This is a genomic window from Vibrio sp. C8, assembly GCF_054051265.1.
On sequence record NZ_JBPAOE010000033.1, the window covers coordinates 1 to 114928 of the forward strand.

At 43.5% G+C, this 114928-nt stretch carries 122 protein-coding genes (1 of these 122 cut by a window edge); 49 read left to right on the plus strand and 73 right to left on the minus strand.

Annotated features, from left to right (window positions below; translation table 11 throughout):
• Nucleotides 1-595: 595 nt before the first annotated feature.
• The 3 genes from ACRQQK_RS14205 to ACRQQK_RS14215 all read right to left on the minus strand — a co-directional run bounded on the left by ACRQQK_RS14205 (nt 596) and on the right by ACRQQK_RS14215 (nt 5647).
• Entirely contained in the window at nt 596-1861 is a 1266-nt protein-coding gene (locus tag ACRQQK_RS14205) for an HD-GYP domain-containing protein (protein ID WP_457512476.1), read from the minus strand.
• A gap of 257 nt (nt 1862-2118) precedes the next feature.
• Nucleotides 2119-4524 carry an EAL domain-containing protein gene (locus ACRQQK_RS14210; RefSeq protein ID WP_457512478.1) on the minus strand — a complete coding sequence of 802 codons (2406 nt, stop codon included), beginning with the start codon at nt 4522-4524 and terminating at the stop codon, nt 2119-2121.
• A 154-nt stretch (nt 4525-4678) separates the two neighbouring features.
• A complete protein-coding gene (locus tag ACRQQK_RS14215) occupies nt 4679-5647 on the minus strand; it encodes an isopenicillin N synthase family dioxygenase (protein ID WP_457512480.1) in 969 nt (322 codons plus the stop codon).
• Between the two features lie 431 nt (nt 5648-6078).
• On the opposite strand from ACRQQK_RS14215, the gene ACRQQK_RS14220 reads away from it, so the two are divergent.
• From ACRQQK_RS14220 to ACRQQK_RS14230, 3 genes are all read left to right on the plus strand, one after another.
• Nucleotides 6079-7407, plus strand: coding sequence for a tyrosine-type recombinase/integrase (locus tag ACRQQK_RS14220; protein WP_457512482.1), 1329 nt, complete (start codon nt 6079-6081; stop codon nt 7405-7407).
• A gap of 510 nt (nt 7408-7917) precedes the next feature.
• Entirely contained in the window at nt 7918-8433 is a 516-nt protein-coding gene (locus tag ACRQQK_RS14225; protein ID WP_457512484.1) for a hypothetical protein, read from the plus strand.
• Between the two features lie 15 nt (nt 8434-8448).
• On the plus strand, nt 8449-8598 hold the full coding sequence (locus ACRQQK_RS14230; RefSeq protein WP_457512486.1) for a hypothetical protein: 150 nt from the start codon (nt 8449-8451) through the stop codon (nt 8596-8598).
• Between the two features lie 52 nt (nt 8599-8650).
• Here the strand turns inward: ACRQQK_RS14230 and ACRQQK_RS14235 are convergent, their stop codons facing one another.
• A complete protein-coding gene (locus ACRQQK_RS14235) occupies nt 8651-10156 on the minus strand; it encodes a coiled-coil domain-containing protein (RefSeq protein WP_457512488.1) in 1506 nt (501 codons plus the stop codon).
• Between the two features lie 262 nt (nt 10157-10418).
• Between ACRQQK_RS14235 and ACRQQK_RS14240 the strand changes: the two genes are divergently transcribed.
• The gene (locus ACRQQK_RS14240) at nt 10419-10796 is read left to right on the plus strand and encodes a hypothetical protein (protein ID WP_457512490.1); all 378 of its coding nucleotides are present in this window, start codon (nt 10419-10421) and stop codon (nt 10794-10796) included.
• Between the two features lie 3 nt (nt 10797-10799).
• On the opposite strand, the gene ACRQQK_RS14245 is transcribed toward ACRQQK_RS14240, so the two are convergent.
• Both ACRQQK_RS14245 and ACRQQK_RS14250 read right to left on the minus strand, forming a co-directional pair.
• Nucleotides 10800-11549 carry an ion transporter gene (locus ACRQQK_RS14245; protein WP_457512492.1) on the minus strand — a complete coding sequence of 250 codons (750 nt, stop codon included), beginning with the start codon at nt 11547-11549 and terminating at the stop codon, nt 10800-10802.
• Between the two features lie 40 nt (nt 11550-11589).
• Nucleotides 11590-12681, minus strand: coding sequence for a type I restriction endonuclease (locus ACRQQK_RS14250; RefSeq protein ID WP_457512494.1), 1092 nt, complete (start codon nt 12679-12681; stop codon nt 11590-11592).
• An 863-nt stretch (nt 12682-13544) separates the two neighbouring features.
• On the opposite strand from ACRQQK_RS14250, the gene ACRQQK_RS14255 reads away from it, so the two are divergent.
• Nucleotides 13545-14018, plus strand: coding sequence for an RDD family protein (locus tag ACRQQK_RS14255; RefSeq protein ID WP_457512496.1), 474 nt, complete (start codon nt 13545-13547; stop codon nt 14016-14018).
• A 54-nt stretch (nt 14019-14072) separates the two neighbouring features.
• Here the strand turns inward: ACRQQK_RS14255 and lptG are convergent, their stop codons facing one another.
• Both lptG and lptF read right to left on the minus strand, forming a co-directional pair.
• Nucleotides 14073-15143 (minus strand): LPS export ABC transporter permease LptG, encoded by a 1071-nt coding sequence (lptG, locus tag ACRQQK_RS14260; protein WP_457512498.1) that lies wholly within the window; start codon nt 15141-15143, stop codon nt 14073-14075.
• Between the two features lie 3 nt (nt 15144-15146).
• The gene (lptF, locus tag ACRQQK_RS14265; protein ID WP_457512500.1) at nt 15147-16250 is read right to left on the minus strand and encodes an LPS export ABC transporter permease LptF; all 1104 of its coding nucleotides are present in this window, start codon (nt 16248-16250) and stop codon (nt 15147-15149) included.
• A gap of 191 nt (nt 16251-16441) precedes the next feature.
• On the opposite strand from lptF, the gene pepA reads away from it, so the two are divergent.
• The 3 genes from pepA (at nt 16442) to ACRQQK_RS14280 (ending at nt 21441) form a co-directional block, all read left to right on the plus strand.
• Complete coding sequence (gene pepA, locus ACRQQK_RS14270) at nt 16442-17950, plus strand: leucyl aminopeptidase (RefSeq protein WP_042485404.1); 1509 nt, start codon at nt 16442-16444, stop codon at nt 17948-17950.
• A 65-nt stretch (nt 17951-18015) separates the two neighbouring features.
• On the plus strand, nt 18016-18465 hold the full coding sequence (locus ACRQQK_RS14275; RefSeq protein WP_457512502.1) for a DNA polymerase III subunit chi: 450 nt from the start codon (nt 18016-18018) through the stop codon (nt 18463-18465).
• Nucleotides 18466-18579: 114 nt separating this feature from the next.
• A complete protein-coding gene (locus ACRQQK_RS14280) occupies nt 18580-21441 on the plus strand; it encodes a valine--tRNA ligase (RefSeq protein WP_457512504.1) in 2862 nt (953 codons plus the stop codon).
• A gap of 65 nt (nt 21442-21506) precedes the next feature.
• Here ACRQQK_RS14280 and ACRQQK_RS14285 read toward each other — a convergent pair whose 3' ends face one another.
• Both ACRQQK_RS14285 and ACRQQK_RS14290 read right to left on the minus strand, forming a co-directional pair.
• Complete coding sequence (locus tag ACRQQK_RS14285) at nt 21507-22469, minus strand: D-2-hydroxyacid dehydrogenase (protein ID WP_457512506.1); 963 nt, start codon at nt 22467-22469, stop codon at nt 21507-21509.
• Nucleotides 22470-22551: 82 nt separating this feature from the next.
• Complete coding sequence (locus tag ACRQQK_RS14290) at nt 22552-23289, minus strand: pseudouridine synthase (protein WP_457512508.1); 738 nt, start codon at nt 23287-23289, stop codon at nt 22552-22554.
• 267 nt (nt 23290-23556) lie between these two features.
• On the opposite strand from ACRQQK_RS14290, the gene ACRQQK_RS14295 reads away from it, so the two are divergent.
• Nucleotides 23557-24831, plus strand: a complete 1275-nt coding sequence (locus ACRQQK_RS14295; protein WP_457512510.1) for an Nramp family divalent metal transporter — start codon at nt 23557-23559, stop codon at nt 24829-24831.
• Between the two features lie 98 nt (nt 24832-24929).
• Here ACRQQK_RS14295 and rapA read toward each other — a convergent pair whose 3' ends face one another.
• Nucleotides 24930-27839: an RNA polymerase-associated protein RapA gene (gene rapA / locus ACRQQK_RS14300; protein WP_457512512.1), complete on the minus strand. Its 2910-nt coding sequence runs from the start codon at nt 27837-27839 to the stop codon at nt 24930-24932.
• A 422-nt stretch (nt 27840-28261) separates the two neighbouring features.
• Between rapA and ACRQQK_RS14305 the strand changes: the two genes are divergently transcribed.
• The 5 genes from ACRQQK_RS14305 (at nt 28262) to ACRQQK_RS14325 (ending at nt 32909) form a co-directional block, all read left to right on the plus strand.
• On the plus strand, nt 28262-29638 hold the full coding sequence (locus ACRQQK_RS14305; protein ID WP_457512514.1) for a PhoH family protein: 1377 nt from the start codon (nt 28262-28264) through the stop codon (nt 29636-29638).
• Between the two features lie 116 nt (nt 29639-29754).
• Complete coding sequence (gene argF / locus ACRQQK_RS14310; RefSeq protein WP_457512516.1) at nt 29755-30774, plus strand: ornithine carbamoyltransferase; 1020 nt, start codon at nt 29755-29757, stop codon at nt 30772-30774.
• Between the two features lie 218 nt (nt 30775-30992).
• The gene (gene pyrB / locus ACRQQK_RS14315) at nt 30993-31922 is read left to right on the plus strand and encodes an aspartate carbamoyltransferase (protein ID WP_102969680.1); all 930 of its coding nucleotides are present in this window, start codon (nt 30993-30995) and stop codon (nt 31920-31922) included.
• Between the two features lie 12 nt (nt 31923-31934).
• A complete protein-coding gene (gene pyrI / locus ACRQQK_RS14320; protein WP_457512519.1) occupies nt 31935-32402 on the plus strand; it encodes an aspartate carbamoyltransferase regulatory subunit in 468 nt (155 codons plus the stop codon).
• A gap of 117 nt (nt 32403-32519) precedes the next feature.
• Nucleotides 32520-32909: a RidA family protein gene (locus tag ACRQQK_RS14325; RefSeq protein WP_042485372.1), complete on the plus strand. Its 390-nt coding sequence runs from the start codon at nt 32520-32522 to the stop codon at nt 32907-32909.
• Between the two features lie 93 nt (nt 32910-33002).
• Here the strand turns inward: ACRQQK_RS14325 and ACRQQK_RS14330 are convergent, their stop codons facing one another.
• The 8 genes from ACRQQK_RS14330 to mlaF all read right to left on the minus strand — a co-directional run bounded on the left by ACRQQK_RS14330 (nt 33003) and on the right by mlaF (nt 38409).
• On the minus strand, nt 33003-33731 hold the full coding sequence (locus ACRQQK_RS14330) for a 1-acylglycerol-3-phosphate O-acyltransferase (RefSeq protein WP_457512521.1): 729 nt from the start codon (nt 33729-33731) through the stop codon (nt 33003-33005).
• Between the two features lie 109 nt (nt 33732-33840).
• On the minus strand, nt 33841-35106 hold the full coding sequence (murA, locus tag ACRQQK_RS14335; RefSeq protein ID WP_457512523.1) for a UDP-N-acetylglucosamine 1-carboxyvinyltransferase: 1266 nt from the start codon (nt 35104-35106) through the stop codon (nt 33841-33843).
• Nucleotides 35107-35115: 9 nt separating this feature from the next.
• Nucleotides 35116-35370 carry a BolA family iron metabolism protein IbaG gene (ibaG, locus tag ACRQQK_RS14340; RefSeq protein ID WP_042485365.1) on the minus strand — a complete coding sequence of 85 codons (255 nt, stop codon included), beginning with the start codon at nt 35368-35370 and terminating at the stop codon, nt 35116-35118.
• Nucleotides 35363-35692: an STAS domain-containing protein gene (locus tag ACRQQK_RS14345; RefSeq protein ID WP_457512525.1), complete on the minus strand. Its 330-nt coding sequence runs from the start codon at nt 35690-35692 to the stop codon at nt 35363-35365. The genes ibaG and ACRQQK_RS14345 overlap by 8 nt, the downstream gene beginning before the upstream one ends.
• Nucleotides 35689-36327: an ABC transporter substrate-binding protein gene (locus ACRQQK_RS14350; RefSeq protein ID WP_457512527.1), complete on the minus strand. Its 639-nt coding sequence runs from the start codon at nt 36325-36327 to the stop codon at nt 35689-35691. Before ACRQQK_RS14350 ends, ACRQQK_RS14345 begins: the two co-directional genes overlap by 4 nt.
• Before the next feature lie 3 nt (nt 36328-36330).
• Nucleotides 36331-36822, minus strand: a complete 492-nt coding sequence (gene mlaD / locus ACRQQK_RS14355; protein WP_457512529.1) for an outer membrane lipid asymmetry maintenance protein MlaD — start codon at nt 36820-36822, stop codon at nt 36331-36333.
• Nucleotides 36823-36824: 2 nt separating this feature from the next.
• Entirely contained in the window at nt 36825-37616 is a 792-nt protein-coding gene (gene mlaE / locus ACRQQK_RS14360) for a lipid asymmetry maintenance ABC transporter permease subunit MlaE (protein ID WP_102941118.1), read from the minus strand.
• The gene (mlaF, locus tag ACRQQK_RS14365; RefSeq protein ID WP_457512531.1) at nt 37606-38409 is read right to left on the minus strand and encodes a phospholipid ABC transporter ATP-binding protein MlaF; all 804 of its coding nucleotides are present in this window, start codon (nt 38407-38409) and stop codon (nt 37606-37608) included. The genes mlaE and mlaF overlap by 11 nt, the downstream gene beginning before the upstream one ends.
• A 327-nt stretch (nt 38410-38736) precedes the next feature.
• On the opposite strand from mlaF, the gene ACRQQK_RS14370 reads away from it, so the two are divergent.
• The 12 genes from ACRQQK_RS14370 to mgtE all read left to right on the plus strand — a co-directional run bounded on the left by ACRQQK_RS14370 (nt 38737) and on the right by mgtE (nt 48041).
• Nucleotides 38737-39702, plus strand: a complete 966-nt coding sequence (locus ACRQQK_RS14370) for a calcium/sodium antiporter (protein ID WP_457512533.1) — start codon at nt 38737-38739, stop codon at nt 39700-39702.
• Nucleotides 39703-39714: 12 nt separating this feature from the next.
• On the plus strand, nt 39715-40689 hold the full coding sequence (locus tag ACRQQK_RS14375) for a KpsF/GutQ family sugar-phosphate isomerase (protein WP_102962902.1): 975 nt from the start codon (nt 39715-39717) through the stop codon (nt 40687-40689).
• The gene (gene kdsC, locus ACRQQK_RS14380; protein ID WP_457512536.1) at nt 40689-41246 is read left to right on the plus strand and encodes a 3-deoxy-manno-octulosonate-8-phosphatase KdsC; all 558 of its coding nucleotides are present in this window, start codon (nt 40689-40691) and stop codon (nt 41244-41246) included. The genes ACRQQK_RS14375 and kdsC overlap by 1 nt, the downstream gene beginning before the upstream one ends.
• Entirely contained in the window at nt 41243-41806 is a 564-nt protein-coding gene (gene lptC / locus ACRQQK_RS14385) for an LPS export ABC transporter periplasmic protein LptC (protein ID WP_457512538.1), read from the plus strand. Before kdsC ends, lptC begins: the two co-directional genes overlap by 4 nt.
• On the plus strand, nt 41787-42284 hold the full coding sequence (gene lptA, locus ACRQQK_RS14390; protein ID WP_042485338.1) for a lipopolysaccharide transport periplasmic protein LptA: 498 nt from the start codon (nt 41787-41789) through the stop codon (nt 42282-42284). Before lptC ends, lptA begins: the two co-directional genes overlap by 20 nt.
• 2 nt (nt 42285-42286) lie before the next feature.
• On the plus strand, nt 42287-43012 hold the full coding sequence (gene lptB, locus ACRQQK_RS14395) for an LPS export ABC transporter ATP-binding protein (RefSeq protein WP_042485337.1): 726 nt from the start codon (nt 42287-42289) through the stop codon (nt 43010-43012).
• Between the two features lie 43 nt (nt 43013-43055).
• Nucleotides 43056-44519: an RNA polymerase factor sigma-54 gene (locus ACRQQK_RS14400; protein ID WP_457512541.1), complete on the plus strand. Its 1464-nt coding sequence runs from the start codon at nt 43056-43058 to the stop codon at nt 44517-44519.
• 23 nt (nt 44520-44542) lie between these two features.
• Nucleotides 44543-44830: a ribosome hibernation promoting factor gene (gene hpf, locus ACRQQK_RS14405; protein ID WP_457512543.1), complete on the plus strand. Its 288-nt coding sequence runs from the start codon at nt 44543-44545 to the stop codon at nt 44828-44830.
• A 2-nt stretch (nt 44831-44832) separates the two neighbouring features.
• Complete coding sequence (ptsN, locus tag ACRQQK_RS14410; RefSeq protein ID WP_042485329.1) at nt 44833-45291, plus strand: PTS IIA-like nitrogen regulatory protein PtsN; 459 nt, start codon at nt 44833-44835, stop codon at nt 45289-45291.
• Between the two features lie 19 nt (nt 45292-45310).
• Nucleotides 45311-46171, plus strand: coding sequence for an RNase adapter RapZ (gene rapZ / locus ACRQQK_RS14415; protein WP_102962900.1), 861 nt, complete (start codon nt 45311-45313; stop codon nt 46169-46171).
• Between the two features lie 10 nt (nt 46172-46181).
• Nucleotides 46182-46460 carry an HPr family phosphocarrier protein gene (locus ACRQQK_RS14420; protein ID WP_042485320.1) on the plus strand — a complete coding sequence of 93 codons (279 nt, stop codon included), beginning with the start codon at nt 46182-46184 and terminating at the stop codon, nt 46458-46460.
• Between the two features lie 225 nt (nt 46461-46685).
• Nucleotides 46686-48041 (plus strand): magnesium transporter, encoded by a 1356-nt coding sequence (mgtE, locus tag ACRQQK_RS14425; RefSeq protein WP_457512546.1) that lies wholly within the window; start codon nt 46686-46688, stop codon nt 48039-48041.
• Nucleotides 48042-48131: 90 nt separating this feature from the next.
• Here mgtE and pmbA read toward each other — a convergent pair whose 3' ends face one another.
• The gene (gene pmbA, locus ACRQQK_RS14430) at nt 48132-49475 is read right to left on the minus strand and encodes a metalloprotease PmbA (RefSeq protein ID WP_457512548.1); all 1344 of its coding nucleotides are present in this window, start codon (nt 49473-49475) and stop codon (nt 48132-48134) included.
• Nucleotides 49476-49595: 120 nt separating this feature from the next.
• On the opposite strand from pmbA, the gene yjgA reads away from it, so the two are divergent.
• On the plus strand, nt 49596-50126 hold the full coding sequence (gene yjgA, locus ACRQQK_RS14435) for a ribosome biogenesis factor YjgA (protein WP_042485309.1): 531 nt from the start codon (nt 49596-49598) through the stop codon (nt 50124-50126).
• A gap of 55 nt (nt 50127-50181) precedes the next feature.
• Here the strand turns inward: yjgA and thiQ are convergent, their stop codons facing one another.
• From thiQ to mpl, 5 genes are all read right to left on the minus strand, one after another.
• Nucleotides 50182-50886: a thiamine ABC transporter ATP-binding protein gene (gene thiQ, locus ACRQQK_RS14440; protein ID WP_457512551.1), complete on the minus strand. Its 705-nt coding sequence runs from the start codon at nt 50884-50886 to the stop codon at nt 50182-50184.
• Nucleotides 50880-52478: a thiamine/thiamine pyrophosphate ABC transporter permease ThiP gene (gene thiP / locus ACRQQK_RS14445; RefSeq protein ID WP_457512553.1), complete on the minus strand. Its 1599-nt coding sequence runs from the start codon at nt 52476-52478 to the stop codon at nt 50880-50882. Before thiP ends, thiQ begins: the two co-directional genes overlap by 7 nt.
• A gap of 20 nt (nt 52479-52498) precedes the next feature.
• The gene (thiB, locus tag ACRQQK_RS14450; protein WP_457512555.1) at nt 52499-53506 is read right to left on the minus strand and encodes a thiamine ABC transporter substrate binding subunit; all 1008 of its coding nucleotides are present in this window, start codon (nt 53504-53506) and stop codon (nt 52499-52501) included.
• Nucleotides 53507-53878: 372 nt separating this feature from the next.
• A complete protein-coding gene (locus tag ACRQQK_RS14455; RefSeq protein WP_042485303.1) occupies nt 53879-54499 on the minus strand; it encodes a flavin prenyltransferase UbiX in 621 nt (206 codons plus the stop codon).
• A 14-nt stretch (nt 54500-54513) separates the two neighbouring features.
• The gene (mpl, locus tag ACRQQK_RS14460) at nt 54514-55872 is read right to left on the minus strand and encodes a UDP-N-acetylmuramate:L-alanyl-gamma-D-glutamyl-meso-diaminopimelate ligase (RefSeq protein WP_457512557.1); all 1359 of its coding nucleotides are present in this window, start codon (nt 55870-55872) and stop codon (nt 54514-54516) included.
• A 262-nt stretch (nt 55873-56134) separates the two neighbouring features.
• Between mpl and fbp the strand changes: the two genes are divergently transcribed.
• Together fbp and ppa are read left to right on the plus strand one after the other, a co-directional pair.
• The gene (fbp, locus tag ACRQQK_RS14465; RefSeq protein ID WP_042485297.1) at nt 56135-57145 is read left to right on the plus strand and encodes a class 1 fructose-bisphosphatase; all 1011 of its coding nucleotides are present in this window, start codon (nt 56135-56137) and stop codon (nt 57143-57145) included.
• A 259-nt stretch (nt 57146-57404) separates the two neighbouring features.
• Nucleotides 57405-57935 (plus strand): inorganic diphosphatase, encoded by a 531-nt coding sequence (gene ppa / locus ACRQQK_RS14470; RefSeq protein WP_457512560.1) that lies wholly within the window; start codon nt 57405-57407, stop codon nt 57933-57935.
• A gap of 91 nt (nt 57936-58026) precedes the next feature.
• Here ppa and ACRQQK_RS14475 read toward each other — a convergent pair whose 3' ends face one another.
• From ACRQQK_RS14475 to tamA, 3 genes are all read right to left on the minus strand, one after another.
• Complete coding sequence (locus ACRQQK_RS14475) at nt 58027-58374, minus strand: gamma-glutamylcyclotransferase family protein (RefSeq protein WP_042485292.1); 348 nt, start codon at nt 58372-58374, stop codon at nt 58027-58029.
• 72 nt (nt 58375-58446) lie between these two features.
• A complete protein-coding gene (tamB, locus tag ACRQQK_RS14480) occupies nt 58447-62229 on the minus strand; it encodes an autotransporter assembly complex protein TamB (protein WP_457512562.1) in 3783 nt (1260 codons plus the stop codon).
• Nucleotides 62226-63941, minus strand: coding sequence for an autotransporter assembly complex protein TamA (gene tamA / locus ACRQQK_RS14485; protein WP_457512564.1), 1716 nt, complete (start codon nt 63939-63941; stop codon nt 62226-62228). Before tamA ends, tamB begins: the two co-directional genes overlap by 4 nt.
• Before the next feature lie 178 nt (nt 63942-64119).
• On the opposite strand from tamA, the gene msrA reads away from it, so the two are divergent.
• The 8 genes from msrA to ACRQQK_RS14525 all read left to right on the plus strand — a co-directional run bounded on the left by msrA (nt 64120) and on the right by ACRQQK_RS14525 (nt 70327).
• Complete coding sequence (gene msrA, locus ACRQQK_RS14490) at nt 64120-64758, plus strand: peptide-methionine (S)-S-oxide reductase MsrA (RefSeq protein WP_457512566.1); 639 nt, start codon at nt 64120-64122, stop codon at nt 64756-64758.
• Nucleotides 64759-64875: 117 nt separating this feature from the next.
• Nucleotides 64876-65427 carry a YtfJ family protein gene (locus tag ACRQQK_RS14495; protein WP_457512568.1) on the plus strand — a complete coding sequence of 184 codons (552 nt, stop codon included), beginning with the start codon at nt 64876-64878 and terminating at the stop codon, nt 65425-65427.
• A 126-nt stretch (nt 65428-65553) separates the two neighbouring features.
• Complete coding sequence (locus tag ACRQQK_RS14500) at nt 65554-65850, plus strand: DUF2607 family protein (protein WP_457512570.1); 297 nt, start codon at nt 65554-65556, stop codon at nt 65848-65850.
• Between the two features lie 57 nt (nt 65851-65907).
• Nucleotides 65908-66579, plus strand: a complete 672-nt coding sequence (zrgA, locus tag ACRQQK_RS14505; protein ID WP_457512572.1) for a zinc uptake protein ZrgA — start codon at nt 65908-65910, stop codon at nt 66577-66579.
• A gap of 65 nt (nt 66580-66644) precedes the next feature.
• Nucleotides 66645-67361, plus strand: coding sequence for an ABC transporter ATP-binding protein (locus tag ACRQQK_RS14510; protein WP_457512574.1), 717 nt, complete (start codon nt 66645-66647; stop codon nt 67359-67361).
• Nucleotides 67358-68617: an ABC transporter permease gene (locus ACRQQK_RS14515; protein ID WP_457512576.1), complete on the plus strand. Its 1260-nt coding sequence runs from the start codon at nt 67358-67360 to the stop codon at nt 68615-68617. The genes ACRQQK_RS14510 and ACRQQK_RS14515 overlap by 4 nt, the downstream gene beginning before the upstream one ends.
• 13 nt (nt 68618-68630) lie before the next feature.
• On the plus strand, nt 68631-69131 hold the full coding sequence (locus ACRQQK_RS14520) for a DUF3299 domain-containing protein (RefSeq protein ID WP_457512578.1): 501 nt from the start codon (nt 68631-68633) through the stop codon (nt 69129-69131).
• A 299-nt stretch (nt 69132-69430) separates the two neighbouring features.
• The gene (locus tag ACRQQK_RS14525) at nt 69431-70327 is read left to right on the plus strand and encodes a TIGR03899 family protein (RefSeq protein WP_457512580.1); all 897 of its coding nucleotides are present in this window, start codon (nt 69431-69433) and stop codon (nt 70325-70327) included.
• Nucleotides 70328-70373: 46 nt separating this feature from the next.
• On the opposite strand, the gene cysC is transcribed toward ACRQQK_RS14525, so the two are convergent.
• The 4 genes from cysC to cobA form a co-directional block, all read right to left on the minus strand.
• Nucleotides 70374-70994 (minus strand): adenylyl-sulfate kinase, encoded by a 621-nt coding sequence (gene cysC, locus ACRQQK_RS14530; RefSeq protein WP_457512582.1) that lies wholly within the window; start codon nt 70992-70994, stop codon nt 70374-70376.
• Nucleotides 70995-71010: 16 nt separating this feature from the next.
• Nucleotides 71011-72441 (minus strand): sulfate adenylyltransferase subunit CysN, encoded by a 1431-nt coding sequence (gene cysN, locus ACRQQK_RS14535; RefSeq protein ID WP_457512584.1) that lies wholly within the window; start codon nt 72439-72441, stop codon nt 71011-71013.
• 17 nt (nt 72442-72458) lie between these two features.
• On the minus strand, nt 72459-73367 hold the full coding sequence (cysD, locus tag ACRQQK_RS14540; RefSeq protein ID WP_457512586.1) for a sulfate adenylyltransferase subunit CysD: 909 nt from the start codon (nt 73365-73367) through the stop codon (nt 72459-72461).
• A gap of 80 nt (nt 73368-73447) precedes the next feature.
• Nucleotides 73448-74329: a uroporphyrinogen-III C-methyltransferase gene (gene cobA / locus ACRQQK_RS14545; protein ID WP_457512588.1), complete on the minus strand. Its 882-nt coding sequence runs from the start codon at nt 74327-74329 to the stop codon at nt 73448-73450.
• A gap of 363 nt (nt 74330-74692) precedes the next feature.
• Here cobA and cpdB point away from each other — a divergent pair, with 363 nt between their 5' ends.
• Together cpdB and ACRQQK_RS14555 are read left to right on the plus strand one after the other, a co-directional pair.
• Complete coding sequence (gene cpdB, locus ACRQQK_RS14550) at nt 74693-76600, plus strand: 2',3'-cyclic-nucleotide 2'-phosphodiesterase (protein ID WP_457512832.1); 1908 nt, start codon at nt 74693-74695, stop codon at nt 76598-76600.
• A gap of 109 nt (nt 76601-76709) precedes the next feature.
• Nucleotides 76710-77261 carry a Crp/Fnr family transcriptional regulator gene (locus ACRQQK_RS14555; RefSeq protein WP_457512834.1) on the plus strand — a complete coding sequence of 184 codons (552 nt, stop codon included), beginning with the start codon at nt 76710-76712 and terminating at the stop codon, nt 77259-77261.
• A 16-nt stretch (nt 77262-77277) separates the two neighbouring features.
• Here the strand turns inward: ACRQQK_RS14555 and dbpA are convergent, their stop codons facing one another.
• Nucleotides 77278-78660: an ATP-dependent RNA helicase DbpA gene (dbpA, locus tag ACRQQK_RS14560; protein WP_457512590.1), complete on the minus strand. Its 1383-nt coding sequence runs from the start codon at nt 78658-78660 to the stop codon at nt 77278-77280.
• Nucleotides 78661-78834: 174 nt separating this feature from the next.
• Between dbpA and ACRQQK_RS14565 the strand changes: the two genes are divergently transcribed.
• Nucleotides 78835-79296, plus strand: coding sequence for a GNAT family N-acetyltransferase (locus ACRQQK_RS14565; protein ID WP_457512592.1), 462 nt, complete (start codon nt 78835-78837; stop codon nt 79294-79296).
• Nucleotides 79297-79318: 22 nt separating this feature from the next.
• Here ACRQQK_RS14565 and ACRQQK_RS14570 read toward each other — a convergent pair whose 3' ends face one another.
• Nucleotides 79319-79882 (minus strand): LysM-like peptidoglycan-binding domain-containing protein, encoded by a 564-nt coding sequence (locus ACRQQK_RS14570; RefSeq protein WP_457512594.1) that lies wholly within the window; start codon nt 79880-79882, stop codon nt 79319-79321.
• A gap of 265 nt (nt 79883-80147) precedes the next feature.
• On the opposite strand from ACRQQK_RS14570, the gene ACRQQK_RS14575 reads away from it, so the two are divergent.
• The 3 genes from ACRQQK_RS14575 (at nt 80148) to ACRQQK_RS14585 (ending at nt 82752) form a co-directional block, all read left to right on the plus strand.
• Nucleotides 80148-80768: an FKBP-type peptidyl-prolyl cis-trans isomerase gene (locus ACRQQK_RS14575; protein ID WP_457512596.1), complete on the plus strand. Its 621-nt coding sequence runs from the start codon at nt 80148-80150 to the stop codon at nt 80766-80768.
• 99 nt (nt 80769-80867) lie between these two features.
• On the plus strand, nt 80868-81347 hold the full coding sequence (locus ACRQQK_RS14580; protein ID WP_457512598.1) for a DUF2780 domain-containing protein: 480 nt from the start codon (nt 80868-80870) through the stop codon (nt 81345-81347).
• A 136-nt stretch (nt 81348-81483) separates the two neighbouring features.
• A complete protein-coding gene (locus ACRQQK_RS14585) occupies nt 81484-82752 on the plus strand; it encodes an O-acetylhomoserine aminocarboxypropyltransferase/cysteine synthase family protein (RefSeq protein ID WP_457512600.1) in 1269 nt (422 codons plus the stop codon).
• 209 nt (nt 82753-82961) lie between these two features.
• On the opposite strand, the gene rplQ is transcribed toward ACRQQK_RS14585, so the two are convergent.
• The 37 genes from rplQ to kefG form a co-directional block, all read right to left on the minus strand.
• Entirely contained in the window at nt 82962-83342 is a 381-nt protein-coding gene (gene rplQ / locus ACRQQK_RS14590) for a 50S ribosomal protein L17 (RefSeq protein ID WP_042485229.1), read from the minus strand.
• A gap of 26 nt (nt 83343-83368) precedes the next feature.
• Nucleotides 83369-84361, minus strand: coding sequence for a DNA-directed RNA polymerase subunit alpha (locus ACRQQK_RS14595; protein ID WP_102941158.1), 993 nt, complete (start codon nt 84359-84361; stop codon nt 83369-83371).
• A 24-nt stretch (nt 84362-84385) separates the two neighbouring features.
• Nucleotides 84386-85006 (minus strand): 30S ribosomal protein S4, encoded by a 621-nt coding sequence (gene rpsD / locus ACRQQK_RS14600; protein ID WP_042485224.1) that lies wholly within the window; start codon nt 85004-85006, stop codon nt 84386-84388.
• Nucleotides 85007-85033: 27 nt separating this feature from the next.
• The gene (gene rpsK, locus ACRQQK_RS14605; protein ID WP_001118870.1) at nt 85034-85423 is read right to left on the minus strand and encodes a 30S ribosomal protein S11; all 390 of its coding nucleotides are present in this window, start codon (nt 85421-85423) and stop codon (nt 85034-85036) included.
• Between the two features lie 18 nt (nt 85424-85441).
• On the minus strand, nt 85442-85798 hold the full coding sequence (rpsM, locus tag ACRQQK_RS14610; protein ID WP_005450559.1) for a 30S ribosomal protein S13: 357 nt from the start codon (nt 85796-85798) through the stop codon (nt 85442-85444).
• Between the two features lie 149 nt (nt 85799-85947).
• Nucleotides 85948-86061 carry a 50S ribosomal protein L36 gene (rpmJ, locus tag ACRQQK_RS14615; protein WP_000868186.1) on the minus strand — a complete coding sequence of 38 codons (114 nt, stop codon included), beginning with the start codon at nt 86059-86061 and terminating at the stop codon, nt 85948-85950.
• 42 nt (nt 86062-86103) lie between these two features.
• A complete protein-coding gene (secY, locus tag ACRQQK_RS14620; protein ID WP_042485221.1) occupies nt 86104-87438 on the minus strand; it encodes a preprotein translocase subunit SecY in 1335 nt (444 codons plus the stop codon).
• A 20-nt stretch (nt 87439-87458) separates the two neighbouring features.
• The gene (gene rplO / locus ACRQQK_RS14625) at nt 87459-87893 is read right to left on the minus strand and encodes a 50S ribosomal protein L15 (protein WP_102941159.1); all 435 of its coding nucleotides are present in this window, start codon (nt 87891-87893) and stop codon (nt 87459-87461) included.
• Nucleotides 87894-87898: 5 nt separating this feature from the next.
• Nucleotides 87899-88075 (minus strand): 50S ribosomal protein L30, encoded by a 177-nt coding sequence (rpmD, locus tag ACRQQK_RS14630; RefSeq protein ID WP_000201159.1) that lies wholly within the window; start codon nt 88073-88075, stop codon nt 87899-87901.
• A gap of 7 nt (nt 88076-88082) precedes the next feature.
• Complete coding sequence (gene rpsE / locus ACRQQK_RS14635) at nt 88083-88586, minus strand: 30S ribosomal protein S5 (protein ID WP_004728614.1); 504 nt, start codon at nt 88584-88586, stop codon at nt 88083-88085.
• 14 nt (nt 88587-88600) lie between these two features.
• Nucleotides 88601-88954 carry a 50S ribosomal protein L18 gene (rplR, locus tag ACRQQK_RS14640; protein ID WP_005435088.1) on the minus strand — a complete coding sequence of 118 codons (354 nt, stop codon included), beginning with the start codon at nt 88952-88954 and terminating at the stop codon, nt 88601-88603.
• A 9-nt stretch (nt 88955-88963) separates the two neighbouring features.
• Nucleotides 88964-89497 carry a 50S ribosomal protein L6 gene (gene rplF / locus ACRQQK_RS14645; protein ID WP_457512611.1) on the minus strand — a complete coding sequence of 178 codons (534 nt, stop codon included), beginning with the start codon at nt 89495-89497 and terminating at the stop codon, nt 88964-88966.
• 14 nt (nt 89498-89511) lie between these two features.
• Nucleotides 89512-89904 (minus strand): 30S ribosomal protein S8, encoded by a 393-nt coding sequence (gene rpsH, locus ACRQQK_RS14650; protein WP_457512613.1) that lies wholly within the window; start codon nt 89902-89904, stop codon nt 89512-89514.
• Between the two features lie 29 nt (nt 89905-89933).
• Nucleotides 89934-90239 (minus strand): 30S ribosomal protein S14, encoded by a 306-nt coding sequence (gene rpsN / locus ACRQQK_RS14655; RefSeq protein ID WP_457512615.1) that lies wholly within the window; start codon nt 90237-90239, stop codon nt 89934-89936.
• Nucleotides 90240-90256: 17 nt separating this feature from the next.
• A complete protein-coding gene (rplE, locus tag ACRQQK_RS14660) occupies nt 90257-90796 on the minus strand; it encodes a 50S ribosomal protein L5 (RefSeq protein WP_457512617.1) in 540 nt (179 codons plus the stop codon).
• Between the two features lie 23 nt (nt 90797-90819).
• Nucleotides 90820-91137, minus strand: a complete 318-nt coding sequence (gene rplX / locus ACRQQK_RS14665) for a 50S ribosomal protein L24 (protein ID WP_457512619.1) — start codon at nt 91135-91137, stop codon at nt 90820-90822.
• 14 nt (nt 91138-91151) lie between these two features.
• On the minus strand, nt 91152-91523 hold the full coding sequence (gene rplN, locus ACRQQK_RS14670; RefSeq protein ID WP_167411908.1) for a 50S ribosomal protein L14: 372 nt from the start codon (nt 91521-91523) through the stop codon (nt 91152-91154).
• A 160-nt stretch (nt 91524-91683) separates the two neighbouring features.
• Nucleotides 91684-91938, minus strand: coding sequence for a 30S ribosomal protein S17 (gene rpsQ / locus ACRQQK_RS14675; protein WP_102941163.1), 255 nt, complete (start codon nt 91936-91938; stop codon nt 91684-91686).
• Entirely contained in the window at nt 91938-92129 is a 192-nt protein-coding gene (gene rpmC / locus ACRQQK_RS14680) for a 50S ribosomal protein L29 (protein WP_457512621.1), read from the minus strand. The genes rpsQ and rpmC overlap by 1 nt, the downstream gene beginning before the upstream one ends.
• Nucleotides 92129-92539 (minus strand): 50S ribosomal protein L16, encoded by a 411-nt coding sequence (gene rplP, locus ACRQQK_RS14685; protein WP_004728605.1) that lies wholly within the window; start codon nt 92537-92539, stop codon nt 92129-92131. Before rplP ends, rpmC begins: the two co-directional genes overlap by 1 nt.
• 11 nt (nt 92540-92550) lie before the next feature.
• Complete coding sequence (gene rpsC, locus ACRQQK_RS14690; protein ID WP_042485192.1) at nt 92551-93252, minus strand: 30S ribosomal protein S3; 702 nt, start codon at nt 93250-93252, stop codon at nt 92551-92553.
• Nucleotides 93253-93271: 19 nt separating this feature from the next.
• Complete coding sequence (gene rplV, locus ACRQQK_RS14695; RefSeq protein WP_042485189.1) at nt 93272-93604, minus strand: 50S ribosomal protein L22; 333 nt, start codon at nt 93602-93604, stop codon at nt 93272-93274.
• Between the two features lie 10 nt (nt 93605-93614).
• Nucleotides 93615-93893 (minus strand): 30S ribosomal protein S19, encoded by a 279-nt coding sequence (gene rpsS / locus ACRQQK_RS14700; protein WP_042485188.1) that lies wholly within the window; start codon nt 93891-93893, stop codon nt 93615-93617.
• A gap of 20 nt (nt 93894-93913) precedes the next feature.
• Nucleotides 93914-94738 (minus strand): 50S ribosomal protein L2, encoded by an 825-nt coding sequence (gene rplB / locus ACRQQK_RS14705; RefSeq protein WP_457512624.1) that lies wholly within the window; start codon nt 94736-94738, stop codon nt 93914-93916.
• Nucleotides 94739-94754: 16 nt separating this feature from the next.
• Entirely contained in the window at nt 94755-95057 is a 303-nt protein-coding gene (rplW, locus tag ACRQQK_RS14710; RefSeq protein WP_167411910.1) for a 50S ribosomal protein L23, read from the minus strand.
• Nucleotides 95054-95656: a 50S ribosomal protein L4 gene (gene rplD / locus ACRQQK_RS14715; protein ID WP_042485179.1), complete on the minus strand. Its 603-nt coding sequence runs from the start codon at nt 95654-95656 to the stop codon at nt 95054-95056. Before rplD ends, rplW begins: the two co-directional genes overlap by 4 nt.
• Before the next feature lie 16 nt (nt 95657-95672).
• A complete protein-coding gene (gene rplC, locus ACRQQK_RS14720) occupies nt 95673-96302 on the minus strand; it encodes a 50S ribosomal protein L3 (protein ID WP_042485177.1) in 630 nt (209 codons plus the stop codon).
• A 14-nt stretch (nt 96303-96316) separates the two neighbouring features.
• Nucleotides 96317-96628, minus strand: a complete 312-nt coding sequence (rpsJ, locus tag ACRQQK_RS14725; RefSeq protein WP_001181007.1) for a 30S ribosomal protein S10 — start codon at nt 96626-96628, stop codon at nt 96317-96319.
• A 488-nt stretch (nt 96629-97116) separates the two neighbouring features.
• Nucleotides 97117-97863 carry a 23S rRNA (guanosine(2251)-2'-O)-methyltransferase RlmB gene (gene rlmB, locus ACRQQK_RS14730; protein ID WP_457512627.1) on the minus strand — a complete coding sequence of 249 codons (747 nt, stop codon included), beginning with the start codon at nt 97861-97863 and terminating at the stop codon, nt 97117-97119.
• Nucleotides 97864-97870: 7 nt separating this feature from the next.
• On the minus strand, nt 97871-100318 hold the full coding sequence (gene rnr / locus ACRQQK_RS14735; RefSeq protein ID WP_457512629.1) for a ribonuclease R: 2448 nt from the start codon (nt 100316-100318) through the stop codon (nt 97871-97873).
• Between the two features lie 216 nt (nt 100319-100534).
• Nucleotides 100535-101170, minus strand: a complete 636-nt coding sequence (gene motX / locus ACRQQK_RS14740; protein WP_042485162.1) for a flagellar protein MotX — start codon at nt 101168-101170, stop codon at nt 100535-100537.
• 224 nt (nt 101171-101394) lie between these two features.
• Entirely contained in the window at nt 101395-102711 is a 1317-nt protein-coding gene (locus ACRQQK_RS14745; protein ID WP_102953988.1) for an adenylosuccinate synthase, read from the minus strand.
• Nucleotides 102712-102838: 127 nt separating this feature from the next.
• Nucleotides 102839-103798 (minus strand): isoaspartyl peptidase/L-asparaginase family protein, encoded by a 960-nt coding sequence (locus ACRQQK_RS14750; RefSeq protein ID WP_457512631.1) that lies wholly within the window; start codon nt 103796-103798, stop codon nt 102839-102841.
• A 112-nt stretch (nt 103799-103910) separates the two neighbouring features.
• On the minus strand, nt 103911-104486 hold the full coding sequence (slyD, locus tag ACRQQK_RS14755) for a peptidylprolyl isomerase (protein WP_457512633.1): 576 nt from the start codon (nt 104484-104486) through the stop codon (nt 103911-103913).
• 98 nt (nt 104487-104584) lie between these two features.
• Nucleotides 104585-104785, minus strand: coding sequence for a YheV family putative zinc ribbon protein (locus tag ACRQQK_RS14760; RefSeq protein WP_102962870.1), 201 nt, complete (start codon nt 104783-104785; stop codon nt 104585-104587).
• A gap of 29 nt (nt 104786-104814) precedes the next feature.
• Complete coding sequence (gene kefB / locus ACRQQK_RS14765; RefSeq protein ID WP_457512635.1) at nt 104815-106620, minus strand: glutathione-regulated potassium-efflux system protein KefB; 1806 nt, start codon at nt 106618-106620, stop codon at nt 104815-104817.
• Nucleotides 106613-107191, minus strand: coding sequence for a glutathione-regulated potassium-efflux system ancillary protein KefG (gene kefG / locus ACRQQK_RS14770; RefSeq protein WP_457512636.1), 579 nt, complete (start codon nt 107189-107191; stop codon nt 106613-106615). The genes kefB and kefG overlap by 8 nt, the downstream gene beginning before the upstream one ends.
• 150 nt (nt 107192-107341) lie before the next feature.
• Here kefG and ACRQQK_RS14775 point away from each other — a divergent pair, with 150 nt between their 5' ends.
• The 6 genes from ACRQQK_RS14775 (at nt 107342) to crp (ending at nt 112976) form a co-directional block, all read left to right on the plus strand.
• Complete coding sequence (locus ACRQQK_RS14775; RefSeq protein WP_457512638.1) at nt 107342-109264, plus strand: ABC transporter ATP-binding protein; 1923 nt, start codon at nt 107342-107344, stop codon at nt 109262-109264.
• Nucleotides 109261-109731, plus strand: coding sequence for a TIGR02444 family protein (locus ACRQQK_RS14780; RefSeq protein ID WP_457512640.1), 471 nt, complete (start codon nt 109261-109263; stop codon nt 109729-109731). The genes ACRQQK_RS14775 and ACRQQK_RS14780 overlap by 4 nt, the downstream gene beginning before the upstream one ends.
• Nucleotides 109732-109850: 119 nt before the next feature.
• Entirely contained in the window at nt 109851-110831 is a 981-nt protein-coding gene (locus ACRQQK_RS14785; RefSeq protein ID WP_457512642.1) for a hydrolase, read from the plus strand.
• A 94-nt stretch (nt 110832-110925) separates the two neighbouring features.
• On the plus strand, nt 110926-111135 hold the full coding sequence (locus ACRQQK_RS14790; RefSeq protein WP_457512644.1) for a YheU family protein: 210 nt from the start codon (nt 110926-110928) through the stop codon (nt 111133-111135).
• A gap of 95 nt (nt 111136-111230) precedes the next feature.
• Nucleotides 111231-112100, plus strand: coding sequence for a phosphoribulokinase (locus ACRQQK_RS14795; RefSeq protein WP_457512645.1), 870 nt, complete (start codon nt 111231-111233; stop codon nt 112098-112100).
• A 243-nt stretch (nt 112101-112343) separates the two neighbouring features.
• Nucleotides 112344-112976 (plus strand): cAMP-activated global transcriptional regulator CRP, encoded by a 633-nt coding sequence (crp, locus tag ACRQQK_RS14800; RefSeq protein WP_004728582.1) that lies wholly within the window; start codon nt 112344-112346, stop codon nt 112974-112976.
• Nucleotides 112977-113079: 103 nt separating this feature from the next.
• On the opposite strand, the gene ACRQQK_RS14805 is transcribed toward crp, so the two are convergent.
• Together ACRQQK_RS14805 and astD are read right to left on the minus strand one after the other, a co-directional pair.
• A complete protein-coding gene (locus ACRQQK_RS14805) occupies nt 113080-113883 on the minus strand; it encodes a 2-oxoadipate dioxygenase/decarboxylase family protein (protein WP_457512648.1) in 804 nt (267 codons plus the stop codon).
• Nucleotides 113884-114034: 151 nt separating this feature from the next.
• Nucleotides 114035-114928, minus strand: partial view of a succinylglutamate-semialdehyde dehydrogenase gene (gene astD, locus ACRQQK_RS14810; RefSeq protein WP_457512650.1) — the 3' portion only. Its footprint extends 564 nt past the window's final position; only the last 894 of its 1458 coding nucleotides appear in the window; the start codon falls outside the window, past its right edge — the gene reads right to left on this strand; it ends in the stop codon at nt 114035-114037.

A 114928-nucleotide genomic window follows, 5' to 3' on the forward strand; every position in this document is an offset into this window, starting at 1 on the left:
CGTTCAATCTGAGCCATGATCAAACTCTTCAATTTAAGATTTTGTCGGCTCAACGAATACTGACTTCAAAACTGCTCTTACTTAAAAGTAAGAAGTAATTTTAAAGCTATTACCATTCCAACAGAATGGTAATGAATTGACTGTGCCAAGACCCCTAATGTTTCCAAAAGAAGACTTGATTGGTCACTCAGTTCATTGAAACCTAAGTTGCTTTGTTACAAGAACAAAGACTTAACTTTGATTTTCATCAACGAGTGCCCACACAGATTGATAGGTTTAAATTGTTAAAGAGCTTTGCTCCTAAGAAGGTTTCTTCTCGAAGCGGAGGTGCATTCTAGCGAGTTAACTGTCAGTGTCAAACACTTTTTCAATTTTCTTTTTTAGAAGTCTTATCCTCTACCAACACCTGCTGAAGCCTTGCGGCATCTGCCGTGTCAGTGAGGCGGCATTATAGGGAGATGAATAAACTTAGCAAGCGAAAAAAGTGAATTTATTTAAAAAAAACGTTCGTTTGTTTAAATAAACAACGAACGTCATTTTATGTACTCTTCACCATCAAGAAAAGAACAGGTTACTCACAAAATCCTGTGGATAACTATTCTTCGCTATCAAAGAAGTAAGAGATCCTTGAGCGTGGATTTAAGTACTCTCTCACTTTATCGGGAAGTTTATGAGGCAGAATAGCATTAACGATTTTTATATCCTTATCTGCTAAGTCAATAATAGGTGCTTGAGTTCTAGGTACCGACGGATCGTAAATAAGGACATTAGGATATAAAAGGCTGTTCGCATTCACCGAAATTACCAAACCAACCATTTCATTAGACAACTGCACAACTGTCCCTGGCGGGAACACGCCCATAAACTTAACTAAAATGTTCAAGTTCTCATTGTTATAAATGTGCTTACAGTTCTTATATAAATAAGAAAGAGCGACGTAAGGGATTTTTTGCTCACTTGGTACATTAGGGTGACACAAGTTATCAAAGGCATTAGCAACAGCAATAACTTGAGCGAGTTCGTCAATATCATCCCCTTTCAAACCTAGAGGGTACCCAGAACCATCACGCAGCTCGTGATGCTGTTCAATTACTCTTCTTGCACTATCAGGAAACTCTTTAATGTTCTGAGAGATTTCCAATCCGTATTTGGTGTGCATTTTTAGGTAGTTTTTTTCAGGTTCGGTTAAAGGCGTTTGTTTACGAACGATAGCTGTAGGAATTCGGATTTTACCGATATCGTGAAAGAGAGAAGCGAAAGCGATCTCTTTTATTGTCTCAGCCGGATATCCTTTTGCTCGACCTATCATCATCGCGATGACTGATACGTTTAACGAATGAAAGTAAATATCTTCGAACTCACTTTTACCATTCATTAGATGCAGAGTAACGCTATCATCACTAAGCAGCTTATCAACAATATCATCGACCAATTGAGCGGCCTCATCGACTGCGTCCATCGGTCGACTGCGAATCTTGTTCATTACCGCACGCATGCGAGCAAGTGAGCGTTCGAATTCTTTTTCGCAACTGATCACCCGACGACGATAGGCGCTGAGTTTTTCAATTCTATTTTGTTTTTCTTGCCACAATTTATCAGCTTCACTGTTGATATCGCTTTCTACTTTATTTTCTTGCTCATCAACAGGAGTAGTATTAGTTGCTGGCGGAAGTGGTTGGGCATCACTTTGGCTAGGATTTAGAAACACATGTTGTATTCCCAAGTGTTTAATCAAGCGAATTTGTTCTTGGTCTTTAATCTTAAAACTATTGAATAAGAATGGATGCTCGTTCCACTTTACTGGCAAGCGTATATGTAACCCTGGTTGTAATCTATCAACAGTAATTTTTATACTCGCCACAATTTACTAAAACCTCTGATAACTTCAGGTACTCTTACTTAGAAGTTGGTATTTGAACAACGTCTATAAAGGTACAACTTTTAACACTATTTATTAGCGACAATTATAGACACTATCCTCAGCGAGAGAAAATAGTTACAAGATAGTGCTATCAGCCTTTGTGACTACTTTTGCCTAAATTTGCGAGCTCTTTATGCAATATTGAGCGATCGAAAACTCAATTAAATGCACTATTGCATTGCAAAAATGAACATTCATTAGGTACTACGCTTTAAATTTGAAGAAGCAAAATGCTGAATAACACAACTTGGAGTAACAATACCTTTGAAGATTTTACCTTCAGTAAGAACCCATGGAAATGCCCGCTCCTCTTCAATCAAAGAACTCACATTACTGATATCCATTTTTGCGTCCAATTTAGTGAATGAGAGCTGCATGATTTGACTGACTGGTCGATGCCACATTAAGTTTTCCTGAGTGGTTTCAATATCAGTCCCCATACGAGGTGTAAGGTGTAGGTTCAAACAAGCCCGGTCGATAACACCAACACACTCACGATGGTTAATAACCGGAAGGACTTCAATTTCTGATGACAAAAAATACTGCTGTGCTGCAGCTACGCTATCACTTGGGTCGAGGTGTGGTATCTGTGCATGACACATGTTTTGTAAGGTGCTGATATTTTTCCCAACAACACCTCCATCCTTAAGTAATGACGGCTTTAACGATTCAATCGTCTTAATGACCGTCGGAATAGAATCTACGCTTTCTGGACAAGAAAAACATCCACCACTCATATAATCAATGCCCAAATAAGCCAGTAATTTTGCATCATTAATGGCTGCAACTGTGTCTATTGCTACAGACACATTCAGCGAATGACATTCATCCACCAAGGTTTTAATGACTTTATGAATCATTTGTGAGTGAGCCAGTGACTCTAGATAGTTAGGATTGATTTTGAACAATTTATAACGTTCGGTTGGTAGGCTAATAGAGATAGCGTTACCTATCTCTACATTATCCATCACAAATTTGATCCCTAACTGCTGCCACATATTTATATCTTGAGTAGCTATAGAACGAAGTGAATCAGGATCAACCTGCAAGTAAAACTGATGAGGGTCAACTTTATAATCCCGCATCTGGCGAACCAAACAGTACAATACATCGACAAAATTTTTAGCTTCGTGCTGGCACAGAATGTTTAAAGTTACCGTTATTGGTGACGAATGATAAGACTGAAGCAACGCCTGTTCTTTAAATACCTTTTCCTGAACGATGACATCTAACTCTGCCGACAAATTTAGGTCCTGAATAATACTTTCTAATTCCACACGAGTTGAAGATAGAGCCGGAGGTAAAGGAAGTTCAAATATAGCTTCGTATCCGGAGATGTTCCATGATTGAGTATCTAGTATAGGTTGATATTTTAGTTCTACTTGCTTTGTTTCAATAAGATCAGAGATCAATTCTTCCAGTAGCTTCCTTTTCTTTATTTGACGATGTAAATCACTATCAAAAAAACGGATATGCTGTCCGCGATCCTCTGAATGCTGTTCTAGTATCGCCTGAACAGAATGAGTAACAGCCATTTTTGCATTGCTGGCGTCTACACCAAGAACAGAAATACCAACCCTACCTTTTGCAACAGATTGATAAATTTCTGAATGTGAAGATTTCAATTCCTGAAAGAAATATTTTATCTGTCTATGAAGGTAGCGATATGGCTTTTCGTTCACAGGCGCAGAGCACTCAATACAAGCCAAATAGAAATTGTCTTTTATTTTACCAAACATCCGACACTCTTTGAGTCGAGCCATAACATCATTAAGCGTATTTTCGAAGTTGGAGATGCGGCTTTCAATACTCAGCGTCATTACTACATAGATAGTATTAGCAATTTGTCGCTGATAAATAACATCCAATTGATCACCAAAAGCTTTTTTCGTCAGTATACTGCTTTCAATTGAATGCTTAATGCTAGGCAACAAAGAGAATATCGTAAAAGAAATATCAGGATGCTGTAAAAAGGCGAGCGGAATAGATGCAGCTCTGCACTGCCTAAGCTCCCCTGACGAATGCTTAATTAAGAAATTTCTGCTAGCTGAAGGTTTAGGTGTTTTTAGTGAGCTAGGATCTTCTTCAAACAGCAGAATACTATTCAAACTCACAAGATCGGCCAAACCAAACCCAGATAATTGCTCGAACTTTTTATTACAGGCTAAGATCTTGTTTTCACTATTGGTAATCAATACCCCGCAATTATCCTGCCTCAACATAAAATCAAACCAATGCATGGTCTGCCGATCTTGCTTCACTTCAAAAATTAGTTGCGTTTCTCCCTGAACAACATACTGAGAGAGTTTTTCAGCAGAAAACGAGACATAAAAACCATGATGCCTATCTTCCCAAAGAGCAACAACACACGTACGTTTGTGTTGGTCTTGACACACAGATTCAAGCAGTTGTTCAATATCGTGTCGATAAGAAGGACTCATCAAAGCAAGCCAATCAACAAAGCTGTTTATAGAATGATTGGGGAATAAAAAAGGATGAGTTGCCTCTCTGTCGTAACTAAACTCCTGAGTAGCAATATTTAAAGTCCAATTGAAAGACACCACTTTTCTTTGCTCTGCCGCTGAACCAAGACTTTCTTGCATACATTCACCATAAGTTGCAAAAACTTCAGCCAAAATAGCCACTCACAAATTGAGTGGCTTTATTTAATATAGTTGACCAGCGCTTTAGATTGATTGAGCAAATTCAATTTCGTGACATTAAACTCTGCTTCAAAAGAATAAAGAGGCTTACAAATCAAATCTCGACAACACCGTCTTCGACTTGTCGACGATACGAATAGGTATCTTCAAAGCGGGATAATATCCAGTCCCCTGCATTAATAAGTGGATATCCACCTTGTCCTTGTTTTTCAGCCAAACATGAATCTAAAGTTGCAATAGGGGTGTCATAGTTAGGCTCAACAAAAAAAGGCATAGAAAATCGTGTCTTACCTGAAGTAGGACTAGCCACCCTATGTTTTGTCGAACGGTATATATCATTCGTCCAACGCTGCATTAAATCACCGATATTAACAACGAAAGATCCCTCAACTGGAAGTGCATCAACCCACTTTTCTTGCTTATTCAATACTTGTAAACCACCACTCTGATCTTGATACAGCAACGTAATACATCCGTAATCAGTATGAGCTCCCGCTCCATTCGTCTCCTCAGCTTGACTTGGGTAATGAAGCATTCTTAACACAGATATTGGCAAACTGAAGCTTTGAGAAAAGAAGTTTTCCTTTTCACCTAATGCTAATGCCATCGCTTTCAAGATTTTTAACCCTACATCAAGAGTGAGGGAATAATGCTGTCCCACAGCCTGAGCAAAACCCTCAATATTAGGATATTGGTTTGGACCATATAATTTGGCACAACGGCCTACTTGAGAATGATACGGAGAAAGATCCAAAGCCATATCAAATGATTCTTTGCAATCCAGCTCTCCTAACGGATCAAGTTTTTCTGCACTCAGCCTTCCCCAACCTCGATGGTTACAACTCTTTTCGATAGAAATTTTTTGTTTCTCTTCCTCGGGCAAACTAAACAATAAATTGGCCATCGATTGAATATGGTCGAACTGCTGTTGAGGGATGCCGTGACCAATAACATAGAAAAAGCCAAGTTCACGACAGGCACTGTCTATTTGTTGAATAACAGGCTGCCAATCTTTTCTATTTTCAGAGTTCAGCGGGGAAATATCGATAATCGGTAGTGTCATACTTTCTCCTTGTAGACAACTTTCTTATTTGAGCGACTTTTTATTTTGTAGGCTAAATAAGCAAAAAGCTGACCAAGTAGGCAAGTAATATCAATCGAGAACCAATAATGCTTGGAGTAAGTCTTGAAAATTAAGAAGAGGGAATACTGCACCAAATTAATGCATGCGAATAAAGGGATGCACCAACCTAGCCTGTCGAGAGCAAATAAGTTGGGATGTAACTTTCTCTGAGCCAGATACAACAAAGCCCCGACTTTCGTCGAGGCTTTATCGTTTAAATATGGTACCGGTAGGCGGACTTGAACCGCCACGCCCGAAGGCAACGGATTTTGAAGCCAAAGAGCCTATAAAAACTATTTACTAATTCAATTAGTTATATAATATCACCATAATATTTATACAAGTTTTTATACAACTTTGGAGTTTTTGCTATGTATCAAAGTCTAACAAAAGGGTTAGCGATTTACCGCCAAGAGCATACTAAATCAATCTATGTCCGTTTAAGAATCGATGGTAAAGAACTAAAACGTAGCCTTAAGACAAATGATATAGAAGAAGCAAAAAGCAAAGCTTGGGCTTTGAAATTTGAGCTTGAAGGAATGCAAAAAGCAGGTCTAACGATTGAAGTAAACAAAGTGATGACCGTAAGATCTGCTTGTTTTTCTGTAATATCTGAACTTGAACATAAAAAGCTATTCAAGCCTATCTATAAAGATTATATCTATATATACAAAACCTACATAATTCCATTCTTTAATAAAAAATCATTTGAAGAATTAACAACTAAAAACATCCGACTATATTTTGACAACCTCGGTGAATTATCAGCAACTCGAAAAAATTTAAATAAAACTTGCTTCAAAAAATTATTTTTATTTTTAGAAGAAGAAGAGCTTTTAAAGAAAAAGAATTTCCCATCATTACCAGATAATATTGAAACAAAACAAACTGCTATTGGCATAGATATTCCAAAGCATGATCTAGAAACGATAAGAAAATTTATCAACTCTGATAAATTCATTAATCAAGAAAAAATTAATTTTAAAACAAAAGAATATCGTCAGATTTTTCCTTATGTATTTGAATTTTTACTTGAAACTGGGATAAGAACAGGTCAAGAACTAAACAACATTAGGGTAAAGGATTTATTTAGTTTTGAAGACCATATATTTGTTAAAATTAGCAAAGGTAAAACAGCTTATAAAAACCGTGATGTATTATTAAGTAATAATGCTGTTAGTTCAATAATTGAAGCATTGAAGATCACAACAAAAAAAGAAATAACACAAGATAATTTATTTACTCTAAAAGATAGATTTATATTTGAAACATCATTTAATAAAATATGTGATTTTTGCAAATTATTCGATCAAATAATAAAAAGACTTATCGAAGAAAATAAGATTAATTCGAAATATACGTTATATTCTTTGAGGCATACATACATAACCCTACAATTACTGAGCGGGACAGATATGTATTTAATTTCAAAACAAGTTGGTAATTCATTAGAAATGATTCAAAAACATTATGATCATTCGATGATAAAAGACAGTAAAAACATTATGAAACTACTTGGATACACAGAGTCAGATCTATTAAGTAAAGAATATGCAGATATTGAAGATACTAGAAGAGCTGCATTAACAGATGAAGAACGTGCATTAGAAGACTTAAATAACATGTTAATGTTTGAAGATGAATATTCAAAGGAAGAACTTGCAGAGGCTTTCAAAAAAGCAGGTAGAGAATATAAATAATAACAAATCTCAAATTCCCATTTCAGCTAAGCCCATAGGGCTATTGGGGGGGGGGCCAGGGGGGAGACTTGCCCCCCCATAATACCTACCCAAATTTTCAAATCGATCCGCATCCTCGATTTTTCGACAAATCGAACAAGAAAATGTCTACTCGCTACGCTCAAACACTCGTAAAATATTTTACTCGTAATTACTTATAATAAGACTATATATAAAGGAATAATAAAAAATGGCTTAAAATAAGGTTTTATTTTATACCTATGTAAAGCCTAGACTTACCCTTAATGTAAAGAGGGTATAACAAAAAAGTCTATTTTTTTGCTTAGCTACGACAAAAATCACTGTAAACCCCTGCCAATATTATTTATAAAAATTTGTTATTCATAGACAATTTTTATATTGATGTTAATTAGACATTAAAGTAAATATTAGTTTACGTGTTGACAAATAATTTATTTATGTTTTATTAATTAATATACAACGGAACAATTTAATAAAAAGGAATAAATTATGATTGATGAATTAAATATAAAATCAAAAACAAAATACACAACAACAAGGGAGGATGGTCAAGAATGCTTAGTCGATTTAGAAGTTAATGAAGAAACAAGTGAATATACAGCATCTCAAAGATCTGCCTTATTTTATGCATTTAACAGAGAAAATTACAAAAATAAAGTTTTATTAGCAAGAGAAGAGCCTTTAGCAAATTCAATATTAGAATTTTTAATATCAGAGATGGATAGCACCAATGCTATTTGTATATCAATGTCAACTCTTGAAAAACTATTCAAATTATCACGACAAACAATTTCAAAACACATAAAAACTCTTGAAAAAAGAAATTTTATTGAAATATTCAAAAATGGAAATATGAATGTTTACGCTATAAATGCTTTTTTTGTGTGGACACAAGGCGATAAAAACCTTTGGAAAGCGAAATTTAAAGCAACAATGTATTTAGACTTTGATGAACAATCATCACAGATAAAAAGAAAATATTCAAAAGAAATAACAGCAAAATAATAATAGGAGAAGAAAATGAACGAAGATAATTATGACTATGAAGATGTTGGAAACTGCAAAATCTGCAATGAAGATACTAATCACGGTGAAGATATATGCAGAAACTGCCAAGAGCAAGAAGCCATCGATAATTGCGATGATCCTAATGACTGGGGATGTTATTAATTATTTGTTATACTATCAGACTATAATACATTATTATAAAAATGAACTATAATTAGTTCATTTTATTTCTGTTGTTTTTAATGATATTTTTCTTTTCTTCACTTGGTTGTAAATCAACAGCATCATTTTTTAACCGCTCCCCTAAATCACGATCAATTTCGTTAATTTGTTTTTGCCTTTGAAAATAATTAAATAGGCTTGGTTTTAAATCATTAACTGCATATTCATAAGCACTTGTTAAGGCATCTTTTACAGCTTCTTTTAATTCTTCAAACTTATTATTCAGATCATTAATTTTATCATTCAATTTCTGCAAAATATTTTTCTTATCTATTATTTCATTATCTATTTTTTCTACCTCCTCCTTTTTAGATTTTATGACCATATTTTGAGTTGCTATTTTCGTTTTATTTTTATCTACATTTTTATTTGTTTCCACTAATTTTTCATCAGCTACCTCATTTAGCTCTCTCAATTTATTAGCTCTAGTCCATTCTCTTTTTTGTGATGGTCTAAATCTATCTTTGAATTTTTCAAAATCATTTAACTTCTCTGACGCTGTTCTTTTTTCAAGATTTACTTCATATTTTCTTTCATTTAAAAAAACATTCATCTTTTCGAAAATATAATCTTGATAAACTTCACCGAACTTTTTAACTTCTGAAAATGTTAAATCATTATAATGGTTCTTATTTTTAAACGGAAAAGCTTTACTTTCTTTTTTATATACTCTTTTCAAGTTTAAAAAAACTTGTTGTTGAATGTCCATTTCGCCAGTTTTATTATTTTTTCCAGAATATTCAATATGTGCGTGGGGGTTATCGGGGTTCTCATCTAAATGAATAACTAAATAATTAACTGAAAAATCAGGATATAATATTTTACTAATGCCATTAACAAAATTAGCCAGATCTCTAGGTTTAACACTCAGTCCTGTGTCATCAGGAAATTTATAAACTAACTCCTTGCTAAATACTGTATATTCTGTATTTCTACTTTTAACACCTAATAATTGATTGTAATCTGATAGTTCTTTTATTCGTTTTAATTTTTGATTAAAACGCTTTATTTTTGAAGAACAATTTTTTAAATTAGAAATTTCTGTTTCCGGATCGATTTCATCAGTGCCTAGCCTATCCATTAAATCTTGCCAGAACTCACTTTCTGAACCATCAGAGCCATCCTTATAACGTTTTAATGCAGATTTTGCTTTTGCCCTTTTATCAGATAATTCTGCTTTGTTTGAGTCGCTAAAAGCACTTTCCAGATTAGCCAAGTATTCCTTTTTCTCTTTATCCAGTTTAGATGTAATTTGATTATAAAAGTTTTCTCCTATCTCTGGATCAGATGTTTTTAATTTCCCATTTTCATCAGGAATATATAAAACATTATTTTTTGTCAAATCGAAATCACAGATATCACTCATTTCTAATTTATCTGTATATAAGTTTTCAAGAACCGCTTTAGCTCTTAAGTTATGAGCACGAGATCTATTTGCTTTACCTCTACGATGCCCGTGATGATTGAAATTTGAGTGGTATAACCTTTGTTTTGTCATTTGCCTTTTCTCCTATGTTTTTATGCCCTCTTTTTATTTGATTAAACTTTTTAAAGTTTACCAACCTAAAATTAAAGTTTATCCGAGCGAAGCAATGGAAAACTTAGATTTTAGAATAGTTGGTAGTCTATTCCTTATATATCCTAAGTGTAAAATCTAACTTATACATAATAATATTAATTACATAAATTTAAACAAAGTCAACATTATTCATTGATAAATAATTACTTAATGATATTTTGTATTTAATAAGGTGTATAATATGGACAATAACAAAAATGCTATAAAAAAATTTCTAGAGTCAAAAAACAAAACTAATTTATCCAACAATCTAAATGATCAAATAATTTTGAAAGTTAATATATGTGATAATGAAAAAGAAAAATTAAAAGGACTGTTAATAATAAAGAAAAATCTAGAAAATAGAAAAGAAGAACCAAATCAAAGGTTAAAAGACAAAATAGAAAACCACCAATTAAAAATTGGTGATTTAGAAACTGAAATAAATAATATTAAATCACTATTTCTTCAATCAATAGAGAACACTAATATTGAATTATCTAAACTTAGAAAAGTAGATCCCAAAAAAGCTAATGAGATCGAATTTTCTATAGCATTAAAAAAGCCTAATAAGAAATAGGATTTAATTTTTATTTTTTAAAATTGATTTAATTTCTATCAACTCTTTTTTTAAGTATTCAATTTCACCGATTAAACTATCATTGTTATCACTTGCCATTTCATCGACAAAAATAGCATTAGCTAATGATAGAGAAATAAACCCACCTAAAACTAAAACTGTTATAACAAAAGCATTAACTAAATAGTATAAATAAGGAATATTTAGTTCTTTTGCAGCTTCTGGAACAGCCCCCCAGTTTTCAACCGTGAATATTCCAAAAATAGTATTCATAGAACGCAAGGGATCAGCAAAGTATTCAGGTAATACATTGGAAAATAAAGTAAATCCAAGTAATGAAAAGAAAACCAATTGGATAGCTAATAAAATTAAAACTGCCTTGGATGCACTAATAGCACGAATAAGACCTTGAACAATATGATCCGTATTTGGTAATAGTCTTATAATCTTTACAAGTGAAATTATTCTAAATATTCTTAAATAAATAATACTGCCAAAGGCAGCCGACGGAGACAAAAGAGAAACAATACTAAGAACAACAATTAAAAAATCAAATTTATTTCCAAAATGTGATATATATTTACTCCAAGAATGAATTTTAACTTTAAAAATACACTCAAATACAAAATAAACAATCAAACACCAATTAAGTAAGTGCACTGTAATAGAATTGGTATAACTGCCAAAAAAAGCCAACATTACCGCTGCAACAATAGCTATGGCATTATATCTAGGTAATAAAAAATATTTCATAATAAAAAAGGAGAGTTAACACTCTCCTTAACAATCCTAATTATTCAAATCTAGCTGCATTCTCTAATAAAATATCAGAGAGCTTGTAAATATCATCTAGCGTTTCAATTGGATGACGAGTTTCTTTTCTATCCTCACCAACTATACCTACATATTTTTGCTTGGCATTGAAATGTAAACGACAAAGAGGTTTTCGATTATTATCATCAAGCAAAATACCAAAATAACTTTGAGTATCTCTCGCAATTATTCTTGACACATCGAACTTAGCTCTCAAAATAGCTTTAACAATATTATAACCATCACTCTCTTCTTGTGTTGTTATAACTTTTGGTTTGTCGTCATCAATATTATCTAATGCTTCATCAGCTTGTAGATCTTCGGCTTGTTGCTGAGATTTAATAGCAATATCTTCATTCGTTCCAATAGCCGATTTTAAACGATTATTAATACTATCATTTAAAAACTGTTTCAATGCCTTACTTGTAATATCTAGGAATTGAGCTTTAACTTTTACAGTCTGAACGCCTTCATAAACTTTTGAAGTGAAAAATTTCACAAAATCCTCTTCTGGATTTTGGAATTGTTCGTGCAGAACTTTTTTAATCTGATTGAGATATTTCAATTCACCAGCGGCATCAACTACGGAATCTACATCAAATGATGTTTTAGTTAGTTTTTTAACCTCTGGAACTATATGCTCATCAATATCTAACATATTCAGAATCAAAAATGGCTTTTCATCCATTTTGTTTGGAGCATCTAGATCGGTATAGAATTCGTAAATATTACCATTAGTCAAAATAGCAATACGTGCGTTGGTTACAGAAAAATAACGGAATAATTGGCTTGCGTGCTTTGTTGATAGTTTTTCACCAAACTTCTTACACTCAATTAGGATCTGAACTTCACCATCTTTAAGAAGTGCATAATCAACTTTTTCACCCTTTTTAGTTCCCGTGTCAGCATTAAATTCAGGAACAACTTCGGTAGGGTCAAACACATCATAACCTAAAACTGAGTGTAAAAATGGCATTATTAATGCGTTTTTAGTTGCCTCTTCCGTTTCTAGAGTCGAACCTACCTGAGCGATTTTTTTTGATAAGCCCTGCAATCTTTCAATGAAATCCATAGCCTTTCCTAATTTTTACTAATGATAGTTGTTAATACATAATATCAAAAGAATATTAGCAGTCTATCAACTAGCTATAAAACCAAGACTATTCTTACGAAAATAGTGAGGTATTTCATTAAAAAATAAAGATCTGAGAAATAAAAAAAGCCGCTCCATAAGGAGCAGCTTCTCTAAAGAGTGGTAGCGGTAGCCAGACTTGAACTGGCACAGCCGAAGCCAACGGATTTTGACATTTACATGGACTATATCATCATCCTTATTACTAAGGAGCTGGACGCTGTTTCACAAAGCCATTAACACTTTGCTAATTCCTGTTATTAAGCCTATTCGCATAAGCTCAGGTAGTCTCTGAACCTTCTCACTCTGTGAGCTTGGCTGCTGATTGTCTCGTCTAAGATTTTCCAGCAATTCATCCAGTTTGATCGACTTTCTTACGAAAGAAGCGGACCCATTTATTTTTTCTTTCTACCTATAGGTAGTTTTCAGACACAATGTTAATCCGTCGTGTCTACCAATTTCACCATACCGCCACATTTTATACAACTCTATACAAGTTTTTGTACAAAGTCAAAATCAATATAACCTATTTATTTACAACCAGTTTAGCTAATCATATTGATAAACGCAACGCTTTTTGAATCCGTCGTGTATACCAATTTCACCATACCGGCATCTAGGCTATTGCCTTTGATGGTTGGCATTATACGGAAGAAACTAACGGGTGCAATAGCAATATATTGAAAACAAAATCGTTTGCTGAATATTTCGCCATATAAACTGAACCTGTGCACTGGCTCTCTTTTCAGCTATGGTTGCAACCTATATCCTTGCGGCCATCTAATAAGGAATGCTCGTTCGTTATGAATACTACTACTTTGCCACCCGCTGGCTTTTTCCGCCGTTTAGGCGCTTTGATTTATGACTCATTAATCGTGTTGGCCATTCTGATGATTGCCGGTGGCGTCGTCGTGGCCTTGATGGAAGCTTTGGTTGCTGCTGGCTTAGGGAGCTACGCACCCTATCAAGATGCCAGTGACTTATTAACAAGCCATCCAATATGGAGCCCTGTTTATACACTTTACCTTGCGCTAGCTTGGGTATCTTTCTTTGTTTATTTTTGGACACGAGCAGGACAGACACTAGGAATGAGAGCTTGGAAAATTGTTGTTCGAAATACCGACGGCAATAGAATCACGGTTACGCAAGCGCTAATTCGACTAGCGACGGCATGTCTTGGTTTAGGCAATCTGACGGTTTTAATTGACCCACAGAAACGCAGTTTCCAAGATATGTGGGCAAAGACTGAAGTGGTGGTGTTACCAAAGGTTCGCTAATACCAATTCACGATTTACAGACAATAAAAAGGAAGGCTTAGCCTTCCTTTTTATTTAGAGTTTTCTTCTTAACAGCAACAGAGCAATAGTTAAGAAAACTAAACTTGGAGCTATAGCGCCAAACACAGGGGGTATGTTGTATACCAAGCTAAGAGGTCCAAAGAATTCGCTAGAAATGTAGAAGGTGAAACCAGCAATTACACCAGACAAAATTCGAGCTCCCATTGTCACACTTCGTAGTGGACCAAAAATGAATGAGAGTGCCATCAGCATCATTACAGCAATAGAAAACGGCTGAGAAATCTTACGCCAGAACGCCAGCTCATAACGGGATGAGTCTTGTTCGGATGCTTTGAGATAGTGGACATAATCATAAAGCCCACTTAACGCTAACTCTTCAGGTTTTACCGTCACCACGGCCAACTTATCCGGTGCTAAAGCGGTTTTCCAACGGTATTCTGGCAATGAGTGTTTTGAAATCACGATATCGTCATTCATATCAGTCACAACAACATCTTTCATTAACCAGTTATTTTCACCAATATAGTCCACTTGCTTTGCGTTATACACCTGACGCAGATGCTTATCCTCATCAAAACGCCACATGTTCATACCGTAAAGTCGGTTGTCATTGATCTTACCGATAAAGATAAAATCGTTGGCATCTCTAGCCCAGACACCTGTTCTAACAGATAAAATCTGTCCACCCGACGTTGCAAAAGAACGCAAATCACGAGCCATTTTCTGCGCTTGTGGAGCACCCCACTCCCCTAAAAGAGTAATGATGATCATCAGAGGGACTGCTGTCTTAAGCACTGACAAGCCAATATCCAGCTTAGAGAAACCCGCCGCTTGCATAACCACAAGCTCCGAACTTGCCGCTAAAGCACCCAAACCAATCAAAGCACCGAGTAATGCTGCCATAGGGAAGAACATTTCAATATCACGAGGCACACTAAGCAAGACGAAGATAAGCGCCTGAAGCAAATCATACGTTCCTTCGCCCACTTTACGCAGCTGTTCAACGTATTTGATAATTCCAGACAAACCGACAAAAGTAATCAATACCAAGGTGCTCGTGGCTATGATTGTTCGTCCGATATACCAATCTAAAATCTTAAACACGACTTAAGCTACCCTTTTCTTTTGTTTGAATTTGTCTTTCAGTCTTCTCACAGCAACGCTGTCCATAAGGTTGGCCATAATTGCCGCCAATAAAAGAGCCGCATTAATCGGCCACATACCAACAATGGTAGGAATGCTGCCATCTTCAATTGCCGATTTGGTCGCACTGATTGCCAAGAAATAAGTGAGATAAATTAATATTGCTGGTCCCATCTTGGCAAAACGACCTTGCCGCGGGTTAACCGCAGATAAAGGCACAACCAACATAGTTAGCAATGGAATACAGACAACCAGAGAAATACGCCACTGAAGCTCGGCTTGTGCTTGTCTGCTTGAATTCTTCACGAGTTCAAGAGTCGGTATCGCTTCCCAGTCTCGACCACGATCTTTGACTTCACGTTGTCCGATCAAACCTTCGTATTCATCAAACTTGGTCACCATATAATCGACGCGAGTTGGCACACCTTCGTAGCGGGTACCTTCGTACATGGTGATCACTTGTCGACCATCACTTAACTCTTTGACATTCCCATAATTTGAAAACATCACACTTGGAAGAATCGACTCACGCGGCGCCAGCTGTGCTACAAACACATTAGAGAGTTTACGGTTTTCAATATTATCGATGAATACAACCGAAGAACCGTCTGGTGAACGTTGAAACTGTCCTTTTTGCAATAAATCGACGCTATTTTCAGATGCAAGTTGCTCCATCAAATGAGCTTCTTTGTCTTGACTCCAAGGAGACAGCCACATCGAGTTAAAAGCAGCCACACTTGCGGTAATAACTGCAAGATATAAGGCAGCGCGTACCAAGAACTTATTCCCGATACCCGTTGCATTCATGACTGTTATTTCACTTTCAGCGTATAAACGGCCAAAAGTAAGCAAAATCCCGATATAGAGACTTAAAGGCAGCATTAATAAACCCATTGCCGGCATGTTTAGACCAACAATGGATAAAATCATTCGAGCTGGAATTTCACCGTCGGAAGCATCAGCCAAAACGCGAATAAACTTTTGGCTTAAAAACACTAAAAAAAGTACGAAAAATATCGCAAATTGGCTCTTTAGTGTCTCGCGGATCAAATATCTAACAATAATCACGCTGAAATTACCTATACAAAACTTGTTTTTTTGATGGAATCACTATAATTTCTCGTTGAATCTTTTATTTTTTTAATTTTTGACTAACTGTTAGTACACTTAACAAAGATGTAATCCTGATAAGGATTCAACAAGTGTAGATGCATTATCTAACATTTAGTTCTATTTGTCTTCAAGATGTAGGAGTACGCATGGAGTTCAGTGTTAAAAGTGGTAGCCCTGAAAAACAACGCAGTGCATGTATTGTTGTTGGGGTATTCGAACCACGTCGCCTTTCTCCAGTCGCAGAACAGCTCGATAAAATCAGCGACGGCTATATTAGTTCACTACTTCGTCGTGGTGACCTAGAAGGTAAACCAGGTCAGATGCTACTTCTGCATCAAGTACCGGGTGTTCTTTCTGAGCGCGTATTACTAGTTGGTTGCGGTAAAGAGCGCGAACTAGGTGAGCGACAATACAAAGAAATCATCCAAAAAACCATCAGTACTTTGAACGAAACAGGTTCAATGGAAGCTGTGTGCTTTTTGACTGAGTTACACGTAAAAGGTCGTGATACATACTGGAAAGTTCGTCAAGCTGTTGAAGCAACCAAAGATGGCCTTTACACCTTTGATCAGTTCAAAACTATCAAGCCTGAAACTCGTCGTCCACTACGTAAATTGGTATTTAACGTACCAACTCGTCGTGAATTAAGCCTAGGTGAGCGCGCAATTTCTCACGGTTTGGCAGTTTCATCTGGTGTTAAAGCTTGTAAAGATTTGGGTAACATGCCGCCAAACGTAGCAAACCCAGCTTACTTAGCTTCTCAAGCGCGTCGCCTTGCGGATGATTACCAAACCGTAACCACCAAGATTATCGGTGAAGAAGAGATGGAAAAACTGGGTATGAGTTCATACCTAGCGGTTGGTCGTGGTTCGAAAAACGAATCCATGATGTCCATCATTGAGTACAAGGGTAACCCTGACTCAGAAGCAAAACCGATCGTTCTTGTGGGTAAAGGTCTGACTTTCGATTCAGGCGGTATTTCTCTTAAACCAGGCGAAGGCATGGATGAGATGAAATACGACATGTGTGGTGCGGCTTCAGTATTCGGCACAATGAAAGCATTGGCGAAGCTGAACCTACCGCTAAACGTTATCGGTGTTCTGGCTGGCTGTGAAAACATGCCAGGTAGCAACGCTTACCGCCCTGGCGACATCTTAACGACCATGTCAGGTCAAACAGTTGAAGTACTCAACACAGATGCTGAAGGTCGCTTGGTTCTTTGTGATGCGCTAACTTATGTAGAACGTTTCGAACCAGATTGTGTTGTTGATGTAGCAACGCTAACAGGTGCATGTGTTATTGCATTGGGTCACCACATCAGTGGCGTGGTATCTAACCACAACCCTCTAGCTCATGAACTTGTTAATGCTTCTGAGCAAGCAAGTGACCGCGCATGGCGTTTACCAATGGCTGACGAATACCACGAACAGCTAAAGAGCCCATTTGCTGACATGGCAAACATCGGTGGTCGCCCTGGTGGCGCAATTACCGCAGGTTGTTTCCTGTCTAAATTCGCTAAGAAATACAACTGGGCGCACCTAGATATCGCTGGTACCGCTTGGAAATCTGGCGCAGCGAAAGGTTCAACGGGCCGTCCGGTCTCAATGCTTGTCCAATTCTTGCTAAACCGCAGTGGCCAAGAGACCGAGGAATAATCCTCATAGATAAAAAGGGCCGAAAGGCCCTTTTTTAGTAATACGGTTCGGTATACAGAAACACTATGTCTACAGCAACGTTCTACATCGTCAAAGAAGATAGCCCGCAAAGCTCTGCACAAGGGTTCAATGATTACGTGGTTTATCTCTGCCAGCACTTTTCCCGTCAAGGCGCAAAAGTGTATCTACAATGTGGCGATAAAGCGCATGCCGAAAAAATTGCGGAATGTTTTTGGCAAGTAGAAGCGAATAATTTTGTTGCGCATAATCTAGTGGGAGAAGGTCCGAAATACGGCACTCAGATTGAAATTGGCCATGTAGGCGTAAAACCTTCTTGGAACCGCCAATTGGTAATAAATTTGGCCGATAATCATACAACCTTTGCGAACGCCTTCACAGAGGTGGTAGACTTCGTCCCCTGCGAAGAAAAAGCAAAACAATTGGCGCGTGAACGTTACAAAATGTACCGACAAGCCGGTTATCAATTGCAGACAATTGAAATCCAGTATCCGTAAGAGCAACTGGATAAGAATACATGTTCATCCTTATAGTTAAGCTCTCTTGAAAAAGAGAACTCACTTATAGCGATAGACTTAAATTAACCATCAAAGTATCCATTTAAGAGCACTATGGAAAAGACATACAACCCAACATCAATCGAACAAGATCTGTATAAGACTTGGGAAGAAAAAGGCTACTTTAAGCCTCACGGTGACACATCAAAAGACGCATACAGCATCATGATCCCGCCACCGAACGTCACTGGTAGCCTTCACATGGGTCACGCATTCCAAGATACCATTATGGATACCTTGATTCGTTGCCAACGCATGAAGGGAAAAAACACCCTTTGGCAAGTGGGTACTGACCACGCCGGTATCGCAACTCAAATGGTTGTTGAGCGTAAGATCGCTGCAGAAGAAAGCAAAACAAAGCACGATTACGGCCGTGATGCATTCATCGATAAAATCTGGGAATGGAAAAACGAGTCTGGTGGCACCATCACTAAACAGCTTCGTCGCTTAGGTGCATCGGTTGACTGGGATCGTGAACGTTTCACTATGGATGACGGCTTCTACAAAGCGGTTCAGGAAGTGTTCGTTCGTCTATACAAAGATGATCTTATCTATCGTGGTAAGCGTCTGGTTAACTGGGATCCAAAACTTCACACAGCAATTTCTGATCTTGAAGTTGAAAACAAAGACGTTAAAGGCAACATGTGGCACTTCCGCTACCCTCTAGCTGATGGTGTTAAGACTGCTGACGGTAAAGACTACATTGTTGTTGCAACCACTCGTCCAGAAACCATGCTTGGTGATACGGGTGTTGCGGTAAACCCAGAAGATCCTCGCTACAAAGATCTTATCGGTAAAGAAATTATCCTTCCTATTGTTGGTCGTCGCATCCCTATAGTGGGTGACGAGCACGCAGATATGGAAAAAGGTACGGGTTGTGTGAAAATCACACCTGCGCATGACTTCAACGACTATGAAGTCGGTAAGCGCCACCAGCTACCAATGATCAACATCTTCACGTTTGATGCGAACGTTCGCGATGCAGCAGAAGTATTCAACTCAAACGGTGAAGCGAGCGAAGCATACAGCACAGAACTTCCAGCTAAATACCAAGGTATGGAGCGTTTTGCTGCACGTAAATCGATCGTGGCTGAATTTGAAGATCTTGGCTTACTAGACGAAATCAAAGATCACGATCTAACTGTTCCTTACGGTGACCGTGGTGGTGTGGTTATCGAACCAATGCTGACAGACCAATGGTACGTGCGCGCAGGTATTCTTGCGAAACCAGCGGTTGAAGCGGTTGAAAACGGCGACATTCAGTTCGTACCTAAGCAATACGAAAACATGTACTTCTCTTGGATGCGTGATATTCAAGACTGGTGTATCTCTCGCCAACTATGGTGGGGTCACCGTATCCCAGCTTGGTATGACGCTGAAGGCAACGTATACGTAGGTCGTACTGAAGAAGAAGTTCGTGCAGACAACAACATTCCTGCGGATGTTGCACTTAACCAAGACGAAGACGTTCTGGATACTTGGTTCTCTTCAGCGCTTTGGACGTTCGGCACTCTTGGCTGGCCAGAGAAAACAGACGCACTGAAAGTATTCCACCCATCAGAAGTATTGGTGACAGGTTTTGACATCATCTTCTTCTGGGTTGCTCGTATGATCATGATGACCATGCACTTCATTAAAGATGAAGACGGCAAACCTCAAGTACCATTTAAGACAGTTTACGTTACGGGACTAATCCGTGACGAAAACGGCGACAAGATGTCGAAATCAAAAGGTAACGTGCTGGATCCTATCGATATGATCGATGGTATTGATCTTGAGTCACTGGTAACTAAGCGTACTGGTAACATGATGCAGCCTCAACTCGCTGCGAAGATCGAGAAAAACACACGTAAAACTTTCGAAAACGGTATCGAACCATACGGTACTGACGCTCTACGCTTTACCTTAGCAGCAATGGCTTCTACGGGTCGCGATATCAACTGGGATATGAAGCGTCTTGAAGGTTACCGCAACTTCTGTAACAAACTATGGAACGCAAGCCGTTACGTAATGATGAATACAGAAGAGCAAGATTGTGGTTTCGCAGCAGGTGCAGAGCTTGAATACTCTCTAGCGGATAAATGGATCGAGTCTCAGTTTGAACTTGCAGCGAAAGCGTTCAACGAGCATATCGACAACTACCGTCTGGATATGGCAGCAAATACGCTGTACGAATTCATCTGGAACCAATTCTGTGACTGGTACCTAGAGCTGACTAAACCAGTATTGTGGAAAGGCACTGAAGCGCAACAACGCGCAACACGTCGTACTCTAATCACAGTACTAGAGAAAACTTTGCGTCTAGCTCACCCAATATTGCCATACATCACTGAAACTATCTGGCAAAGCATCAAGCCACTAGTAGACGGTGTTGAAGGCGACACAATCATGCTACAAGCTCTACCTCAGTACGATGCAGCGAACTTCAACCAAGAAGCGTTAGATGACATCGAATGGGTGAAAACGTTTATTACTGCGATTCGTAACCTACGTGCAGAGTACGACATCAACCCTGGTAAACCGCTTGAAGTGATGTTGAAAGTTGCCAACGAACAAGATGCTGCGCGTCTTGAAGCAAACAAACAAGTACTGGTTTCTTTAGCGAAACTGGAGAGCGTTCGTGTACTTGCAACGGGTGAAACCACACCTGCATGTGCAACGGCACTGGTAGCGAAATCTGAGCTGATGATCCCAATGGCTGGTCTAATCGATAAAGATGCAGAATTGGCTCGTCTAGCGAAAGAAGTGGCGAAAACCGAAGGCGAAATCAAACGCATCGAAGGTAAGCTAGGTAACGAAGGCTTCGTTGCAAAAGCGCCTGAAGCGGTTATCGCGAAAGAACGCGAAAAGCTTGACGGTTACAAAGAGACTCTAGCGAAACTAGAAGAGCAGAAAGCAACCATTGCTGCACTGTAAACTTGTCTAGCACCCAAAATATTAAGGCAGCCAATTGGCTGCCTTTTGTTTATCTGCTTAAGCTATCAAACAACTCTATTTTGATCAGTACCAGCTAAGAAAGCTTCAATATTGTTCATCAGAATCTTTGCTAGCTGACTGATTGCGGAATCACTTCCCCACGCTATATGAGGTGTTAGTAGTAAGTTTGGCAGATCCATATTCGCTAACAGCGGATTATCAATATCGGCAGGCTCTTGGGTAAAGACATCCACACCAGCCCCTGCAATTTGACGCTTCTTCAACGCATCCACCAGCGCAATTTCATCCACCAATCCACCACGACCAGTATTAATAAGAATCGCGTTAGGCTTCATCTGAGCAAATTCTTGCTCAGCAACCATATTGAGCGTCTCTTCACTTAACGGGCAATGCAGTGATATCACATCCGCCTGCTTTAAAACCGTTTCAAATGGCAGGTAACCATCTCGGCACTCTACAGCACCTTTACGCTCTGCAAATACAACATTCATACCTAAAGCTTTAGCCAACTCAGCCGTTGCTCGACCTAAGGCTCCACCACCAATAATGCCCATTGTTGAGCCCGCGATATCACCAATAGGATGGGTGAAGAAACAGAACTGCTTATTACGCTGCCATTCGCCAGCAGCGATATCATGGTGATAGCCCATCAGATTACGACGAAGGGCAAACATCATTCCAATGACATGCTCTGGCACAGAACGAGTGGCATACCCTTGAACATTACTGACCGCAATGTTATTGGCGCGGCAATACTCAATATCTACGTTATTCACACCAGTGGCTGAAACCGCAATCAGCTTAATATTTGGTAGCTGCGCCAAAACATCACCAGTGAGGACTACTTTGTTGGTTATAACGATATCTGCGTTGTAAATGTGCTCAAATACCTGTTCTGGGCTGGTAAAGTCGTATTCTTGCCACTGATGTTCTACGGTAAGGCGAGGTAACTCGATATGCTTGGGAATGGTTGCACGATCTAGGAAGACAATTTTCGGGGCTGGCATAGTTTCTCCTTTATTACCCTTTATCGTTGAACTTGCAGCGTTCTAGCCTGCAGCGCCAACGATAAAGGGTAACTACCTAGATTCAAGTTCTAGGTAGCGTTTTATAATCCGGTAATTTTCTCTCAGGATCGAAATGCTGCAAAATTTCTTCCTGTGCTTCGGGATAAAAGTCACAAGGTACAAAAATACTTCGTAGCCAGTGGCTGCGAGGGTGATAGAAACTCAACTCAGCAGCGTGTAGCTCCAAGCGGTCGGTATAATCAATGGCTTCTTGAGGCGCGTAAAACTCGTCGCCAACAATAGGGTGACCTAATGCCATCATATGAACGCGCAATTGATGAGAACGACCAGTGATAGGAAGCAAACGCACAACCGTGGTTTTTTCTTCACGCTTAACCACATGGAACATGGTTTGTGACGGTTTACCGTTTTCAAAGCAAACCATCTGTTTAGGACGATTTGGCCAGTCGCAAATCAATGGAAGGTCAATCATGCCTTCGTCCTGCTCAACAATACCCCACACGCGGGCGTAATAGATTTTATGCGTCAGGCGATATTGGAACTGCTTTTTCAGTGCCGATTCCATATAGGTATTTTTGCCAAACAGCATCAAACCGGATGTCGACATATCTAAACGATGCACGACTTTCACGTCTGGGTATTGTTCAACTAGGCGACTCCACATACTGTCATAATGCTCTTCCAGTCTACCGGGAACAGACAGCAATCCAGACGGTTTATTAACCGCAATAATGTAGTCATCCTCATATACCACATCAATCCACGGATCCGTTGGTGGGTGGTATTCAGTCATCGCCATGAAAGTCATCTCAAATAAAAAAATCGCCGCATTATAGCAGCTAAACAGCCCACTGTTAGTTGCAAAATGGAATAACAGTTTTCACGCAAAATATCTCAACCATACGGAATACAAAAAAAGATCAGAATGATTTGTAAATATAAATTGACACAGTAATCAGCTGTGATATTGATGTGTAGTATTGACATTAAAGTCATCCTGACCAGCTCAGCTGGCGGGCTATAAAAAATATTGAACACAACATCATAATTCAAAGGAATAACAAGAATGGAAAACGCCGTATCATATCCATCAGAACAACGGCTATCTTTATCTCAACTACTACGCTCTTTAGGGCCTGGGATAATGATGGCTGCAGCGGCTGTTGGTGGCTCACATCTCGTTGCATCAACCAAAGCTGGCGCTATTTATGGCTGGCAATTAGCGATACTGATTCTGCTGGTAAACTTATTTAAATACCCATTTTTTAAAGCAGGTGTTCAGTACACCATGGGCACAGGTGAAAGCCTTGTCGAGGGTTATGCGAAGCTCGGAAAACCTTACCTATGGGTATTCACAATCCTTGCTGTATTCTCCGCTGTTGTAAACACAGCAGCACTTCTGATGTTCAGCGCGAGTTTACTTGGCTACTTCGTACCGTTTGATCTTTCGCTTCCTGTGTTATGCGGCATTGTATTAGTCACCTGCTTAGTAATTCTATTTGCTGGTCATTACAAGGCTTTGGACACGTTATCTAAAGTGATCATGGCAGTGCTGACCATTGCAACATTGCTGGCTGTCGTTATTGCGGCGGCAAACGCTGCACCAGTAAGCTCTGTAGCCGCAGAAACACCTTCTCCATGGACGATCGCTGCGATTGGTTTCCTAGTGGTAACAATGGGCTGGATGCCAGCACCAATCGAGATTTCAAGCCTGACTTCTGTATGGCTGAAATCTCAATGCCGCCATCAAAAAGTAACGGCTCAATCTGCATTGTTTGACTTCAATGTTGGTTATATCGGTACAGCAATTCTAGCGATCGTTTTCCTATCACTCGGTGCATTGGTATTGAACGGTACAGGTGTGGAACTATCACAATCAGGTATTGGCTTCTCGCATCAACTTGTTGGACTTTACGCATCCACCATCGGTGAATGGTCTCGCTACCTAATCGCGGTTATTGCTTTCTTCTGCATCTTCGGCAGTACCATTACAGTGATCGATGGTTACTCACGTGTTATTGCAGAATCACAACGCTTGATCAAAGAAGACAAAGAACAAAGCCCGAAAGTTCTACAAACATGGATGATTGTGGTTTCTGCAGCTTCGTTAGCAATTATTGTGTTCTACGCTTCAGCTCTGCTACCAATGCTGGACTTCGCGATGGTCATGGCGTTTATGACGACACCAATATTTGCCCTACTGAACTACATCCTAGTAACCAAAACTGTACTGCCAAAAGAGCTAGCGGTTGGTCCGAAACTGAAAGCACTGTCTATTCTAGGTCTGGTGTACCTGTTTGGTTTCCTAGCACTGTTTATTTGGTGGAAGTGGATTATGTAATTTAGCCTGCGCCTTGAGTTTCAAGTCGTTTGGATAGAGTACCAATAGATAAACAAAAGGCCTTCAGATGAAGGCCTTTTTACTACTGAAAATGCTGCTTAGTTGTGTGCAACCACAATCAGTCGCAGTGAGTCCAACTGATATTGAGCTTGAGTGATGTAACTAGAAAGTTCGTCAATTTGCTGCTCAATTACTTCAATCTCTTCATCACGAATGTTCGGGTTTACCGCTTTCAACGCCTGTAAACGCTCCAGCTCAGAGTTTAAGCTGTGTTCCATCTCTTTCTGAGCTTGCTCTCGCACCGAGTTTACTTCTTCAACGACAAAAGCTTCACTTGCTGTAATGAGGTTATGTATATCATTTTGTACACTGCTAACCAGCTTGCTCGCCAAATGGCGATTCACAGGGCTTAGCTGACGGTTAAAGCCTTCAAACTCAACTTGGCTTGAAAGATTATTGCCACGAGCATCCAACAGAATACGAATTGGTGTTTTCGGTAAGAAGCGAGAAATACCGCAGCGTTTCGGTGCTTGAGCATCGACTACGTACACCAGCTCCAACAAAATCGTACCCACTGGCAGAGATTTGTTCTTCAGCAGAGATACCGCGGAAGTACCGACTCCTTCACTCATCAGAAGATCAATACCACCTTGGATCATTGGGTGCTCCCAACTGATAAAATGCATATCTTCACGTGACAGAGCAGTATTGCGATCAAAGGTGATCGTCGCACCTTCATAAGGTAGACCCGGGTAACTTGGAACCATCATATGTTCGGATGGCGTAACAACCAGCGCATTTTCACCATGGTCATCTTGATTCAAACCAATGGTATCAAAAAGGCTTAAAGCAAAAGTCACTAGATTAGTATCACCATCTGTCGAAGCAATCTTCTCTGCGATTTCCAATGCTTTTTCGCCGCCATTCGAGTGCATTTCTAAAAGACGATCGCGACCATGCTCTAATTGAGACTTCAACGTTTTGTTCATCTTCGCTGACTCTTCAATGATCTCTTCCAGATCATCACCGCCACCAGTAGCCAAGACAGGAACTAAGCGTGATACAAATGCATCATAAACCGCACGGCCAGTAGGACAAGTTTCTGCGAAAGCATTCAGACCTTCATCGTACCAACGAGCCAAAATGCCTTGAGATGTGCCTTCAAGATAAGGAACAAAAATATCAATGTCGCGCTGTTGACCAATACGGTCCAAACGACCGATACGTTGCTCAAGCAAGTCAGGGTTAAATGGCAGATCAAACATCACCAACTGGTTAGCAAACTGGAAGTTGCGACCTTCTGAGCCGATTTCGCTACAGATAAGAACCTGAGCCCCACCCTCTTCCTGTGCAAAATACGCAGCCGCTTTATCTCGCTCAATGATCGACATTCCTTCATGGAATACCGTTGCGCGGATACCTTCGCGTTCACGAAGCGCTTGCTCTAGTTGCAATGCGGTACTCGCGCGCGATGCAATCACTAGGATCTTCTCGCTGCGCTTTTCTTTTACTTTTTCGATCAGCCAGTTCACTCGTGAATCAAACTGCCACCAGCTTGAATTCTCACCTTCAAACTCTTGGAAGATCTCTTCTGGGTAAAGCATTTTCATCGCACGAGCTTCAGGGCTGATCTTGCCGCCAATCAATCCAGACACACGCATAGACGTTTCATACTGCGATGGGATTTGCATCGGCATCAAATGCACATTACGCGTTGGGAAACCTTTTACAGCAGCACGAGTGTTTCTAAATAACACACGGCCTGTACCGTGGCGGTCCATTAAGTTATCTACTAACTCTTGGCTTGCAGAAGCTTTCTCTTCATCGCTTGCCTGACTTTCCAAAACGCGGAATAGCGGTTCTACGTCTTGCTCAGAGAGCAATTCGGTGATTTGGTTTTTCGCTTCATCACTGAGCTTCTGCCCAGAAAGCAAAGCGCTTACAGCATCTGCGACAGGCGCATACTGCTCTTCTTCCTGAACAAAAGCTTCGTAATCGTAGAAACGGTCTGAATCCAGCAGACGTAGACGCGCAAAGTGACTTTCACGACCAAGCTGCTCAGGTGTTGCGGTTAGAAGAAGCACACCCGGTGTGCGTTCAGCTAAACCTTCAATAACCTGATATTCACGGCTTGGGTTATCCTGAGACCACTCAAGATGGTGCGCTTCATCGACAACCAGTAAGTCCCACTCAGCTTCTAATGCTTGCTCAAAACGCTGACGGCTTTTACGTAAAAAGCCCAGCGAACATAATACGTATTGTTGCGTTTCGAATGGGTTGTCGGCTTCAGCAAACGCTTCAACACAGCGCTCTTCATCAAAGATAGAGAAATGCAGGTTAAAGCGGCGCATCATCTCTACCAGCCATTGGTGCTGCAGTGTTTCAGGAACCACAATCAGAATGCGTTCTGCACGACCAGAAAGCACCTGTTGGTGGATGATCATGCCAGCTTCAATGGTTTTACCCAAACCCACTTCATCAGCCAGCAAAACACGCGGTGCATAGCGACGCCCCACTTCATGAGCAATATAGAGCTGGTGAGGAATCAGACCTGCGCGCATACCACACAAGCCACGCATTGGGCTCTTGTGTTGCTGAAACTGGTTAGTCAAAGAGCGGTAGCGCAACACAAAGTTGTCCATACGATCAATCTGACCTGCGAACAGCTTATCTTGTGGCTTGTTAAATCGAATTTGATTGCTCAGGAAGATTTCGCGCAGAGCCACACCTGACTCTTGCGTATCTTCACGAGTTCCGAGGTAGGTAAGCAAGCCCTGGTCTTCAACCACTTGCTCAACTTTGAGTGACCAGCCTTCTTGGCTATCAATAACGTCGCCGACATTAAATGTCACTCGTGTTACCGGAGCGTCATTGCGAGCATATACTCGGTTTTCTTCTGACGCTGCAAACATAACAGTAACAGTTCGCGCATCCATTGCTACGACGGTACCTAAACCTAAATCGCTTTCCGTATCGCTAATCCAGCGTTGCCCCAAAGCAAAAGTCATTAATCGACTACCTCATCAATTTGGATTGGATAATTATAAATAGAAATCTGCCACATAGAGAATTCAGCTCCTAATTATGATCGTTTTAGGAGAGTGCAGCAGAAAAAGGTCGCTAATCTTACTTGATGGCGTGATACAGGTCACGTTGATTCCCAGCATTTTTTCTTCAAATGTCAGATGACATCAAACTGTAAGAAACCAGTGGCATTTCTTAGATAAGACGTTGCTATACTCAATAGAGATAAACAGATAAAACCAAGTGAAAATTTGGCACAAAGTCTGCTTATCAAAACAGTGAGTATCAACTCGGGTTTGCAGTAAGTCGCAATAGATCGAAAGCCTACCCAAAGCGTACGATTCGTTGCGACCTCTGGCTGCAGACATCCTCTGATAGCAAGCTATGCGATAGCAAGGAGACGCTTATGGGCGATACCGATCGGAAACTGTTTGTACTGGATACCAATATCCTACTTCATGAACCTCTAGCCATTTACTCCTTCCAAGAACATGATGTGGTCATCCCCATGACCGTCCTCGAAGAACTCGACCGAATCAAAGACAGCAAACGCGACGTTGCGCGTGATGCTCGAGTGGCGATTCGAGCGTTGGAGAATTTGTTTCACGATGCAACACCAGATGAGATATCAGAAGGGATCCCTTTTACCAAACAAAGCAGTGCGACCGGCACCATTTCAATCTTAGCCGACTATGATGTCCACGAGAGCGTAAAAGCTTTCACCGACAAAAAAGGCGACAACCGTATACTTAACGCTGTACTCCATTTGCAGAACAAACGCGCTCCTCGCTCGGTTGTTCTAATCACCAAAGACATCAACATGCGTCTACGTGCCAAAGGCGCAGGCGTACGTTATGTTGAAGACTATCGTACGGACCAACTGATTGATGACGTCCAGTACCTCACCAAAGGTTTCCAAACCCGAACGGGAAATTTTTGGGATGACATTGAGAATGTAGATAGTTATGCACTCGAAGGCAAAACTTACCACAAACTCGATCGCGAACCATTTGAACCCACTTATATCAACCAATACGTTATCGACGAAGAAAGTGATTTTGCGGCTCGAGTAGAGACCATCACCGAAGACAAAATCACCTTGCGCGACCTAAGCCGAGAACGCATGATGCACCGCAAAGCTTGGGATATCATGCCGAAAAACATCTATCAGGCCATGGCGTTAAATGCACTGCTTGACCCTGAAATAGACTTAGTCATTCTAACAGGTGCCGCTGGTAGTGGTAAAACACTGCTTGCAATGGCTGCCGCGCTGGAACAAACCGTTGAGAAAAAGATGTTCGATAAGATCATCGTCACCCGAAACACACCTGATATCGGTGAATCTATTGGTTTCCTTCCTGGTACCGAGGAAGAAAAAATGATGCCTTGGTTGGCAGCGGTGACTGACACCCTAGAGGCTCTACACAAAAATGACCATTGCACTGAGGGCTCTTTGAAATACATCGTTGATAAAGCCAATATTCAGTTCAAATCCATCAACTTCATGCGTGGGCGTTCAATACAAGATGCCTTTGTTCTGCTTGATGAATGCCAAAACCTTACAGCTTCACAAATCAAAACCATCATCACTCGCTGTGGTGAAGGCACCAAGATTGTGTGTTCAGGTAACCTTGCACAGATCGATTCACCATACCTAACCCCTGTTACATCTGGTTTAACCTATATGGTTGAGCGCTTCAAAAACTTTGAAGGCAGCGCCAACATCCACCTCAACGGTGTGGTTCGCAGCCGATTGGCTGAATTCGCCGAAGAGAATTTATAAGCACATGTGGCGAGATGTTAGGCACATCTCGCCTTTCATTTAAAATAATTATTCACTTTTATAGCATTTCTATGTTTAACTAGCCCTACTCGTTATTTGTATTTAAGGACTGAGTCATGGCTTTCAATTTACGTCACCGCAATTATCTTAAACTGCTTGATTTTACGCAGAAAGAAATCCAATTATTACTGGATCTCTCTGCTGATTTAAAACGAGCAAAAAAAGCGGGCACTGAGCAAAAAAAACTAATCGGTAAAAACATCGCGCTCATTTTTGAAAAAGCCTCTACTCGTACCCGCTGTGCCTTTGAAGTGGCTGCTTTTGATCAAGGCGCACAGGTCAGCTACCTTGGTCCTTCAGGCTCGCAAATTGGCGACAAAGAATCGATGAAAGATACCGCTCGCGTGTTGGGCCGTATGTACGATGGTATTCAATATCGTGGCTTTGGTCAGGACATTGTTGAAGAACTCGGTAAATATGCTGGTGTACCAGTCTGGAACGGCTTAACCGATGAATTTCACCCAACTCAAATTCTGGCTGACTTCTTAACCATGCAAGAATACTCTCGCGGCAAACCACTCAGCGAAGTTAAGTTCGCTTACCTCGGCGACGCCCGTAACAACATGGGTAATTCACTGATGGTTGGCGCGGCAAAAATGGGGATGGATATCCGCTTGGTTGCACCAAAAGCGTACTGGCCGGATGCCGAGTTGGTGCAAACCTGCCAAGAATTAGCCAAAGAGAGCGGCGCAAAAATCACCCTTACAGAAAATGTTGCAGAGGGCGTCACAGGTTGTGATTTTCTTTACACCGACGTTTGGGTCTCTATGGGTGAAGCGCCTGAAGCATGGGATGAACGCGTTGCTTTAATGAAGCCTTATCAGGTCAATATGGATGTGATCAAAACCACTGGCAACCCGCATGTGAAATTCATGCACTGCTTACCAGCATTTCATAACGATGAAACCACTATTGGTAAGCAAGTGGCTGAAAAGTTTGGTATGAAAGGTCTGGAAGTGACGGAAGATGTGTTTGAATCCGACTATTCAATTGTGTTTGATGAAGCAGAAAACCGCATGCACACCATTAAAGCCGTGATGGTTGCAACACTGGGCGATCAGCGAAGCGATAAATGACGTAATCGCTTGCGTCACTAAAAACAAAGCGTATAATTCCCAGCAATTTGTCTAGGGGGGCCCAATGAAATTGATGCATATAGACTATCGTGCAGCTAAAAATTTCGGTAAGCAAGTACGCTTACAGGGCAAACTGTTTTCCCCCGTTGTTGAATTCTAAAGCCTCCCTTATTGGGGGGCTTTTTTATGACTTTAAGAAAATGATAGGGAAGAAGATCATGGCTAACTCGCTTTATAAAAAGCACATCATCTCCATTTCTGAGCTTTCAAGACAAGAATTGGAATTGATTGTTCAAACTGCCGGCCAGCTTAAAGCTGAACCAAAACCTGAGCTGATAAAAAACAAAGTTGTTGCAAGCTGTTTCTTTGAGCCGTCCACTCGTACGCGCTTATCATTTGAAACGGCGATTCAACGTATCGGTGGTAGCGTCATCGGTTTTGATAATGGCGGTAACACCTCGTTAGCAAACAAAGGAGAAACACTGGCGGATTCCGTTCAGATTATTACTTCTTATGTGGATGCTTTTGTTATGCGTCACCCACAAGAAGGTGCCGCGCGTCTTGCTTCTGAGTTTTCTAATGGCGTTCCTGTCATCAATGCGGGCGACGGTTCAAACCAACACCCAACTCAAACGCTTCTCGATTTGTTTACTCTGTATGAAACTCAAGGTCGACTAGACAATTTGAACGTAGCTTTTGTCGGTGATTTAAAATATGGACGCACGGTGCATTCACTTGCTCAAGCTTTGGCTAAGTTTGATAACAACCGTTTCTTCTTTGTTGCACCAGACGCCTTAGCGATGCCTGATTATATCTGTGAAGAACTGGATGAAGCGGGTGTGGAATACAGCTTACACAGCGATATGGAAAGCGTGATCCCAGAACTCGATATCCTGTACATGACTCGCGTACAGAAAGAACGTTTTGACCCATCTGAATACTTACACATTAAGTCAGCTTTCGTTCTAACCGCTGCAATGCTTGAAAATGCCCGTGAAAATATGAAGGTTCTTCACCCGCTTCCTCGTGTTGACGAAATCACCACCGACGTCGATAAAACACCTCACGCTTATTTCTTCCAACAAGCGAACAATGGTGTTTATGCACGTGAAGCACTGTTAGCCCTAGTTTTGAACGAATCACTGTAATCGGAGACTGTCATGAGTAAAGAAACTAAACTACAAGTTGAGGCCATCAAAAACGGCACAGTGATTGACCATATTCCAGCACAAGTGGGCATCAAAGTTCTTAAACTGTTTGATATGCACAATACCCAACAACGAGTGACTATTGGTTTAAATTTGCCATCGTCTGCTCTTGGGCATAAAGATCTGTTAAAGATTGAAAACGTGTTCATCAACGAAGAACAAGCGAACAAACTTGCACTTTACGCTCCACACGCAACGGTAAACCAAATCGAAAACTACGAAGTGGTAAAAAAGCTTGCCCTAGAGCTGCCTGAGAAAATCAACAGCGTGTTTGCCTGTCCAAACAGCAACTGTATTTCTCACAATGAACCAGTAGAAAGCAGCTTCAGTATTGTCGAAAAAAATAACGATATTCGCCTGAAGTGTAAGTACTGTGAGAAAGTATTCTCCCGCGAAATCGTGACTGAACGCGAAGGGTAATCAAGCCTTTACCTATCAAGGTATAAAAGGCAAACTGCTAAGGTCTGTTATCTGAGTGGTGTTCACACCGCAAGTAAACAGACCTTTTAAATTCGAATAATGAATGGAATAAGAACCATGACAAAAGTTTTGCACACAGAATCTGCTCCAGCGGCAATTGGTCCATATATTCAAGGTGTTGACCTTGGCAATATGGTTTTAACTTCTGGTCAAATCCCAGTAAACCCAGTAACAGGTGAAGTTTCTGACGATATCGCTGTCCAAGCGCGTCAATCTCTAGACAACGTAAAAGCTGTGGTTGAAGCTTCTGGCTTAACAGTTGGCGATATCGTAAAAATGACTGTATTCGTAAAAGATCTCAACGATTTCGGTACAGTGAACGAAGTTTACGGTAAGTTCTTTGACGAGCATAATGTCGCTCACTACCCTGCTCGTTCATGTGTGGAAGTGGCTCGTCTACCAAAAGACGTAGGTATCGAAATCGAAGCGATTGCCGTTCGTAAATAATTTTAGTTGAGCAGCCAGTACCGCTCAGTGTGGTGCGACTGAACAAACAAAAAGGGTTGCCGAAGCAACCCTTTTTATTCGCCAATAAAAACGCTATTTTTTCGCGTTAAGCTGAGAGACTTCTTTATCAAGCTCTTCCAGCTTCACTTTCATTGCTTCATAGCACTGATTTGAAAGATCGCGCACCGATTTGTCTTTATATTCTTCGACTGTCACAGGTGGCAGCATTTCTACAATTACATGGCCGTTATTCCAGCGATTTAAACGTAACTTGCGGGTTGAACTGCAAACGATAGGAATAACTGGAACTTGAGCGCCGATTGCTGCATGGAAAGCGCCCGTTTTAAATGGTAATAAGCCACGGCCACGAGAACGAGTACCTTCAGGGAACATCCACACTGATACGTCACTGTTTTTAATGCTATCAACCACTTGGTTGATTGTACCTTTCGCTTTTGTTTTATTTGCTCGGTCAATCAGTATATTACCCGTCAACCAGTACAACTGACCAAACAGTGGCATCCACGCTAGGCTTTTCTTACCCACGGTAACCACTTTCGGTGTTACCGCTGATGAAACAGTGAAAAGGTCCCAGTTGTTTTGGTGGTTTGCGATGTAAACCGCCTGTCCACGCTTGTAAGCATCTTCTGGAATGCGAAGTTCCAACTTAATGCCAAACACTTTCGACATCGCTGCAAACATGCGACCAAAAGTGAATACATGCTTCGGGTTACGCGGGCTTAACAAGCAGTAACCACATCCGAATACAAACATCACCACCGCAAAGATAGCGACAGCAATGATACGAAATAGTGCAATCATCTGTTTTCTCCAAAGGAGCTCAACAACCCTGGCTCAGACAAAAATCAAAACTCAGGTCAAAATAAAAAGCCGAAATCAAGAGACTTCGGCCTATAAACCAAATTGAAATTTAGCTTGCTACATGTACGCGCTGAATATTTGCGCCAAGTGCTGAAAGCTTATCTTCAATACGCTCATAACCACGATCAATATGATAAATACGGTCGACAATGGTTTCGCCGTGAGCAATACAGCCAGCAATCACTAAGCTTGCAGAGGCGCGTAAGTCTGTCGCCATCACTTGTGCACCACTTAACGAATCTACGTCACCACAAATTACCGTGTTACCTTCGATTTCCGCTTTAGCACCCATACGCATAAGCTCTGGAACATGCATAAATCGGTTTTCAAAAATGGTTTCGGTAATCACACCTCCCCCCTTTGCCATCATATTGAGCAAAGTGAACTGGGCTTGCATATCGGTTGGGAAACCCGGATGTGGAGCCGTGCGAATGGATACCGCTTTCAACTCACGCTCAGTCATATCTAAGCTGATCCAATCGTCACCCGTTTCGATATCTGCACCCGCTTCTTCAAGCTTAGCGATAACCGCTTCCAGTAATTTAGCATTGGTTTTACGACAAACAATCTTGCCTTTAGAAACCGCAGCAGCGACTAGGAAAGTACCCGTCTCAATACGGTCTGCCACAACAGTGTGCTTACCGCCACCAAGAGACTCAACACCTTCGATAGTAATAGTGTCAGTACCTGCGCCCGAAACTTTCGCACCAAGTTGATTTAAGAACTTAGCGGTATCGACAATTTCTGGCTCGCGCGCTGCGTTATCTAAAATGGTTTTTCCTTCAGCTAAGGTTGCAGCACACATAATAGTGATCGTGGCACCTACACTCACTTTATCCATCACGATGTGTGCACCTTTAAGGCGACCATCAACGCTGGCTTTTACATAACCGTCTTCTAAAACGATCGTAGCACCCAGTTGCTCTAAACCGTGAATATGAAGATCCACAGGGCGAGCACCGATAGCACAACCTCCAGGTAGCGATACCTGACCTTCACCAAAACGAGCAACCAGTGGACCTAAAGCCCAGATAGAAGCGCGCATTGTTTTTACTAAATCGTATGGAGCACAGAATTGATTAATCTGGCTTGGATCAACATGAACTGAACCATTACGTTCTACTTTTGCACCTAAGCGCTTAAGCAGTTCCATTGTGGTATCAATATCACGCAGGTGAGGTACATTGCTCACCTCTACTGGCTCAGTTGCCAGAATAGACGCAAATAAAATTGGCAGTGCTGCGTTTTTAGCACCAGAAATGGTCACTTCACCTTGTAGCGGCTTATCTGACCCAATAACTCGAAACTTATCCATTCACTAACCTTAAAGTGACATCAATTTTTTATCGCGAGCCCACTCAGCAGGCGTGAACGCTTTAATAGAAACGGCATGAACATCGTTACGCTTAATATATTCCATTAGTGGACCGTATATTAGCTGTTGTTTCTTCACACGGCTCATTGATTCAAAGCATTCATCCACAGCGATAACTTCGTAGTGGCTGCCTTCACCTTTACAATGGATCTCTTGAAGGTTGAGTGCTTGATCTAAGATTTCTTTAAGTTGTGTGCTATCCACAATTCACCCCGTTGGAAATTTGTATATGTTGAGACATCAACTCTTCAATATTGCTCAACTGAATTAGTGTGCCCAGCTCTTCTGGCACAAAGCTGAGCATTATATGGCAATTTCGTTTTTTTGCATGCTCTATTAGGTGAATCAACATCACCATACCAGCAGAATCAATACGTTCAACGTTCTGTAACGAAACTTCAAACTGTTCTGTTTCTGGCTGCCATTGCTGCAATGTTTGCCATAAGAGCGGCACCTTATCACGATCCAGCGCTCCGGTCAGCTTCGCTATCTCTGAATTAACCATCTGCCATTGCGGATGCGTCATTGGGTTTTGCTCTCAAATCGAATAGGTTGTGTCGACAAATCCTGCAATTCTTTTGCTACTGCCAAAATACCTTCTTGGCGAATTTTGCCATTCCATTCAGATTGTTTACTCGTCAGGAAACTGATGCCTTCGGCTATCATGTCGAACGCTTTCCAATCACCTGACTTTTCTTTGCGTAACTTAAATTCCAACTTAATGTTTGGACGCGGCGAATCAATAATATCCACCTTAATACTCGAAATTCGACGGTCATCTTCAAGCAAAGGCTCTGGACCAAACTCGATTTCTTGGTTGGTATACTGAGTCAAAACCTGCGCATAGTTTGTGACTAAATAAGCTCTGAATGCTGTTACAAACTCACCCACATCTTCTCTTTTTGCGCCTTTCAAATTTGAGCCCAGCAGTTTTAGCGCTGCATATTGATCATTGATGTAAGGCATTAGCTCTTCTTCAACGATCACTTTTAAGTAATCTGGATTTTCTTGGATTTTTGGTTGCTCTGCTTTCAATCGTGTAAATGACTGCTCTGCAACTTGCTTCATCATTTTGTAAGGATCAGTACGGTCAATTTCTTGTGCGTTCACTGTCCACGATAAGAGCAATATCCACAATGTGGTGACATAACGTTTCAACATGGTTTACTCCTTATCCGCCTTACTTTCCGAACCACCTACGCTATATAGCACCTGACCAATCAAATCTTCTAAAATGAGTGCTGATTTCGTATCTTCAATCAGATCTCCATCTTTCAGCATCTCTTCATCTTCAAATACAAAGCCAGGGATAAGACTGATGTACTGTTCGCCGATCAATCCAGCAGTTAAAATGTGCAAGCTCGAATTGTCAGGAAACTGATTATATTGGCTATCAATAGCCATAGTCACAACCGGAAGTAAGCTATTCTTATTCAAAACGATGGATGAGACGCGGCCCACCACAACCCCACCTACTTTGACTGGTGCTCGCACTTTTAAGCTACCAATGTTGTCAAACTCTGCTCGGAGTGAGTAAGTATCGTTTGTTCCCAGACCTTTCACGTCAGCGACTTGAAAAATCATTACCAGAATTGCGCAAATCCCCGCTAGCACAAAACTGCCTACCCAAAATTCTAGTTTACGTGTCTGTTGCATGATTAGTTCCCAAACATCAATGCAGTCAATACAAAGTCTAGCCCTAATACCGCTAGAGACGAATGCACAACAGTTCTTGTCGTTGCTCGACTGATCCCTTCCGAAGTTGGAACCGCGTCATACCCATTAAACAGTGAGATCCAAGTGACAGTAATGGCAAACACCACGCACTTAATCAAACTGTTACCAATATCTTCACCCAGTTCCACTGATGCCTGCATCGTGGACCAGAAGCTACCGTGATCGATGCCTTTCCAATCAACACCAACCAACTGACCACCCCATATGCCTACTGCCATAAAAATCATGGCGAGAAGTGGCATAGAAATCAAACCAGCCCATAATCTTGGCGCAATCACACGCTTTAGAGGATCGACGGCCATCATTTCCAAGCTGGAAATTTGTTCTGTGGCTTTCATCAATCCGATTTCAGCCGTCAGTGCAGAGCCCGCTCGACCAGCAAACAAAAGAGCAGTCACCACTGGCCCAAGTTCACGTAATAATGAAAGAGCAACCATTTGACCTAAGCTGGTTTCGGCTCCGTAATCAACAAGAATCACATAGCCTTGCAGACTGAGAACCATACCGATAAACAGCCCCGATACGATAATGATCGCTAAAGATTGAACACCAATGCTGTAGAGCTGTTTAACAAGAAGTGGGAAATTTTTGATGGGATGAGGTCGCCCAAACAGCGCCCCTGAAACCATTAAGCTTGCTCGGCCAAATGATTCACAAATGGCAAAAAAGCGACGCCCTAATTGGCTAACCCGTTGTAATAAATCAGCCAACATGGAAAAGATCCTTTTCGACTGGTTGAACAGGATAACGAAACGGCACAGGGCCATCCGCTTCACCTTTTAAGAATTGTTGAACACGAGGATCTTCAGTTTTATACAAATCTTGTGGGGTACCTTGAGCGATTACTTTACCTTCTGCCAATAAGTACACCCAATCTGCAATGCTCATCACTTCCGGCACATCATGGGAAACAACAACGGAAGTCACACCGAGTGCTTGGTTCAAATTTCGAATCAATTCAACCAATACACCCATAGTGATAGGATCCTGACCAACAAAAGGTTCGTCATACATAATAAGTTCAGGATCGAGAGCAATAGCGCGAGCCAGTGCAGCACGTCTTGCCATACCACCTGAAAGTTCACTAGGCATCAAATAAGCAGCGCCCCGAAGTCCTACCGCTTCAAGCTTCAAAAGCACTAAGGTTCGAATCAAAGACTCATCGAGATCAGTGTGTTCTCGGATAGGGAAAGCGACGTTGTCAAATACGTTAAGATCAGTAAACAGAGCACCAGACTGGAAAAGCATGCTCATTTTCTTACGCGCTTTATATAATTTATTTCGACTTAAGGTTGGAATATTACTGCCATCAAACCAGATTTCCCCTGTTTCAGGATACAGTTGACCACCAATAAGTCGTAAAAGCGTTGTTTTACCAATTCCTGACGGCCCCATGATTGCGGTAATTTTACCTTTAGGAACTTGAAGACTGATGTCATCAAAAATGATTCGGTTAGATCGGGAAAAGGTTAGATTTTTTATAGTGACTAAGTCAGTGTCAGGCATACTGGCTATTCGCTGCTGTAAGATTCTCATCCATGTAATAGGCCATAATAAGCATATTCATCCTAAATTAAAAGCACTGTTCAATTGCTGGTACATTGAAACCAAAATCAGACGTTAGTTCCAGTTTTATCGGTCAATTTATTGATAAATGGCTCATCTTTTCGTTTACATCAAGCGTAGGCGCGTTTTTTCATTACCTCTACATTTGTATACAAATTTGCCCAAGATGAAGAACAATAAATTGGAACTTCGACTTCCCTTTTCCCCATCAAAGCGTCAAAATCGACGGTTAAACATTTTAGTCGCTGATTAAGTATAGGAATCACCATGATCGAAGCAGTTGCGTTTCTAATTGTAGGTCTAATCATTTTAGTTTGGAGTGCCGATAAACTCGTCTTCGGTTCTGCAGCTTTAGCACGCAACTTCGGAATCTCTCCACTAGTCATCGGTATGACAATTCTGGCCATGGGCTCTTCTGCTCCAGAAATGATGGTTTCAGCGACAGCAGCACTTGATGGTAAAACAGATACAGCCGTGGGTAACGTACTCGGCTCCAATATAGCGAACATCGCGCTGATTCTGGGTATTACAGCCTTAATTAAACCACTTGCTATCAGCTCTCCAGTACTTCGCAGAGAATTCCCTCTGATGATTGCAGTGACTTTGTTAGCTGGTGCAATTATGTGGAATAACCACCTAGGCTTTTATGAAGGCGTATTGCTGTTTGTTTTGTTCGGCGTATTCATTCTCGCAATGCTAAAAATCAGCCGCAACGAACAAAGAAATGGCGATCTTCTATTGGAAGAACAGGAATCTGAAATTCCTGACGGTGTGAGTAATCCAAAAGCAGCCATGTGGATCGCGATTGGTTTGATTCTGCTGCCGATCTCTGCAGGTTTACTTGTCGACAATGCTGTAATTATCGCCAAATACTTTGGAATGAGTGATCTTGTGATCGGCTTGACGATTATCGCAGTCGGTACCAGCCTTCCAGAACTTGCCGCTTCTGTTGCGGGAGTTCTAAAAGGTGAAGACGACATGGCGGTAGGTAATATCGTAGGTTCGAACGTATTTAATATTTTGGCTGTAATGGGCATTCCGGGAATCTTAAACCCTTCGGTACTCAGTGAACATGCGATGGGACGAGACTTTTGGGTCATGCTTGGCGTTTCTCTTCTACTCGTGGTGATGGCGTTGGGTAAATCACGCAGCATAAATCGTATTGAAGGTGCGATTCTGTGTGTCACCTTTCTGGCGTACCAAACTTATCTATTTATGAATATGGCAGCGTAATTGGAGCGTAATATGTCTAATAACTTTGACTACCGCAGTGTTGCTCAGCAAGTGCTGACAACGGAAATCGAAGCATTACAGCAGCTAGACCAATACATCAATGACGACTTTGTCCACGCTTGTGAAATGATGCTGGACAACAAAAATGGCAAAGTTGTGGTTATGGGTATTGGTAAATCCGGCCATATTGGTAAAAAAATAGCGGCGACACTAGCCAGTACTGGCACTTCAGCATTTTTTGTTCATCCCGGAGAAGCGTCTCACGGCGATTTGGGTATGATCGAACATGGTGACATCGTTTTAGCAATATCAAACTCAGGAGAGTCAGCTGAAATTCTCTCTCTGTTTCCCGTACTAAAACGATTAAACAACCGCATTATTAGTATGACTGGTAACCCTCAGTCAAACATGGCAAAACTGTCAGATATCCATTTGCAAATTACGGTTCCAAAAGAAGCTTGCCCTCTGGGTTTAGCACCAACATCCAGCACCACAGCAACCTTGGTGATGGGCGATGCATTGGCTGTCGCATTACTGCAAGCTCGCGGATTTACTGCGGAAGACTTTGCACTTTCTCATCCTGGTGGTGCCTTAGGCCGTAAACTGCTAATGAAACTCGCCGACATCATGCATTTCGGTGAAGCTTTGCCAAAAGTAAAACCAACAGCATTGGTTAGAGAAGCGCTGTTAGAAATCAGCCAGAAAGGCTTAGGAATGACAGCGGTAACCGATGAAGACGATCATCTGATCGGCATCTTTACTGATGGCGATTTGCGTCGAATTCTTGATAAACGCATTGATATCCATACCGCAACCATCAGTGAAGTAATGACGAAGAACCCGACTGTGGCTTCTCCAAACTTGCTGGCTGTTGAAGGTTTAAACCTGATGCAGGAAAAACGCATTAACGGCTTAATGCTGGTGGAAGATGGTAAAGTAGTGGGCGCGCTAAACATGCATGACTTGCTTAAAGCTGGGGTGATGTAATGGCTCAGACTATCGAAACGCTTTATGGCGAGGTTGACGCTTCTATTCTTGCTATCGCAAAAGAGATAAAACTGCTAATTTGCGATGTCGATGGTGTGTTTTCCGATGGCTTAGTCTACATGGGCAATAATGGCGAAGAACTAAAGACCTTCCACACCCGTGACGGCTATGGCGTAAAATCACTGATGAATGCGGGAATTGAAGTCGCCATCATCACTGGTCGCCAATCAAAAATCGTGGAAAACCGCATGAATGCGCTTGGTATAAAACTTATTTACCAAGGCCAAGACGATAAAGTGAAAGCGTACAACGATATTTGCCAAAAATTAGCGATAGAACCGCAACATACAGGCTATATTGGTGATGACTTAATCGATTGGCCAGTAATGGAAAAAGTAGCGCTTAAAGTCTGTGTTGCTGACGGGCATCCTCTGCTTGCTAAACGCGCTAACTATGTAACAACAATTAACGGTGGACGTGGCGCAGTACGTGAAGTATGTGATTTGATTCTACAAGCACGTAACGAGTTGGACGTTCATAAAGGCTTAAGTATATGAGTTTGTCTCGTATTCTTTATACGATACTTCTATTTGTCGCTTCATGGTCTGCTTATTACCTGTTCGACAAAGAGCAAACGGCTGACATCCAAGTAGCTCCCAATATGGAACTACCGATGTTTAGCGGAATCAATTTAGATAACGTCTCATACAACGAGAGCGGTGTAAGAAGTTATGTGATCACGTCTACACATTTGGATCACTATGCCAAGAGTGGCAATACCATTTTTGATACTCCGATATTAAAAATCTATCGCGAGGGTACCAATCAAGAGTGGGAGATCACAGCAAAGCGCGGTATTTTAGCTAAAGATAACGTCTTAACGCTGTATGATGATGTTATTGTGAAGAATTTACTCGACGATTCTGGTTTTGATAAGCTCACGACCACAAGAATGAGCATTCATCTCAAGAACCGTGATTTTTGGGCTGATAATCCAGTAGATTTAAACGGTCCGCAATTTGAAACAAATGGACAGGCGATGAAAGGTAACTTTGGTGACCATTCGGCTGTTCTTTATAACCATGTACAAGGTAGATATGAAACTCTCACACCTTAGTCTTATTGCTTGCTTACTGACTTCTGGTCAGGCTCTGGCTCTATCAACCGATAGCCAGCAACCTGTGTACATTGACTCTGACAGCCAACAGTTAGATATGAAAAGTAACCGAGTTACTTTCCTTGGTGATGTAAAGCTGAAACAGGGCAGCATTAATATCAACGCAGATAAGTTGATCGTCATTCGTGATGCAAAAACCGGACAAATTGAAGAAATAGAAGGCTATGGTGACGTAGCGACTTTTTCTCAGCTGACCGACGATGGCAAAACGTTGTACGGTGAAGCAAAAGAACTGTATTACAAAATGGCTGCCGATGAGTTGACCATGGTAGATAAAGCCCTGCTGTCCCAAGACGACAGTGAAATTCGTGGTAACAAAATTCGCTACCAAATTTCATCGCAAAAACTTATTGCTGACGGCAATGGCGGTGGTCGAGTATCCACTGTTCTTCAGCCACAAGCAGCACCAAAAGAATAACTATGGCGATCTTAAAAGCAGAACATTTAGCGAAAAGCTACAAAAAACGAAAAGTCGTCTCTGACGTAAGCCTAAAAGTAGAATCAGGCCAAATTGTTGGGTTACTTGGGCCAAACGGTGCGGGTAAAACAACCTCTTTCTACATGATTGTAGGCTTGGTAGCGCGTGACGAAGGTACCATCAGTATTGATGATAAAGACATCAGTATTTTGCCAATGCACAGTCGTTCTCGTATGGGTATTGGCTATTTGCCACAAGAAGCGTCCATCTTCCGCAAACTCTCAGTGGAAGATAACATCATGGCCGTATTGCAAACACGTGAAGAATTAAGCCGAGAAGAACGCCAAGATAAGCTTGAAGATCTACTCGATGAATTCCACATTCAGCATATCCGAAGCAGTGCAGGTATGGCATTGTCTGGTGGTGAGCGTCGTCGTGTTGAAATTGCCCGCGCTTTGGCAGCGAATCCGCAATTTATTTTGCTGGATGAACCCTTCGCTGGGGTTGACCCAATTTCTGTTATCGACATAAAAAAAATCATTGAACACTTAAGAGATCGAGGACTGGGAGTCCTGATCACTGACCACAACGTTCGAGAAACACTCGATGTATGTGAAAAGGCTTATATTGTAAGTCAAGGGCAGCTCATCGCTGAAGGAACACCGCAAGAAGTGCTGAACAACGAACAAGTTAAGCAGGTATATCTCGGTGAACAATTCCGTCTATGATTAATATCATGGGCAATTCTAACAACAAGGTAGTCGTTACTGAATGAAACCCTCATTACAGCTTAAGTTAGGCCAACAGTTAGCTATGACACCACAGTTGCAGCAAGCCATTCGCTTATTGCAACTGTCAACACTCGATCTGCAGCAAGAGATCCAAGAAGCGTTGGATTCTAATCCTCTATTGGATGTTGAAGAGCCTGGAGATGAACTGTCATCAGTTGAAAGCTTGACGAATAGTCATGAGGAAAAGGACAACAGCGCAGATATCCTAGAGATTGAACCTCAAGACAGTTCTGAACTGATTGAAAAATCTGAAATCAGCGCTGAATTAGAAATCGACACAACTTGGGACGATGTTTACAGCGCCAATACAGGTAGTACAGGTATTGCACTAGATGATGATATGCCAGTGTACCAAGGCGAAACGACACAAACGCTGCAAGACTATCTTTTGTGGCAACTTGACCTCACCCCTTTCAGCGAAAACGACCGTTCTATTGCTCTTGCGTTAATCGATGCGATTGACGATTACGGTTATCTCACCGTTTCTTTAGAAGATATCCAAGAGAATTTCCACAGCGAAGAAATTGAACTAGACGAAGTTGAAGCGGTACGAAAGCGTATTCAACAATTTGATCCGCTCGGTGTTGCTTCTCTAAACCTCCAAGATTGCCTACTCTTGCAATTGGCAACCTATCCTGAAGATACTCCTTGGTTAGACAGTGCCAAACAAATATTGGCTAATCATATCGATCAACTTGGTAATCGCGATTACAAACTCATATTGAAAGAGACTAAACTCAAAGAAGAGGACTTACGCGAAGTGCTTCAACTGATTCAACAGTTGGATCCACGGCCAGGTAGCCGCATTGCCTCAGAGCACGCAGAATACGTCATTCCGGATGTTTCTGTGTACAAAGAGCACGGCAAATGGATTGTTACTATTAATCCAGACAGCGTTCCAAAATTGAAAGTGAACCAGCAGTACGCAAACCTTGGTCGCGGCAATAGTGCAGACAGCAACTATATCCGTACCAATTTGCAAGAGGCTAAATGGTTAATCAAAAGCTTAGAAAGTCGAAACGAGACTTTGCTCAAAGTTGCCAAATGCATAGTTGAACACCAGCGTGATTTCTTTGAATATGGCGAAGAAGCCATGAAGCCGATGGTCCTAAATGACGTCGCTTTAGCCGTGGAGATGCATGAATCAACCATTTCTCGTGTTACGACACAGAAATACATGCATACCCCACGAGGTATATTTGAACTGAAGTACTTTTTCTCTAGTCACGTCAGCACTGACAATGGTGGAGAATGTTCATCTACCGCGATTCGTGCACTGATCAAAAAACTGGTTGCTGCGGAAACCCCAGCAAAACCGTTGAGTGACAGTAAGATCGCGGCTCTACTTGCTGATCAGGGGATTCAGGTCGCAAGACGAACGATTGCGAAATACCGTGAATCTTTGGGAATAGCCCCCTCTAGTCAGCGTAAACGCCTACTTTAAGGCCAAACAGAGAAGGAAAGTCTATGCAAATCAATATCCAAGGCCATCACATTGATCTTACCGATTCAATGCAAGACTATGTTCACTCCAAATTCGAAAAACTAGAACGCTTTTTTGATCATATAAACAGCATTCAAGTGATTTTACGTGTTGAAAAATTGCACCAGATCGCCGAAGCTACGCTCCACATAAATCAAGGGGAAATTCACGCCACTGCGGACAACGAAAATATGTACGCAGCGATAGATGGCCTGGTGGATAAACTCGTTAGACAACTCAACAAGCATAAAGAAAAGCTAAGTAGCCATTAATCATGCAATTAAGCGAAGTACTTTCATTGAGCTGCACAAAAAGTGCAGTTCAATGCTCTAGTAAAAAAAGAGCCCTCGAAATCATCAGCGAAATCGCTGCAGAATACACCGGACAAAATGCAACTGAACTATTCGAATGCATGCTCAGCCGTGAAAAGATGGGCAGTACCGGTATTGGTAATGGCATAGCCATCCCACACGCCCGAATGGCATCAAGTGATAACGCTGTTGCGGTATTACTTCAATGTGAAGAACCTATCGAATTTGATTCTATCGATAACCGTCCTGTTGACCTTCTATTTGCACTGCTTGTTCCTGAAGAACAATGCAAAGAGCATTTGAAAACCCTTTCTTGCATGGCAGAGCGCTTGAACGACAAACAAACGTTAAAACAGCTTCGCAATGCTCAAAGCGACGAAGAGCTGTACAACATAATGGTTCAGCCACCAATGGTTCAATAACCACCCTAAGGTATGCCTTATGCGTTTAATCGTTGTTAGTGGTCAATCTGGCGCAGGAAAAAGCGTTGCGTTAAGAGTTCTGGAAGATTTGGGTTATTACTGCGTTGATAACTTACCAGTGGTGCTATTGGATTCATTTATTCAGTCGGTACAAGGCAGCAAACAAAACGTTGCCGTCAGCATCGACATTCGAAACCTGCCAAAAGAACCGACATTGGTTGAAGATATTCTTCAACAACTCAAGCAAAACAACGATGTGAGCGTATTGTTTCTCGATGCAAGCAAAGAGACGCTACTCAAACGCTACAGCGAAACTCGCCGTATCCATCCCCTTTCACTCAGTGACAAGAAGCCAACATTAGAACAAGCCATCGAGCTTGAAAAACGCTTGTTGGAGCCTCTGAAAGAACAAGCAGATTTACTGTTAGACAGCACAGGTAAATCGCTGCACGATCTGAGTGAAACGGTCAGAATGCGTATCGAAGGCCGAGGTCGCAAAGACCTAGTGATGGTGTTTGAGTCTTTTGGCTTTAAATATGGCTTACCAAGTGATGCGGATTACGTGTTTGACGTTCGCTTTTTACCGAACCCTCATTGGCAGCCTGAGCTTCGCCCGCTAACAGGGTTAGATGCTCCGATTAAATCTTTTTTAGAGAGCCATAAAGAAGTGATTGAACTAAAACAGCAGATTCAGCACTTCTTTGAATATTGGCTCCCGCTGTTAGAAAAAAATAACCGCAGTTACCTAACCATTGCCATTGGTTGTACTGGCGGTAAACACAGATCCGTTTATTTGACGCAACAACTGGGAGAATACTTCTCACTGTTGGGTCATCAAGTACAAATTCGCCATACTTCACTGGAAAAAAATCACTCATAGAGGATGCCCTATGCCGCAATCTAGCCGTACTGTTCTTATCCAGAATCGCCTTGGTTTACACGCACGAGCGGCAGTCAAACTAGTGGAGTTAGCGCAATCCTTCGATGCCATTTTGACCATTCAAAGCCAAGAGGGAAAAGAAGCAACGGCAGACAGTGTGATGGGACTGCTAATGCTGGAATCAGCCCAAGGGCAGAACGTAACCATTTCAGCCGAAGGTTCACAAGCCGAACAAGCCCTCGATGCGGTTTGTCATCTGATTGAAGATAAGTTCGACGAAGACGAATAGCGCGCCACAATGAATATTACCTGGACATGCTCAGGAATATTTAGTCAAAAAATCGATAGGTGAAAACATCTCTATGAGCGCGATGAATAGAATTGCCCTATCCAATGTCAGCGTTCAGTTATAGAGACAAATAATTAATCTTTGCCAGCAAGTTACTATTAAATAAGGCATAGAATTAAGTTACTATGCTGCGCATTGTAACTATTCATTCACGAGGAGGAAGCCATGGCCGAGCAAATCGAGTTTGACCAAGCACATAACACCCTCCAAGAAATCACAGAAGCATTAGAAAATGGTCGCTTCGTCCATGTCCGTAGACAACTACAAGACATGGAACCAGAAGACATTGCACATCTACTTGAAGCCTCGCCTCGCAAAGCACGTAACGTACTGTGGCAACTGACCGATCCTGAAGATTACGGTGAAATTCTTGATGAACTAAACGAAGACGTCAAAGATGCCCTCGTATCGAAAATGGCGCCAGAGAAACTGGCAGAAGCAACCGAAGGCATGGACACAGATGATGTGGCCTACGTTCTTCGTAGCTTACCTGACGATCTCTCTCGTGAAGTTCTCGATCAAATGGACTCCGCTGATCGTCAGCGTGTAGAAACAGCGCTGTCCTACCCTGAAGATACCGCTGGCGGCTTGATGAACACCGACGTTATCACCATCCGTGGTGATGTTGATGTCGATGTTGTATTGCGTTACCTGAGAATGAAAGGTGAACTTCCAGAAGCCACCGATGCTCTTTATGTTATCGACTCGGAAAGCCGTCTGATTGGCCACCTATCGTTAACAGCGCTGCTCACCGCTCAATTAGATGTGTCTGTCAGCGATATTATGGAAGATGCAGACGAAGCGATTAAAGTCGATACCAAAGACTCAGATGTTGCAAGCCTGTTCGAACGTCGTAACTGGGTCTCAGCTCCTGTGGTTGATGAAAACCAACATCTTGTTGGCCGTATCACCATCGATGACGTGGTTGACGTTATCCGTGAAGATGCAGAGCACTCGATGATGAGTATGGCCGGTATGGATGACGACGAAGATACCTTCGCCCCTGTTGTTCAATCCGCTCGTAAACGCAGTATATGGCTTGGTGCGAACGTATTAGCGGCATTAGCTGCCGCTTCTGTATCAAACATGTTTGAAGCCACTTTGGAGCAAATGGCGGCGATTGCCGTGTTGATGACCATTGTGCCGTCGATGGGCGGTGTGGCCGGTAACCAGACCGTCGCACTGGTCATTCGTGGCTTAGCTTTAGGTCACATCGGTGACAGCAACAAACGCGAGTTGTTACTCAAAGAAGCCTCAATCGGATTTCTAAACGGTATCCTTTGGGCGCTGATCATCGGGGCAATAGTAGTCGCATGGAAAGGTGAATGGATGTTGGGCGGCATTATCTCAGCAGCCATGATGACCAATCTGTTCGTAGCTGGCGTCGCAGGTGTAATGATTCCAGTCATACTGAAGAAAATGAACATCGACCCCGCACTGGCTGGTGGTATGGCACTGACCACCATTACCGATGTGGTTGGCTTATCGGTATTTTTAGGTTTAGCTACCCTGTTTATCTGAAAAGTCTACTTATCTAAAAGATCTGTTTATCTGAAAAACAAACATAAAAAAGCGCTGAAATTTCATCAGCGCTTTTTGTTCTCTCAATTTTTATTCACCTGCGACTTTCATCGACTCAAGCAAAATAGAACCCGTCTGGACTTGCGAACGCGTTTCTACATCGCTACCGACAGCCACAATCTGATTGAACATATCTTTCAGATTGCCAGCGATAGTGATTTCCGATACCGGATACTGAATTACACCGTTTTCAACCCAAAAACCCGCCGCACCGCGAGAATAGTCACCAGTGACAACATTCACGCCTTGTCCCATGACTTCTGTTACAAGCAGACCTGTACCAAGCTCTTTCAGCATTTGCTCGAAATTCTGCCCTGTCGATTTCACAAAGCAGTTGTGAATGCCACCAGCATGGCCTGTTGGTGTCATACCCATTTTTCTCGCCGCGTAGCTGGTGAGAAGATAAGTTGAAAGCACACCGTCAGTGATGATTTCTGTATCAACGGTTCTCACCCCTTCACTGTCAAACGGACTCGACGCAAGGCCTCGCAGAATATGAGGGCGTTCTGAAACGTTAAACCAGCTAGGAAGAATTTGTTTACCTAAGTGATCCAGTAAGAATGATGACTTACGGTATAGATTGCCGCCGCTGATGGCCATCACTAAGTGACCAAGCAGTCCCGTAGCCACATCGGCTGCAAACATCACAGGCAACTTGCCAGTTTTCAATTTTTGCGCATCGAGTCGGCTTACGGTTTTCTCAGCCGCGTCTTTACCTACGACTTCTGGAGACCACAAATCATCGCAATGACGAGCCACGGTGTAGCTGTAGTCGCGTTCCATCTCACCATTTTTGCCTTCACCAATCACACAACAACTAATGCTGTGACGACTGGACGCATAACTACCCAGCAGACCATGACTGTTTCCGTACACTTTAACTCCGTAATGGCTGTCATAACTTGCACCATCACTTTGTTTGATTCTCTCGCTAACATTCAGTGCTGCTTGTTCAGCGGCTATAGCAATCTTCGCTGCACTGTCTGGATCTATCGCATTTGGGTGAAACAGATCTAAATCAGGGATCTCTTTTACCATAAGCTCTTTAGGCGCTGGTCCAGCGAATGGATCTTCCGACGTGTATTTCGCGATATCTAAAGCAGCCATTACCGTTTGCTGAATCGCTTTTTCACTCAAATCAGAGGTTGAGGCGCTGCCTTTACGTTGTCCACGATATACAGTGATACCTAAAGCTCCATCACTATTAAATTCAACATTCTCTACTTCGCACATGCGAGTAGAAACACTTAAGCCAGTGCTCTTGGTAATGGCAACTTCAGCGGCATCTGCACTGGCTGATGCCATCTCTAGCGCTTTCGCAACTGCGGCTTCAAGTTCGGTGCGCTGCATAGCGACTTGCTGTTTTACATCCATATCTCATCCAACTATTGAGCTTTCGAAATAATTACTTAGCTATAGAGTAACAAGAATTTCGCTTTCTCCCCACGATTCTTGCTAAAATAGCTGACATATACACCTCAATAGTTGAAGAAAATGGCACGTAAAAACCAAAAAGCTCCTTGGGAAGAAGAAGAGGAGATCATTTGGGTTAGTAAAACCGAAATGAAAAATGACATGACTGCGCTGCAAAAGCTCGGTGAAGAACTGGTTGGTTTGAAATCATCACAGTTATCAAAAATACCGATGCCTGAAGATTTGCTACTGGCAATCAAAGATGCGCAACGTTTCAACATGGAAGCTAGACGTCGTCAACTGCAATACATCGGTAAAATGATGCGTACTATCGATCCTGAGCCAATCCAAGCGGCGCTGGACAAATTACGCAACAAACACTCACAGAATACAGCGGTATTACACAAGCTTGAACAGATGCGTGACCGTATCGTTGAGCAAGGTGATGATGCTATTAACGACGCAATGGTTTTATATCCAGAAATGGATCGCCAACGCTTACGTCAACTTGCTCGCCAAGCGAAGAAAGAGAAAGAAGCGAATAAACCACCAAAAGCGTCTCGTGAAATCTTCCAAGTATTGAAAGAACATAACGACGCATCAATTTTGTAACGCGATTTCTTGCATTAAAAAAGCCTCACCAATTTTTATTGTGTGAGGCTTTTTATTATTCTCCTGCTCTGACGAAGTCACTGAGCAATGGATGTGGATGCGAAGATGACAACGCATCAACTTCATCAAACACTTGTACCTGCCCCTCAGCCAGAAATGCAAAATGTGAAGCTATCGCTTTAGCATCACTCAGATGGTGAGTCACCATCACCACGGTAATGTTGCGCTCTGTTGCTAAGCGTTTGACTAAGCTTAGCATCTCCTCTCGTAGCAGAGGATCCAACGCTGAAAACGGTTCATCAAGCAGCCATACGTGATGCGACTGAACAAAACATCGAGCAAGAGCCACTCTTTGACGCTGACCACCAGAAAGACTTTGAGGCAGACGACTCATGAACTCCTCTACCCCTACCTGTTTTGCTGCAATATCTACTTGTTCTTTTTGCTGTTCGGTTAACTTCAGGCTTGGCTTCAAACCCAACGCGATGTTTTCTCGTACCGTTAAATGGGCAAACAAGTTGTGCTCTTGGAACAACATTGAGAATGGGCGCTGATAGGGCTCTTTACCCAAAAGTGACTCGCCTGCAACACTCACGTTTCCACTGTTCGGCGCGATGAATCCAGCCACCAAACTGAGCAAAGTCGATTTGCCTGCGCCACTTGGTCCCATCAAAGAAACAATCGCGCCTTGAGGGATAGTCAAACAAAACTCAAACCACTCATTTTGATATTCATAGCGTACGTTTTCTAAAACTAACATTCACGACCTCTGGAAGAATGAGCAATAAAGAGTTTTTCGATCACAACAAAGCAGCCGACACTCATAAGTAACAAAGTGAGTGACACCACCGCAGCAGACTCCATTTGATAACTACCGAGTAGCTGGAATAAATACAGCGGCAAAGTTCGGAAATCTTGGCTGCCAAATAAAGCTATAGCGCTGAGATCACCCATAGAGAGCAAAAAGCTGATTGCAAACGCATGCGCCATCGGCTTACTCAACGCTTTTGCTTCAATTAATCTAATTCGATGCCAGCCGCGAATACCCAACGACGCGCAAAGAAACTGATACTGTTGCTCAATATGCAGCATGGGCTGAGCCAGTGTTTTTAACACGTAAGGCAAAGCCATCAGAGCATTCACCGCCACGACGACCCAAAATGCAAAACTGAACGCATCGGTAAAACTGCGCAGCAACAAAAATAACCCAGTGCTAACGACTAATCCCGGAGTAACAAGAATGATGGTTCCGGTTAGTTCAAGCGTGGTCGCTTTTGCTGTTTGATATCGAATACGCCAAAAACGGGTTGTCATCAGAATAGCAATCCCCGCCACCAAAGCGAATGAAGACGCAAGAACCGCCACCTGTATGGATGCAGAAAACGCATGCCAGAATTTGCTATCGTTCAATACAGTAAAAGCCTGCCCATTAATACCACTAATCACCACCATAAAGAGCGGCGGTACCACAAGTAGAATAACGAACAGTATCCAGAACCCGTCCCAACAGCGCGCCTTGGTTGAATCTCTGCTAACCACATTGTGAGTTGCCACATTACCCGCAGTTACGGCTACTGGCTTGGCGAGTTTCTGAATCGATAAATACAAAACGCTGCAAAGAATGATCTGCCATAGCGCTAATAGAGCACCGGCTTGCAGGTCGAAATCAAACTTGATCGCTTGGTAGATGGCGAGTTCAATAGTGGTCGATTTTGGTCCTCCCCCGAGCGCCATCACAGTGGCAAAGCTGGTGAAACACAGCATAAAAACCAAACCACAAACATGGGGTAATTGCTGACGAATTCGTGGCCACTCCACCCAACGGAATTTATGCCAGTGGCTCATCCCCAAATGTGCGCACAACTTATGCTGCTCTTCTGGAATGGATTCTAATGCTTGCAGTAACAAACGACTGGCGTAAGGAAGGTTAAAGAAAAAATGTGCCAGCAAAATGCCGTTCAATCCGTAGATAGAAAAAGGCAGGTTCAGTTCAAACCAACTCAGTACCTCCGCCAGTAATCCACTGTTGCCGTATATTGCTAACAGACCAAACACACCCACCAGCACTGGAAGCACCAGTGTTGTGGCAAACAGTTTGATCAGCAGGCTTCTCCCCCAGAATCGCCGTCTGTATAGCGCATGGGCAACCGGAACCGCGAAGCCGACACTGAGCAACATCGATAGGCTGGCTTGATAAAAGCTAAACTGAGTGACGTGGCGATAATACGGATCCTGCCAGACCTGAGCGAAGTTCAGGCTAGGTGCATGAAGAAGTAACGCGCACAATGCAGAAATGACAAAGGTCGCGACCAGTATCGCGACCCCAATGCCTATTTTAGGTACAGAGTTCAAACTCGCTTAAACCTTAGACGTTAAAAAGTTAAGGCGTTTTGCCATTCACGAACCCAAGCTTTACGCTCTTTTGCCACTTCGTCTGCGGTGAAAGTTAACGATTTTTGCGGTACTGAAAGTGAATCAAACCCTTCTGGCAGTTCCGTGTTTGTCACCGGATACATCCAGTTTCCCGTTGGAATCACAGACTGAAAATCATTGCTTAGAATAAAGTTCATAAACTCATCAGCGAGTTTTTGATGCTGGCTGGTTTTCACCTTCGCAGCCACTTCAACTTGCATATAATGGCCTTCAGAGAAGTCTGCCGTTGCAAAGCGAGCATCATTTTCAGCAATCAGGTGGTATGCAGGAGAAGTAGTGTAGGAAAGAACTAAGTCCGACTCGCCTTTCAAGAACATAGAATAAGACTCAGACCAACCTTTAGTCACTGTAACCGTTTTCTTCGCTAAGCTCTTCCATGCTTCTGTTGCGTTGTCGCCATAAACAGACTTCATCCAAAGCAACAGGCCTTGACCCGGTGTCGAAGTACGTGGGTCTTGATAAATCACTTTCAGATCATCACGGCTTTCAACCAGTTCTTTTAGGCTTTTCGGTGGATTGGCCAATTTTTCTTTGTTGTAAACAAAAGCAAAGTAGCCATAGTCGTAAGGAACGAAAGTATCATCGCTCCAGCCGTTCGGCACTTGAAGTGATGTTGTATCTACTGCATGTGGTGCTAACAAACCGGTTTGTTTTGCTTCGACCATAAGATTGTTATCTAAACCTAGTACGATATCCGCTTTGGTTTTATCACCTTCTAGACGTAGACGGTTTAAAATAGACACGCCGTCATCCAGAGCGACAAAATTCAAATCACAGCCACATTGTGCTTCAAATGCTTTTTCAATAGCAGGACCAGGCCCCCACTCAGCAGCAAATGAGTCATAGGTATAGACAGTTAGGGTGTTATCGGCAGCGAAAGCTGTACTAGATGATGTTGCAATAAAAGATAAAGTTGCCAAAGCAATGGCAGAAAATTTGGTGTTCAAGGCTCGCTCTCCTCAGAGCTGACAGGCTTGAGGGAGGACAGGAATAATCAGATGTTTGATTATCACATTCCCAACTCAATTCCTACGCCAGCATTATCTGGTTCAGGTAAATACCACTATTGAAATAATAATGGACTGCGGGTCCCAAGCTCTGCTTGATCTCAGCGCCATTCATCTGGTGAATGGTTAGCCCCCCGTGAGTAAAGTGGATTGTAAATGTAAACGAAAATAGATGCTACTTATACTCTTTCTACTTGAAGCTGCAGCGGTGTTGGCTGCGTTCGTTCACCCCAATCACATAGTTTATCTATGTTCATGGGAATTCACTTACTTGCCGCCTACCTGCAACTCCAAGTAGTTTGAGTATCTACGTTAACTACGTTGATCATACCCCCAGCGCGGTACAAGAGTTTGCTCAATGCCCAGATGATCCAATATACGAGCGACCATAAAATCAACCAGATCATCAATCGATTTAGGCTGATGATAGAAACCCGGAGCAGCAGGCATAATCGTGACGCCCATTTGCGAAAGCTTATGCATGTTCTCCAGATGCAAGGTAGAAAATGGCGTTTCTCGCACCACCAGCAGAAGCTGACCACGTTCTTTCATCACCACGTCCGCAGCACGCTCAATAAGATTGTCAGACATACCGTGAGCAATAGCGGCCACACTACCTGTAGAACAAGGACAAACGATCATCTGTTTTGGTGCCGCAGAGCCTGACGCGACAGGAGAGAACCAATCTTCCTTGCCACAAACAATCAACTTCTCAGCATCGCACTGAAGATGTTCGACTAGTGCCGCTTTCGCTGCATCAGGACCACTTGGGAGCTTAAGATCATGCTCTGTCGCTAACACCACGCGAGCCGCTGACGAGATCAATAGATACACGGTGTAATCCGCTGCGAGCAGACATTGCAGCAGACGCAGTCCATATGGCGCACCAGATGCCCCCGTCCACGCTAAGGTAATCGCTTTGCTTTGGTTCATATTGTTCTCATATTCTACTGTTTAGCTTTGAGTGCTGTGAGTAACTTATCGTGAATACCATTAAAGCCACCGTTACTCATCACCAGAATCTGATCGCTGGCTTGCGCTTCAGAACAGATCATTGCAACGAATTCATCAATATTATCGCTGACCTTAGCCGGTTGTGCACACTGCTCAGCCACATCCTGAACAGACCAAGGAATCGTGGCTGGCTGGAACAAATAAACCGAATCTGCCGCATGAAGTGACTGAGCCAAGGTTTCTTTATGCACACCCAGCTTCATTGTCGCTGAACGAGGTTCCAATACCGCGATGATCTTCTTATCACCCACTTTATTACGTAGGCCGTCCAAGGTCAGTTCTATCGCCGTTGGGTGGTGAGCAAAATCGTCGTACACAGTAACACCGGCTTCTTCGCCTTTTAGCTCTAGACGGCGTTTGGTGTTAACAAAAGACCCCAAGGCTTCACAAGCCAGATCAGGCGTCACACCCACATGACGTGCCGCAGCGACAGCCATCAGAGCATTGCTGACGTTGTGATCGCCCACTAAATCCCACTTAACTGTACCAACTCGTGTATTTTTAAACACAATATGGAATTGAGAGCCATCTTTAGTGATTTTTTCTGCTTGCCAGTCAGCATTGTCACCACTGAACTCAGTTTCACTCCAACAACCACGCTGTAAAACATCTTGTAATGCTTCATCTTGCATTGGTGCGAAGATACGACCGTTGCCCGGCACAGTTCTGACTAAATGATGGAATTGACGCTTGATCGCTTCAAGATTGTCGAAGATATCTGCATGATCGAACTCCAAATTATTCATCACCAATGTTCTAGGATGGTAATGAACAAACTTAGAACGCTTATCGAAAAAAGCACTGTCATATTCATCAGCTTCCACGACAAAAAATATGCTTTCGCCCAAACGCGCTGAAATACCGAAATTACCCAGTACTCCGCCAACCAAAAAACCCGGTTGGTAGCCACAGTGCTCAAGCACCCATGTCAGCATGCTAGACGTGGTCGTTTTTCCGTGTGTTCCTGAAACAGCCAGTACCCAACGGTCATGCAAAAGAAACTCTTGTAGCCACTGCGGTCCTGAAACATAACGCAAATTGTTGTTCAACACATATTCAACACACGGATTGCCACGACTCATCGCGTTACCAATCACCACCAAGTCAGGCTTAGGCTCAAACTGGGCAGTATCAAAACCTTCAATAATTTCGATCCCTTGCGACTCAAGCATGGTGCTCATTGGCGGATAAACATTGGCATCGCTACCGGTAACTTTATGACCTAACTGACGAGCCAACATCGCAACGCCACCCATGAATGTGCCACAAATTCCTAAGATATGAATATGCATAGAGCTTAATCTCTTCACGCTTTAGTGTATTGGCTCCCATTATCCTCATTCGCATCGTAAAAGCGAGCATCGAAGATCAGAGCAATGTAATTTGTAATAAGTCGACATAAAAAATGAGATATCAAGCAGTTAGTTCAGTACCCGTAAAAAGATAAAAGACCTAAACTCTTTGCGGGCGCGCGTGTCAAAAAAGGTTCCAACAGAGAACACCTCACAGCCCCACTAAAAAATCCCCCCGAAAATATAGTGTTAAGGAAATAACATGTCTGAGATGCGCACCCTTGGTGAGTTCATTGTTGAGAAACAACACGACTTTCCCCATGCAAGTGGTGAACTATCGTCCCTACTGGCTTCTATTCGTCTTGCCGCGAAGATTGTAAACCGTGAAATCAACAAGGCTGGCCTTGCTGATATCACAGGTGCATCTGGTCAGGATAATGTTCAAGGTGAAGAGCAGCAAAAACTGGATGTTTATGCCAACGACAAATTTAAAGCCGCGCTTGAAGCGCGTGACCAAGTTTGTGGCGTAGCCAGTGAAGAGGAAGATGAAGCTGTAGCCTTTAATAAAGACCTCAACAAAAATGCGAAATACGTTGTCTTGATGGATCCGCTTGATGGCTCGTCAAACATTGATGTGAACGTTTCCGTTGGTACAATTTTCTCCATTTATCGTCGTATTTCTCCGGTCGGTGCTCCACCGACAGCAGAAGACTTCTTACAACCGGGCCACAAACAAGTTGCCGCAGGTTATGTGATTTACGGCTCTTCGACCATGTTGGTTTACACCACAGGTAACGGTGTCAATGGCTTTACCTATGACCCTTCAATTGGTTCTTTCTGTTTATCGCATGAAAACATGCGTATTCCAGAAAGCGGTAAGATTTACTCGATTAACGAGGGTAACTACATCCGCTTCCCGACTGGCGTGAAGAAATACATAAAATTCTGCCAAGAGAATGTACCTGAAGATAATCGTCCTTATACATCACGTTATATAGGCTCTTTGGTTGCTGACTTCCACCGCAATCTGCTGAAAGGCGGCATCTATATGTACCCGAGCACAGAGAGCCATCCAAATGGCAAGTTACGTCTTCTGTACGAGTGCAACCCAATGGCATTTTTGATGGAACAGGCTGGCGGCATCGCCTCTGATGGTAAGAATCGTATTCTTGATATCAAACCAACCGAACTGCACCAACGTGTGCCTTTCTTTGTTGGTAGCCCAACCATGGTCGACAAAGTCGAAGAGTTCTTAGAGAACTACCCAGACTAAGAACTCTTCTTATGAACAGTTATAACTGACTGACGAGAAAGCGCCTTACAAAGGCGCTTTTTTTATCTCTCTTTCATCAATCAATTACGCATTTTTTGACCTACAATTGCATCAATTAGACTTAGGTTTGCTTGGGGATCGACTCATTTACGGGTAAACTCTAGCCTTTGCTATGTCGCGGCCCTTTGATGCCCACACATAACATGTATAACAATAAGTCTTGATTCTTGAAGTCCGGCTAACGAAAAGGAAACCTTTAATGAGCTTAAACAATGTGCCAGCAGGCAAATCTCTTCCAGACGATATCTACGTTATCATCGAAATTCCAGCTAACGCAGACCCAATCAAATACGAAGTAGACAAAGATTCTGGCGCTGTATTCGTAGACCGTTTCATGTCTGCTCCTATGTTCTACCCATGTAACTACGGTTACGTGAACCACACTCTATCTTTAGATGGTGACCCAGTAGACGTATTAGTACCAACGCCATTCCCTCTAATGCCTGGTTCAGTAATTCGCTGCCGCCCAGTTGGCGTACTAAAAATGAGCGATGAGTCTGGTGAAGATGCGAAAGTTATCGCTGTACCACACGAGAAACTTTCTAAAGAATACAACCACATTCAAGATGTGAACGACATTCCAGAGCTTCTAAAAGCACAAATCACGCACTTCTTCGAGCGTTACAAAGACCTTGAAGCTGGCAAATGGGTGAAAGTTGAAGGTTGGGAAGACGCAGCTGCAGCTCGTGAAGAGATCAAAACTTCATACGAACGCGCACAGCAAAAATAAGCGTACCGAACAAATGGAAAAGCCAGCATTTCGCTGGCTTTTTTTTGGGCTAAAACATGGCTGAAGTAAATATCGCCAAAGGTGAAGGAGCTTACACTCGTTGACACCAGTCTCCAGAATCAATGAGAGCTTCTTGTGACGTTACTTCTTGGTAAATGTATATCCATGCGGTGCCAAAAGGAGTTTCTATAGTATCTCGGCGATACTCCACTGGAACGTCTTCCAAAATATCCAACTTAGCCAACGTCTCTTCATCCACCAAATACACTTCTCCAGAAATAGTATGGTGCCCCTCGATTAAACCTGGATAAGGTCCTAAGTCATAAAGTGCATACTCTGGCTTGGTAACGTATTGCCCCAGCAATTGACTACTTTCCAAAAAGCTATGATTGCTTTCTCCTTGGCGTAAAGTGCCATAAACAAAAACTAAATGTTGCACTTACTTCTCCTTAAGATATACACCCGAGTCAGCGTAAGACTAATGGGTATAACAGCCTCAATTCAATTCAATTCAATTCAATTCAAATTGATACAGCAGATCAACCGCACTATCTAAGCCAGATACCGCTTCCACATACAAATCTGTCATTAAACGATAGCGGACTGTAAACTCCCCTACCGAGTTAAAAATACCTACGCCGTATTTTACTTGCAGCCCCGGACGAATGTAACCACTCACCGTCACCTGAGATTCATCACCGGATCCAGCGGTGTCCAGCTTCAAGTCTTGTACACCAAAAGCACTTCCGATTTCACTCACTACTTTACCGCTTTTCGCAAGGCTCAAGCCTATCAATGTGGTGGTCATGGCATCACCACTTGTTTCACTGTCGATATCTTGCCCGCGCAGTAAGTATGACAGAGCATTTGCTTGAGGCATGCTCGGTTCTGAGAATATCGAAACAAGAGGCTCGTTCGCAGGGCCGGTCACCTGTACGCCAGCAATAACTTCATCTTGTGTATTCTCAGGATTACGAATCGCTTTGATCGACAGATAAGGTTGATCAACAGGGCCATTCATTAAAATCTTCCCTTCTTGAATAACCAGATCCTGTCCAAAGGAGCGATATTTACCGTTCTGGATATTGATCTCACCGTTAACCAGTGGTCCTTTGTCCTTTTGAACAACGTTGACACGGCCAACCAAATCGCCTTCCAGACCAAACGCCTCTAGCTTGAAGTCGTCGCCAATAGTAATCGACACTTCCGTTTCAATATCAAACGGCAGCGTATTCTGTTCACTTACTGGCGTTAAGTCCTCATTCAGTAATACCTGATCTTTTGATACACTCACCGCACTTGGTGGTAATTCTTCGACAACTATGCGTCCCCAAGGCAACGCAATATTTCCAGTAACTTTAGCCAACTTTGGCTGCATGTTCAGTGTCAGATCTGGTACAACTTTAACTTTGACTATCGGTGGTAAATCCACCAGCAATGATTTGGCAAATACGTGGCTATTCACTCTCCAATCATCGATGTTTTGCCAGTCTGCATCCCCTGTGATCTCAAGTTCACCATCTTGTGTCAGCACATTGGCATTTAAACTTGCCTGATAACCTTTGAAAGTCAAAGTGACGAGACCTGATTCAACTTCTACCGGAGAGATATCCCCTTTCACCTGAATACCATTAACGCTGACCACACCATCCACCTGAGGATGAAGCATGTCGCCTTTAAACTTGAGGTCAGATTCAATATTCGATTTCAGAGAGCTGTATTCACCCACCAAAGGTGCAAGAAAATCTAAGTTAAACGTGGATAGCTTAAGATCCCCTTCCATGCGTTTGTTTTCTTTGGTGACGTCTGCAATGATAACTTTCCCAGACAAGTCGCCATTGTCCGTCATATCGACATTCCAATAAGCTTGCAGACGATTACGAATGAGAGAGGCTTGCAGAGAGACTTTATCCCACCCCACAGTTAACGGCTGTTCTAGATTTTGTCTTACAGAGCCCTTAGGTAAATTCAATTCTAGCTTAGCCTGAGGGGGGTGGTTAGCTTGCCATTTCGCCCAGACTTTTGCATTCGCCTCGCCATCGATATTGGTATCTGGCGGCATGAATGCTTTCACTTGAGAGAAATCAAACTGATTTACAGAAAGCTGAACTTCACCGCTTTCACCCACGGTGGAAGGCTTGTCGAGACATACCGACGAGCCAGACTGAGTCCAGCAGTGAGCAGCAAGAGTGGCGTTTTGTTTATCAACATCCACATTAATGCTCATCGGTTTATCCAATGCCCAGACACCTTGCTCAGTTTCCAGCGTCATACGGTTTAACTGACCATCCCACAACAATGATGGCTTATCTTTAAGACCGCCTTGAATGTTTAAACTGGTCGATACAATGTCAGATTGAACGTCCAGAGTGAGTTCATGCTCTTTCTGCTCACCGCTAAAACGCATCACAACGGAATTGATTAATTGATCTTGATAAGACGCCAGAGTCACCTTTAGGCGTAAGTCAGCTTGCGGCTTAGGCAATGGCGTCACACTGCCCGTTAAAGTAACGTGCTTCACCTTGGCGTCTTGCTGCCAAGCGATAGAGTCTGCATCCAAAGAGAGTTTGATTTGCGGCTCGCTCATTGCACCACGCAGTAATACATCACCAATCACTTTGCCTTTAAGATCCGGCACGCTTTTAGACAAATCCGGCAAATTAAGTGACAAAGACATTCGCCACTCTTTATCTAGCTTACCCTTAGCCGTGACCTTATTTGGACCATGGGCAAGATTGATTCCCTGCGTAGTAACCTCATATCGCCCTTTACCTGAAATATCTGAAGCATCAATCTGACCATTTAAATGCAACGGATAATCACGCACTAAACCATTGACGGAGAGTTGCGGCACTTTCACTATCCAACCGCCTTGGCTAGTCAATTCGCCCGAAGTTTCGATTTCACCACTGACAATACCTTCCGCTTCTGGCCATTGCAGACCGGGCTGAATTAGATTCATGTCCAGCTTTGCTTGCCAGTTAATCGGCTCGTTCCAATTGGCTTTTATCTCTCCGAGAATACGTCCGCCGAGTGTATCAATCTGTATATCACTTAAGGCGATTTCACTTAGATTCCCCTCACCTTTGGTGTCAATACCAACATCTGGCAGATCTTTCCCTTTCAGTTGCCCGACTAGGCCAAGCTGATAGTGCTCTAGCGAACCTTTACCATAGAAATGGGAAGCATCAATAAAGTAATCCCCTTTGCCAACCAGCGGCCATTGTCCGTGCAGATCTTTTATGTCGATATCAAACGGCAATTGAGGATCAAGCGGCTGCAATTTTGCTTTAATACTGGCTTTTGCCAGATCGGTCAGTTCAGCTTGTACACTTAAATCCGCCACACTGCCTGATGCATTCAAACTAAGCGCTTGCCCCTTGGCTTCAGCCAACTTGACTTTCGAGGTCAAATCTAACGACAGAGGATAGTTATCTTTGAGCTTTACTTTGGTTTTTAGCTGAGCATCCACTTCTGGGGTGTCGAGTTCCAGCGTATCAACCGACACATCGTATTGATAAGCCGTAGCTTTGAGACCGAGATGATTCACCACCACAGGTGTTTCTTGGTGAAGCTTGAAGTCATTGATGTCTAACCGCGCTAAATTAATTCTCAGCGGAATTAATACATCCGGTAACGCTATCGCCTGAGGTTCACTTTGAGCTGTAGGCTCTGCTTTTGGTTGGGGTTCAGCGTTTTCAGCCTGAGGCTGGTCTTGGCTTTGCGCCAACGTGACTTCAATCTTGTTCCACAAGGTTTTCCCTATGGTGAGGTTGTTGCCTTGAAACGAAGCTTGAGTAGAGAAATGCTGCCAAACCACACGATGACCTAAGATATCGAGATCAATGTCATTTAGCGTTAGACGATTGAGACGAATAGGCACTGGTGTCGTAATACTTGTCAGTGGCTCTGAACTTGGTTCATCTGTAGTGGTTGTCGTGTCTGGAAGAGACGGTAATGAGAACTTCAGCCCCGAAAGACTAATGTCATTAATACAAACTGAAGGCTCTAAAAAGCAGTTGCCATTGATCGCCAAAGTTGCACTTTGCAACTGCATATCAACATTCAAAGAAGGATCAACAAAGCTCACTTCATTTAAAGTGAATCTTGAGAACAAAGATCCTTGGGTTGATTTGACTTCGAGCTGTGGAACAAATTGATTCACACCCCACAAGGCAAAATTAAGCCCTGTATTGGTAAACAAAAGCCCGGCAACAGACAGCACTAAGACGACCAGCAGTGCTATCACCCCCAGAGAAATCCATTTGCTCCATTTCAAAGCCAGCTTAATCATAGCTCTGGCCCTAATGAGAAGTGAATTCGGAAACGCTCACCGGGATCAGACTCCAGCCCCCAAGCGAAATCGAGACGAAGCGGACCCACAGGTGATACCCAGCGGACACCAAAACCGGTACCCGTTTTCCATCTGGGCGTGTAATCAAACGCATCACCACCATCGACGAATACCGCTCCCCACCAGTTTCCGGTTAGACGGTATTGATATTCCACCGAGCTGGTTGCCATATATTTCGCACCCGCCAATGCACCACTGGAATCCCGAGGTGAAATCGACTCATATTCATAACCACGTAAGTTATTGTCACCACCAGCGAAGAAACGTAAAGAAGGCGGCAGTTTATCGAAGTCCTCGACAAAGTTAGCCCCCCCTCCCATTCGGAATACGCCTCGATGATTTTCACCAGCGGTACGAATCCAAGACGTACCAGCTAAAACCCGTACCACATTGGTTTCTGACACAAACGAGTCTGAACCATATTCTATCGTAACGGTTTGCTTATCACCCCAAGTAATCAGTGAACCGCTGTTGCGAGCTCTGGTGCGACTAAAGGTAAAACCGGGCAACACGAATTGGCCAACATCATCCAACACACCTTGTTCATAGCTTTCGATAAGATAACGAACAAACATTGTTCGGTGCCAACCACTGTCCACTAACCAATGTCTTTCTACAGATAAATTGGACTCCAGACTTTGCGTATCGCGGTTATCGACTTTCTTCAAGCCATACTGAACTCGGTAATACTCATGTAGAACATCTTCCAACGGGATTTTATAGCCGGCTGTTATGTACTGCTCAGGTTCTGAAATAGAAAAGCTGCTGTCGAAGCTGTGCCCGCGCGAGTTAATCCAAGGCTTCTTCCATTTTAACGTGCCTCGAGGACCAACGTCTGTGGAGTAACCAATACCCGTTTCAAATTTATTGCGCGCCTGTGGTGCCACAGAGACTTTCATCGGCAGATCTCGACCACCGTCCAAGTTGTTTAAGTCAGGCTCGACAAATACTGAAGAAAACCAGTCAGTACTCGATAGGTTCTGGTTATGTTCGCCGACTTTAGACACCAAATATGGGTCACCCTCTTTGTATGGCTGTAACGAAGCAACACGATTCTGATCGATTTGACTTCCTTCTACGCTCGTCGCACCAAATTGATATCGAATCCCACTGTCGTAATGAAGTCGCACAAAGGCTTGATTAAGTTCTGGTGCTACTTCAAGGCGGCTAGTTATATACGTACCGTTAAAATAACCTTTTTGCAGAGCAAGGTTGCGTAACGACGATTTTAAGCTGTCGTATTGACCGTGATTGAGCGGCTCCCCCTGCTTCAGACCACTTTGACTAATCACTCGGATAAAATCGGGGTCATTTTCAGCTTCACCTGTGATCACAATATCAACCAGCTCTAATCGTGTCACTTCTCCAGCATCGACATGAACAGCCAGCACTTCTCCGGACTCTTTCACTTCAAAATCGATTTGCGGGTGGTAATAGCCAAGTGCATTGAGTGCTTCAACGATATTTTTTTGCAAACGCGATTGAAAGCGTAACTGAGTGGAATAATCAGATTCGGGAATCGAAGAGAGATAAGCATCGACGTTATCTTTTAGCTCTTTTTCTAAGCCATCAATCTCCAAGCTAACCTTGGCGAAAGAAGCAGCAGAAAAGAGTAAAGCGGCGAATAGCACTGGTAATGATTTTCGTCTCATGCTTAATTATGGCGTCGTTATACTAGGCTTATTGTTGAGCGTTAGTGAAATCATAACGCCAATGCTCATAATAGTCTGTACGAAATCAGTCAATTATCAGGTCTATAGCTATTAATTAAAAAAATAATCATCGCAAGCCTGTATTTTCAAACCCAGCTTTTAAAACAAAGGAAGTTCCATGTTAGATAAACAAACTTTGGTTACGGCAGACTCCGCACTGCCTGGACGTGATACTCCAATGGCTATCGAAGACACTCACTTTGTCAATCAATCAAGCCTGAGCGCAGCGCCAAAAAACGGTGAAGAGCAAATCTTAATTGGTATGGGCTGCTTTTGGGGCGCTGAACGCCTGTTTTGGGGACTAGACGGTGTCGTTTCGACTTCCGTGGGCTATTCAGGAGGTTTCACTCCAAACCCAACCTATGAAGAAGTCTGCACAGGTCACACAGGCCACACTGAAGTCGTCCGCGTAATTTACAACCCTAGTGTTCTGTCACTAAAACAGTTACTTAACCATTTCTGGGAGCGTCATGACCCAACTCAAGGTATGCGCCAAGGCGGAGACTTAGGCACTCAATACCGTTCAGCACTCTATGTGTACGATGAAGAGCAAAAGTCTATCGCTGAACAGAGTAAAGTAGAATATCAGGCACTTCTTTCACAGCAAGAGAAGGCACAAATCACCACCGAAATTCTTCCAGCAGGTCCGTATTACTTTGCTGAAACTTACCACCAGCAATACCTAGCTAAAAACCCTCAAGGCTACTGTGGTTTGGGTGGCACTGGTGTTTGTTTCCCACCAAGTTTGAGTGAGTAATCACTCTATTCAGAGCAATAAAATTGCAGGCACCGCCCTGCAATTTTTACTTCTCCTTAAAATACACTCAAAATTCTGTGCTATACATTCTGTGCTTATTATAAAGGAATCAAACACATGAAAATGAAAGCACTACTGCCGTTTATCCTAGCTTGCTCTCCAGCGATCACGTTCGCGCACAACATTCAACTGAATAACTCTGTGCCAAACGTGAAGGTTGAAACATACGGCGAAATACTGGTTGAAGGTAAAGACACAACTTTCCAAGCTTGGAATAGCGAACAAATGAAAGGCAAAGTTCGTATCATCCAAGCCATCGCGGGTCGCAGCGCAGCGAAAGCGATGAACGCTGATCTTATGGCAGCAATTACGGCTGCTCATTTTCCAGAGCAGGAGTATCAAACAACGACCATCATCAATCAGGATGACGCTATCTGGGGAACAGGCTCTTTTGTTAAGTCTTCAGCACAAGACAGCAAACTTGAGTTTCCTTGGTCATCGATTGTTTTGGATGAATCTGGCAACGTAGCGCAGAGTTGGGATCTTCAACCTGAATCATCCGCCATCATCGTTCAGGACAAGCAAGGTAACGTACTGTTTGTTAAAGAGGGTGCGTTAAATGAACAAGAGATCCAACAAGTTTTAGAGCTTGTAAAAGCCTCTATCTAGTTCTCTTTCAACTTGAAAATCTCCCTACCATTAGGTGAGAAGATCCTCTTCTCACCTAAATCATCACTTGCCTGATTTTTTTACTGTTATATTATAACAATTCTTTATTTTAACTCTGTGATGTCAATGTTTTTGAACCTGCACTCTTTACGCGCTAAAGCTAAGATAGTCGCTATTCCGGCTATCTTGTTGATGGTGTGGTTAAATATTGCATTTATTGAACATCAGCTAGACGCCTCTCCAGTTCATCACAGCGAGCATCATTGCCAACTTTTTTCATGTGCCAACCAAGCGTTAGCACAGCATATTCCTGAGTTACCGATTTGGATTTCTCATAACTACCTTGAGCCTGTAACACAAGTCTCCAACATCTCAATATTGTACTTGGCTTATCTCGCCCGTTCACCGCCAATTCCAGCGTAATTACTTACGTTCAAAGCAATTGATAACCAGTACTACTATTTTATTTTGGAGTTTCCAATGTTTACTAAACCACTATTAGCCCTCAGCATTACCGCTGCTTTCGCCACTTCTGCTTTTGCTCAGGATGAATTTCGCCAACATGAAGCACATGTTCATGGTCATGTCGAACTTAACATTGCGCAGGATGGTCACGAGCTACTGATGGAAATTACCGCACCGGGTGCCGATGTTGTGGGCTTTGAGCATGCCCCAGAGAACGATGAGCAGCAGGCAGTTCTCTCTAAAGCATTAGAAGCATTAAATCAGGCCGATTCTGTTTTCACTTTATCAGCAGCAGCAAAATGTCATATCGAAAGTGCCAGCGTGAAGCACAATTTGGGTGGCAAACATGAAGAGCATGAAGGTCACGAACACGAAGACCACGACCACGACCACGACCACGACCACGACCACGATGATCATAAAACACATGCTGACCATGACCATGATGACCACGCAAACCATGAGCATGAGTCGCACGAAGGTCATGAGCATGAAGAAGGCAGCTCACACGGCTCATTTACCGTTCAATACAGCTTCCACTGCGATGACATCGCTAAGCTGAGCCAAATCGAAACTCAGTGGTTTAAGCTGTTCCCTGCAACTCAGGAAATTGATGTGAACTTACTGACAGACAAAGTACAGACCGCTTTGGAACTAAAACCGAGCAACACCATCATTTCTTTGTAAAGAATCCTTTATAAAATTCTAGCTATGGGTAAGCACTCACTTACCCATTTTTATAGGGAGCAGTGATGTCCAGTTTTCAAATTGATTCAAACCAAGCAGTAATTGAACTGAATAAAGTGATCTTTCAGTGGCCGAATAGTGATAGCGCAACACTCGACATTGAACAGTTAAGCGTAAAAGCGAATGAGCACGTATTTATCAAAGGTCCTAGTGGCTGTGGCAAGTCCACTCTGCTCAGTCTATTAACGGGAATCAATGTCGCGACTCAAGGTGAAGTGCAGCTACTTGATAACAACCTTACCCAGCTATCTTCCAGCCAAAGAGACCGCTTTCGCGCCGACAATATTGGTTATATTTTTCAGCAATTTAATTTGCTGCCTTATCTCTCTGTAGTGGAAAACATTGTTCTTCCTTGCCAGTTTTCCAGCCAACGCAAAAGCAATGTCACAGGCAGCCTCACTCAAAGAGCCCATGAATTATTAGACAAACTTCACTTACCAAAATCGGTACGAGAAAAGCCTGTCATTGACCTCAGTATTGGCCAACAGCAGCGTGTTGCAGCGGCAAGAGCATTAATTGGTGAGCCTAAAATAGTTATTGCTGACGAACCGACGTCTGCACTCGATTACGATAACCGTAGCGCTTTCATTGAACTGCTGATGGAAGAAGCTAATCGTGTTGGTTCAACTCTGGTGTTTGTCAGCCATGACCCTACATTGGAGAGCCTGTTTGAGCGAGTTATACACCTGCCAACACTCAACCGAGCAGGAGACCAACAATGAAAGTGATAGCCAGTTTAGCGTGGAAAAGTTTACTTAACCGTAAAACCACGGCTCTGTTAACCATTATGACGGTAGCCATTTCCGTTGTTCTGCTCATGGGCGTGGAAAGAATCCGCACTCAAGCCAAAAGCAGTTTTGCCAATACTGTATCGGGAACCGATCTTATCGTCGGGGGTCGTTCTGGTCAGGTGAACTTACTGCTCTACTCTGTATTCCGTATTGGCAATGCAACCAACAATATTGACTGGAAAAGCTACCAAGAATTTAGCCAACATAAATCCGTCAAGTGGGCGATTCCTATTTCATTGGGTGACTCTCATAAAGGTTTCCGAGTAATGGGAACTAATCAGAGTTATTTTGAACACTTCCGCTATGGAAGTAAGCAACTACTTACTTTTACCCAAGGTAAAGAATTTAAAGGCTTATTTGAGACGGTTTTGGGTTCTGATGTTGCCAAGAAACTGGGTTATCACATCGGCAGTGAAATTATTATTGCTCACGGTATCAGTGATGTCGGTTTCAGCCGTCACGACAACTTGCCTTTTAAAGTGGTAGGGATTCTTGCTCCAACCGGCACTCCTGTAGACAAAACTGTGCACGTTTCTTTGCAAGCTATTGAAGCGATCCATGTTGGCTGGGAATCTGGCGCACACTTAGGTCATTCACCAGACCAAGCTCAACTGGAACATCATCAATTTGAACCTAAACAGATCACTGCCATGATGATCGGGTTAAAGTCCAAAATTCAGACCTTTGCTTTGCAAAGACAGATCAACGAGTACCGTAAAGAGCCGCTTAGCGCGATCATGCCGGGTGTCGCGTTACACGAGTTATGGGGCATGATGTCAGTGGCCGAGCAAGCGTTGATGGCGGTATCGATTTTTGTTGTTGTCGCAGGCTTACTTGGTATGCTCAGCAGCCTGTTAACCAGCTTGCAAGAGCGCAGACGTGAAATGTCGATACTGAGGGCTATGGGCGCAAGGCCAAAACATGTATTCTCCCTTCTAGTCAGTGAAGCAAGTGTCTTAACTTCACTCGGAATAACTGTCGGTCTTGTCGGTTTATATGGCTTGCTGGGTATCGCAGCGCCCTTGATTGAAAGCCAATACGGTATTCAGATCGAACTCAATGGAATTACCAGCTACGAATGGCAGCTTCTTGCTTATGTGCAGAGCGCTGGCATCTTAATTGGGTTTATTCCAGCAATCAGAGCTTACAGACAGTCGCTCAGTGATGGTATGACGATCAGGCTCTAGTCTAGGAACAAATATGAAACAACTGCTTTTAAGTTTTATGCTGGTACTGCTACCAGCTTTTACAGCAACAGCTCAAAGCGCTGAGGATGTTCTAACTTTAGATTGGATTGACTTGGTTCCCGAAAGTGAGCGCAACCAGTTCAATCAACAAGGCATGCCAGCCGCAAATCATGACGGAAACGCTCAGGCAAAACAGTCTCAGCTAGGAGCGGTTCGCCCAGAGTTAAATGGCAGCACAGTAAAAATTCCGGGCTTTGTGATACCTCTAGAAGGGGATGAGAATACGGTGACAGAGTTTTTGTTAGTCCCATACTTTGGAGCTTGTATTCATGTGCCACCGCCGCCGCCAAATCAAATTATTTACGTGAAATTCCCACAAGGAGCACCAATCCAACAACTTTGGGATGTGGTGTACGTGATAGGAACGCTCAAGACAGAGTCTATGAGCGTTGAACTGGCGGACACAGGTTATGTCATTGAAGGCACAGAAATAGCCGAATACGATGACATGTAAATTTTGTTAAAAAAATTGAGCACCTGTTTAGTGACTAAACTCTAGGAAATGTAGGTAGACAAATATCCCAAGACCGATATGTATACCGCAAAGAGTAAAGCTGTCGACAGGTGCTTTTTAAATCTATTATCTTTCCAATACTTCATAAGCACCTCACAAACGCGATAACAATTTTAACAACTTATTATCATTTGTGGTAGCGCAAATTTATGCACATTATTCAATAGTTTCACTAGCCGACTCTACTTTTACAGAGTACATTTTATTTCATGTCTGAAAGTAGCATCCTCAGGAACCCCATGGCCGAACAGAAACAACCTGTTGTTATTGAACACGAAGCAGCAACGGAAAACAGCCAAGACAAAAAATCTAACTATGTAAAAGACAGCGCAAGCCGTATATACGCGATCGCCCAACAGCATGGTATTGATGCTCTGCTACACAAAGTTCCTCCGCAAAAAAAACCTTTAGAACGCGCATTAAAGCGTGAACAAGAGATCAAAGCTCAAAAGCAGAAGAATCTGGAACAAATTGTAAAGCTGGCGCACGTTTCTTGTAGAAACGAAACCGCTGGCGATCCGGATCAGGATTGGCTCTACCGTTTCTTTGAAATGGCACAAGACATCCACAACTCCTCGATGCAACGTCTCTGGGGGCAAGTGCTGAAACGCGAAACCACAAATCCGGGTTTCACCTCAATGAAGGCGTTAAAAGTTCTCAAAGATATGACGCCGAAAGAGGCGCAAATTCTTCAGCGAGCAGCGGCACTTGCATGCAGTTTTGGTACCGACTCGAGTTTGAAGCTTCTGTTTGGGATGAAAGTACCCAGTGGTATGTTCAGCCTCAGTAAAAGAGACTCGGTGACCACGATTAATATCGGTAATCACCAGCTCCCTTACTCCAGTTTACTGGTGTTAATCGAACTGGGACTTGTGCATGCAACAGAGTTGGAATCTGGTGAGATTGAACTGGACCCGCCATTATTGCTCACTTATCAAGGCACGAGTTTATCTTTGCAAGCGTCAACCAAAGGCGTGAGATTACTCTACTACCGTTTTAGTCCAACGGGTAATGAGCTGTGTCGATTGCTCGGTCACAAACCGAACTCTCAGTATTACGATCAGGTGGTCGCAATGTTGAATCAGAAGTTTACGGTACATACCGACGTGAAAAGTTCCATTCACCACACCGTATAAAAGAAAAAGTCAGGCTCTAGGCCTGACTTTTTACTTAATGCGATTTCTATTGAAAGATGATTTTACGCTTTGCCATCTCAGCAATGCATAAATCAACCAACGTATCGATATTCTCGTCACCAGCAGGTAAATCAATTTCAGGATCTAAAGGCGCTTCATAAGCGGAATCAATGCCAGTAAAGTTGGCAATTTCTCCTGCTCGGGCTTTTTTGTACAAGCCTTTTGGGTCGCGCTGTTCACACACTTCCAGTGAGGTATTCACATACACTTCCATAAACTCACTTTCAGGCAGCAAATCACGCACCATTTGACGCTCTGCCCGATGAGGTGAAATAAACGCCGTCAACACGATAAGCCCTGCATCTGCCATCAGCTTTGCCAGTTCACCGATGCGACGAATGTTCTCACGGCGGTCTTGCTCAGAAAAGCCGAGATCAGAACACAAACCATGACGAACATTGTCGCCATCCAGTAAGTAGGTGTGATACCCCAACTGAGCGAGACGAGTCTCTAGTTCGCCCGCAACCGTCGATTTACCTGCGCCAGAAAGTCCGGTAAACCAAAGTACAGCGGGCTTTTGCTGCTTTAACTCTGCACGCAGGTTTTTATCTACCGAGTGCTGATGCCAAACAACATTCTCATCTTTAGCACTTGATGAAGAATCCATAACCTTTTCCTTATTGTTATGACTTTAGCAGCTGAGTTAAATCTTTCGCATCCCAATGTGGGAAATGTTTGCGAATCAATGCATTGAGTTCAACTTCGAATGCAGAGAACTGACCTTGTTGTTGCGCTACATTCTGCAAACTGTCTCGCACCAAACCCGCACCAACAGTAACGTTAGTCAGACGATCAATCACGATGAAGCCACCGGTATCCGCACAATCCAGATATTTGTCTAAAGCAATCGGAGCGTTAAATGTCCATTCACACAGACCAATGCCATTCAGTGGTAATTCTTCAGTCTGGAAAGTAGACAGGTTATTGATATCGTACTGATGACGAATAGAGGAAATCTGACCAACGCTCTTCTTACCTGCGATCTTTATGTCGTATTCGCGGCCAACCTTGAGTGGTTGCTCAGTCATCCACACCACATCAGCAAGCAGATGGTTGGTTGATTCAACCTGTGCGTTTTCAAGCACGATCAAATCACCACGGCTGATATCAATTTCATCAGCAAGAGTCAGCGTGACCGCTAAACCTGCCTGTGCAGTCTCTAAATCACCATCGAAAGTCACAATTCGCTTAACAGTAGAGGTTTTTCCTGATGGCAACGCTTTGATTTTGTCACCAACACTGACTGAACCTGATGAAATAGTCCCTGCAAAACCACGAAAATCGAGATTCGGTCGGTTAACGTACTGCACAGGAAAACGGAATTCGCCGCTGCCTTTTTCATGGTCGATATCTACTGTTTCCAATAGCTCAAGCAGTGCAGGACCTTTATGCCAGCGGAGGTTTTCACCTTTCTCAACAACGTTATCTCCCTCTAACGCAGAGATAGGAATGATTTGAATATCTGTCTCGCCTTGTAGATGTTTAGAGAACTCCAAGTATTCCGCACGAATCTCTTCAAAGCGTTGCTGTGAGTAATCCACAAGATCCATCTTGTTTACCGCGACGATGAAATGCTTCAAGCCCAGTAAATTTGAGATAAACGAGTGGCGACGAGTCTGATCCAAAACACCTTTACGCGCATCAATCAAGATAACCGCCAAATCACAGGTTGAAGCGCCTGTAGCCATGTTGCGAGTGTATTGCTCGTGTCCCGGAGTATCTGCAATGATGAACTTGCGTTTCTGCGTTGAGAAATAACGGTAAGCCACATCAATGGTAATGCCTTGCTCACGTTCTGCTTGCAGACCATCCACCAACAATGCGAGATCAGGACGGGAACCGGTTGTACCAACGCGCTGACTGTCAGAGTGAACCGCCGCAAGTTGATCTTCATAAATCTGTTTTGAGTCGTGTAGCAAACGACCAATTAAAGTACTTTTGCCATCATCTACTGAACCACAGGTTAGGAATCTAAGTAGCGATTTGTGTTGGTGTTGACTCAGGTAACCTTCGATACCGAGCTCTAAAAGCTCTGCTTGAACTGCACTATTCATTCTATTTCCTTAGATCCTTAGAAATAACCTTGGCGTTTTTTCAATTCCATTGATCCAGACTGATCATGGTCGATCGCACGTCCCTGACGTTCACTCGACGTTGCGACTAACATCTCTTCGATGATCTCAGTCAACGTGTTGGCTTCTGATTCGATAGCCCCTGTCAGTGGGTAACAACCTAAAGTACGGAATCGAACACTCTTATGTTGAACTTCTTCATGAGGTTGGATTTCCATACGCTCGTCATCCACCATGATCAGCATGCTGTCTCTTTCCACGACAGGACGAACCGCAGCGAGATACAGCGGAACGATTTCGATATTTTCCAGATAGATGTATTGCCAGATATCTAATTCAGTCCAGTTTGAAAGCGGGAACACACGAATACTCTCGCCTTTGTTGATCTGACCGTTATAGGTTTTCCAAAGCTCTGGGCGCTGATTTTTAGGGTCCCAGGTATGGTTCTTATCGCGGAACGAATACACGCGCTCTTTTGCGCGAGACTTCTCTTCATCACGGCGGGCACCACCAAAGGCAGCATCAAAGCCGTACTTGTTTAACGCTTGTTTTAAGCCCTGAGTTTTCATGATGTCGGTATGTTTTGAAGAACCGTGCACGAACGGGCTGATGCCCATTTCAATACCTTCTGGGTTCTTATGTACCAAAAGCTCAAAGCCATACTTTTTCGCAGTCGCGTCACGGAACGCGATCATGTCGCGGAATTTCCAGTCAGTATCAACATGGAGAAGAGGGAATGGGATTTTGCCCGGATAAAACGCTTTACGAGCCAAATGAAGCATCACGGATGAGTCTTTACCGATGGAATACATCATCACTGGGTTTGCAAACTCCGCAGCAACTTCACGAATAATGTGAATGCTTTCGGCCTCAAGCTGTTTTAAATGGGTTAAGCGTTGTTGATCCATTTTGCGTGCTTCCTTTTAGCTGCCTTATGGCTTGGCGGACTTTGGGTTTATAAAATCAAACAGCCCACCAATAATTGTATTTATGCGTATTGATACTGTTCTTGACGTGTTGAGCTGTCGTTGAACCATTGAAGCTTGTCTGCCAAGGCTACAACTTCACCAATCACAATCAGTGAAGGAGACTGGGCGTGCGCGGCAAGCTGGGGCAATTCACCGAGTTGACCACGGAACACTTTCTGGGATGATTGGGTACCACGTTCAATAATCGCAATCGGTGTTGATGCATTTCGTCCATGTTCAATGAGCTGCTGAGCGATGGTGCTCGATTTCATCAACCCCATATAAATCACTAAAGTCTGATTACCACGCGCCAGCGTAGACCAGTCCATATCCGCCGCTTCGTCTTTGAGATGACCAGTGACAAACAGAGCCGATTGAGCAAAGTCACGATGCGTAAGAGGAATGCCTGCATAAGCGGTCGCCCCTGCTGCTGCGGTAATACCCGGAATGACCTGAAACTTAATACCCGCGTCAAACAGCACTTCCAGCTCTTCACCACCGCGACCAAACATAAATGGATCGCCACCTTTAATACGGACCACTCGATGACCTTGCTTAGCAAAATCCACTAATAGTTGATTGGTTTTTTCCTGAGGAACGCTGTGGTGACCTGCTCGCTTACCGACACAAACCAAAATAGTGTCCGTTGGAACTAGAGCCATGATGTCGTCAGAGACGAGGTAGTCGTACAAAACCACATCCGCCTGTTGCAGCAAGTTAAGCGCTTTAATCGTCAGCAGTTCTGGATCTCCCGGTCCTGCACCGACTAATGCCACTTCACCCGCCTGAAGCTGACTGCGAGAAAGACTCGTCCATTTGCTTTCTGGTGCTGCGCCATCAACAGCGACTAAGCGTGTTTTTTTCTGCTTTGGCAGCGTTGAAACATTTTCTGAGCCAGCCATGATTGTCATCCTTTACCAATTGATGAAAGCATTATGGTGACTTCTTCTTATTACCTGAAATTCTAAAATTTCATTTTTTATTCGAAAAACTGATAAGTAGTTGGCATGGGGAGTGAGCAAAGGAGAAAAGAGCTTCTATATTAAGAAACTAGGGTGGTGACATCTTGGTGCGAAATGGTGACAACTAGCACCATTTCGCAGCATTTGAATGCTCAACCTCACATTTTTATAGAATGTGAAATCATTGTTTCATAATAACTTGATACATTTGTCGAGTAATCACTTTTTCCTCATCAATTGGAGTACACAATGACAGTTGCAGTCAAACCTCTATCGATTGCCATTTTAGGTGGTTTGTTGACCATGGCCGGTCCCTCTATGGCGGATACCATCAAACTACGTATTATCGAGACAACTGATATTCACACTAACGTGATGGATTATGACTATTACAAAGACAAGCCATCAGAACAAATTGGTTTGACTCGTGCAGCAACGTTAGTAAAACAAGCTCGCGAAGAAGCAACCAACAGTATTCTGGTTGATAACGGTGACTTGATCCAAGGTAGCCCAATGGGCGACTACATGGCAGCGAAAGGCATTAAAGCTGGCGAAGTTCACCCTGTCTACAAAGCAATGAACCAACTCTCTTACGATGTAGGTAACATTGGTAACCATGAATTTAACTATGGTTTAGATTTCCTCCAAGAAACCATCAACGATGCAAAGTTCCCTTACGTCAACGCCAACGTTTACAACGCATCAACTGGTGAGCACCTATTCCAGCCTTACATCATTAAAACGCACACCTTCAAAGATACTGACGGCAAGGCGCACGAAGTTAAAGTCGGTTACATCGGCTTCGTTCCACCTCAAATCATGGTGTGGGATAAGAAAAACCTTGATGGCCGTGTGATTGCTCGTGACATTAAGAAAACAGCTGAAAAGCTGATCCCAGAAATGAAAGCCAAAGGCGCTGACGTCATTGTTGCGATTCCACACTCTGGTATCTCTACCGAAGAGTATCAATCAGGTGCGGAAAACTCGGTTTACTACTTAACAAAAGTAGCAGGCATTGACGCTATCGCATTCGGTCACTCACATGCCGTGTTCCCAAGCAAAGAGTTTGCAAAAGTTGCTGGCGCAGACATTGAGAAAGGCACCATCAATGGCGTGACGGCTGTTATGCCGGGACGTTGGGGCAGCCACGTTGGGGTAATGGATCTGACTCTTGAGCAAAAAGATGGCAAATGGGCAGTAACCAATGGTCAATCTGAAGCTCGTCCTATCTTTGATAAAGCGAGCAAGAAAGCTCTGGTTGAAGCAGATGCAGGTATCGTAAAAGCGCTTGAAGCAGACCATAAAGGAACTCGTGAGTTCGTTAACCAACCGATTGGTAAATCGAATGACGTGATGTACAGCTTCCTAGCGTTAGTACAAGATGACCCAACAGTTCAAATCGTAAGCTTGGCACAAAAAGATTACGTAGAACGCTTTATTCAAGGCGATCCAAACCTAGACGGTTTGCCTGTGCTTTCAGCAGCCGCGCCTTTCAAAGCGGGCGGTCGTAAGAATGACCCATCTAACTTTACTGAAGTAGAATCTGGTGAGCTTACTTTCCGTAACGCAGCGGACTTATACCTATACCCTAATACGCTAGTCACTTTGAAAGTATCAGGTAAAGAAGTCAAAGAGTGGTTGGAATGTTCTGCGGGTCAGTTTAAACAAATTGATGTGAACTCTAGCGAGCCACAATCGCTACTCGACTGGGACGGTTTCCGCACATACAACTTCGACGTGATCGATGGTGTGAACTACCAAATCGATATCACTAAACCAGCGAAATACGACGGCGACTGTAAAGTTATCAATCCTGATTCTCAGCGTATTGTTAACCTGACTTACAAAGGTAAGCCTATTGATACTGCGCAGACGTTCCTGATTGCGACTAATAACTACCGCGCTTACAGCAACAAGTTCCCAGGAACAGGTTCAGATTTCATCGCATTTGATTCACCAGATGAAAACCGTACCGTAGTTGCTGACTACATTGCTCGTGTAAGCAAAGAGCAAGGTGAAGTAACACCAAGCGCAGACAACAACTGGTCATTTGCACCAATTAAGTCTAAGACCAAGCTGGATATTCGCTTCGAAACTTCACCAAGTGAAAAAGCAGCGAAATTCATCAAAGAGAAAGGTCAGTACCCAATGGAGTTGGTAGCTACTGACGAAGCAGGTTTCGGTGTTTACCGTATCAATCTACAAAAATAAGTCTAGATTGCTGTAAAATATCAGCCGCAGCACACGCTGCGGCTTTTTTATTTGAGGCGAATAAGCGATGGCAAGACAAGGACAAGGCATGACTCCACAAGAACAAGCTATCTACCAAGAATTTCTCCATCAGATGCAGGATTACGGACTGGATGAAAACGAGACTCTAGAGTTATTCGAAGCATCATCGATACTTGAACTGCCGACGCGCCATATTTTGGTCAATCAAGGAGAGCAACCAAGTCATGTCTATTTTGTATTTGAAGGCTTGTGTCACGCCAGTTACCTGACATCTCAAGGTGACACTCTAAGTAAAGAGTTCTTCTGGGGACAAGAGTGGATTTTAGATTGTGAAGCTATCACCAAGCTTTCGCCCGCGCCTTATTTGCTCGAAACCCTAAGCCCTGTGACACTCATTTGTTTACCTATAGAGGTCATTCAGCATTGGCGAGCGACACTGCACCCAATGTACGTAAAGCTACTGGAAGCACAGCTGATTCATAAAGAGAATAAAGAAAGGTTTTCGTTACTCTATACACCCGAACAACGATATCAAATCATTGCCCAGCAATTTCCAGATTTGATAGAGCGGCTTAGTGACCATCACCTCGCCACCTATTTAGGTATTACGCCAGACGAATTAAGCGACCTAATCGCTTAATTCGCGTAAAGGAAGATTACTTAACGAAACGAGCGCGGAACTGACGGCCTTTCATTTTGCCGTTAGACAATTTGCTCAATGCCTTTTTCGCGATACCTTTCTCAACTGCCACATAAGAACGCATGGCAGATAAGTTAATTTTGCCGATGTGAGCGGCAGAGAGTTCACCGTCAGATGTCAGCGCACCTAAAATGTCTCCGGCACGCACTTTCTGCTTCTTCCCGCCATCAATCTGGATTGTCACCATAGACGCTTGATACGGAGCTACACCCGATGGCTTCTGCGGCAAAGTTGTTGGTTCGATAGCAATATCCATGTACTCGTCAATTTGAGCTACACGGTACATCTCTTTCTCACTAAAAAAGCTAAATGCCAGGCCTTTACTTCCTGCGCGACCAGTACGACCAATACGGTGTACGTGTACTTCTGGGTCGCGAGAAAGCTCGAAGTTAAACACAGCATCTAAATTATCAACGTCTAGACCTCGAGCCGCCACGTCCGTTGCAACCAGAATAGAAATACTCTTGTTAGCAAACTGTACTAGTGCTTGGTCACGTTCACGTTGTTCCATGTCACCGTGTAGTTCAATCACACTAAAACCACGATGATGAAGCTCATCAGCTACATGCTGAACTTCGCGTTTGGTATTACAGAACACCACTGAAGATTCAGGCTGGTACTTAAGTAACAATGCTTCTAATGCATCGTCACGAGCATCGCTGCCTTCGACTTTATAGAAATACTGCTTGATGCTTGAAGTATCATGAGTTGCTGCCACTTTAATCATCAGCGCATCATGGGTCACTTTCTGCGCGATCTGCTGAATTGAATCCGGATAGGTAGCACTAAATAGCAAAGTCTGACGCTTAGCAGGAGCTTGATCGATGATCGCTTCTAGCGCATCTTGGAAACCCATATCCAGCATACGATCCGCTTCATCCAATACAAGAGTATTCAGCTCACTCAAATCGATGCGATCTTTACTTAGGTGATCAAGAATACGTCCTGGCGTACCCACCAAAATATGTGCGCCGTGCTCTAGAGAGCCTATTTGCGGGCCCATTGGCATACCGCCACAAAGCGTCAACACTTTAATATTGTGAATAGCACGAGCAAGAGTACGAATATCCGTTGCCACCTGGTCAGCTAATTCACGAGTCGGACACAGTACCAATGCCTGAACTCGGAAACGTTTTACGTCTAAGTTAGACAAAACGCCAAGTCCAAATGCTGCGGTTTTACCTGACCCTGTTTTTCCTTGGCCAATGACATCCTGTCCTTTTAGAATCGCTGGCAACGATTGTGCTTGTATCGGCGTCATTTTTGTAAAGCCGATAGTTTCTAGGTTAGAAAGCAATTCTGGCTTTAGGTTTAAAGCCGAAAATGAAGTATCACTCAAGGGGACGTCCTTTGGTTATACGAAAAATTAAGGCGCCTATTATCAATGTTTTTGTGACAAGCACCAATGAATATTCGATTAATTTAAATTAGCGAACTGGCACATCTGTAATGCTTTCTCCACTTCTAACTGATAAATTGTCAAACACCAACCATAACAAGGAGTTTGTTGCAGATGCTAACTTGGCAATGCCTTCCATTTTCACAACTAACAACGCAACAGCTTTATGAGCTTTTAAAGTTAAGAGTTGATGTCTTCGTCGTAGAACAAAATTGCCCTTATCCTGAGCTGGACAGCAAAGATCATCTTGATGGTGTATTTCATCTTCTGGGCTACGACAACGATGAAATCATTGCTTGTGCGCGACTACTAGAAAAAGGCGTCAGTTACCCGAGCATCAGTATCGGACGAGTGGCAACCAAATCGGCAAAACGAGGTTCAGGGTTAGGCCATCAGCTACTAGAAGAAGCATTGTTTCAATGCCAGAAAATATGGCCGAATGAAGAAATAGAAATCGGCGCGCAAGAACATTTGGCGGAATTCTATCAACGACATGGATTTGTCAAAACATCGGATATGTATTTGGAAGATGGGATCCCACATATCGATATGAAACGCGCTGTTATCCCATCATAGAGAATAGATGCCGCAGTTGGCTTTATTTACTGCGGCCAAAACCGCCTTCAGAAAGTCGGAAAAACATCACTGATTGCCCGTTTTTCTCTAACTGCAAAATATCCAGTTTGCCTTCTTCTGCCAATTTGAAACGGATAAGCTGACCTTGCTGGATATGACTGAGCGGCTTGTCTGCCCCCTCTATTTTGACTAAGGCGTTAAGATCTACCATTGGTAAATCGTTCACACGGAAAACTTGAGAAAGCGTATCCCCTTTCTGTACCGTATATTCGCGCCAGGCATTCGATTCCAAAGGCGAAGTGTTCGATACTTTTTGTTCGCTTAGTCCACGAGTATTGATATCAAGTTCGACACGCTTATTAACTGGTTCGGCAGAATTTGAGCTAGCGTTATCTGGGAATGGAATCAAACCAATAACAAGTACTAACGGTATCAATACCATCAGTGCCTTTTGGTGAAACTTCGGTAATAGCGTCCAAAAACGCTTCACGTTGTCGAGATAAGTCTGCCAATCAATAGCGTTCCACTTATCCTGAGCCAATGCAATGTAATCTGTCTGCTGCTTTTTCTTATGTCGACGGTTCATTTTTATCCGTTCCTTTACTTCGTAGACTCAGTATAAAAACTCAAGAGCCATGAGTATAGAGCCTCACCCTGTTATCTAATAAAGCTTTACACAATCTTGAAGATTTTTCTTTGGGATCTGCGTTTAGTCACACCTTATATGCAGAAGTCACTTCAACACAACGGTTCAGTTAGAGTTTATCAAACGAATTGGGTTCTGGCGTTTCATCGCTAGCTCGAAACTGGTATCCTTTGGACTTTGTTTTATCTTAAAAAGAGTGACATTTATGTCTGAAGTTAAATTTGAAACCGTTGAACAGAAAGCTAGCTACGGTATCGGTCTACAAATGGGCCAGCAACTAGCAGGTAGTGGTCTAGAAGGTCTTAACGTTGACGCTATTGCTGCTGGTATTGCAACAGCACTAGTTGGCGACATGCCAGCTATCGAAGTAGACGAGATCAACCAAGCTCTACAAGCGATGCACACTCGTGCAGAAGAAGCTCGTCAAGAAGCGGCTAAAGTTGCTGCTGTTGAAGGCGAAACTTTCCTTCAAGATAACGCTCTACGTTCAGAAGTGACTGTACTAGATTCAGGTCTACAGTACGAAGTGATTACTGAAGGTACTGGTGAAATCCCATCTGCTGACAAATCAGTACGTGTTCACTACCACGGTGAGCTAGTAGACGGCACTGTATTTGACAGCTCTGTGTCTCGCGGTCAGCCAGCTGAATTCCCTGTAACTGGCGTAATCAAAGGTTGGGTTGAAGCTCTACAATTGATGCCTGTTGGTTCTAAGTGGAAACTGTACATCCCACACGACCTTGCATACGGCGAGCGTGGTGCAGGTGCAGCGATTCCTCCTTTCGCAGCTCTAGTATTCGAAGTAGAACTACTTGCTATTCTGTAATTCAGAATATTGCGAAATTTGATGAATAAAGCGGCGCTCAGCGTCGCTTTTTTTATCTAGACTTAAGATATCCAACTTTATACGCCCGTGAGAATCAGAATGAACAAATCCATCATAGCCACTGTGCTTGCTAGTACCATTTTTACCGCTCCTAGCTACGCATTCTTGAGCAAACTCAGTGAAAGTAACGATCTCTCAAGTATGGTTAGCAGTACTTTATCTCAAACAGAATCTAACTCGGCGTTACTGACACAAATCACCAGTCAGCTTCCTGTTTCTCAGACACAAGCAGCCGGAGGTGTTGGTAGCTTATTGGCTCTTGCTCAAAACCAGCTTTCTGACTCTAATAGCTCTGAACTGGAAACCTTATTGCCTGGGCTAAATCAACTAACCAGCCTTTCGGAATCAAGCAGTGCAATCGCTAAAATTGCTGATATGGAAGCGGTGAACAATGTGTTCAATAAACTGGGATTAGATTCGAGTATGGTTTCGCAATTTGCTCCACTGGTCTTGCAGTACCTAACCAGCCAAGGCGCATCTTCAGATTTGTTAGGCTCACTAAGCTCTCTGTGGCAATAACTCTGTCCGCTAACGCGCCACACATACACATTTGTGACGCGTTTATTGCTGCATAAAAAAACAATCACATTTCTTCTTGTCTGTTGCCTAATCTGTGTGCAATTCTTTTATTTTTCCAAGGATGAGTAAAAGAGTAATGAAAGACGAGACTTTAGCTATACATTTCGGCTACGAAACCGACCCCACAACTAAATCAGTGGCAACGCCTATTTATCAAACTGTCGCCTACGAATTTGATAATGCTCAACACGGAGCTGACTTGTTCAACCTAGCCGTCGCAGGCAACATCTATACTCGTATCATGAACCCGACTAATGATGTACTAGAAAAGCGAATGGCAGCATTAGAAGGCGGTATTGCAGGTCTGGCTGTTAGTGCAGGAAGCGCAGCGATTCATTACGCTATTCTAACCTTGGCTCAAGCTGGCGATAATATTGTTTCCACACCGCAACTGTATGGTGGTACTTACACCCTGTTTGCCCACATGTTCCCTAACATGGGCATTGAAGTACGCTTTGCCAAAGATGATAGTCCTGAAAGCTTAGCCGCATTGATCGATGAAAAAACCAAAGCTGTTTATTGTGAATCTATTGGTAACCCAGCAGGTAACATTGTTGATTTAGAACGAGTCGCTGAGTTGGCACATGCGCAAGGGGTTCCAGTTATTGTAGATAACACCGTTGCTTCGCCGGCTGTATGTAAACCGATTGAGTTTGGTGCTGATATTGTGGTGCATTCATTAACTAAGTATGTTGGTGGACATGGCACAACGCTCGGTGGAATGATCATTGACTCCGGTAAGTTTCCTTGGAGTGAACACAAAGAACGCTTTCCAACCTTAAACAGTCCTGAGCCTTCATATCATGATGTTGTGTATACCGAAGCTTTCGGTCCTGCTGCATTTATTGGTCGAGCTCGTACAGTACCGCTTCGCAACACCGGCTCAGCTATGTCACCTATGAACGCGTTTATGTTAATGCAGGGCTTGGAAACCCTATCACTACGCATGGAGCGTCATTGTGAAAACGCACTCAAAGTCGCTCAATATCTACAAAACCACGACAAAGTGAGTTGGGTGAGCTATGCAGGGTTAGAAGATTCAAAATTCTATTCACTTGCCCAGAAATACATGAAAGGCAAACCTTCCGGAATTTTATCTTTCGGCCTTAAGGATGGATACGATGCCGGTGTTCGCTTTTACGATGCACTGAAGATTTTTAAGCGTTTAGTAAACATCGGTGATGCAAAGTCACTGGCTTGTCATCCTGCATCAACAACACACCGTCAGTTATCTGAAGCAGAACAGAAACAAGCAGGGGTTTCTCCAGAAATGATTCGTTTGTCTGTCGGAATTGAGCACATTGATGACATTCTTGAAGATTTGGAACAAGCGTTGAATGCTTAACAAAAGCAAAACGAGATAACCGTTATTCCTGCGAAAGCAGGGATAACTGGTTCATTTACAATGATTCCTGATTGAGCAGCAATAACGATAACTAATAGTGTTGGTGGCACAATGATTGTTGTTTGGAAAACAAAGAACGAACATCGCAAATTTCAGGCACAAAAAAGCCGAGCATAAATGCTCGGCTTTCTGTTTAGCGAACTGACTGATTACTCAGCAGCAACTTCTGCTTCTGGACGATCTACAAGCTCAATGTAAGCCATTGGAGCTTTATCGCCAGCACGGAAGCCAGCTTTTAGGATACGAGTGTAACCGCCCTGACGAGCAGCAAAACGTGGACCTAGTTCGTTAAATAATTTTGCTACAACTTCGTTATCACGAGTGCGAGCAAATGCAAGACGACGGTTAGCAACGCTGTCAGTCTTAGCTAGTGTAATCAATGGCTCAACTACGCGACGTAGCTCTTTTGCTTTTGGCAATGTAGTCTTGATAACTTCATGACGTACAAGAGAGCTAGCCATATTGCTGAACATCGCTTTACGATGTGAGCTGTTGCGGTTGAGTTGACGACCACTCTTACGATGGCGCATGACCTAATCCTTCTAACTAATATCGATTAATCTTCAGCGATAGACGCTGGCGGCCAGTTTTCTAGGCGCATGCCCAGAGAAAGACCACGTGATGCAAGCACGTCTTTAATCTCAGTAAGAGATTTTTTACCAAGGTTAGGCGTTTTAAGTAGCTCAACCTCAGTGCGCTGTACTAGATCACCGATGTAGTGAATCGCTTCTGCTTTCAGACAGTTAGCAGAGCGAACTGTTAGTTCAAGATCGTCTACAGGACGGAGTAGGATCGGATCGAATTCCGGCTTCTCTTCTTTCTCCTCAGGTACACGTACATCTCGAAGATCTACGAACGCATCCAATTGTTCAGCAAGAATAGTTGCTGCACGACGGATTGCTTCCTCAGGTTCTAAAGTTCCGTTTGTTTCCATATCGATAACAAGCTTGTCTAAGTCAGTACGCTGTTCAACACGAGCTGCATCAACCGAGTAAGCAATTTTGTCTACTGGGCTGAAAGTCGCATCTACAAGCAAACGACCGATTGGACGCTCATCTTCTTCAGTATGGATACGGGCTGAAGCTGGAACATAACCACGACCACGTTCTACTTTAATACGCATAGCGATTTCAGCATTGCTATCTGTTAGATGGCAAATAACGTGTTCTGGGTTAGCGATCTCTACATCACCATCATGGGTGATGTCACCTGCAACCACAGGGCCCGAGCCTGATTTGTTTAGTGTAATGAACACTTCATCTTTGCCTTCGGCAACGCGAACAGCCAAACCTTTAAGGTTTAGTAGGATTTCAAGAATATCTTCTTGAACGCCTTCTTTAGTGCTGTACTCATGAAGTACGCCTTCAATTTCCACTTCTGTTACGGCACAACCCGGCATAGAAGATAGTAAAATACGGCGAAGTGCATTACCAAGAGTGTGGCCAAAACCACGCTCTAATGGCTCAAGAGTTACTTTTGCGTGTGTCGTGCTGATCTGTTCGATGTCAACAAGACGTGGCTTAAGAAATTCTGTTACAGAACCCTGCATTGTGTCCTCTCTTTAGTTTAAACCTTACTTAGAGTAAAGCTCGACGATCAATTGTTCGTTGATGTCAGCTGATAGATCAGAACGTTCAGGCAAACGCTTGAAAGTACCTTCCATCTTGCTCGCATCTACTTCAATCCAAGTTGGTTTTTCGCGTTGTTCTGCAACTTCTAGAGCAGCAGCGATACGTGATTGCTTTTTAGCTTTTTCACGGATTGTAACAACGTCGTTAGCCGCAACATTGAAAGAAGGAACGTTTACAACTTTACCGTTAACTAGGATAGCTTTATGGCTAACTAGCTGACGTGCTTCTGCGCGAGTTGCGCCAAAGCCCATGCGGTAAACTACGTTGTCTAGACGACCTTCTAGAAGCTGAAGTAGGTTTTCACCCGTGTTGCCTTTAAGGCGAGCAGCTTCTTTGTAGTAGTTACGGAATTGTTTTTCTAGTACGCCATAGATACGACGAACTTTTTGCTTCTCACGAAGCTGAACGCCATACTCAGATAGACGACCGCGACGAGCGCCGTGTACACCTGGTGCGTTCTCAATTTTACACTTGGTATCGATCGCGCGTACACCAGACTTAAGAAATAAGTCAGTGCCTTCGCGACGGCTAAGCTTAAGCTTAGGACCCAAATATCTTGCCATGATCTTTCTCCAATGTTCCCAGAAACGTTATACGCGACGTTTCTTAGGTGGACGACAACCGTTATGAGGGATTGGTGTCGCATCAACGATGTTAGTGATACGGAAACCAGCTGCGTTCAGTGCGCGAACAGTAGATTCACGACCTGGACCAGGACCCTTAACCATAACTTCCAAGTTCTTTAGGCCGTATTCTTTAGCCATTTCAGCACAACGTTCTGCAGCAACCTGTGCAGCGAACGGAGTAGACTTACGAGAACCACGGAAACCTGAACCACCTGCAGTAGCCCATGCTAGAGCGTTACCTTGACGGTCAGTAATAGTCACGATTGTGTTGTTGAAAGATGCGTGGATATGCGCTACGCCATCAGCAACTTGCTTGCGTACGCGCTTACGTGCGCGTGTTGGTTGTTTAGCCATTGTACTTACCCTTCCCGATTATTTCTTGATCGGCTTACGCGGACCCTTACGGGTGCGAGCATTGGTTTTAGTACGCTGTCCACGTAGTGGTAGACTGCGACGATGACGAAGACCACGGTAACAACCAAGGTCCATAAGACGCTTGATGTTCATGGAAACTTCACGACGTAGATCACCCTCTACAGTGTATTTAGCTACACCATCACGCAGTTGATCGATCTGCTCTTCAGTTAGTTCACTGATCTTAACATCTTCAGCAATACCCACTTCAGCAAGAATAGCTTGCGAGCGAGTTTTACCGATGCCGTAGATCGCAGTTAATGCGATAACAGCATGCTTTTGATCAGGAATGTTAATGCCTGCTATACGGGCCACTATTCACTCCTAGGTACTTTATATAAAGAATTATCCGCAGCAAAGCCCGTAGAGGATACGCTGCGGCATACTACTTCTTTTGCACGCAAAAGGTAGGCCGAGGAATATACTCGACCAACCTTTAATTTTCAAGTAAAAATTTCTGCTAATTAGCCTTGGCGTTGTTTATGCTTTGGCTCACTGCAAATCACGCGAACGACACCGTTACGCTTGATAACTTTACAGTTACGGCAGATTTTTTTAACGGAAGCACGAACTTTCATTGCTAAACTCCGTAAATCTGACCTGAAGGAATTATAGTCGAATTATCGACCGTAGCCTTTCAGGTTCGCTTTTTTCAACACAGACTCATATTGATTAGACATCATATGCGTCTGAACCTGTGCCATAAAGTCCATGATTACAACAACTACGATAAGTAGTGATGTTCCGCCGAAATAGAAACGTACGTTCCATGCGACCATCATGAACTCAGGGATCAGACAGATAAAGGTAATGTATAACGCACCCGCTAAGGTTAAACGTGTCATCACTTTATCGATATATTTCGCTGTCTGTTCTCCTGGGCGGATACCGGGTACGAATGCACCTGACTTCTTCAAGTTATCTGCTGTTTCACGTGGGTTAAATACCAACGCTGTATAGAAGAAACAGAAGAATATAATCGCTGCTGCATAAAGCATTACATACAGAGGTTGACCTGGGCTAAGAGCTAATGACACATCAGTTAACCAACCAAATGTGCTGCTCTCACCGTTCTGACCAAACCACTGAGCCAGTGTTCCTGGGAACAGGATAATACTTGATGCAAAAATCGCAGGTATCACACCAGCCATATTAATTTTCAATGGCAAGTGTGTGCTTTGCGCTGCAAAAACTTTACGACCTTGTTGGCGTTTCGCATAGTTAACGACGATTCGACGCTGACCACGCTCCATGAAAACAACGAAGTAAATAACAGCAAAAGCAACTACCGCAATCAACAACAGAAGAAGTACATGCAGTTCACCTTGACGCGCTTGCTCGATAGTATGTCCGATTGCTGAAGGCAATCCAGCAACAATACCTGCAAAGATAAGTAACGAAATACCGTTACCAATTCCGCGCTCTGTAATTTGTTCACCTAACCACATAAGGAACATGGTGCCAGTTACTAAACTCACGGTAGCAATTAGGGTAAACATGGTTTGGTCGATAACGACCAGATTGTTGACCATGTTTGGTAGACCTGTTGCGATACCAATAGCTTGGAATGTTGCAAGTACAAGCGTGCCATAACGCGTATATTGGCTTATCTTACGACGGCCTGCTTCACCCTCTTTCTTGAGTTCCGCTAACGCTGGATGAACTACTGTAAGCAATTGAACAACAATAGATGCCGAAATATACGGCATGATGCCCAATGCAAAGATAGATGCACGCGAAAGAGCACCACCGGAGAACATGTTAAACATTTCAACGATGGTACCTTTTTGCTGTTCGAACAAATCGGCAAGTACAGCTGCGTCAATACCAGGAATCGGCACAAAAGAACCCGCTCGGAATACTAAAAGTGCACCAATTACGAATAATAAGCGCGATTTTAACTCACCCAAGCCGCCCTGAGCACTACGAAAATCTTGTCCTGGTTTCTTAGCCATCTGTACCTCAATCCTCGAGATTATGCCTCGATTTTACCGCCTGCAGCTTCGATTGCAGCTTGCGCGCCTTTAGTAACACGCAGACCTTTTACAGTCACTGCCTTGCTGATCTCGCCAGAAAGAACAACTTTAACAAACTCGATGTTCTTTGTAACAACGTTTGCAGCTTTCAAGCTGTTTAGATCAACCACGTCACCTGTTACTTTCGCTAGCTCAGCTAGACGAACTTCAGCAGACACTAGACTCTTACGAGAAGTGAAACCGAATTTTGGTAGACGTTGTTTCAATGGCATCTGACCGCCTTCGAAACCTGGACGAACTTTACCGCCTGAACGCGACTTTTGACCTTTATGGCCACGGCCACCAGTTTTACCTAGGCCTGAACCGATACCACGACCTACGCGCTTCTTAGAAGGCTTAGAACCTGCAGCCGGTGCTAGAGTATTCAAAAACATTATGATTACTCCTCAACTTTAACCATGTAGTAAACCTTGTTGATCATACCGCGTACACACGGAGTATCTTCAAGTTCTACTGTATGGTTGATTTTACGAAGGCCTAATCCGCGCAAAGTAGCTTTGTGCTTAGGTAGGCGACCAATTGAGCTTTTAGTTTGAGTTACTTTAATAGTTGCCATCGTGTTCTTACTCCGAAATAGATTCAACAGTTAGACCACGCTTAGCAGCAACCATTTCCGGTGACTTAACGCTAGCTAGAGCATCGATCGTTGCACGAACGATGTTGATAGGGTTCGTTGAACCATATGCTTTAGATAGTACGTTGTGTACACCTGCAACTTCTAGTACTGCACGCATCGCACCACCTGCGATAACACCCGTACCTTCTGCAGCTGGCTGCATGTAAACTTTAGAGCCCGAGTGGCGACCTTTCACCGGGTGGTGAAGAGTGCCTTCGTTAAGCGCGATCGTAGTCATGTTACGACGTGCTTTTTCCATTGCTTTTTGAATCGCAGCAGGTACTTCACGAGCTTTGCCGTAACCGAAACCTACACGACCGTTACCGTCACCAACTACAGTTAGTGCAGTGAAGCTCATGATTCGACCACCTTTAACCGTTTTAGAAACACGGTTAACAGCGATTAATTTTTCTTGCAAATCATTCGCTTGAACTTGTTGTTCTTTAGCCATCTTCCAACCCTACCTTAGAATTTCAGACCAGCTTCGCGAGCAGATTCTGCTAGCGCCGCTACTCGACCGTGGTATTGGAAACCAGAACGATCAAATGCAACTGCTGTTACGCCTTTTTCAAGAGCGCGCTCAGCAACAGCTTTACCAACTGCCTTAGCTGCATCAACGTTACCAGTGTATTTAACTTGCTCACGGATCGCTTTTTCTACAGTAGATGCTGCTGCGATAACCTCAGAGCCATTAGCTGCAATCACTTGTGCGTACACGTGACGAGGAGTACGGTGTACTACTAGGCGAGTTGCACCCAGTTCTGCAATCTTACGACGTGCACGTGTAGCACGACGGATGCGAGATGCTTTCTTATCCATAGTGTTACCTTACTTCTTCTTAGCTTCTTTAGTACGCACATTTTCATCTGCGTAACGAATACCTTTACCTTTATAAGGCTCAGGCGCGCGGTAAGAACGAATGTCAGCCGCAACTTGACCAACTACTTGCTTATCGCAACCAGTTAGAACAATTTCAGTTTGGCTTGGACACTCGGCTTTAATACCCACTGGCAACTCGTGCTCAACTGGGTGAGAGAAGCCTAGAGTTAACGCTACAGCGTTGCCTTTCATAGCAGCACGGTAACCTACACCCTTAAGAGTTAGCTTCTTAGTAAAGCCTTCAGTAACACCAACAACCATGTTGTTTACTAGTGCACGAGCAGTACCTGCTTGTGCCCAAGCATTAGCAGCACCTTCAACAGGGCCGAATGTTAGGTTGTTGTCTTCTTGAGCGATCACAACTGCATCATTAAGAACGCGAGTTAATTCACCCTTAGCGCCCTTTACAGTGATCTCTTGACCGTTCAATTTCACCTCTACGCCAGCTGGAATAGCGACAGGTGCTTTAGCAACACGAGACATGTTCTACTCCTTAATTATGCTACGTAGCAAAGGATTTCGCCGCCTAGACCTGCTTTACGAGCAGCACGGTCAGACATAAGACCCTTTGACGTTGAAACAACAGCAATACCAAGACCACCCATTACAGAAGGTAGTTCGCCTTTCTTCTTGTAAACACGAAGACCAGGACGTGAAACACGTTTGATTTGCTCAATTACTGGTTTAGCTTGGAAATACTTAAGAGTGATTTCTAGCTCAGGTTTTGCTCCGCTTTCAACAGCGAAGTCTACGATGTAACCTTCAGCTTTAAGTAGTGCAGCAATTGCAACTTTAAGCTTTGAAGAAGGCATTTTTACAGCAACTTTGTTTGCTGCCTGACCGTTACGAACACGGGTCAGCATATCCGAAATCGGATCTTGCATGCTCATAGTCTTTACTCCAAATGATTAAGTGGCAATTACCAGCTAGCCTTACGAAGCCCAGGAATCTCGCCTTTCATGCAAGCTTCGCGAACTTTGATACGGCTTAAACCGAACTTACGTAGGTAACCGTGTGGACGACCAGTTTGGTTACAACGGTTGCGCTGACGTGATGCACTTGAATCACGTGGAAGAGATTGCAGTTTAAGAACCGCATTCCAACGATCTTCTTCAGATGCGTTTACATCGCTGATTGTAGCTTTAAGCGCTGCACGCTTTTCTGCGTACTGTGCTACTAGCTTTGCACGCTTAGCTTCGCGCGCTTTCATTGAATTTTTAGCCATAACAGTAACCCGTCACCTTACTTGCGGAATGGGAAGTTAAAGGCAGCCAGCAGAGCTCGGCCTTCCTCATCGGTAGACGCGGTAGTCGTGATAGTAATATCAAGACCGCGTACACGATCGACTTTATCATAGTCGATTTCCGGGAAGATGATTTGCTCGCGAACGCCCATGCTGTAGTTACCGCGTCCGTCAAAAGACTTAGCGCTAACACCACGGAAATCTCGTACACGTGGAAGAGCGATAGAAATCAAACGCTCCAGAAAATCCCACATGCGCTCGCCACGCAAGGTTACTTTACAACCAATTGGGTAGCCTTCACGGATTTTGAAACCAGCTACAGATTTACGCGCTTTAGTGATAAGTGGCTTTTGACCAGAGATGGTCGCCATATCAGAAGCTGCGTTTTCTAGTAGTTTCTTATCGTTGATTGCTTCACCAACGCCCATATTGAGGGTGATTTTCTCAATTCTAGGGACTTGCATGACGCTTGTGTAACTGAACTGTTTGGTCAGATCAGCGACTACAGACGACTTGTAGTAATCATGCAGTTTCGCCATAGTAGAACTCCAAATTACTTCTATTAGTTAGAAACGATTTCGTTGTTAGATTTAAAGAAACGAACTTTCTTACCATCTTCAAAACGGAAACCGACACGGTCAGCTTTACCAGTAGCTGCGTTGAAGATTGCCAAGTTAGAAACGTCGATCGCTGCTTCTTGCTCTACAACACCGCCTTGGATGCCTAGTGCAGGAACAGGTTTCTGGTGTTTCTTAACAAGGTTGATACCTTCTACGATAACTTTACCAGTTGCTAGTACCTTAGTTACTTTACCTTTCTTGCCTTTATCTTTACCAGCAAGAACGATTACTTCGTCATTACGACGGATTTTAGCTGCCATCTTTTACGTGCTCCTTACAGAACTTCTGGAGCCAGTGAGACAATTTTCATGAATTTCGCATTACGAAGTTCACGTGTCACTGGACCAAAGATACGTGTACCGATAGGTTGCTCACTGTTGTTGTTTAACAGTACGCAAGCGTTACGGTCGAAGCGAATGACAGAACCGTCTGGACGACGAACGCCTTTACGGGTGCGAACTACCACCGCCTTCAGTACATCACCTTTCTTAACTTTACCGCGAGGAATTGCTTCCTTAACAGTAACTTTAATGATGTCGCCAACGTGGGCGTAACGACGGTGAGAGCCACCCAGAACCTTAATACACATTACGCTGCGAGCGCCTGAGTTATCAGCTGCGTCCAGCATACTTTGCATTTGGATCATGTTAGTGCTCCGCTAAATATTAAAAACTAGACCCATCACGGGTCGGGCTGCCTCTTTAAAGGGACGCGAATTGTACCACCCTTTTTTTATATTGGGTAGTCAAAAAATAAACGGCCCCAAAAATATTTTTGGAGCCGTTTATTCAGTCAGAAAAAACTAATTAGATCTTAGCTTTCTCTAGAACTTTTACCAAAGTCCAAGACTTAGTCTTAGACAGTGGACGACACTCTTTGATTTCAACTAAGTCGCCGAGGCCACATTCGTTGTTCTCATCATGTGCGTGTACTTTAGTCGTGCGCTTAACGAATTTACCGTAGATTGGGTGCTTTACGAAACGCTCGATAGCAACAGTGATAGACTTGTCCATCTTGTCGCTAGTAACACGACCTTGTTGGGTACGAATTTTGTCGCTCATTATGCGCCTGCCTTCTCAGTCAAAACAGTTTTCACACGTGCGATATCACGGCGGACAGCTTTCAGAGTATGAGTTTGCTGTAGTTGACCAGTTGCAGCTTGCATGCGCAAGTTGAACTGCTCTTTAAGCAACGCCAATAACTCAGTGTTAAGCTCTTCAACGCTCTTTTCGCGTAGATCTAGTGCTTTCATCACATCACCTGCTTAGTTACAAATGTAGTCTTGAATGGCAGTTTACGTGCCGCTAGGCGGAACGCTTCACGAGCCAATTCTTCAGGTACACCATCAACTTCGTACATAACCTTACCAGGTTGGATTTGGGCTACCCAGTACTCAACGTTACCTTTACCCTTACCTTGACGAACTTCAAGTGGTTTTTCAGTGATTGGTTTGTCTGGGAACACACGGATCCAGATTTTACCTTGACGCTTAATGTGACGTGTCATCGCACGACGTGCCGCTTCGATTTGACGAGCAGTTAGGCGACCACGGCCTACAGCTTTCAAACCAAAAGAACCAAAGCTAACTTCAGTACCTTTTGCCAGACCACGGTTACGACCAGTATGAACCTTACGGAACTTAGTACGTTTAGGTTGTAGCATCTGTCGACTCCTTACTTACGGCCTTTACGCGGTTTCTTCGCAGGCTTATCAGCCTTAGGCTCAACAGCGTTTGCAGCTGGCATACCACCAAGGATTTCGCCCTTGAAGATCCAAACTTTAACGCCGATTACACCGTATGTGGTGTGAGCTGAAGAAGTTGCGTAATCAATGTCAGCACGTAGAGTGTGTAGAGGCACACGGCCTTCACGGTACCACTCAGAACGTGCAATTTCAGCACCGCCTAGACGGCCACTTACTTCCACTTTGATACCTTTAGCGCCTAGACGCATAGCATTTTGTACCGCACGCTTCATAGCACGACGGAACATAACGCGACGCTCTAGTTGAGACGCGATGCTATCAGCCACTAATTGACCGTCTAGCTCAGGCTTGCGTACTTCAGCGATGTTGATTTGCGCTGGTACACCTGCAATTTTAGCTACAGCTGTGCGTAGCTTCTCAACGTCTTCGCCTTTCTTACCGATAACAACGCCTGGACGAGCAGTGTGAATAGTCACACGGATGCTCTTCGCTGGACGCTCGATAACGATACGTGAAAGAGACGCTTTTGACAGTTCTTTAGTTAGGAACTGACGTACCTTGAAGTCGCCGTCTAGGTTGTCAGCGAAATCTTTGGTATTAGCAAACCATGTAGCATTCCAAGGCTTAACGATGCCTAGACGAATACCATTAGGATGTACTTTTTGACCCATTGCTTACTCTCCTAGTCTCTTAGCGATCTGCGACAACCACAGTAATGTGGCTTGAACGCTTCAAGATACGATCCGCACGGCCTTTAGCACGAGGCATAATACGCTTCATGACAGGGCCCTCATCTACGAAGATTTTAGCGACACGTAGATCGTCAATGTCAGCACCTTCGTTATGTTCCGCGTTAGCGATTGCTGACTCAAGAACTTTCTTAACTAGCTCAGCAGCTTTCTTGTTGCTGAATGTTAGAAGTTCTAGAGCTTGGTCAACTTTCTTACCGCGAATTTGATCTGCAACTAAGCGAGCTTTCTGAGGCGAAATGCGAGCAAAGTTATGTTTAGCTAATGCTTCCATCATTTACTCCTTAACGCTTCTTAGCTTTCTTATCCACGACATGGCCGCGGTAAGTGCGAGTTGGTGCAAATTCACCAAGTTTGTGACCGATCATCTCGTCAGTTACGAAAACTGGAACGTGTTGACGACCATTATGGACAGCGATGGTCAAACCGATCATTGTAGGAATGATCATTGAACGACGGGACCAAGTCTTAATAGGCTTTTTGTCTCCGCTTTCCACCGCTTTCTCTACCTTCTTCAGCAAGTGTAGGTCAATAAAAGGACCTTTCTTGAGAGAACGTGGCATGGCTTATCCTCTTAAATAGATTACTTATTGCGACGACGTACGATGTACTTGTCGGTGCGTTTGTTGCTACGAGTTTTGTAGCCTTTAGTTGGCATACCCCAAGGAGAAACTGGGTGACGACCACCAGACGTACGGCCTTCACCACCACCATGTGGGTGGTCAACCGGGTTCATTACCACACCGCGAACGGTAGGACGAACACCACGCCAACGGCTTGCACCAGCTTTACCTAATTCACGTAGCATGTGCTCTGCGTTGCCTACTTCACCGACTGTTGCACGGCCTTCAGACAATACTTTGCGCATTTCGCCAGAACGTAGACGGATAGTTACGTATGCACCGTCGCGAGCAACGATTTGAGCATATGCACCAGCCGAACGAGCTAGCTGACCACCTTTACCAGGCTTAAGTTCAACGTTATGTACAGTTGAACCTACTGGGATGTTACGCATTGGAAGTGCGTTACCAGCTTTGATTGGTGCATCAGCACCAGACTGGATAGCATCACCAGCTTGAACACCTTTAGGTGCAAGGATGTAACGACGCTCACCGTCTGCGTACAGAACTAGAGCGATGTTTGCGCTACGGTTTGGATCGTATTCAAGACGCTCAACTTTCGCTGGGATACCATCTTTAGTACGTTTAAAGTCAATCACACGATAGTGTTGTTTGTGACCACCACCGATGTGACGTACTGTGATACGACCGTTGTTGTTACGACCACCGTTCTTAGAGTTTTTCTCTAGAAGAGGTGCGTAAGGCTTACCTTTGTGTAGGTCAGCGTTAACAACTTTAACAACGTGACGGCGACCAGCCGAAGTCGGCTTACATTTAACAATAGCCATTTTTCAACTACTCCTGTTATTCCGCGCCGCCAACAAAGTCAAGATCTTGACCTTCGTTCAAAGTAACGTACGCTTTTTTCACGTCTGAACGACGGCCTTGGCGTAGCCCTTGACGCTTGGTCTTACCCTTAGTGATAAGAGTGTTTACAGACTTAACTTCAACTTCAAATAGCTTTTCTACAGCTGCTTTGATCTCTTTTTTAGTAGCATCAATTGATACTTTGAAAACGATAGTGTTCGCTTTCTCAGCAGCCATAGTTGCTTTTTCAGAGATGTGCGGTGCACGTAGAACTTTTAGTAGACGCTCTTCACGGATCATGCCAGCATCTCCTCAACTTGCTTAACTGCATCAGCAGTCATAAGAACCTTGTCAAATGCGATTAGGCTAACTGGGTCGATACCAGTAACGTCACGCACGTCAACTTTGTACAGGTTACGCGCAGCTAAGAATAGATTCTCGTCTACTTCACCAGTAACGATTAGAACATCGTTAAGTTCAAGTTCTTTCAGCTTAGCTGTTAGCTCTTTAGTTTTTGGTGCATCAACTGAGAAGCTTTCAACAACGATTAAACGCTCTTGACGAACTAGCTCAGAGAAGATGCTCTTCATAGCACCACGGTACATTTTTTTGTTTACTTTTTGGCTGTGATCTTGTGGTTTCGCAGCAAAAGTAACACCACCTGTACGCCAGATTGGGCTACGGATAGTACCAGCACGCGCACGGCCAGTACCTTTTTGACGCCATGGCTTAGCGCCACCGCCAGAAACTTCTGAACGTGTTTTTTGAGCACGAGTACCTTGACGAGCACCTGCTGCGTACGCAACAACTACTTGGTGTACAAGAGCTTCGTTGAACTCACGTCCGAAAGTAGTTTCGGAAACAGTTAGTGCGTTAGCACCTTTAACCATCAATTCCATTACTTACTCCTAGACGTTATGCTTTAACTGCTGGTTTGACGATAACGTTACCGCCAATTGAGCCAGGGACTGCACCTTTAATAAGAAGCAGATTGCGCTCAGCGTCAACACGTACGATCTCAAGGTTTTGAGTCGTTACACGCTCAGCACCCATGTGACCAGACATTTTTTTGCCTTTAAACACGCGACCTGGAGTCTGACATTGACCGATAGAACCAGGAGCACGGTGAGACAAAGAGTTACCGTGAGTCATATCTTGAGTACGGAAGTTCCAACGTTTAACAACGCCTTGGAAGCCCTTACCTTTAGATGTACCAGTAACGTCTACTTTTTTGATTTCGTTGAAAAGTTCAACAGTTAGTTCAGCACCAACTTCAAACTCTTCACCGCTTTCTAAGCGGAATTCCCAAAGACCACGACCAGCTTCAACACCTGCTTTCGCAAAGTGACCAGCTTCTGGCTTTGAAACACGGCTAGCTTTCTTAGCACCAGCAGTTACCTGGATAGCTGTGTAACCATCGTTCTCAAGAGTTTTAACTTGAGCAACGCGGTTCGCTTCAACTTCCACAACAGTTACTGGGATAGAAACGCCTTCTTCAGTAAATACGCGGGTCATACCCACTTTACGTCCGACTAGACCAATCATTATTCTAATCTCCCTTAACCTAGGCTGATTTGAACATCAACACCAGCAGCAAGGTCTAGACGCATTAGAGCATCTACAGTCTTGTCAGTTGGTTCAACGATGTCGATCAGACGCTTGTGAGTACGAATTTCGTACTGGTCACGTGCATCTTTGTTTACGTGTGGAGAGATAAGAACAGTGAAACGCTCTTTACGAGTAGGTAGTGGAATAGGACCACGAACCTGCGCGCCGGTACGCTTAGCTGTTTCAACGATTTCCGCTGTAGAAGCATCGATTAGTTTGTAATCGAAAGCTTTTAGGCGGATACGGATGCGTTGGTTCTGCATGAGACAGAGCTCCAATAATTAAAAATTACACAAACAATATCGCCACTCAAACTCGTTAAAACGAGAGAATGCCGATTGATTTATGTGAAACCGTAGTACCCAGATTGGGCACATTGTCAGCTAATAGATGATTAACCTCAGTTATCTAAATTAGATAACTATGAGCTAAATTTTAATTAACTGCGAACATAAGCTGAGTATACATTACCTGATAAATCCTAAGATTTATCCGCTCCTCGCTGCTCATTGGTTCACAACTGGCTTAACCAGTGCGCTGCATTATACAGATTACAATATTACATGCAAGGGGGGCTTGGAAATTAAACGGGGAAATTTTGAACAGTTGATAGGACGGAAGAATGAAAGATAACGTCATTCTAACGAAAGCTAGAATGACGTTACTGCACACGTAATCAGCTAAAGTGTGCATTCGAGATCCCAGATAAATGCTTGCGCATTTTCTGGGAGGACGCTTTTGGTATTTCGAGTTATTTCGCCGCCGCAATACGCTGGCGTACCGCTTCAAACAGGCAGATACCAGAAGCAACTGAGACGTTTAGGCTAGAGACTGAACCTGCCATCGGAATTTTAATCAATCCATCACACGTTTCTCGAGTTAAACGACGCATACCGTCTCCCTCAGCGCCCATAACGATAGCCAACGGCCCTGTTAATTTGCTTTGGTAGATATCGTGAGTCGCTTCACCAGCCGTACCGACAAACCATACGCCTTTTTCCTGCATCGCACGCATGGTACGAGCTAAGTTAGTAACGCGAACAAGTGGCACAGTTTCTGCCGCGCCACATGCCACTTTGCTTACAGTTGCAGTCAATGGTGCTGATTTATCTTTTGGTACAATAACCGCAGCGACACCTGCAGCATCCGCATTACGCAGACACGCGCCTAAGTTATGTGGGTCAGTGACACCATCAAGAACTAAGAATAGCGGTTGCTCAGCTTGGTCAACGATAAGCTCTAAATCGTGCTCGTTGAACTGTCTAGCTGGTTTTACTTTGGCTATCACGCCTTGGTGGTTAGCACCTTGTGCTTTGTCATCCAGAACTTTACGGTTCATTTCTTGAATCGACACGCCTAGACGTGCAAGTTCATTCAGGACAGGCAGTAATCGATCATCCTGACGACCTTTCAGTACATAAGCTTCCACAAAACGAGCAGGATCTCGTTCTAACACCGCTTTTACTGCGTGGATGCCATAAATTAATTCGTTACTCATGAGTTACCTATTTGTTCTTTTTTGCTCTTGCTTTGCCAGCTTGAGCTCGAGCTTTCTGTTTACGAGACTTAGCGGATTTACTCGTTTTGTCTTTTTGCTTACCACTACCGTCATCTGGACGTTTAGTGGGTTCAATCATTGGTACAGCTTTACTACCAAGGTTTGCAGCCGCTTTTTTGCCTTTCGCTTTTGCTTTCGATTCTGTCGCTCGTTTCTTAGCAGTCTTACCAGCGCCGCGTAGCTTACGACTTGTTTCAACGATTTCAAAGTCAATTTGTCTATCATCAAGGTTCACTGACAACACTTTAACTTTGACAGAATCGCCTAAGCGGTAGGTATTACCAAACGACTCTCCGATAAGTCTTTGACCAATCGGGTCAAATCGGTAGTAGTCATTCGCTAAAGTAGAAATATGCACCAAACCATCAATGTGCAAATCAGCTAAACGAACGAAGAAGCCAAATCCAGTCACATTGGCAATGACACCTTCCAGCTCTTCACCAACATGGTCTTGCATGTACTCACATTTCAGCCAATCGGATACTTCACGAGTAGCATCATCTGCGCGGCGTTCAGTCATTGAACACTGCTCACCATAGTAGTTCATATCATCAAATGAATAGTGGAACCCCCCCGTCGGTGTCCAACGGTCTTGGTTACGACCTTCATGTTTAGCAATTAGATACTTGATAGCACGATGCAACAACAAATCTGGATAACGACGGATCGGCGAAGTGAAGTGAGCATAACGTTTCAACGCTAAACCAAAGTGACCTGCGTTGTCAGGGCTGTATATCGCTTGCTTCATCGAGCGCAGCAGCATAGTTTGAATCAGTTCTTTGTCTGGACGCTCACCGATCTGTTGCATCAAATGTGCATAGTCGGTTGGGGATGGTTCAAGGCCACCAGACAGCTCTAAGCCTAATTCACCAAGGAAATCTCTGAAGCCCATCAGACGCTCTTCGCCCGGAGTTTCATGAATACGGTATAACGCTGGCTCTTTTGCTTTTTCCACCAATGAGGCAGAAGCAATGTTCGCCATGATCATGCACTCTTCAATCAGCTTATGAGCATCATTACGGATAAGTGGCTCAATACTGTCAATCTTACGATCTGGCGTGAAAATGAACTTGGTCTCGACGGTTTCAAATTCGATTGCACCACGCTGCTCGCGCGCCACTTTCAATACTTGATACATCTTATGCAGCTCTTCAAGGTGCGGTACTAAATCACGGTAACGCTCACGTAACTCTTCATCACCTTCTAAGATCTCGTGCACTTTAGTGTACGTCAGGCGAGCATGTGAGTTCATCACCGCTTCATAGTGTTTGTAACTCGATAACTTACCACTTTCAGAAATGGTCATTTCACACACCATACACAAGCGATCCACTTGTGGGTTCAGTGAACATAAGCCATTTGAAAGCACTTCCGGCAGCATAGGCACGACTTGTGACGGGAAGTAAACCGAGTTACCACGATTAATCGCTTCTTTATCTAGCGCGGTATCAGGGCGAACGTAATAACTTACATCTGCAATCGCTACCCATAAACGCCAGCCGCCACCTTTTTTCGCTTCACAGAAAACCGCATCATCAAAGTCTCGCGCATCTTCGCCATCAATGGTCACTAACGGTAGTTCACGCAGATCGACTCGTCCCACCTTAGCTTCTTCTGGAACTTCTTCGCCTAATCCTGAGACCTGTTTTTCAACTTCGTCCGGCCACACATGTGGAATTTGATGCGTACGGATGGCAATTTGTGTTTCCATTCCCGGTGCCATGTTTTCACCGAGCACTTCAACCACGCTACCCATCATACCGCGACTACGTGAGCCTCGGTCTGTAATCTCAATCACCACTACATTGCCCATTCGAGCACCGCTACGCTGCTCATTAGGGATCAAAATATCCTGATGAATACGTGAGTCGTCTGGCACCACATACGAGTACCCATGCTCGAAGAAGAAGCGACCGACGATTTGTGTTTTACGTTCTTCCAATACGCGAACTAAGCGCCCCTCTTTTCTTCCGCGCTTATCCGTACCTGCTGGTTGAACCAACACGTAATCACCATGGATGATGGTTCTCATCTGATGGTGAGGTAATAAAATGTCGTTGTCTTTGTTGGTGTTACCTTCTGGACGTACCCAACCATAGCCATCTTTGTGACCAATTACATACCCTTTAATTAGTTCTAGTTTTTCAGGCAGTGCATAGCATTGACGACGAGTAAAGATGAGTTGTCCATCTCTCTCCATGGCACGAAGACGGCGACGTAGGCCTTCATACTGATCTTCGCCGGTGAGTTTTAGTGCTTCAAACAAATCATTGCGATTCATTGGCACATTAGCTTGAGTTAAAAATTCGATGATGAACTCACGACTCGGGATCGGATTTTCGTAATTATCGGCTTCGCGATCCGCAAACGGATCAATATGGGTGGAATCAGACATAGGCAGACCTACTTAAAGTAAGAGGGGAATTAAAGTATATCCTACTGCGTGGTTAAGCTTAAGGATAAAAAGTGAGTAATACTAATAAGATAGTTCTGTTGCACTATCTTTGAAGTAATAAAAGTGAAATACAGTGAGGAAAGGTAAGAAATTCATGTTCAACCCTAGAGGCTGAACATGAACAGATAAATGTGTTTGCAGAATCAATTACGAGCTTTACCAGAAGGTTTCACGACGCTTCGCGCGCGCAATAATGTTCTCTGGCATTCGCATCTCTAACCCCTGTCGTAAGATATTAATACGACTATGCACTCTTTGATCTGCTGTTGCGGAGTTATAGAGCCAGCGATAAGCATCTTCATAATCTAGAGGGCTGCCGTAGTCTCTCAACAGCAATTCAGCCAACTGAATACGGGCGTTCAAATTCCCCATAGAAGCAGCTTCACGGAGATACGGAATAGCACGCTCTTTATCTTGCTGCACTAACGTTCCGCGCGAGTAATAACGACCTAACTGCTCAAGTGCGGTTGGCAAACCTTGATGAGCAGCATTTTCCATGTAATACAGACCTAGCTCGACATCCTGATCGACACAGACACCCCACGCCAGCATATCGCCATACAAAAACTCGTATGACGGTAAATTGATGCGAGTGGCACGTGCAACGATATCTTCCACCAACTGACAATTGTCGGCTTTGACACGCTCCAAATGCTTGTTTTCTTCAATCAATTTTATGAGTTCAGCTTCTGTATAAATTGGTACAGGCTCCCCCACATCGGCCACAGCAGCGTGACTAAACGAGGAATGCAATGCCAATAATAGAGAAGCTGCCACCGTTCGTAGCTTCATACATGCACTCTTACTTAATTCCGATAGCCACACAACACCGCTTTTTTGAGTATAGCGTTATTACGCATAATGGCTGGTTTGATTTTTTATCGGCGATTAAGTGAATCTCTTTAGGTCAATCTTGTAAATAATCGGCAATTAATTGCCACCGACGTACAAAATAGCATCACTTGCGGCATAAAAAAACCGGCTCAATGAGCCGGTTCTATAAACAAGTATCTAGCTTACACGCTGAATGGGTGTACTTTGATGATTGTTTCGTTACGATCAGGGCCTGTAGAGATGATGTCTACTGGAACGCCTGTTAGCTCTTCAATACGCTTGATGTAGTCAAGTGCAGCTTGAGGAAGAGCGTCGATAGACTTAGCACCGAAAGTTTTTTCAGACCAACCAGGCATGGTTTCGTAGATTGGCGTTACGTTATCGTACGCATCTGCTGCCATTGGTGAAACTTCAGCGATTGAGCCATCAGCCATTTGGTAACCAGTACAGATTTTGATTTCTTCTAGACCGTCTAATACGTCTAGTTTCGTCATACAGAAACCTGTAATTGAGTTGATTTGAATAGCACGACGCATTGCAACAGCATCGAACCAACCGGTACGACGTAGACGCCCCGTTGTTGCACCAAATTCAGCACCTACAGTACCTAAATGCTTACCAACTGGATCTTGCTTCTCTTTACCATCATACAGCTCAGTCGGGAAAGGACCAGAACCTACACGAGTACAGTAAGCTTTAGCGATACCTAGAATGTAACCTAGGTGACGAGGACCAAAACCAGAACCTGCAGCAACACCACCAGCTGTCGTGTTAGAAGAAGTTACATATGGGTAAGTACCGTGGTCGATATCAAGCAGAGTACCTTGAGCGCCTTCGAACATGATCTTATCGCCACGCTTACGCGCTGCATCAAGTTCGTCAGTTACGTCGATAACCATTGACGTTAGTAGGTCAGCATAGCCCATTGCTTGCTCAAGCACGTCTTCGTAGCTTACTGGCTCAACTTTGTAGAAGTTTTCTAGTTGGAAGTTATGGTAAGCCATGACTTCTTTTAGTTTCTCAGCGAATGCTGCGCGATCGAATAGGTCACCAACACGTAGACCACGACGAGCAACTTTATCTTCATAAGCAGGACCGATACCACGACCAGTCGTACCAATTGCTTTATTACCACGAGCAGTTTCACGCGCTTGGTCTAGAGCAATATGGTATGGAAGAATTAGAGGACAAGCTTCAGAAATGAAAAGACGCTCTTGAACAGGAACACCACGGTCTTCTAGACCTGTCATTTCTTTGATTAGTGCATCTGGTGAAAGTACAACACCGTTACCGATAATGCATTTCACGTTATTGCGAAGGATACCTGATGGAATCAAGTGAAGAACTGTTTTCTCGCCATCAATAACTAGAGTATGGCCAGCGTTGTGACCACCTTGGTAGCGAACCACATATTTTGCATCTTCAGTTAAAAGGTCTACGATTTTACCTTTACCTTCATCACCCCATTGGGTGCCAAGAACGACTACGTTATTACCCATCTTTCCAAATCTGATTGCTAGTTAAAAATGGATTCTAGCATCGAATTTGATTCGTTGCAGTCATTTTTTAGGCAAAAAATAGTCGAATAAATTCGTGCGCAGTCATTCTCGTTTTTCAGATTAAAACTCAATCATCTGCATATATTTTGATGAGCAGATCACCTTTAGTATCAACACTTGCTCGATACATTCCTAAGCTATTCATCGCAAAGTGAATTTCACCATTAGCATCAACCGCAATAAGGCCTCCCTCACCGCCAATTGCCTTCAAATCCCCTTGAATAATGTGTTCACAGGCGGTGTGAATATCTTCTTTTAAATAGCGCATTCTCGCCGCAACATCTGATGCGACCATTTTGCGAATGAAGAACTCGCCCATCCCCGTTGTTGATACAGCAACATTGCCATTTTCAGCAATCGTACCTGCACCTATGATTGGCGAATCACCAATGCGGCCAAACTTTTTGTTGGTGATGCCACCAGTACTTGTAGCTGCTGCTAAGTTGCCTTGCTGATCAAGCGCTACGGCGCCAACCGTGCCAAATTTTTTGTCGTCTGGATACTGTTTTTCTGTCGAGTACTTAGCTTCCGACAGTGCAAACAGGCCTTTCTCTTTCATGGACTGCAGTTGTTCATAGCGGCGTTCAGTAAAGAAGTAATCCTGCTCGGTATACTCATAACCCAAGCTAAAAGCGAACTCTTCGGCTCCTTCACCCATCAACAAAACATGGTCGCTTTTCAACATCACATCACGTGCAAGTTCAATCGGATTTTTAATATGGCGAACTCCCGTTACGGCACCTGCATCCATCTCTCGTCCATGCATCACGGAAGCATCCATCTCAACCATTTCTTTATTGGTTAATACCGAGCCTTTGCCTGCATTAAACTGGGGCGCATCTTCCAACACTTTTACAGCTGCGACCACAGCATCTAAAGCTTCGCCCCCTTGCGCAAGAATGGCATGCCCCGCTTTAACCGATTTCTCTAACGCAGCCTCGATTTCACCTTTGAGTTCATCACTCATTTGTTCACGCAAAATTGTTCCGGCACCACCATGAATCGCAATAGAAAAAGGTTGCGGCATAAAAAGTCCTTACATATTGATAAATCGAAAATAAAAAAGCGTGAACCGATTGCTCGACTCACGCTTTCTTTTATAGGGCTAGGAGCTGCTTATAGCAAGCCCACCGCACAGTTTAGTGGCAGTGACCGCCGCCACAACAACCATCTTTGTGGTCATGGTCGTGATCATGACCGTGACCACCACAACATTCGTGGTCATCGTGACCGTGGCCGCCACAGCCACCCGCTTGGTGTACGTGACCGTGCTCAAGTTCTTCAGCAGTTGCTTCACGAACTGCAACAACTTCTACATCGAAAGTCAGAGTGTGACCAGCAAGCATATGGTTACCGTCAACCACAACTTCATCACCATCAACTTCTGTAATTTCTACAGGGATTGGACCTTGGTCTGTATCCGCTAGGAAGCGCATACCTACTTCGATCTCATCAACACCTTGGAATACGTTTGCAGGAACGCGCTGAACAAGATCATCGCTGTGCTCACCGTATGCATCTTCAGGTGCGATAGTTGCAGTGAACTTGTCACCTGCTACTTTGCCTTCTAGCTCTTTTTCAAGGCCAGTGATTAGGTTGTTGTGACCATGTAGGTAATCTAGTGGTGCTTCCACTGTGGATTGGTCAACAACGATGCCATCTTCCAGTTTTACTTGGTAAGCAAGGCTTACAACCACGTTCTTTTCAATTTTCATAACGGCTCCAGGGCGGTTTTGGTGCTTTTAGACACATAAAGTCATGCCTAAAAATAATCTAATGGTGGATATTATGGGGATCGTGAGCAGAAACTCAATTATTCCGGCTTAAAAATACCGATCATTTGCTCTTGACCGTGTTCACTTTTCTCTACAGCTTTTGGTTTACGCTGTTCTGAATAATCACACTCAACGCATTCCACCAGCTCTATGTTGTTCTCTATCCACCAGCGTAAGGTATCTTGAGCTTTACAACTCGGACAACTCGCCCCTGCAATAAAGCGTTTTTTTATATTCACGTATTGGTTCCTACTACTTACTTGTTCTTTTAGTCTTTTTCCCAATAGCTACGAGACTGTTTATCACCGTCCATCTCGCGGCCAAAAATTTCTTCCAATTCTTTACGAGCTTCTTTGGCTCTTAAGTTAAGCCGTTTACCTTCATTATGTTGAGGTAGCAACTCTTTAAGCATTGCCATGTCCAACTTGCGAAAATGAGCTTCGGCTCTTTTAGCTTCATAAGGATGCATACCCAGCGAGATTAACGTTTGTCGACCAAGATCCAACGCACCTAAAAAGGTTTCGCGAGAGTAACGCTCTACACCGTGATTCATTAGTTGGTAGGCTTCAACACGGCTACGTGCACGAGCCAATATTTTCAATTTAGGGAAGTGATGTTTGCAAAGCTCAACAATTTTCACCACTTCATCAGGCGCGTCGGTACAGATAACAATTGCCTCTGCTTCATCTGCGCCCGCCGCTCGCAATAACTCAAGCTGAGTGGCGTCGCCATAGAATACTTTATATCCGTATTTGCGTAGTAATTTTATTTGGCTGGCATCACTTTCTAATACCGTAATTTTGATCTTGTTGGCATACATCAAGCGGCCAACAATTTGCCCAAAACGACCAAATCCAGCGATGATAACCCTCGGTTCTTTATCAAACACGTCCGATGCCAACTTTTCTTCATCGGAGCTATTCAAATTACGCGCAAACCAACGGCTTTGAGCCGATAGCAACAACGGCGTGGTCACCATCGACAAGCTCACCACAACGAGTAAAAAGGCAACTTGCTCTGATTTGAGTAACCCTTGACTGCTCGCTGCAGTAAAGATAACAAAAGCAAACTCACCGCCTTGGCTCAGTATTGCAGCCATTCGGCTGCGAGCTTTAGCCCGAGTACCAGAAAAACGGGCGAGCACATAAAGAAGTAAACCTTTGACTGTCACCAGAGCGATCACAGCCAGCAATATGCTTAATGGTTCAAGAGCCAACAACCCTAAATCAACCGCCATTCCGACAGAGATAAAGAACAGGCCAAGCAACAAGCCTTTGAAGGGCTCGATAGCAATTTCCAGCTCGTGACGGAACTCACTTTCGGCCAACAGCACCCCAGCTAAGAAGGTACCAAGCGCCATCGACAAACCTAATTGTTGCATCAACAGAGCGATACCAATCACCAGCAATAGCGCAGCAACGGTAAACAACTCTCGCACACCACTTAATACAATGTAGCGAAACAGAGGGCTCAGAAGGTAATGACCGCCCACTAATAAACCGACAATGCCACATAACATCCAGACGACATCAAGCCAGCTTCCGCCAGTATTACCTGCCAGTACGGGCAACAACGCCAGCATAGGAATAACAGCAATATCTTGGAATAGCAGAACAGCAAAACCGGATTGTCCCGTTTCTGTTCGAGTTAAACCTCTTTCTTCTATGACGCGTAATGCAATTGCGGTTGAAGAGAGCGCCAACCCCATGCCAATAACTAAACTACTTTGCCAGCCGATGCCCAGCAACGAAGTCAAGCTTGCAATCACGGCTGTCGTCACCACAACCTGCGCCCCACCCAGTCCCAAAATTGGCCCACGCATTTGCCACAGTTTTCTCGGATTTAGCTCTAAACCAATCAGAAACAGCAGCAAAACCACGCCAAACTCAGCAAAGTGCATAATCGCTTCAACATCGCTGATTAAGCCCAATCCCCAAGGCCCGATGATCACACCCGCTAACAGGTATCCCAATACAGAGCCCAGTCCAGCTCTTTGCGCCAAAGGAACCGCCACAACCGCCGCGGTTAGAAAAACCACCGTGCTTTGCAAAAAATCACTGCCGAATTCAGCCATGATGCCCTCCTTGCTCAGCTAACGGATCCAATAACCACTGTCTATAGGCTTCTGCGTGTTGATATCGCTCAATGTCACTAACATTGCGTGACCAATAGAGCACCATGGGTTCTATCCATTGCATACGACACAATGCCGCCGTCAGCTCAAATGGTTGTAAAATGTCTTTCAGTGGATAACGGTTATAGCCCTTCTCACCAAAAGCATCGATGTTGCCGCCAGTGGTGATGACACTGCGCCAAACTTTCCCTTGCAGCGCACTTTTGTTGCCAAAGGCGAATCCTTTTGCCAGTATTCTATCCATCCATTCTTTAAGTAATGCCGGACAGGAATACATATACAAAGGGTGCTGAAAGACAATCACATCATGCTCTAACAAGCGCTGGCGCTCAGCTTGAACATCAATGAAAAAATCTGGGTATGTGGCATAGAGATCAAGAATAGAGACGTGCTCAAGTGAAGAGATCTTTTTAATCATCACTTGGTTTGCTATGGAGTGATGTGGCTCAGGGTGAGCATAAATCACTAATATTTTAGGCTTTTGTAAAGCAGACGGCGTATCTTGTGTCATTCCTTGACGGCACTCCGTAACGTTATCAAATTGGTAACTGTTGCTTAGCATCATAACGTAAATTGCATAATGATCGACATTTATCCTCGTTGCCCCTACTATTCTGGGCGAAATCTCAACGGCAACTCTATTAATAGCTAAAACAAATTTATGATTATCTTCTCGGACATCCAACTACTACGCGGCGGAAAACCTCTGCTCGACCAAGCATCAGCAACCATCAACCCGGGTGACAAAGTCGGTTTAGTGGGTAAAAACGGCTGTGGTAAATCCACCCTATTTGCCCTCTTAAAAGACGAGTTGTCTATTGATGCTGGATCATTCAGTAAACCTGCACAGTGGGAACTCGCTTGGGTGGCACAGGAAACCCTCGCCTTAGAGCGCAGTGCTTTGGAATACGTTATCGATGGTGACCGAGAATACCGAGATTTAGAACGTCAGCTTGGTGAAGCTGAAATTGCAGACAATGGCACACTAGTCGCTGAACTGCATGGCAAAATCGAAACCATTGGCGGTTACAGCATCCGAGCTCGCGCTTCAGAACTGCTGGACGGTTTAGGCTTTAGCCAAGAACAAATGTCATGGAACCTGACGCAGTTCTCCGGTGGTTGGCGTATGCGCCTAAACCTTGCACAAGCACTGATTTGCCGCTCTGATTTGCTATTGCTCGATGAACCAACCAACCACTTAGATTTAGATGCCGTGATGTGGTTAGAGCGCTGGTTACAAAGCTATCCGGGAACTTTAATTCTGATTTCCCACGACCGAGATTTCTTAGACCCGATCATCAACCGTATCATTCATATTGAGAATCAAAAGTTGAATGAATACACGGGCAACTACTCATCGTTTGAAAATCAACGAGCGCAAAAGATGTTGCAACAACAAGCCATGTATCAGAAGCAACAAAAGCAGATGACTCACATGCAGAGCTACATCGATCGCTTCCGTTACAAAGCTTCTAAAGCTCGTCAGGCACAAAGCCGGATTAAAGCTTTAGAACGAATGGAAAAAGTGTTACCAGCACAGTTTGATAACCCATTCAGCTTTGAGTTTCGCGAACCGTCTGCACTGCCAAACCCAATTTTGATGATGGATGACGTGAGTGCGGGATACGGCGATAACCTTATCTTAGAAAAAATCCGCCTTAATCTGGTACCGGGGAGCCGTATTGGTCTGCTTGGTCGTAACGGTGCGGGTAAATCAACCTTAATTAAGTTGTTATCCAATGAACTAACTCCACAAGGTGGTGATTTATCCTACTCACAAGGGGTGAAAATTGGTTACTTCGCTCAGCATCAACTTGAAACTCTTCATCCAGAAGAGACTCCTTTGCAACACATGATGCAAATCGCGCCAGAGAAAAACGAATTAGAACTGCGCAACTATCTGGGTAGTTTCGGCTTTAATGGCGATAAAGCACTGGAAAAAATTGGTCCCTTCTCTGGCGGTGAAAAAGCGCGCCTAGTGTTGGCACTGATTGTGTGGCAAAAACCAAACCTACTATTACTTGATGAACCAACCAACCACCTAGACTTGGATATGCGCCAAGCCCTGACTCTTGCATTGCAAAGTTTCGAAGGCGCAATGGTAATCGTCAGCCACGACCGCTACCTACTGCGTGCAACAACCGATGATTTGTACTTAGTTCATGACCGCCAAGTGGCACCGTTTGATGGTGATTTAACGGATTACTACAAGTGGCTTCAAGACCAACAAAAAGCAGAACGTAAAGAACTACAAGCTCAAACTGCACCGAAAGACAATGCTAACAGTGCTGCCGCCAAGAAAGATCAAAAACGCCGTGAAGCAGAACTTCGCAAGCTGACTGCGCCAATTCGCAAAAAGCTGACACAACTCGAAGCAAAAATGGATAAGTTGAACGAAATTGTCGCGGACTCTGAACAACAATTATCGGAGTCCTCACTGTATGATGCAGAAAACAAAGCTAAACTTAACCAAGTTCTCTCTACTCAAGCTCAAGCAAAATCCGAACTCGAAGAGATCGAAATGGAGTGGATGAGCGAGCAAGAGACGTTGGAAGAAATGGAACAGGAGTTCAACAGTCAATGACCCAAGAGCACGTCAGAATTTCACTCACGTTGGAACGACTATGGCAATTCAGCTTGCAGTACTACAGCGTTCGAGAAGTCAAAGAGGCGTGCTTACACCTGCAAAACCACTATAACGGCAATGTGAATTTGCTCTTGCTGCTTAAATGGCTCGATGAGCAGCAAGTCGCGTTTCTTGAACAAGATTGGCAAACCGTACTTGAATGTATTGGACGCTCGGAAACACTACTGCATAGCTATCGCGAGTTACGCCGTAAATTAAAAGCTACTCTGCCAGACACCTTATATCGCGAAGCGCTGCAATTTGAATTGCAGTTAGAAAAACAGCAACAGTCTGACTTAGTGGACTGCATCAATAGTCTGACTTTAATGAACAATGAAGACGCCCCTCTTACCCAACGTTACTGCCGACAACTCGGTGCCGAAAACCTCGCTAAACAGTTTGCCAAACCAGCACCCAGAAACTGAACCTTCCCGCTTATTTAATTGGGTATATACTCAATATAAACAGACCACTTTAAGTTGCAGTCACCAAAACTGCAGCATTAACTTAGCAAAAACAATTATATTAATTTGATGGTTGGACGATGACTCAGTTTGTTGCCGCTACAGGCTTGAAGAACCCACATTTACAGACATTAGTCCCGCGCTTTATACGTAAGAAGGCGCTGTTTGAACCTGTCTGGCAGACACTCAATACACCTGATGGTGATTTTCTCGACTTAGCGTGGAGTGAAGAACCACATAGTGAAAACGCAGCGAAAAAGCCCATTTTCATTCTATTTCACGGTCTGGAAGGTTGCTTCTATAGCCCTTATGCCAATGGGTTAATGCAAGCCTTTGCCAAAGATGGCTGGTTATCGGTCATGATGCACTTCCGTGGTTGCAGCGGTAAGCCTAATAATTTGGCTCGCGCATACCATTCCGGTGAGGTAGAAGACGCCCGTTTTGTTCTGGAATATCTAAGAGAACAGTTTCCGAATAGCACTATCGTCGCAACAGGCATTTCACTGGGTGGCAACATGCTGGTGAACTACTTGGCTGATTACAATGAAGATCCAATAGTCACAGCTGCAACGGTAGTTTCCGCCCCCTTGGATTTAGCGGCTTGCGCTCAACGCATTGAACTCGGTTTTTCAAAAATCTATCGCCGCTATCTAGTTTCATCACTTAAAAACAGTGCCATGAAAAAGCATCATCTGCTCAAAGGTGAACTAGGGCTTTCCTACCAGAGCATTAAACGCGTTACTCACCTCAGTGATTTCGATGACCTAATCACAGCACCACTGCATGGATTTAAAAACTCGCAAGACTACTACGAGAAATGCTCTGGCATTAACAAACTACAGCAAATTAAAGTACCCACTCAGATCATTCACGCTAAAGACGACCCATTTATGAATGATTCTGTGATTCCCAAATTTATCCTACCTGACAACATCGACTATCGCTTGTTTGAACAAGGCGGACACGTTGGCTTTGTATCCGGAAGCATCCTAAAACCAGAATTTTGGTTGGAAAAAGCGTTGCCTGCTTATTATGAAAGCTTGAAAGACGCTCAAGATTAAGCATGCGCCAGCAATGAAGAAATTCACACGCCAGTTAATAGACTGGCATGCGTTATATTAACGAAACTACATTAAGTAGAATTACGAGCAAGTTATGATTGTACCTTGGCAAGATATTGCACCAGAAACATTGGAAAACCTCATCACTGAATTCGTGCTCAGAGAAGGCACAGATTATGGTGAAGTTGAAGTTTCTCTGGCGCATAAAATCGACCAAATCAAAGCATTACTAAGAAGCGGTGATGCGATGATTGTTTATTCTGAATTACACGAAAGTGTTGATATCAAAGTTAATAATCGATAATCAGTGACAATTGAGATTCCATGTTATAGTGGCTTCAACTTGGGCGATGATGATATTTCAGCGCCTTATTTTAGGATTTTTAGACAAGGTTAGTCATGTCAGCAAAACACCCAATTATTGCCGTAACCGGTTCATCAGGTGCAGGCACTACTACAACGTCAGAAGCATTCCGTAAAATGTTCAATATGATGAGTGTTAAACCCGCTTGGGTTGAAGGTGATAGCTTTCACCGTTTCACTCGTCCAGAAATGGATATTGAAATCCGCAAGGCCCGAGAGCAGGGTCGTCATATCAGCTACTTCGGTCCAGAAGCCAACGACTTTGGCGCTTTGAGCGAATTTTTCCGTCAATACGGAAAAGCAGGTACAGGCCAAATCCGACGCTATCTGCATACCTTTGACGAGGCAGTTCCCTACAATCAAATGCCCGGAACATTTACTCCATGGCAAGAGCTTCCAACCAGTACAGACGTACTCTTCTATGAAGGGTTACATGGCGGTGTGGTAGATGGTGAGGTTAATGTGGCGCAGCATGTCGATTTCCTGATTGGCATGGTACCTATTGTTAACCTTGAATGGATTCAAAAGTACGTCCGTGATACTCGCGATCGGGGACACTCGCGCGAAGCCGTGATGGATTCTATCGTCCGCTCAATGGATGACTATCTCAATTACATCACACCACAATTTTCACGCACGCATATTAACTTTCAACGAGTTCCAACTGTAGACACATCCAACCCACTGAATGCCAAAGGCATCCCTAGTCTGGACGAAAGTTTTGTAGTCATTCGCCTACGTGGCATTAAAAATGTCGACTTCCCATATCTACTTGCAATGATCGATGGCTCTTTTATGTCCCGCCATAACACCATTGTGGTTCCGGGAGGAAAAATGAGTTTTGCTATGGAATTAATCGTAAGACCAATCCTACAGCAACTTATTGAAACGGGGAAAATTGGCTAATCGAAACAAGGTTTATGCGTTTAGTTCCGATACCGTGACCATGTGCACATTTTTGCGTAAAAAATCAAGGTATGGACACGATTAAAATCAAGAAAATGTCGCTGAAAAAGGATACTATTCTTAACCGAAACACAAGATAGCTTGCAGCGACCATAAAGTCCTCTTATTCTAGTAAACCTATTTTAAGCTTTGCTAAATAATATGGATAGCAGCAAGCGTACCCTGCAGAGGAAGTGAGATATTATGGTTCTAGGTAAACCTCAAACCGACCCAACATTAGAGTGGTTTCTTTCACATTGTCACATTCATAAGTACCCTTCAAAAAGCACGCTGATTCACGCGGGCGAGAAAGCAGAAACTTTGTACTACATTGTTAAAGGTTCTGTTGCGGTACTGATTAAAGATGAAGAAGGAAAGGAAATGATCCTTTCTTACCTAAACCAAGGTGATTTCATCGGTGAACTTGGCTTGTTTGAAGAAGGTCAAGAGCGTACAGCATGGGTTCGAGCTAAATCTCCATGTGAAGTTGCAGAGATTTCATTTAAGAAGTTCCGCCAGCTTATCCAAGTTAACCCAGATATTTTAATGCGTCTTTCTGGTCAAATGGCTCGTCGTCTACAAGTAACAAGCCAGAAAGTTGGTGACCTTGCGTTCCTAGACGTAACAGGCCGCATTGCACAAACGCTTCTTAACCTAGCGAAACAGCCTGACGCAATGACTCACCCAGACGGCATGCAGATCAAGATTACTCGTCAAGAAATCGGTCAAATCGTTGGCTGTTCTCGTGAGACAGTAGGTCGTATTCTGAAGATGCTTGAAGAGCAGAACCTAATTTCAGCTCACGGTAAGACTATCGTTGTGTACGGAACTCGTTAATAGCTAACGCTATTACACAAAATTCAAAAGCCACCTTCTGGTGGCTTTTCTTTTTGCGGCTCTATTAACGAATGCATAAAGCTCGGTAAGTTATCTCTCTCTACTAAGCAAGAGATTTACTATCGGTACTCTCGAAAATCTTATCTGCAGATGCAGCTACGAAGCCTGTATATAGCTCTCCGTTTGCCATTGGATAACGCTTAGCAAACTCGTAGAAGCCACCAGGTACCGTTTCAGTACCATCACTGAATACTACTGGAACTTTATCTGCCATAGTTGAAGACTGCTCAAGCAGTACTTCTGGTGTTCCTTTCACTTCACCGCCCGATTCATTGATAGTAAAACCTGCGCCACGTAAATGGTCATTCACTTGTTTTACTTCTGTAAATGCCTTGAGCTGGTTTACGTTAACCGTAAAGTGGTTCGCTCCATAACCATGGGCCGCTAACCAAGAAGCGTACTCGCTCTCTTCTGCTAGCAACTGGTAATCAGCAAAGCTAATGTCCCACAAACGACCACCATAAAGGAATGCATCACCTTCGAGCTTAGTTGCATCGACTTGCTCAACCAACTTCGCAACGATCTCTTGTAGCTGTGGTGAACACTCTTCAACTTTCAGTTCACTGATGAATACTTTTGGCTGAAGAGGATCCGGATGTTCAAAGTGTTTTGCAACCAGTTTTTTGCTTTCAAAAACATAGTCACCACAATCTTTGTATCCGAGGGCTAAGAAAGGTTTTGCTAACGTCGCCAAACCTAGCGGCGCAACATTAAATGTGCGCAAAGCAATATGGTCATTGATTAGCGCTTCACCTTCTTCTAACAGGCGATGAACTTTATCTGCAGAAGGGCAAAGGCGAGTGATGTAATCATTCCACAATGATTGAAACAGAACTTCTGGTGTCATATTGCCTCCTTGGCTTCATGAACACGACGTATTGGATTGGAAAAAGAGGTTACATAAAGCAGATTACTACTGTTTATCGAGTTTAAGTCGTTATTGATTTTCAGTTTTAGACAAACAGGCTTCACCTTTCGATGAAGCCTGAATAACTTTGTTATAGCTCAACACCTGGGCTTAGTGTCGCCGGAAGCTCGGTTGCAGAACCTTCCATCGACGCCATTGGGTATGCACAGTAGTCCGCAGCGTAGAATGCACTTGGACGTAAGTTACCCGAAGCACCTGGACCACCAAATGGAGCATCACCACTTGCACCCGTTAGCTGACGGTTACGGTTCACGATACCGGCACGAATATGGTCAACAAAGTATTCCCACTCCGCATCTTCTGTTGTCACTAAGCCAGCAGAGAGACCAAAGCGAGTATCGTTAGCCAGCTCAACCGCTTGCTCTAGAGTTTGGTAGCGCACCAATTGCAGTAGTGGGCCGAAGTACTCTTCATCAGGAAGCTCTGCGATAGCAGTAACATCAACAATACCCGGAGATACAAATGCAGCACCTTTACTTTGCGCTTCAACAAGGCTGTTACCGCCTAAAGATTGTAGGTTGGCTTGGGCATTAAGAATGAAGTCCGCCGCCGCTTTAGAGATTTGAGGCCCCATAAATGGTGCTGGCTCAGCAAATGGCTGATCCATGCGCAGCTTCTTCGTCGCTTCAACTAAGCGAGCAACCAGTTCATCACCTTTCGCACCAACAGGAACGTACAGACGGCGTGCACAAGTACAACGTTGACCAGCACTGATAAATGCAGACTGAATAATGGTGTAAACCGTTGCGTTCAAATCACCAAAGTTCTCAGAAATCACCATTGGGTTATTGCCACCCATTTCTAGCGCCAGCATCTTGTCTGGCTGGCCAGCAAACTGGCGATGAAGAATGTGGCCCGTGTTGGCACTACCCGTAAACAATAGACCATCAATCCCTTTAGACTGAGCCAGAGCAATACCTGTCTCTTTGCCGCCCTGAACTAGGTTGATAACGCCTGCTGGTAG

What these genes read in the sequence shown, in the direction of transcription:
- ACRQQK_RS14210 (WP_457512478.1), bottom strand. Translation starts at nt 4,524, where the DNA reads ATGCAAGAAAGTCTTGGTTCAGCGGCAGAGCAAAGAAAAGTGGTGTCT.
- ACRQQK_RS14215 (WP_457512480.1), bottom strand. Translation starts at nt 5,647, where the DNA reads ATGACACTACCGATTATCGATATTTCCCCGCTGAACTCTGAAAATAGA.
- ACRQQK_RS14220 (WP_457512482.1), top strand. Translation starts at nt 6,079, where the DNA reads ATGTATCAAAGTCTAACAAAAGGGTTAGCGATTTACCGCCAAGAGCAT.
- ACRQQK_RS14225 (WP_457512484.1), top strand. Translation starts at nt 7,918, where the DNA reads ATGATTGATGAATTAAATATAAAATCAAAAACAAAATACACAACAACA.
- ACRQQK_RS14230 (WP_457512486.1), top strand. Translation starts at nt 8,449, where the DNA reads ATGAACGAAGATAATTATGACTATGAAGATGTTGGAAACTGCAAAATC.
- ACRQQK_RS14235 (WP_457512488.1), bottom strand. Translation starts at nt 10,156, where the DNA reads ATGACAAAACAAAGGTTATACCACTCAAATTTCAATCATCACGGGCAT.
- ACRQQK_RS14240 (WP_457512490.1), top strand. Translation starts at nt 10,419, where the DNA reads ATGGACAATAACAAAAATGCTATAAAAAAATTTCTAGAGTCAAAAAAC.
- ACRQQK_RS14245 (WP_457512492.1), bottom strand. Translation starts at nt 11,549, where the DNA reads ATGAAATATTTTTTATTACCTAGATATAATGCCATAGCTATTGTTGCA.
- ACRQQK_RS14250 (WP_457512494.1), bottom strand. Translation starts at nt 12,681, where the DNA reads ATGGATTTCATTGAAAGATTGCAGGGCTTATCAAAAAAAATCGCTCAG.
- ACRQQK_RS14255 (WP_457512496.1), top strand. Translation starts at nt 13,545, where the DNA reads ATGAATACTACTACTTTGCCACCCGCTGGCTTTTTCCGCCGTTTAGGC.
- pepA (WP_042485404.1), top strand. Translation starts at nt 16,442, where the DNA reads ATGGAGTTCAGTGTTAAAAGTGGTAGCCCTGAAAAACAACGCAGTGCA.
- ACRQQK_RS14275 (WP_457512502.1), top strand. Translation starts at nt 18,016, where the DNA reads ATGTCTACAGCAACGTTCTACATCGTCAAAGAAGATAGCCCGCAAAGC.
- ACRQQK_RS14280 (WP_457512504.1), top strand. Translation starts at nt 18,580, where the DNA reads ATGGAAAAGACATACAACCCAACATCAATCGAACAAGATCTGTATAAG.
- ACRQQK_RS14285 (WP_457512506.1), bottom strand. Translation starts at nt 22,469, where the DNA reads ATGCCAGCCCCGAAAATTGTCTTCCTAGATCGTGCAACCATTCCCAAG.
- ACRQQK_RS14290 (WP_457512508.1), bottom strand. Translation starts at nt 23,289, where the DNA reads ATGGCGATGACTGAATACCACCCACCAACGGATCCGTGGATTGATGTG.
- ACRQQK_RS14295 (WP_457512510.1), top strand. Translation starts at nt 23,557, where the DNA reads ATGGAAAACGCCGTATCATATCCATCAGAACAACGGCTATCTTTATCT.
- rapA (WP_457512512.1), bottom strand. Translation starts at nt 27,839, where the DNA reads ATGACTTTTGCTTTGGGGCAACGCTGGATTAGCGATACGGAAAGCGAT.
- ACRQQK_RS14305 (WP_457512514.1), top strand. Translation starts at nt 28,262, where the DNA reads ATGGGCGATACCGATCGGAAACTGTTTGTACTGGATACCAATATCCTA.
- argF (WP_457512516.1), top strand. Translation starts at nt 29,755, where the DNA reads ATGGCTTTCAATTTACGTCACCGCAATTATCTTAAACTGCTTGATTTT.
- pyrB (WP_102969680.1), top strand. Translation starts at nt 30,993, where the DNA reads ATGGCTAACTCGCTTTATAAAAAGCACATCATCTCCATTTCTGAGCTT.
- pyrI (WP_457512519.1), top strand. Translation starts at nt 31,935, where the DNA reads ATGAGTAAAGAAACTAAACTACAAGTTGAGGCCATCAAAAACGGCACA.
- ACRQQK_RS14325 (WP_042485372.1), top strand. Translation starts at nt 32,520, where the DNA reads ATGACAAAAGTTTTGCACACAGAATCTGCTCCAGCGGCAATTGGTCCA.
- ACRQQK_RS14330 (WP_457512521.1), bottom strand. Translation starts at nt 33,731, where the DNA reads ATGATTGCACTATTTCGTATCATTGCTGTCGCTATCTTTGCGGTGGTG.
- murA (WP_457512523.1), bottom strand. Translation starts at nt 35,106, where the DNA reads ATGGATAAGTTTCGAGTTATTGGGTCAGATAAGCCGCTACAAGGTGAA.
- ACRQQK_RS14345 (WP_457512525.1), bottom strand. Translation starts at nt 35,692, where the DNA reads ATGACGCATCCGCAATGGCAGATGGTTAATTCAGAGATAGCGAAGCTG.
- ACRQQK_RS14350 (WP_457512527.1), bottom strand. Translation starts at nt 36,327, where the DNA reads ATGTTGAAACGTTATGTCACCACATTGTGGATATTGCTCTTATCGTGG.
- mlaD (WP_457512529.1), bottom strand. Translation starts at nt 36,822, where the DNA reads ATGCAACAGACACGTAAACTAGAATTTTGGGTAGGCAGTTTTGTGCTA.
- mlaE (WP_102941118.1), bottom strand. Translation starts at nt 37,616, where the DNA reads ATGTTGGCTGATTTATTACAACGGGTTAGCCAATTAGGGCGTCGCTTT.
- mlaF (WP_457512531.1), bottom strand. Translation starts at nt 38,409, where the DNA reads ATGCCTGACACTGACTTAGTCACTATAAAAAATCTAACCTTTTCCCGA.
- ACRQQK_RS14370 (WP_457512533.1), top strand. Translation starts at nt 38,737, where the DNA reads ATGATCGAAGCAGTTGCGTTTCTAATTGTAGGTCTAATCATTTTAGTT.
- ACRQQK_RS14375 (WP_102962902.1), top strand. Translation starts at nt 39,715, where the DNA reads ATGTCTAATAACTTTGACTACCGCAGTGTTGCTCAGCAAGTGCTGACA.
- kdsC (WP_457512536.1), top strand. Translation starts at nt 40,689, where the DNA reads ATGGCTCAGACTATCGAAACGCTTTATGGCGAGGTTGACGCTTCTATT.
- lptC (WP_457512538.1), top strand. Translation starts at nt 41,243, where the DNA reads ATGAGTTTGTCTCGTATTCTTTATACGATACTTCTATTTGTCGCTTCA.
- lptA (WP_042485338.1), top strand. Translation starts at nt 41,787, where the DNA reads ATGAAACTCTCACACCTTAGTCTTATTGCTTGCTTACTGACTTCTGGT.
- lptB (WP_042485337.1), top strand. Translation starts at nt 42,287, where the DNA reads ATGGCGATCTTAAAAGCAGAACATTTAGCGAAAAGCTACAAAAAACGA.
- ACRQQK_RS14400 (WP_457512541.1), top strand. Translation starts at nt 43,056, where the DNA reads ATGAAACCCTCATTACAGCTTAAGTTAGGCCAACAGTTAGCTATGACA.
- hpf (WP_457512543.1), top strand. Translation starts at nt 44,543, where the DNA reads ATGCAAATCAATATCCAAGGCCATCACATTGATCTTACCGATTCAATG.
- ptsN (WP_042485329.1), top strand. Translation starts at nt 44,833, where the DNA reads ATGCAATTAAGCGAAGTACTTTCATTGAGCTGCACAAAAAGTGCAGTT.
- rapZ (WP_102962900.1), top strand. Translation starts at nt 45,311, where the DNA reads ATGCGTTTAATCGTTGTTAGTGGTCAATCTGGCGCAGGAAAAAGCGTT.
- ACRQQK_RS14420 (WP_042485320.1), top strand. Translation starts at nt 46,182, where the DNA reads ATGCCGCAATCTAGCCGTACTGTTCTTATCCAGAATCGCCTTGGTTTA.
- mgtE (WP_457512546.1), top strand. Translation starts at nt 46,686, where the DNA reads ATGGCCGAGCAAATCGAGTTTGACCAAGCACATAACACCCTCCAAGAA.
- pmbA (WP_457512548.1), bottom strand. Translation starts at nt 49,475, where the DNA reads ATGGATGTAAAACAGCAAGTCGCTATGCAGCGCACCGAACTTGAAGCC.
- yjgA (WP_042485309.1), top strand. Translation starts at nt 49,596, where the DNA reads ATGGCACGTAAAAACCAAAAAGCTCCTTGGGAAGAAGAAGAGGAGATC.
- thiQ (WP_457512551.1), bottom strand. Translation starts at nt 50,886, where the DNA reads ATGTTAGTTTTAGAAAACGTACGCTATGAATATCAAAATGAGTGGTTT.
- ACRQQK_RS14455 (WP_042485303.1), bottom strand. Translation starts at nt 54,499, where the DNA reads ATGAACCAAAGCAAAGCGATTACCTTAGCGTGGACGGGGGCATCTGGT.
- mpl (WP_457512557.1), bottom strand. Translation starts at nt 55,872, where the DNA reads ATGCATATTCATATCTTAGGAATTTGTGGCACATTCATGGGTGGCGTT.
- fbp (WP_042485297.1), top strand. Translation starts at nt 56,135, where the DNA reads ATGTCTGAGATGCGCACCCTTGGTGAGTTCATTGTTGAGAAACAACAC.
- ppa (WP_457512560.1), top strand. Translation starts at nt 57,405, where the DNA reads ATGAGCTTAAACAATGTGCCAGCAGGCAAATCTCTTCCAGACGATATC.
- tamB (WP_457512562.1), bottom strand. Translation starts at nt 62,229, where the DNA reads ATGATTAAGCTGGCTTTGAAATGGAGCAAATGGATTTCTCTGGGGGTG.
- tamA (WP_457512564.1), bottom strand. Translation starts at nt 63,941, where the DNA reads ATGAGACGAAAATCATTACCAGTGCTATTCGCCGCTTTACTCTTTTCT.
- msrA (WP_457512566.1), top strand. Translation starts at nt 64,120, where the DNA reads ATGTTAGATAAACAAACTTTGGTTACGGCAGACTCCGCACTGCCTGGA.
- ACRQQK_RS14495 (WP_457512568.1), top strand. Translation starts at nt 64,876, where the DNA reads ATGAAAATGAAAGCACTACTGCCGTTTATCCTAGCTTGCTCTCCAGCG.
- ACRQQK_RS14500 (WP_457512570.1), top strand. Translation starts at nt 65,554, where the DNA reads ATGTTTTTGAACCTGCACTCTTTACGCGCTAAAGCTAAGATAGTCGCT.
- zrgA (WP_457512572.1), top strand. Translation starts at nt 65,908, where the DNA reads ATGTTTACTAAACCACTATTAGCCCTCAGCATTACCGCTGCTTTCGCC.
- ACRQQK_RS14510 (WP_457512574.1), top strand. Translation starts at nt 66,645, where the DNA reads ATGTCCAGTTTTCAAATTGATTCAAACCAAGCAGTAATTGAACTGAAT.
- ACRQQK_RS14515 (WP_457512576.1), top strand. Translation starts at nt 67,358, where the DNA reads ATGAAAGTGATAGCCAGTTTAGCGTGGAAAAGTTTACTTAACCGTAAA.
- ACRQQK_RS14520 (WP_457512578.1), top strand. Translation starts at nt 68,631, where the DNA reads ATGAAACAACTGCTTTTAAGTTTTATGCTGGTACTGCTACCAGCTTTT.
- ACRQQK_RS14525 (WP_457512580.1), top strand. Translation starts at nt 69,431, where the DNA reads ATGGCCGAACAGAAACAACCTGTTGTTATTGAACACGAAGCAGCAACG.
- cysC (WP_457512582.1), bottom strand. Translation starts at nt 70,994, where the DNA reads ATGGATTCTTCATCAAGTGCTAAAGATGAGAATGTTGTTTGGCATCAG.
- cysN (WP_457512584.1), bottom strand. Translation starts at nt 72,441, where the DNA reads ATGAATAGTGCAGTTCAAGCAGAGCTTTTAGAGCTCGGTATCGAAGGT.
- cysD (WP_457512586.1), bottom strand. Translation starts at nt 73,367, where the DNA reads ATGGATCAACAACGCTTAACCCATTTAAAACAGCTTGAGGCCGAAAGC.
- cobA (WP_457512588.1), bottom strand. Translation starts at nt 74,329, where the DNA reads ATGGCTGGCTCAGAAAATGTTTCAACGCTGCCAAAGCAGAAAAAAACA.
- cpdB (WP_457512832.1), top strand. Translation starts at nt 74,693, where the DNA reads ATGGCCGGTCCCTCTATGGCGGATACCATCAAACTACGTATTATCGAG.
- ACRQQK_RS14565 (WP_457512592.1), top strand. Translation starts at nt 78,835, where the DNA reads ATGCTAACTTGGCAATGCCTTCCATTTTCACAACTAACAACGCAACAG.
- ACRQQK_RS14570 (WP_457512594.1), bottom strand. Translation starts at nt 79,882, where the DNA reads ATGAACCGTCGACATAAGAAAAAGCAGCAGACAGATTACATTGCATTG.
- ACRQQK_RS14575 (WP_457512596.1), top strand. Translation starts at nt 80,148, where the DNA reads ATGTCTGAAGTTAAATTTGAAACCGTTGAACAGAAAGCTAGCTACGGT.
- ACRQQK_RS14580 (WP_457512598.1), top strand. Translation starts at nt 80,868, where the DNA reads ATGAACAAATCCATCATAGCCACTGTGCTTGCTAGTACCATTTTTACC.
- ACRQQK_RS14585 (WP_457512600.1), top strand. Translation starts at nt 81,484, where the DNA reads ATGAAAGACGAGACTTTAGCTATACATTTCGGCTACGAAACCGACCCC.
- rplQ (WP_042485229.1), bottom strand. Translation starts at nt 83,342, where the DNA reads ATGCGCCATCGTAAGAGTGGTCGTCAACTCAACCGCAACAGCTCACAT.
- ACRQQK_RS14595 (WP_102941158.1), bottom strand. Translation starts at nt 84,361, where the DNA reads ATGCAGGGTTCTGTAACAGAATTTCTTAAGCCACGTCTTGTTGACATC.
- rpsD (WP_042485224.1), bottom strand. Translation starts at nt 85,006, where the DNA reads ATGGCAAGATATTTGGGTCCTAAGCTTAAGCTTAGCCGTCGCGAAGGC.
- rpsK (WP_001118870.1), bottom strand. Translation starts at nt 85,423, where the DNA reads ATGGCTAAACAACCAACACGCGCACGTAAGCGCGTACGCAAGCAAGTT.
- rpmJ (WP_000868186.1), bottom strand. Translation starts at nt 86,061, where the DNA reads ATGAAAGTTCGTGCTTCCGTTAAAAAAATCTGCCGTAACTGTAAAGTT.
- secY (WP_042485221.1), bottom strand. Translation starts at nt 87,438, where the DNA reads ATGGCTAAGAAACCAGGACAAGATTTTCGTAGTGCTCAGGGCGGCTTG.
- rplO (WP_102941159.1), bottom strand. Translation starts at nt 87,893, where the DNA reads ATGTTTTTGAATACTCTAGCACCGGCTGCAGGTTCTAAGCCTTCTAAG.
- rpmD (WP_000201159.1), bottom strand. Translation starts at nt 88,075, where the DNA reads ATGGCAACTATTAAAGTAACTCAAACTAAAAGCTCAATTGGTCGCCTA.
- rpsE (WP_004728614.1), bottom strand. Translation starts at nt 88,586, where the DNA reads ATGGCTAAAGAACAACAAGTTCAAGCGAATGATTTGCAAGAAAAATTA.
- rplR (WP_005435088.1), bottom strand. Translation starts at nt 88,954, where the DNA reads ATGGATAAGAAAGCATCTCGCATCCGTCGTGCTACACGTGCACGTCGT.
- rplF (WP_457512611.1), bottom strand. Translation starts at nt 89,497, where the DNA reads ATGTCTCGTGTTGCTAAAGCACCTGTCGCTATTCCAGCTGGCGTAGAG.
- rpsH (WP_457512613.1), bottom strand. Translation starts at nt 89,904, where the DNA reads ATGAGCATGCAAGATCCGATTTCGGATATGCTGACCCGTGTTCGTAAC.
- rpsN (WP_457512615.1), bottom strand. Translation starts at nt 90,239, where the DNA reads ATGGCTAAAAATTCAATGAAAGCGCGCGAAGCTAAGCGTGCAAAGCTA.
- rplE (WP_457512617.1), bottom strand. Translation starts at nt 90,796, where the DNA reads ATGGCGAAACTGCATGATTACTACAAGTCGTCTGTAGTCGCTGATCTG.
- rplX (WP_457512619.1), bottom strand. Translation starts at nt 91,137, where the DNA reads ATGGCAGCTAAAATCCGTCGTAATGACGAAGTAATCGTTCTTGCTGGT.
- rplN (WP_167411908.1), bottom strand. Translation starts at nt 91,523, where the DNA reads ATGATCCAAATGCAAAGTATGCTGGACGCAGCTGATAACTCAGGCGCT.
- rpsQ (WP_102941163.1), bottom strand. Translation starts at nt 91,938, where the DNA reads ATGAGCGACAAAATTCGTACCCAACAAGGTCGTGTTACTAGCGACAAG.
- rpmC (WP_457512621.1), bottom strand. Translation starts at nt 92,129, where the DNA reads ATGAAAGCACTAGATCTACGCGAAAAGAGCGTTGAAGAGCTTAACACT.
- rplP (WP_004728605.1), bottom strand. Translation starts at nt 92,539, where the DNA reads ATGCTACAACCTAAACGTACTAAGTTCCGTAAGGTTCATACTGGTCGT.
- rpsC (WP_042485192.1), bottom strand. Translation starts at nt 93,252, where the DNA reads ATGGGTCAAAAAGTACATCCTAATGGTATTCGTCTAGGCATCGTTAAG.
- rplV (WP_042485189.1), bottom strand. Translation starts at nt 93,604, where the DNA reads ATGGAAGCATTAGCTAAACATAACTTTGCTCGCATTTCGCCTCAGAAA.
- rpsS (WP_042485188.1), bottom strand. Translation starts at nt 93,893, where the DNA reads ATGCCACGTTCTCTCAAGAAAGGTCCTTTTATTGACCTACACTTGCTG.
- rplB (WP_457512624.1), bottom strand. Translation starts at nt 94,738, where the DNA reads ATGGCTATTGTTAAATGTAAGCCGACTTCGGCTGGTCGCCGTCACGTT.
- rplW (WP_167411910.1), bottom strand. Translation starts at nt 95,057, where the DNA reads ATGATCCGTGAAGAGCGTCTACTAAAAGTTCTACGTGCACCGCACATC.
- rplD (WP_042485179.1), bottom strand. Translation starts at nt 95,656, where the DNA reads ATGGAATTGATGGTTAAAGGTGCTAACGCACTAACTGTTTCCGAAACT.
- rplC (WP_042485177.1), bottom strand. Translation starts at nt 96,302, where the DNA reads ATGATTGGTCTAGTCGGACGTAAAGTGGGTATGACCCGCGTATTTACT.
- rpsJ (WP_001181007.1), bottom strand. Translation starts at nt 96,628, where the DNA reads ATGCAGAACCAACGCATCCGTATCCGCCTAAAAGCTTTCGATTACAAA.
- rlmB (WP_457512627.1), bottom strand. Translation starts at nt 97,863, where the DNA reads ATGAGTAACGAATTAATTTATGGCATCCACGCAGTAAAAGCGGTGTTA.
- rnr (WP_457512629.1), bottom strand. Translation starts at nt 100,318, where the DNA reads ATGTCTGATTCCACCCATATTGATCCGTTTGCGGATCGCGAAGCCGAT.
- motX (WP_042485162.1), bottom strand. Translation starts at nt 101,170, where the DNA reads ATGAAGCTACGAACGGTGGCAGCTTCTCTATTATTGGCATTGCATTCC.
- ACRQQK_RS14745 (WP_102953988.1), bottom strand. Translation starts at nt 102,711, where the DNA reads ATGGGTAATAACGTAGTCGTTCTTGGCACCCAATGGGGTGATGAAGGT.
- ACRQQK_RS14750 (WP_457512631.1), bottom strand. Translation starts at nt 103,798, where the DNA reads ATGCCGCAACCTTTTTCTATTGCGATTCATGGTGGTGCCGGAACAATT.
- slyD (WP_457512633.1), bottom strand. Translation starts at nt 104,486, where the DNA reads ATGAAAATTGAAAAGAACGTGGTTGTAAGCCTTGCTTACCAAGTAAAA.
- kefB (WP_457512635.1), bottom strand. Translation starts at nt 106,620, where the DNA reads ATGGCTGAATTCGGCAGTGATTTTTTGCAAAGCACGGTGGTTTTTCTA.
- kefG (WP_457512636.1), bottom strand. Translation starts at nt 107,191, where the DNA reads ATGACACAAGATACGCCGTCTGCTTTACAAAAGCCTAAAATATTAGTG.
- ACRQQK_RS14775 (WP_457512638.1), top strand. Translation starts at nt 107,342, where the DNA reads ATGATTATCTTCTCGGACATCCAACTACTACGCGGCGGAAAACCTCTG.
- ACRQQK_RS14780 (WP_457512640.1), top strand. Translation starts at nt 109,261, where the DNA reads ATGACCCAAGAGCACGTCAGAATTTCACTCACGTTGGAACGACTATGG.
- ACRQQK_RS14785 (WP_457512642.1), top strand. Translation starts at nt 109,851, where the DNA reads ATGACTCAGTTTGTTGCCGCTACAGGCTTGAAGAACCCACATTTACAG.
- ACRQQK_RS14790 (WP_457512644.1), top strand. Translation starts at nt 110,926, where the DNA reads ATGATTGTACCTTGGCAAGATATTGCACCAGAAACATTGGAAAACCTC.
- ACRQQK_RS14795 (WP_457512645.1), top strand. Translation starts at nt 111,231, where the DNA reads ATGTCAGCAAAACACCCAATTATTGCCGTAACCGGTTCATCAGGTGCA.
- crp (WP_004728582.1), top strand. Translation starts at nt 112,344, where the DNA reads ATGGTTCTAGGTAAACCTCAAACCGACCCAACATTAGAGTGGTTTCTT.
- ACRQQK_RS14805 (WP_457512648.1), bottom strand. Translation starts at nt 113,883, where the DNA reads ATGACACCAGAAGTTCTGTTTCAATCATTGTGGAATGATTACATCACT.